Annotated in this window: 118 protein-coding genes, 3 tRNA genes and 1 pseudogene (2 of these 122 cut by a window edge); 50 read left to right on the top strand and 72 right to left on the bottom strand. The window is 33.7% G+C overall.

Going from position 1 to position 115,343, the window contains the following annotated elements; translation table 11 throughout:
- Nucleotides 1-405, top strand: the 3' portion of a protein-coding gene (locus EG242_RS01925; RefSeq protein ID WP_124898227.1) for a YqjF family protein. 321 nt of this gene lie to the left of the window's left edge; only the last 405 of its 726 coding nucleotides appear in the window; its start codon lies beyond the left edge, outside the window; the stop codon is at nt 403-405.
- Between the two features lie 95 nt (nt 406-500).
- Here EG242_RS01925 and EG242_RS01920 read toward each other — a convergent pair whose 3' ends face one another.
- Entirely contained in the window at nt 501-1,538 is a 1,038-nt protein-coding gene (locus tag EG242_RS01920; protein ID WP_124898226.1) for an LLM class flavin-dependent oxidoreductase, read from the bottom strand.
- A 426-nt stretch (nt 1,539-1,964) separates the two neighbouring features.
- Between EG242_RS01920 and EG242_RS01915 the strand changes: the two genes are divergently transcribed.
- A complete protein-coding gene (locus EG242_RS01915; protein ID WP_124898225.1) occupies nt 1,965-2,594 on the top strand; it encodes an outer membrane beta-barrel protein in 630 nt (209 codons plus the stop codon).
- 7 nt (nt 2,595-2,601) lie between these two features.
- Nucleotides 2,602-3,177, top strand: coding sequence for a porin family protein (locus tag EG242_RS01910; protein WP_124898224.1), 576 nt, complete (start codon nt 2,602-2,604; stop codon nt 3,175-3,177).
- Between the two features lie 243 nt (nt 3,178-3,420).
- Here EG242_RS01910 and EG242_RS01905 read toward each other — a convergent pair whose 3' ends face one another.
- The 25 genes from EG242_RS01905 to pdxA all read right to left on the bottom strand — a co-directional run bounded on the left by EG242_RS01905 (nt 3,421) and on the right by pdxA (nt 27,292).
- Nucleotides 3,421-4,602 (bottom strand): oxygenase MpaB family protein, encoded by a 1,182-nt coding sequence (locus tag EG242_RS01905; protein ID WP_124898223.1) that lies wholly within the window; start codon nt 4,600-4,602, stop codon nt 3,421-3,423.
- 83 nt (nt 4,603-4,685) lie between these two features.
- Nucleotides 4,686-7,238: a TonB-dependent receptor gene (locus EG242_RS01900; RefSeq protein ID WP_148090569.1), complete on the bottom strand. Its 2,553-nt coding sequence runs from the start codon at nt 7,236-7,238 to the stop codon at nt 4,686-4,688.
- Nucleotides 7,239-7,365: 127 nt separating this feature from the next.
- Nucleotides 7,366-8,157, bottom strand: a complete 792-nt coding sequence (locus EG242_RS01895; RefSeq protein WP_124898221.1) for a GLPGLI family protein — start codon at nt 8,155-8,157, stop codon at nt 7,366-7,368.
- Nucleotides 8,158-8,225: 68 nt separating this feature from the next.
- Nucleotides 8,226-8,543, bottom strand: a complete 318-nt coding sequence (locus tag EG242_RS01890) for a hypothetical protein (protein WP_124898220.1) — start codon at nt 8,541-8,543, stop codon at nt 8,226-8,228.
- Between the two features lie 182 nt (nt 8,544-8,725).
- Nucleotides 8,726-10,099: an NADH-quinone oxidoreductase subunit N gene (locus tag EG242_RS01885; protein ID WP_124898219.1), complete on the bottom strand. Its 1,374-nt coding sequence runs from the start codon at nt 10,097-10,099 to the stop codon at nt 8,726-8,728.
- Nucleotides 10,100-10,121: 22 nt separating this feature from the next.
- On the bottom strand, nt 10,122-11,522 hold the full coding sequence (locus tag EG242_RS01880) for a complex I subunit 4 family protein (protein ID WP_124898218.1): 1,401 nt from the start codon (nt 11,520-11,522) through the stop codon (nt 10,122-10,124).
- Between the two features lie 10 nt (nt 11,523-11,532).
- Nucleotides 11,533-13,404 carry an NADH-quinone oxidoreductase subunit L gene (gene nuoL / locus EG242_RS01875; protein WP_124898217.1) on the bottom strand — a complete coding sequence of 624 codons (1,872 nt, stop codon included), beginning with the start codon at nt 13,402-13,404 and terminating at the stop codon, nt 11,533-11,535.
- Between the two features lies 1 nt (nt 13,405).
- Nucleotides 13,406-13,726 carry an NADH-quinone oxidoreductase subunit NuoK gene (nuoK, locus tag EG242_RS01870; RefSeq protein ID WP_091098646.1) on the bottom strand — a complete coding sequence of 107 codons (321 nt, stop codon included), beginning with the start codon at nt 13,724-13,726 and terminating at the stop codon, nt 13,406-13,408.
- Nucleotide 13,727: 1 nt separating this feature from the next.
- Nucleotides 13,728-14,234: an NADH-quinone oxidoreductase subunit J family protein gene (locus EG242_RS01865; RefSeq protein WP_124898216.1), complete on the bottom strand. Its 507-nt coding sequence runs from the start codon at nt 14,232-14,234 to the stop codon at nt 13,728-13,730.
- Nucleotides 14,235-14,236: 2 nt separating this feature from the next.
- Nucleotides 14,237-14,776: a NuoI/complex I 23 kDa subunit family protein gene (locus EG242_RS01860; protein WP_124898215.1), complete on the bottom strand. Its 540-nt coding sequence runs from the start codon at nt 14,774-14,776 to the stop codon at nt 14,237-14,239.
- A 12-nt stretch (nt 14,777-14,788) separates the two neighbouring features.
- Complete coding sequence (nuoH, locus tag EG242_RS01855; protein ID WP_124898214.1) at nt 14,789-15,820, bottom strand: NADH-quinone oxidoreductase subunit NuoH; 1,032 nt, start codon at nt 15,818-15,820, stop codon at nt 14,789-14,791.
- 2 nt (nt 15,821-15,822) lie between these two features.
- Nucleotides 15,823-16,845 (bottom strand): 2Fe-2S iron-sulfur cluster-binding protein, encoded by a 1,023-nt coding sequence (locus tag EG242_RS01850; protein ID WP_124898213.1) that lies wholly within the window; start codon nt 16,843-16,845, stop codon nt 15,823-15,825.
- Between the two features lie 10 nt (nt 16,846-16,855).
- Nucleotides 16,856-18,220, bottom strand: coding sequence for an NADH-quinone oxidoreductase subunit NuoF (gene nuoF / locus EG242_RS01845; RefSeq protein WP_124898212.1), 1,365 nt, complete (start codon nt 18,218-18,220; stop codon nt 16,856-16,858).
- Nucleotides 18,221-18,224: 4 nt separating this feature from the next.
- Nucleotides 18,225-18,764: an NADH-quinone oxidoreductase subunit NuoE family protein gene (locus tag EG242_RS01840; protein ID WP_124898211.1), complete on the bottom strand. Its 540-nt coding sequence runs from the start codon at nt 18,762-18,764 to the stop codon at nt 18,225-18,227.
- Between the two features lie 3 nt (nt 18,765-18,767).
- Nucleotides 18,768-20,006 (bottom strand): NADH-quinone oxidoreductase subunit D, encoded by a 1,239-nt coding sequence (locus EG242_RS01835; RefSeq protein ID WP_124898210.1) that lies wholly within the window; start codon nt 20,004-20,006, stop codon nt 18,768-18,770.
- Between the two features lie 10 nt (nt 20,007-20,016).
- The gene (locus EG242_RS01830) at nt 20,017-20,538 is read right to left on the bottom strand and encodes an NADH-quinone oxidoreductase subunit C (protein ID WP_124898209.1); all 522 of its coding nucleotides are present in this window, start codon (nt 20,536-20,538) and stop codon (nt 20,017-20,019) included.
- Between the two features lies 1 nt (nt 20,539).
- Nucleotides 20,540-21,091 (bottom strand): NADH-quinone oxidoreductase subunit B, encoded by a 552-nt coding sequence (locus EG242_RS01825; protein WP_124898208.1) that lies wholly within the window; start codon nt 21,089-21,091, stop codon nt 20,540-20,542.
- Nucleotides 21,092-21,105: 14 nt separating this feature from the next.
- Nucleotides 21,106-21,471, bottom strand: a complete 366-nt coding sequence (locus EG242_RS01820; protein WP_124898207.1) for an NADH-quinone oxidoreductase subunit A — start codon at nt 21,469-21,471, stop codon at nt 21,106-21,108.
- A 310-nt stretch (nt 21,472-21,781) separates the two neighbouring features.
- Nucleotides 21,782-21,976: a cold-shock protein gene (locus tag EG242_RS01815; protein ID WP_091517786.1), complete on the bottom strand. Its 195-nt coding sequence runs from the start codon at nt 21,974-21,976 to the stop codon at nt 21,782-21,784.
- A 263-nt stretch (nt 21,977-22,239) separates the two neighbouring features.
- Complete coding sequence (gene accC, locus EG242_RS01810; RefSeq protein WP_124898206.1) at nt 22,240-23,592, bottom strand: acetyl-CoA carboxylase biotin carboxylase subunit; 1,353 nt, start codon at nt 23,590-23,592, stop codon at nt 22,240-22,242.
- A gap of 92 nt (nt 23,593-23,684) precedes the next feature.
- On the bottom strand, nt 23,685-24,179 hold the full coding sequence (accB, locus tag EG242_RS01805; RefSeq protein WP_124898205.1) for an acetyl-CoA carboxylase biotin carboxyl carrier protein: 495 nt from the start codon (nt 24,177-24,179) through the stop codon (nt 23,685-23,687).
- Nucleotides 24,180-24,214: 35 nt separating this feature from the next.
- Nucleotides 24,215-25,213, bottom strand: coding sequence for a beta-ketoacyl-ACP synthase III (locus EG242_RS01800; RefSeq protein ID WP_124898204.1), 999 nt, complete (start codon nt 25,211-25,213; stop codon nt 24,215-24,217).
- 163 nt (nt 25,214-25,376) lie between these two features.
- On the bottom strand, nt 25,377-25,571 hold the full coding sequence (rpmF, locus tag EG242_RS01795) for a 50S ribosomal protein L32 (RefSeq protein ID WP_124898203.1): 195 nt from the start codon (nt 25,569-25,571) through the stop codon (nt 25,377-25,379).
- A gap of 9 nt (nt 25,572-25,580) precedes the next feature.
- Nucleotides 25,581-26,177 (bottom strand): YceD family protein, encoded by a 597-nt coding sequence (locus EG242_RS01790; RefSeq protein ID WP_162497619.1) that lies wholly within the window; start codon nt 26,175-26,177, stop codon nt 25,581-25,583.
- A 71-nt stretch (nt 26,178-26,248) separates the two neighbouring features.
- Nucleotides 26,249-27,292, bottom strand: a complete 1,044-nt coding sequence (gene pdxA, locus EG242_RS01785; RefSeq protein ID WP_124898201.1) for a 4-hydroxythreonine-4-phosphate dehydrogenase PdxA — start codon at nt 27,290-27,292, stop codon at nt 26,249-26,251.
- Nucleotides 27,293-27,347: 55 nt separating this feature from the next.
- On the opposite strand from pdxA, the gene EG242_RS01780 reads away from it, so the two are divergent.
- A complete protein-coding gene (locus EG242_RS01780) occupies nt 27,348-27,941 on the top strand; it encodes a riboflavin synthase (RefSeq protein ID WP_124898200.1) in 594 nt (197 codons plus the stop codon).
- Between the two features lie 30 nt (nt 27,942-27,971).
- Here the strand turns inward: EG242_RS01780 and EG242_RS01775 are convergent, their stop codons facing one another.
- From EG242_RS01775 to EG242_RS01745, 7 genes are all read right to left on the bottom strand, one after another.
- Nucleotides 27,972-28,616, bottom strand: a complete 645-nt coding sequence (locus tag EG242_RS01775) for a carbonic anhydrase (RefSeq protein ID WP_124898199.1) — start codon at nt 28,614-28,616, stop codon at nt 27,972-27,974.
- A gap of 132 nt (nt 28,617-28,748) precedes the next feature.
- Complete coding sequence (locus tag EG242_RS01770; RefSeq protein WP_124898198.1) at nt 28,749-29,384, bottom strand: carbonic anhydrase family protein; 636 nt, start codon at nt 29,382-29,384, stop codon at nt 28,749-28,751.
- A 19-nt stretch (nt 29,385-29,403) separates the two neighbouring features.
- A complete protein-coding gene (locus EG242_RS01765) occupies nt 29,404-30,993 on the bottom strand; it encodes a SulP family inorganic anion transporter (protein ID WP_124898197.1) in 1,590 nt (529 codons plus the stop codon).
- A gap of 69 nt (nt 30,994-31,062) precedes the next feature.
- The gene (locus EG242_RS01760) at nt 31,063-31,395 is read right to left on the bottom strand and encodes a hypothetical protein (protein WP_124898196.1); all 333 of its coding nucleotides are present in this window, start codon (nt 31,393-31,395) and stop codon (nt 31,063-31,065) included.
- A gap of 112 nt (nt 31,396-31,507) precedes the next feature.
- A tRNA-Gln gene (locus tag EG242_RS01755) sits at nt 31,508-31,578 on the bottom strand.
- A 28-nt stretch (nt 31,579-31,606) separates the two neighbouring features.
- Nucleotides 31,607-31,677, bottom strand: a tRNA-Gln gene (locus EG242_RS01750).
- A gap of 30 nt (nt 31,678-31,707) precedes the next feature.
- A tRNA-Gln gene (locus EG242_RS01745) sits at nt 31,708-31,778 on the bottom strand.
- Between the two features lie 179 nt (nt 31,779-31,957).
- On the opposite strand from EG242_RS01745, the gene EG242_RS01740 reads away from it, so the two are divergent.
- From EG242_RS01740 to EG242_RS01725, 4 genes are all read left to right on the top strand, one after another.
- On the top strand, nt 31,958-35,269 hold the full coding sequence (locus EG242_RS01740) for a DUF2723 domain-containing protein (RefSeq protein WP_124898195.1): 3,312 nt from the start codon (nt 31,958-31,960) through the stop codon (nt 35,267-35,269).
- A 125-nt stretch (nt 35,270-35,394) separates the two neighbouring features.
- Nucleotides 35,395-38,712 carry a DUF2723 domain-containing protein gene (locus EG242_RS01735; protein ID WP_124898194.1) on the top strand — a complete coding sequence of 1,106 codons (3,318 nt, stop codon included), beginning with the start codon at nt 35,395-35,397 and terminating at the stop codon, nt 38,710-38,712.
- 54 nt (nt 38,713-38,766) lie between these two features.
- Entirely contained in the window at nt 38,767-39,819 is a 1,053-nt protein-coding gene (gene thiL / locus EG242_RS01730) for a thiamine-phosphate kinase (protein ID WP_124898193.1), read from the top strand.
- 16 nt (nt 39,820-39,835) lie between these two features.
- Nucleotides 39,836-40,996: a hypothetical protein gene (locus EG242_RS01725; RefSeq protein WP_124898192.1), complete on the top strand. Its 1,161-nt coding sequence runs from the start codon at nt 39,836-39,838 to the stop codon at nt 40,994-40,996.
- 39 nt (nt 40,997-41,035) lie between these two features.
- Here the strand turns inward: EG242_RS01725 and aspA are convergent, their stop codons facing one another.
- Nucleotides 41,036-42,430, bottom strand: a complete 1,395-nt coding sequence (aspA, locus tag EG242_RS01720) for an aspartate ammonia-lyase (protein WP_124898191.1) — start codon at nt 42,428-42,430, stop codon at nt 41,036-41,038.
- A 66-nt stretch (nt 42,431-42,496) separates the two neighbouring features.
- Between aspA and EG242_RS01715 the strand changes: the two genes are divergently transcribed.
- A complete protein-coding gene (locus EG242_RS01715; protein WP_124898190.1) occupies nt 42,497-43,138 on the top strand; it encodes an NAD(P)H-binding protein in 642 nt (213 codons plus the stop codon).
- On the opposite strand, the gene EG242_RS01710 is transcribed toward EG242_RS01715, so the two are convergent.
- Nucleotides 43,135-43,491: a YraN family protein gene (locus EG242_RS01710; protein ID WP_124898189.1), complete on the bottom strand. Its 357-nt coding sequence runs from the start codon at nt 43,489-43,491 to the stop codon at nt 43,135-43,137. The genes EG242_RS01715 and EG242_RS01710 overlap by 4 nt on opposite strands.
- A gap of 1 nt (nt 43,492) precedes the next feature.
- On the bottom strand, nt 43,493-44,389 hold the full coding sequence (locus tag EG242_RS01705) for a S66 peptidase family protein (RefSeq protein ID WP_124898188.1): 897 nt from the start codon (nt 44,387-44,389) through the stop codon (nt 43,493-43,495).
- A 170-nt stretch (nt 44,390-44,559) separates the two neighbouring features.
- Between EG242_RS01705 and EG242_RS01700 the strand changes: the two genes are divergently transcribed.
- From EG242_RS01700 to EG242_RS01680, 5 genes are all read left to right on the top strand, one after another.
- On the top strand, nt 44,560-44,970 hold the full coding sequence (locus tag EG242_RS01700; RefSeq protein WP_124898187.1) for a BrxA/BrxB family bacilliredoxin: 411 nt from the start codon (nt 44,560-44,562) through the stop codon (nt 44,968-44,970).
- 86 nt (nt 44,971-45,056) lie between these two features.
- The gene (locus tag EG242_RS01695) at nt 45,057-45,788 is read left to right on the top strand and encodes a lysophospholipid acyltransferase family protein (protein ID WP_124898186.1); all 732 of its coding nucleotides are present in this window, start codon (nt 45,057-45,059) and stop codon (nt 45,786-45,788) included.
- Nucleotides 45,789-45,819: 31 nt separating this feature from the next.
- Nucleotides 45,820-46,824 carry an acyl-ACP desaturase gene (locus EG242_RS01690; protein WP_124898185.1) on the top strand — a complete coding sequence of 335 codons (1,005 nt, stop codon included), beginning with the start codon at nt 45,820-45,822 and terminating at the stop codon, nt 46,822-46,824.
- A 127-nt stretch (nt 46,825-46,951) separates the two neighbouring features.
- Complete coding sequence (locus EG242_RS01685) at nt 46,952-47,596, top strand: HD domain-containing protein (protein WP_124898184.1); 645 nt, start codon at nt 46,952-46,954, stop codon at nt 47,594-47,596.
- A 68-nt stretch (nt 47,597-47,664) separates the two neighbouring features.
- Nucleotides 47,665-48,156, top strand: a complete 492-nt coding sequence (locus EG242_RS01680; RefSeq protein WP_124898183.1) for a 3'-5' exonuclease — start codon at nt 47,665-47,667, stop codon at nt 48,154-48,156.
- A 50-nt stretch (nt 48,157-48,206) separates the two neighbouring features.
- On the opposite strand, the gene EG242_RS01675 is transcribed toward EG242_RS01680, so the two are convergent.
- The 3 genes from EG242_RS01675 to EG242_RS01665 form a co-directional block, all read right to left on the bottom strand.
- A complete protein-coding gene (locus tag EG242_RS01675; protein WP_235831842.1) occupies nt 48,207-49,157 on the bottom strand; it encodes a mechanosensitive ion channel family protein in 951 nt (316 codons plus the stop codon).
- Nucleotides 49,158-49,228: 71 nt separating this feature from the next.
- Complete coding sequence (locus tag EG242_RS01670) at nt 49,229-50,422, bottom strand: C1 family peptidase (RefSeq protein WP_124898182.1); 1,194 nt, start codon at nt 50,420-50,422, stop codon at nt 49,229-49,231.
- Nucleotides 50,423-50,733: 311 nt separating this feature from the next.
- Entirely contained in the window at nt 50,734-52,638 is a 1,905-nt protein-coding gene (locus EG242_RS01665; RefSeq protein WP_124898181.1) for a S9 family peptidase, read from the bottom strand.
- A gap of 148 nt (nt 52,639-52,786) precedes the next feature.
- Here EG242_RS01665 and EG242_RS01660 point away from each other — a divergent pair, with 148 nt between their 5' ends.
- The 3 genes from EG242_RS01660 to EG242_RS01650 are packed head-to-tail and all read left to right on the top strand — an operon-like array spanning nt 52,787 to nt 54,695.
- Nucleotides 52,787-53,473: a DedA family protein gene (locus tag EG242_RS01660; protein ID WP_124898261.1), complete on the top strand. Its 687-nt coding sequence runs from the start codon at nt 52,787-52,789 to the stop codon at nt 53,471-53,473.
- A gap of 32 nt (nt 53,474-53,505) precedes the next feature.
- Nucleotides 53,506-54,189 carry a monofunctional biosynthetic peptidoglycan transglycosylase gene (mtgA, locus tag EG242_RS01655; protein WP_124898180.1) on the top strand — a complete coding sequence of 228 codons (684 nt, stop codon included), beginning with the start codon at nt 53,506-53,508 and terminating at the stop codon, nt 54,187-54,189.
- A 59-nt stretch (nt 54,190-54,248) separates the two neighbouring features.
- A complete protein-coding gene (locus EG242_RS01650) occupies nt 54,249-54,695 on the top strand; it encodes a hypothetical protein (protein WP_124898179.1) in 447 nt (148 codons plus the stop codon).
- A 205-nt stretch (nt 54,696-54,900) separates the two neighbouring features.
- Here EG242_RS01650 and EG242_RS01645 read toward each other — a convergent pair whose 3' ends face one another.
- The 5 genes from EG242_RS01645 to EG242_RS01625 are packed head-to-tail and all read right to left on the bottom strand — an operon-like array spanning nt 54,901 to nt 59,608.
- Nucleotides 54,901-55,680, bottom strand: a complete 780-nt coding sequence (locus EG242_RS01645; RefSeq protein WP_124898178.1) for an enoyl-CoA hydratase/isomerase family protein — start codon at nt 55,678-55,680, stop codon at nt 54,901-54,903.
- 11 nt (nt 55,681-55,691) lie between these two features.
- Complete coding sequence (locus EG242_RS01640; RefSeq protein ID WP_235831841.1) at nt 55,692-57,164, bottom strand: sensor histidine kinase; 1,473 nt, start codon at nt 57,162-57,164, stop codon at nt 55,692-55,694.
- 7 nt (nt 57,165-57,171) lie between these two features.
- Nucleotides 57,172-57,705 carry a CopD family protein gene (locus tag EG242_RS01635; protein ID WP_124898177.1) on the bottom strand — a complete coding sequence of 178 codons (534 nt, stop codon included), beginning with the start codon at nt 57,703-57,705 and terminating at the stop codon, nt 57,172-57,174.
- 3 nt (nt 57,706-57,708) lie between these two features.
- Nucleotides 57,709-58,725, bottom strand: a complete 1,017-nt coding sequence (hemH, locus tag EG242_RS01630) for a ferrochelatase (RefSeq protein ID WP_124898176.1) — start codon at nt 58,723-58,725, stop codon at nt 57,709-57,711.
- Between the two features lie 13 nt (nt 58,726-58,738).
- Entirely contained in the window at nt 58,739-59,608 is an 870-nt protein-coding gene (locus EG242_RS01625) for a helix-turn-helix domain-containing protein (protein WP_124898175.1), read from the bottom strand.
- A 232-nt stretch (nt 59,609-59,840) separates the two neighbouring features.
- On the opposite strand from EG242_RS01625, the gene hemA reads away from it, so the two are divergent.
- From hemA to EG242_RS01570, 11 genes are all read left to right on the top strand, one after another.
- On the top strand, nt 59,841-61,109 hold the full coding sequence (gene hemA / locus EG242_RS01620) for a glutamyl-tRNA reductase (RefSeq protein ID WP_124898174.1): 1,269 nt from the start codon (nt 59,841-59,843) through the stop codon (nt 61,107-61,109).
- Nucleotides 61,093-62,016 carry a hydroxymethylbilane synthase gene (hemC, locus tag EG242_RS01615; protein ID WP_124898173.1) on the top strand — a complete coding sequence of 308 codons (924 nt, stop codon included), beginning with the start codon at nt 61,093-61,095 and terminating at the stop codon, nt 62,014-62,016. Before hemA ends, hemC begins: the two co-directional genes overlap by 17 nt.
- Before the next feature lie 112 nt (nt 62,017-62,128).
- Nucleotides 62,129-62,674, top strand: a complete 546-nt coding sequence (locus EG242_RS01610; RefSeq protein ID WP_124898172.1) for a hypothetical protein — start codon at nt 62,129-62,131, stop codon at nt 62,672-62,674.
- An 89-nt stretch (nt 62,675-62,763) separates the two neighbouring features.
- On the top strand, nt 62,764-63,438 hold the full coding sequence (locus EG242_RS01605) for a uroporphyrinogen-III synthase (protein WP_124898171.1): 675 nt from the start codon (nt 62,764-62,766) through the stop codon (nt 63,436-63,438).
- Nucleotides 63,439-63,516: 78 nt separating this feature from the next.
- Nucleotides 63,517-64,542 carry a uroporphyrinogen decarboxylase gene (gene hemE / locus EG242_RS01600; RefSeq protein WP_124898170.1) on the top strand — a complete coding sequence of 342 codons (1,026 nt, stop codon included), beginning with the start codon at nt 63,517-63,519 and terminating at the stop codon, nt 64,540-64,542.
- A 30-nt stretch (nt 64,543-64,572) separates the two neighbouring features.
- The gene (locus tag EG242_RS01595; protein WP_124898169.1) at nt 64,573-64,935 is read left to right on the top strand and encodes a four helix bundle protein; all 363 of its coding nucleotides are present in this window, start codon (nt 64,573-64,575) and stop codon (nt 64,933-64,935) included.
- 32 nt (nt 64,936-64,967) lie between these two features.
- Complete coding sequence (locus EG242_RS01590; protein WP_124898168.1) at nt 64,968-65,327, top strand: hypothetical protein; 360 nt, start codon at nt 64,968-64,970, stop codon at nt 65,325-65,327.
- 45 nt (nt 65,328-65,372) lie between these two features.
- Nucleotides 65,373-66,275 carry an oxygen-dependent coproporphyrinogen oxidase gene (hemF, locus tag EG242_RS01585; protein ID WP_124898167.1) on the top strand — a complete coding sequence of 301 codons (903 nt, stop codon included), beginning with the start codon at nt 65,373-65,375 and terminating at the stop codon, nt 66,273-66,275.
- A gap of 33 nt (nt 66,276-66,308) precedes the next feature.
- Nucleotides 66,309-66,662 (top strand): four helix bundle protein, encoded by a 354-nt coding sequence (locus EG242_RS01580; RefSeq protein WP_124898166.1) that lies wholly within the window; start codon nt 66,309-66,311, stop codon nt 66,660-66,662.
- Nucleotides 66,663-66,695: 33 nt separating this feature from the next.
- Nucleotides 66,696-67,712, top strand: coding sequence for a porphobilinogen synthase (gene hemB / locus EG242_RS01575; RefSeq protein WP_124898165.1), 1,017 nt, complete (start codon nt 66,696-66,698; stop codon nt 67,710-67,712).
- Between the two features lies 1 nt (nt 67,713).
- On the top strand, nt 67,714-68,115 hold the full coding sequence (locus EG242_RS01570; protein WP_124898164.1) for a c-type cytochrome: 402 nt from the start codon (nt 67,714-67,716) through the stop codon (nt 68,113-68,115).
- A gap of 30 nt (nt 68,116-68,145) precedes the next feature.
- Here the strand turns inward: EG242_RS01570 and EG242_RS01565 are convergent, their stop codons facing one another.
- The 3 genes from EG242_RS01565 to EG242_RS01555 form a co-directional block, all read right to left on the bottom strand.
- Complete coding sequence (locus EG242_RS01565) at nt 68,146-69,486, bottom strand: DEAD/DEAH box helicase (RefSeq protein ID WP_124898163.1); 1,341 nt, start codon at nt 69,484-69,486, stop codon at nt 68,146-68,148.
- Between the two features lie 162 nt (nt 69,487-69,648).
- Nucleotides 69,649-70,647, bottom strand: coding sequence for a tRNA dihydrouridine synthase DusB (gene dusB / locus EG242_RS01560; RefSeq protein ID WP_124898162.1), 999 nt, complete (start codon nt 70,645-70,647; stop codon nt 69,649-69,651).
- Nucleotides 70,648-70,701: 54 nt separating this feature from the next.
- Nucleotides 70,702-71,211 carry a DinB family protein gene (locus tag EG242_RS01555; RefSeq protein WP_124898161.1) on the bottom strand — a complete coding sequence of 170 codons (510 nt, stop codon included), beginning with the start codon at nt 71,209-71,211 and terminating at the stop codon, nt 70,702-70,704.
- A gap of 83 nt (nt 71,212-71,294) precedes the next feature.
- Here EG242_RS01555 and EG242_RS01550 point away from each other — a divergent pair, with 83 nt between their 5' ends.
- From EG242_RS01550 to lepA, 3 genes are all read left to right on the top strand, one after another.
- Nucleotides 71,295-72,182, top strand: coding sequence for a pirin family protein (locus tag EG242_RS01550; RefSeq protein ID WP_124898160.1), 888 nt, complete (start codon nt 71,295-71,297; stop codon nt 72,180-72,182).
- 1 nt (nt 72,183) lies between these two features.
- Nucleotides 72,184-72,567, top strand: a complete 384-nt coding sequence (locus tag EG242_RS01545; RefSeq protein ID WP_124898159.1) for an OsmC family protein — start codon at nt 72,184-72,186, stop codon at nt 72,565-72,567.
- 208 nt (nt 72,568-72,775) lie between these two features.
- Nucleotides 72,776-74,572: a translation elongation factor 4 gene (gene lepA / locus EG242_RS01540; protein ID WP_124898158.1), complete on the top strand. Its 1,797-nt coding sequence runs from the start codon at nt 72,776-72,778 to the stop codon at nt 74,570-74,572.
- A gap of 263 nt (nt 74,573-74,835) precedes the next feature.
- Here the strand turns inward: lepA and EG242_RS01535 are convergent, their stop codons facing one another.
- From EG242_RS01535 to EG242_RS01525, 3 genes are all read right to left on the bottom strand, one after another.
- Nucleotides 74,836-75,408, bottom strand: a complete 573-nt coding sequence (locus EG242_RS01535) for a YceI family protein (RefSeq protein WP_124898157.1) — start codon at nt 75,406-75,408, stop codon at nt 74,836-74,838.
- A gap of 135 nt (nt 75,409-75,543) precedes the next feature.
- On the bottom strand, nt 75,544-77,157 hold the full coding sequence (gene pckA / locus EG242_RS01530) for a phosphoenolpyruvate carboxykinase (ATP) (RefSeq protein WP_124898259.1): 1,614 nt from the start codon (nt 77,155-77,157) through the stop codon (nt 75,544-75,546).
- A 60-nt stretch (nt 77,158-77,217) separates the two neighbouring features.
- Nucleotides 77,218-77,610, bottom strand: coding sequence for a DUF423 domain-containing protein (locus tag EG242_RS01525; protein WP_124898156.1), 393 nt, complete (start codon nt 77,608-77,610; stop codon nt 77,218-77,220).
- Nucleotides 77,611-77,710: 100 nt separating this feature from the next.
- Here EG242_RS01525 and EG242_RS01520 point away from each other — a divergent pair, with 100 nt between their 5' ends.
- The 3 genes from EG242_RS01520 to EG242_RS01510 all read left to right on the top strand — a co-directional run bounded on the left by EG242_RS01520 (nt 77,711) and on the right by EG242_RS01510 (nt 81,062).
- A complete protein-coding gene (locus EG242_RS01520; RefSeq protein ID WP_124898155.1) occupies nt 77,711-79,069 on the top strand; it encodes a saccharopine dehydrogenase family protein in 1,359 nt (452 codons plus the stop codon).
- A 113-nt stretch (nt 79,070-79,182) separates the two neighbouring features.
- Entirely contained in the window at nt 79,183-79,923 is a 741-nt protein-coding gene (locus EG242_RS01515; protein ID WP_124898154.1) for a glycosyltransferase family 2 protein, read from the top strand.
- Entirely contained in the window at nt 79,923-81,062 is a 1,140-nt protein-coding gene (locus EG242_RS01510) for a hypothetical protein (RefSeq protein WP_124898153.1), read from the top strand. Before EG242_RS01515 ends, EG242_RS01510 begins: the two co-directional genes overlap by 1 nt.
- A 169-nt stretch (nt 81,063-81,231) precedes the next feature.
- Here the strand turns inward: EG242_RS01510 and EG242_RS01505 are convergent, their stop codons facing one another.
- The 11 genes from EG242_RS01505 to EG242_RS01455 form a co-directional block, all read right to left on the bottom strand.
- On the bottom strand, nt 81,232-81,756 hold the full coding sequence (locus EG242_RS01505; RefSeq protein ID WP_124898152.1) for a TlpA family protein disulfide reductase: 525 nt from the start codon (nt 81,754-81,756) through the stop codon (nt 81,232-81,234).
- A 141-nt stretch (nt 81,757-81,897) separates the two neighbouring features.
- Entirely contained in the window at nt 81,898-82,584 is a 687-nt protein-coding gene (locus EG242_RS01500; protein WP_124898151.1) for a hypothetical protein, read from the bottom strand.
- A gap of 98 nt (nt 82,585-82,682) precedes the next feature.
- Entirely contained in the window at nt 82,683-84,371 is a 1,689-nt protein-coding gene (locus EG242_RS01495; RefSeq protein ID WP_124898150.1) for an ABC transporter ATP-binding protein, read from the bottom strand.
- Between the two features lie 96 nt (nt 84,372-84,467).
- On the bottom strand, nt 84,468-84,914 hold the full coding sequence (locus EG242_RS01490) for an OsmC family protein (RefSeq protein WP_124898149.1): 447 nt from the start codon (nt 84,912-84,914) through the stop codon (nt 84,468-84,470).
- Nucleotides 84,915-85,182: 268 nt separating this feature from the next.
- Complete coding sequence (locus EG242_RS01485; protein WP_124898148.1) at nt 85,183-85,896, bottom strand: 3'-5' exonuclease; 714 nt, start codon at nt 85,894-85,896, stop codon at nt 85,183-85,185.
- Nucleotides 85,893-87,050, bottom strand: a complete 1,158-nt coding sequence (locus EG242_RS01480) for a serine hydrolase domain-containing protein (RefSeq protein WP_124898147.1) — start codon at nt 87,048-87,050, stop codon at nt 85,893-85,895. Before EG242_RS01480 ends, EG242_RS01485 begins: the two co-directional genes overlap by 4 nt.
- A gap of 35 nt (nt 87,051-87,085) precedes the next feature.
- Nucleotides 87,086-87,283, bottom strand: coding sequence for a helix-turn-helix transcriptional regulator (locus EG242_RS01475; protein WP_124898146.1), 198 nt, complete (start codon nt 87,281-87,283; stop codon nt 87,086-87,088).
- Complete coding sequence (locus EG242_RS01470; RefSeq protein ID WP_124898145.1) at nt 87,267-87,749, bottom strand: hypothetical protein; 483 nt, start codon at nt 87,747-87,749, stop codon at nt 87,267-87,269. Before EG242_RS01470 ends, EG242_RS01475 begins: the two co-directional genes overlap by 17 nt.
- Nucleotides 87,750-87,954: 205 nt before the next feature.
- The gene (locus EG242_RS01465; protein ID WP_124898258.1) at nt 87,955-89,556 is read right to left on the bottom strand and encodes a fumarate hydratase; all 1,602 of its coding nucleotides are present in this window, start codon (nt 89,554-89,556) and stop codon (nt 87,955-87,957) included.
- Between the two features lie 111 nt (nt 89,557-89,667).
- Nucleotides 89,668-90,411, bottom strand: coding sequence for a uroporphyrinogen-III synthase (locus EG242_RS01460; protein ID WP_124898144.1), 744 nt, complete (start codon nt 90,409-90,411; stop codon nt 89,668-89,670).
- A 13-nt stretch (nt 90,412-90,424) separates the two neighbouring features.
- Entirely contained in the window at nt 90,425-91,174 is a 750-nt protein-coding gene (locus EG242_RS01455) for a DUF4271 domain-containing protein (protein ID WP_124898143.1), read from the bottom strand.
- Between the two features lie 17 nt (nt 91,175-91,191).
- Here EG242_RS01455 and EG242_RS01450 point away from each other — a divergent pair, with 17 nt between their 5' ends.
- The 4 genes from EG242_RS01450 (at nt 91,192) to tyrS (ending at nt 95,133) form a co-directional block, all read left to right on the top strand.
- On the top strand, nt 91,192-91,914 hold the full coding sequence (locus tag EG242_RS01450; protein WP_124898142.1) for a polyprenol monophosphomannose synthase: 723 nt from the start codon (nt 91,192-91,194) through the stop codon (nt 91,912-91,914).
- Complete coding sequence (locus EG242_RS01445; RefSeq protein WP_124898141.1) at nt 91,915-93,252, top strand: dihydroorotase; 1,338 nt, start codon at nt 91,915-91,917, stop codon at nt 93,250-93,252.
- Between the two features lie 115 nt (nt 93,253-93,367).
- Nucleotides 93,368-93,772 (top strand): DUF4296 domain-containing protein, encoded by a 405-nt coding sequence (locus tag EG242_RS01440; RefSeq protein ID WP_124898140.1) that lies wholly within the window; start codon nt 93,368-93,370, stop codon nt 93,770-93,772.
- A gap of 65 nt (nt 93,773-93,837) precedes the next feature.
- Nucleotides 93,838-95,133 (top strand): tyrosine--tRNA ligase, encoded by a 1,296-nt coding sequence (gene tyrS, locus EG242_RS01435; protein WP_124898139.1) that lies wholly within the window; start codon nt 93,838-93,840, stop codon nt 95,131-95,133.
- A 110-nt stretch (nt 95,134-95,243) separates the two neighbouring features.
- Here the strand turns inward: tyrS and EG242_RS01430 are convergent, their stop codons facing one another.
- The 5 genes from EG242_RS01430 to EG242_RS01410 form a co-directional block, all read right to left on the bottom strand.
- Entirely contained in the window at nt 95,244-96,224 is a 981-nt protein-coding gene (locus EG242_RS01430; RefSeq protein WP_124898138.1) for a LuxE/PaaK family acyltransferase, read from the bottom strand.
- An 81-nt stretch (nt 96,225-96,305) separates the two neighbouring features.
- Nucleotides 96,306-97,166 (bottom strand): lamin tail domain-containing protein, encoded by an 861-nt coding sequence (locus tag EG242_RS01425; protein ID WP_124898137.1) that lies wholly within the window; start codon nt 97,164-97,166, stop codon nt 96,306-96,308.
- 118 nt (nt 97,167-97,284) lie between these two features.
- Complete coding sequence (locus EG242_RS01420; protein ID WP_124898136.1) at nt 97,285-97,635, bottom strand: T9SS type A sorting domain-containing protein; 351 nt, start codon at nt 97,633-97,635, stop codon at nt 97,285-97,287.
- A 270-nt stretch (nt 97,636-97,905) separates the two neighbouring features.
- Entirely contained in the window at nt 97,906-99,078 is a 1,173-nt protein-coding gene (locus EG242_RS01415; protein WP_124898135.1) for a hypothetical protein, read from the bottom strand.
- 85 nt (nt 99,079-99,163) lie between these two features.
- A complete protein-coding gene (locus EG242_RS01410; protein ID WP_124898134.1) occupies nt 99,164-101,908 on the bottom strand; it encodes a TonB-dependent receptor in 2,745 nt (914 codons plus the stop codon).
- 180 nt (nt 101,909-102,088) lie between these two features.
- On the opposite strand from EG242_RS01410, the gene EG242_RS01405 reads away from it, so the two are divergent.
- The 5 genes from EG242_RS01405 to EG242_RS01385 all read left to right on the top strand — a co-directional run bounded on the left by EG242_RS01405 (nt 102,089) and on the right by EG242_RS01385 (nt 105,496).
- On the top strand, nt 102,089-102,772 hold the full coding sequence (locus tag EG242_RS01405) for a response regulator transcription factor (protein WP_124898133.1): 684 nt from the start codon (nt 102,089-102,091) through the stop codon (nt 102,770-102,772).
- On the top strand, nt 102,772-103,821 hold the full coding sequence (locus EG242_RS01400) for a sensor histidine kinase (protein ID WP_124898132.1): 1,050 nt from the start codon (nt 102,772-102,774) through the stop codon (nt 103,819-103,821). The genes EG242_RS01405 and EG242_RS01400 overlap by 1 nt, the downstream gene beginning before the upstream one ends.
- Before the next feature lie 67 nt (nt 103,822-103,888).
- The gene (gene trmB, locus EG242_RS01395; protein ID WP_124898131.1) at nt 103,889-104,563 is read left to right on the top strand and encodes a tRNA (guanosine(46)-N7)-methyltransferase TrmB; all 675 of its coding nucleotides are present in this window, start codon (nt 103,889-103,891) and stop codon (nt 104,561-104,563) included.
- Nucleotides 104,563-105,189, top strand: coding sequence for a LysE family translocator (locus EG242_RS01390; protein ID WP_124898130.1), 627 nt, complete (start codon nt 104,563-104,565; stop codon nt 105,187-105,189). The genes trmB and EG242_RS01390 overlap by 1 nt, the downstream gene beginning before the upstream one ends.
- A complete protein-coding gene (locus EG242_RS01385) occupies nt 105,182-105,496 on the top strand; it encodes an MGMT family protein (protein WP_124898129.1) in 315 nt (104 codons plus the stop codon). Before EG242_RS01390 ends, EG242_RS01385 begins: the two co-directional genes overlap by 8 nt.
- Before the next feature lie 45 nt (nt 105,497-105,541).
- Here the strand turns inward: EG242_RS01385 and EG242_RS15205 are convergent.
- From EG242_RS15205 to tpx, 4 genes and pseudogenes are all read right to left on the bottom strand, one after another.
- Nucleotides 105,542-105,646, bottom strand: a pseudogene (locus tag EG242_RS15205) (T9SS type A sorting domain-containing protein); the annotation flags it as partial.
- 24 nt (nt 105,647-105,670) lie between these two features.
- Complete coding sequence (locus tag EG242_RS01375; protein ID WP_124898128.1) at nt 105,671-105,901, bottom strand: hypothetical protein; 231 nt, start codon at nt 105,899-105,901, stop codon at nt 105,671-105,673.
- A 33-nt stretch (nt 105,902-105,934) separates the two neighbouring features.
- Nucleotides 105,935-106,951, bottom strand: a complete 1,017-nt coding sequence (locus EG242_RS01370) for an RCC1 domain-containing protein (protein WP_124898127.1) — start codon at nt 106,949-106,951, stop codon at nt 105,935-105,937.
- Nucleotides 106,952-107,066: 115 nt separating this feature from the next.
- On the bottom strand, nt 107,067-107,567 hold the full coding sequence (tpx, locus tag EG242_RS01365) for a thiol peroxidase (RefSeq protein ID WP_124898126.1): 501 nt from the start codon (nt 107,565-107,567) through the stop codon (nt 107,067-107,069).
- Nucleotides 107,568-107,799: 232 nt separating this feature from the next.
- Here tpx and EG242_RS01360 point away from each other — a divergent pair, with 232 nt between their 5' ends.
- From EG242_RS01360 to EG242_RS01330, 7 genes are all read left to right on the top strand, one after another.
- Nucleotides 107,800-108,924, top strand: coding sequence for an Mrp/NBP35 family ATP-binding protein (locus EG242_RS01360; protein WP_124898125.1), 1,125 nt, complete (start codon nt 107,800-107,802; stop codon nt 108,922-108,924).
- A gap of 39 nt (nt 108,925-108,963) precedes the next feature.
- Nucleotides 108,964-109,209, top strand: a complete 246-nt coding sequence (locus EG242_RS01355; RefSeq protein ID WP_124898124.1) for a NifU family protein — start codon at nt 108,964-108,966, stop codon at nt 109,207-109,209.
- A gap of 86 nt (nt 109,210-109,295) precedes the next feature.
- The gene (locus EG242_RS01350; RefSeq protein ID WP_124898123.1) at nt 109,296-110,354 is read left to right on the top strand and encodes an NAD(P)/FAD-dependent oxidoreductase; all 1,059 of its coding nucleotides are present in this window, start codon (nt 109,296-109,298) and stop codon (nt 110,352-110,354) included.
- A 98-nt stretch (nt 110,355-110,452) separates the two neighbouring features.
- The gene (locus tag EG242_RS01345) at nt 110,453-111,916 is read left to right on the top strand and encodes a DUF5687 family protein (RefSeq protein ID WP_124898122.1); all 1,464 of its coding nucleotides are present in this window, start codon (nt 110,453-110,455) and stop codon (nt 111,914-111,916) included.
- A 2-nt stretch (nt 111,917-111,918) separates the two neighbouring features.
- Nucleotides 111,919-112,620: an ATP-binding cassette domain-containing protein gene (locus EG242_RS01340; RefSeq protein WP_124898121.1), complete on the top strand. Its 702-nt coding sequence runs from the start codon at nt 111,919-111,921 to the stop codon at nt 112,618-112,620.
- A 121-nt stretch (nt 112,621-112,741) separates the two neighbouring features.
- A complete protein-coding gene (locus EG242_RS01335) occupies nt 112,742-113,077 on the top strand; it encodes a 2Fe-2S iron-sulfur cluster-binding family protein (RefSeq protein ID WP_203227668.1) in 336 nt (111 codons plus the stop codon).
- Between the two features lie 214 nt (nt 113,078-113,291).
- Nucleotides 113,292-113,615 carry a hypothetical protein gene (locus EG242_RS01330; RefSeq protein WP_124898120.1) on the top strand — a complete coding sequence of 108 codons (324 nt, stop codon included), beginning with the start codon at nt 113,292-113,294 and terminating at the stop codon, nt 113,613-113,615.
- Between the two features lie 437 nt (nt 113,616-114,052).
- Here EG242_RS01330 and EG242_RS01325 read toward each other — a convergent pair whose 3' ends face one another.
- On the bottom strand, nt 114,053-115,231 hold the full coding sequence (locus tag EG242_RS01325) for an acyl-CoA dehydrogenase family protein (RefSeq protein WP_124898119.1): 1,179 nt from the start codon (nt 115,229-115,231) through the stop codon (nt 114,053-114,055).
- Nucleotides 115,232-115,330: 99 nt separating this feature from the next.
- Nucleotides 115,331-115,343: the 3' portion of a PA0069 family radical SAM protein gene (locus EG242_RS01320; protein WP_124898118.1), read on the bottom strand. 1,040 nt of this gene lie beyond the right edge of the window; the window shows 13 of its 1,053 coding nt (coding positions 1,041-1,053); its start codon lies beyond the right edge, outside the window; it ends in the stop codon at nt 115,331-115,333.

Raw genomic sequence — 115,343 nt, 5'->3', positions numbered from 1 at the left:
TTAAACATCGAAGCAAGTAAGATCATTTCGGTTGCCGTTTCTAAATTATTGTCGGTTTTACCTTACGAACATGCCGATATGTTTCGAAACAATAAAGATTACTTTCAATCTGATTTTAAAAAGAAGAATTTTTCGTTTGCAGCAAAGTATGAAATTGGAACCGAAATAACAGATAAAACCGATTTAGATTGTTTTTTAACCGAACGATATTGCCTGTATGTTGATGCCGATGAAAATTTGTATCGATACGATATTCATCATATTCCTTGGCCGTTACACCAACTAACGCTTTACGAATTGCAGACAAATTATGTTTTGGGCGATTTAAATTTAAACGAACTTCCTTTAAAAGTTCAATATTCAAGCGGTGTACAAGTTATTGCATGGAATAAAATACAAGTTTAGTTTTAGCGGTTTGTTTTTTTAGAAAATTGTAATTTTAATATTTTGTTATAAAAAACAAATGGATTTAGCATACACTAAATCCATTTGCTGATATATTATTCCCCCAAAGCCTTTCTAACTTCGGGAGCTACTTTGGTTCCAAACAATTCAATAGATTTCATCAACATTTTATGATCGGGATCGCCTACATCCATCTGACCTACAAAACGGGTATGACCAAACCATTCGTGCTGTTGCAATATTTTATCGATAATTGCATTGGGTTCGCCCATAAAATAAGCACCTTCTGGTCGGGTGGTGTTCATGAAAACTTCTTTGCTGAAAGGTGCCCATCCTCGACTTTTTCCAATATTGTCCATCTGTGCTGCATAAAACGGATAATATTCGTCTTTTATACTATTCGATGTTCCTGCAAAGGTATGCGAATTAATGCCTATCTGCATTTTTGTTGCATCGTGACCTGATGCTAAATAATTCTCTTTGTAATAATCAACCAAAGGTTTAAAATTTACAGGCAATCCACCAATAATTGCAAAAGTGATCGGCAAACCTAAACGAGCAGCACGAAGAACCGATGCCGGCGTTCCACCAACTGCGATCCAAACGGGAAGTTGTTCTTGAACCGGTTTTGGATACAAGTTTACATTTCGCAAATTTTGTGTTAATCTGCCGTCCCAAGTAATATCCGTTCCGTTTTTGCGAACCAAATCTAAAAGCAACATCAATTTATCTTCAAACAAGGTGTCGTAATCGTCTAAACTAAAACCAAATAACGGAAACGATTCGATAAAACTACCTCGCCCCGCCATGATATGCGCTCGTCCGTTTGATAAGTTATCCAACATACTAAAATCTTCAAACAATCGTACAGGATCACTTGAACTTAAAACCGTTACTGCCGACCCTAATTCAATGTTTTTAGTTACGGCAGCTGCCGCACTTAAAAACAGTTGCGGATTGGTAACGCTGTAATCTTCTCTGTGGTGTTCGCCCATTTCAAACACATCTAAGCCTACTTCATCAGCCAATTTTACTTGTTCTAACATTTCGGCAAAACGCTGTTGCGGACTTTTTCTTTTTTGAGTTTGTTGATCTAAATGTAAATCGCCAAACATTGATATTCCTAATTCCATAATCGTTTAATTTTAAGTAAAGTTCGTGAATATCTTGCTCAATACACTTAATGTAGTGTAAGAAGTGTTTATACTACTTTTAAAAAACATTCGTAGTTCCTTATAAAATATCCACAGTTGCACAGATTTGTATATTTTTTAACCACAAATAATAGAAAACATAGTTATTTAATAGCAGGTTTATAAACGAAAGCTATAATTAGATTTTATCAGTGATAAAACACATAGTAAAGCTGTGTTTATTTTGCACGATACAAAAGCTATGTATCCTAAAATTTGTTCAGCAGTAAATGTAGATCTATGTGGAAAAAAAATAACTGTTTGGTTTTTTTAGTTTATTACATATAAATAATGCACTACGGGTAAAAAAACTATTTATTCAAGTAAATAAAAAAAGTAGTATATTCGACCCATAAATTCTTTTTTATGAAAAAAATATTCGTAGCAGCAGCTTTATTGGTATTTGGTATCAGTAATGCGCAAGTGTCTTTTAAACCTGGGTTTAAAGGTGGTTTTTCATCCTCTACAGTTACTGGTTATGGTGCTGATTATAGAAATAATTTCTATTTAGGTGCTTACGGTACTTTAAAGTTGGGCAAGGTGTATAACATGCAATTTGAAATGTTGTATTTGCGTCAAGGAGCTGACAATTTACAAGTGGTTCGATATGATAATTATAATGGCAGTAATGTAGCGATTAAAGCAACTAATGTGCCCTTAGATTATCTGAGTTTGAATTTAATAAACAAGTTTAATTTTGATAAATTCAGTTTACACATTGGTCCCGGGTTAGATTTTAAAGTTTCTGAAGAGAACATACCTACTTATGCAGAAGGTTCGGGAGTTTATTACGATAATTTAGTATACACCATTAGCAACGATGTTGATTTAACTTTTAATGTTGGTTTGGGATATAATATTACAGAGCAATTTGGTATTGAAGCGCGTATGCGTCAAGGTTTAATTGAACCTATATATGCCAATACAAATAGTTATGGATCATCTTCGCACTTAAATCGATCTTTTATGGTTGGTGCTACTTATACGTTTAAATAATTAAAATATGAAAAAGCTATTTATTTTAAGCGCAGCGATTTTTGGTTTTGCTGCAAATGCACAAACCGAATTTACAACGGGAGTAAGAGCTGGTTTAAATATTTCTACAATTGAGGATGTTGAAGCATCAAGTAAAGCAGGCGCGTATTTAGGTGTTTTTGGTAACTTCAAGTTTGCAAAGTTCTATTCGTTACAACCTGAACTGAATTTTTCTATGCAAGGTGCCAATGATGTGCATTTAAGTAGTCGTTATTTTCCTGCAACGAGCGGTGGAAAAGATGATGTTCCATTGAATTATATTGGTTTTGCAGTAATGAATAAGTTTAATTTAAAATCATTTTTCTTACAAGTAGGACCTTCGGTAGATTTTTTATTAACGGAAAGTATTTATACTTCAAGTTCGGTTGATTTAGCTTTAAATGTAGGCTTGGGTTATGATATTACCAATAACTTATCAATTGAAGGACGATATAAAGCAGGTGTTGCAGATGTAATTGATGATGATACCTATTGGCTTTTTTATTTTGGAGATATAAACTACAACAGTGTTTTCCAAGTAGGTTTAACTTATAAGTTTAAATAAAGTGATTTAGACTTTTTCTATGTGAAAGTTAAAAGTCCCGTAGGGACGAGCTGTACATAAAAAATCAACGATTTGAAAAATAAAGCTCCGTTAGGAGCGACCTGTAAAATTAGCAGGTTGCTCTTAACGGAGCTAATATTTGATAAATAATATCATCCTATGAACTAATTGCTTCTACGGAGTATTATCCAAAAAAGTTTAAATGAGTTCAATAAATAGAAAGCTGTCGGTAAAATACCTTTTTTACTTTTCCTTTTTGTACAAATCCCAAACGTCTTCTTGTTGTTTTCGTCCTTTTATAGCGAATTTATTATATGCTTTTGAATTGCTTTTCGCTTTTTTGTCGAAGTATTGGTTGATGTTATTCAACAGTAGAATCCAATATTTAGCGTTAGAGTAGGGAAGACCTAATGCCGATCGACTTTCGCTTCCTAACAATACTTCATTGTAACCTACATTTGTTTTTTGCACAAACCATTTCATAAAGGTGTTATTGGTAAAGCTTACTCGTTTGGGTTCATCGTATAATGACCATGCTAAATCTTTAGAATCTTGATCGATGCCTTTTTGCGTTTTACTCCATAAATACAATTGTTTAGCGGCATCTTCAGCTGTATCAGGTAATAATTCAACCGGAATTCCCAAAAGATAGCCTGCGTATTTCCAGAGATGCAATACGGCATTTAATTCTTCATTGGTTGGTGGAAGTTTCAGTTTAGATAATCCGTCCATAAAAGCAATCGAAAAACCTAAATTGGTAGCTAACATATCCCACAAATTAATTGGTCTGCCCCAAAGTTCCGATTTCCAATCCGTCGATTTCTCTATCTGAATTCTCGAATAAGAATGAATCAATCGTGTTGTTAATATGGAATAGACACCTGCTTTCTGGGGTTTTAAACCATCAATTGTTGTTACATGCATCCAGAAATCAACTGTGTCAGCCAATCGTTTTACGGCTCCTTTGTGCAATGCTTGTGTAAAGATTAAAGGTTTGTTTATAGCCGAGGATTCGTAACCGCCCATTAAGCAATAATTCCGCAATACAGACAAAGCAGAAGTTCCGCATCTGTTACAATAAGTCGCTGCTAAATTGACCTTATCAAAATCGACCCAATCAGGGATATTTGTGAGCTGTTCAAAAAGTAGTACCGTTTCTGACGTTAGATCTTTTTTGTTTGAAGGGAATGATGAAAAATCAAGATGTAAATTCCCAATAGCTTCGCCAAACGGTTTATTGGTGAAATATTCTTTAGCAACGGTGTCGCCCAATTCATCAACCTGAAAATACAGTGGAATAAGTTGTTCGCTTTCTTTCAAAGAAACATCCGGTAGTAATTTGGGCAATAAATTATCATTGGTAGGTTTCCAGTAACTAGAAAAAGAATGGTTGTTTTCGGGCTGATATCTTTCGGGAGCTTTCATAGTTTAAAGATATAAAAAAAGGTTGATTTGAACTTCAAATCAACCTTTAGTAAAAAGTTAAAAATAGATAATTGATTGTATAATTATAACGAAAAAATTATACCAAAATTTGTAAATCCTGATAAAGAACGCATTATAATTTCTTGCGTATAATTTGGAGTTGCCATTAAGTTGTTTTTAGTATTATTCTCACGAATGTTTAAAATGTTTTTTGCATTAAAATAAAACTGTATTTTTTTACTGAAGTTATATTGTGTTCTAAATCCTAAATCAAAAATATTTTGTGATTGTACAGATGATGATTTATAAATAAAGTATTGAGAATCTATACTCCAATTAATTTTATCATTTAATGCTACTCCATTTAATGTGATAAATGGTGTTACTCTTTCTAGTTTAGCCAAATTAGAAGAAATAGCAGTGTTGTTTTTACTAATATTATTCATATAGTTAACGCCAGCATTAAAATTTAATTGGTTGTTTTTAAAATAACTTTGAATATAAAGTTTGGATGATATGTTATAGTTTTTATTATCGCTTGTTTCATTGTTCAATACTGTTTCAAGTTGTGAAACACTACCAAACGAGTTAAAATTTAATCCAAATGGTATATGCCGAAATTTTTTATTGAAAGTAAGATTTCCAGATGTTGTCTTATTTGTGTCTATATACTGAAAATTTTGTTGTGTGACTAATTCCAAGTTATTAAATGTACTCTCCAATTTTTTTCTATCGCTATTGTGGGAAAATGAAAGAGAAAAGAATATGTTTTTTTCAGGAATATTATACATAATACCAACATTATAAGAATCTGTTATCATTAATTCAGGAACAACGAATGATGGTGAAATATAAGATCTATAATCATCAACTATATTTTTGGATAGAAAATTCAGTATCGAAAATCCGTTTAAATTGGAATTATAAGAAATATATGCAGATAAATTTTCTCTTAAATTGCGAGAAATACTAAAATTTGGTAAAATAGCACCTAAAGCTTTTTTAGAATCTAGTAAATATGAATGATTAGTGTAATTGTATTGAAAGCCTAAACTATAATTAACCAAAGGTTTTTTTAAAGTACCCTGATATTGAACACCAATTATATTTTCGGTTTTATTATAATCATCATTTAATTGATATGCGTTTAGCTCATTTAAGTTATTATTTAAATGCTCATTTGAACGACCAAAATAAGTTCTAAAAATTAATTTATCACTTCCTAATTTCCAAGACATTCTACCCTGAACTCCAATGTCACTACTTTTTACATTTGATTTTTGATGTAAATTGGATTTAAAAATATCAAACCAAGAAAACACTTCCGATGAATTATAATCTTTATTGGTATTTGTGGAATTATTGTCGTAAAAAGCTACAACATCCATTAATAGATTTTTAGATAACGTGTTTTTATATATAGCATTTACACCATATTTGTTTGTGGTGAATTTTAAATCATTATTAAAATTTAATTTGTTATCGTTTAATAATAAGGTAGATTCTAAAAATTGATTTTGATTATCTTTAGACCATAATGAATAACCGTTTACATTAAAATAGGAATTATTTTTTAATTTAACTTCATATTTTAAGACATTTGAAGCATAAGCCGATGTACCTGTTATTTTATCTAATCTGTCAATATTGCTTGATTGCCCATCGAAAAAGACTTGCTTATTAATTGATTCTTCGGTTTGATCTAATAGATTAAAAATTGATATAAATTCTATTTTTGACTTGCTATTAAATTTATGTGATAGATTTAGAGTATAATTGGTTAGTTTTCTTGATTGTATATTGTCATCTGCAAACAAAAAAGACGGTAAATCTAAATCTGAAGTTGAGAAGCCTCCTTGCGAGAATTGTTCACTAATAATTCGCTTGCCATTCATTTTTCGGGTATCCATATAATCTTTAACCGATAAAACGCTGTAATTAATGTTATTAGTGTTTGTTACCACATTAAACATTGTTTTTTTGCCAAAATTATAAAGGTTACCGTGTAAATTATAGCGTTCTTTTAAACCGCCTTCTGCTGTAATGTTTCCTTTAAATCTGTTTTTATAGTTGTCTTTAATACCAATATTTAATGCTGTTTTTCCGTTATCTTCAAAATCTTTTATGCTTGATAGGTTTTTATAATTGGTAAGCAATTCTATTTTTTGAATCATTTCAGCAGTTATATTATCATTGGCGATTTGGTGGTTTCTATCGAAAAATTCATTGCCATCAAATAGCAAGTTATCAATTATTTTTCCGTTATATCTTATTTTTCCATCCTCATCAATCGCTAATCCTGGTAATTTATTGACTACATCTTTTAGTTTTAGTTCTGAACCATTCAACAATGATTTTAAATTGTATTGTAGTGTATCTCCTTTTTTAATTACATCATACGCTTTTGTGTCTATTACTATTTCTTCAAGTTCATTTGTTTTTGCTTCTAATACAATGCTTAAAAACTGGTTTGTATCTAAAATTAATTCTTTAGATTCATAAGAAAAATGTTGCACTTTTAACTTTAGAGGAAAGGTATTGGTGTTTGTAGCAATAGTAAAATTACCCAAACTGTTTGTTTGGGTATAAGAAATGGTTTTATTGGTATCAATACTTATTAGTTGAATAGTAACCAAAGGTATTTTGTTGCCGACTTCGTCTGTTATAGTACCATTAATTTCTTGCCCATAAAAAGTACAGGAAAATAAAATAATAAATAATGATAAGAGTATTTTGTAAGTGTTTTTCAACTAAAAATAAAAATTAGTAAGAAATAGTTCGTTTGTAGTTATTTGTATTTGGTATTTTTTCTATTTTATTTTCAAATTGTTTAAAATTAGTTTTACTGTTTTTTATTAACTCCTCGAAAGTATAGATTCTACCAATATAATTAGGCTTATTCAAAACAATAGGTGCGTCTAAAAATTTTACTGAACTTGCAATATATTCCATTGCATCCACACGCAGATATAAGATAAGCCCAGGAAGTCCATCAAATTTTTCTGGACCAGCACTAATTGGTATTTCCTCACTATACCATGCTTCAAAATGATGCCCCATAATTTTTGATATTGCTTTTGTACAAACATAACCGTTAATTTCTTTTTTTTCGTCGGTTATGTCCCAATTCCAATCAAAAAAATCATCTATAATCTCTTTCTTATCATTTATAAATAATTCGGCATATATTTTTTTGTTTAAATAATCTTTAAAAATTTTTTTTTCAAAAACCCTATATCTTTCTGCTGTATCGTTAAATGTTCCAACAAAAGTCATTTTTTCACCATTTCCTAAATCTACTTCTTCTGTGGTAGGTTCTGTGCTAGTATTTAAAAGTACTGAAAAGTCTTTGTTTTCATATGTTGAAACGCCATCACTATAGGTTAGGGTATAACCAAATCGGTTTGGTTCAAAGTCTTTTTGTAAAAACTCAGGAAGTTTTTTTATTTCTTCTGGATTTTTTACTATTCTATTTTCAAAATACTCTACCTGTATTTGTTGTGAAAATGAATAAAAGTAAAAAAAGCAAAAAAAGAATAAAGAATATTTAAGCATAATTTTATAAAATTTTAAGCGATTGTTTATATTAAACAATCGCTTAGTTGTTATTAACTAAATTTAAATTAGTAGCCGTAACCCCAACATGATGTTGTAGTTTGAACACCAGTATGTCCCATCGCCGTACAAGTTGTACATTGACCAGTAACTTCATAAACAAGGGTAACGTTATAATATGGCTGACCAGTTACAGGACTAGTGCCTTCGTCAACAAATGTTTGAACATATCTACCATAAGTTGTAGTACTACAAATTTGATAACCGCCCTCTGAATTTTCAGTTTCATTTTCTAGGACATTAGTTACTGGTGGATTAATGTTTGAATCCTCTAAAGTGTTTACAACTTCGTTAGAAGCAAACCCATTAGCTGCGAAAGCTATCATTGCAATAGCTAAAGATAATTTTTTTCTCATATCAGTATTAAATTAACAATTAATTAATACGTCAATAATAATAATAATAATAATAAGCAAGTATTTGAGTGTTTTTTTCTTTAAAAAAATATTAGATATGAAAAAAGGTTGATTTGAACTTCAAATCAACCTTTAGTAAAGTAATTAATTAACTAAAATAAATCTATTATTAACGATGGGCAAAATCCAATGATTAAATTGATTACAATTGCTATAATTGCAACCGTTGAATAGATAAAGTTTTTTGGATACGTAGTTTTTGCATCGCTGTTTTTATACGTAAACATGGTTATTATCACTTTTAAATAGTAATAAATACTTATGATAGACGTAATTACTGCGATAACTACCATTACATAATATCCTTGATTTAAGGCTTGTGTAAACAGGAATAATTTTCCGAAGAATCCTGCAAGGATCGGAATTCCTGCCATTGATAATAAGGCTAAAGACAATGTTACTGCCAACACGGGTTTGTGTTTTGCAAAGCCACGGAAGTGTATGATTAATTCTTCTTTTTTATCCTGACATACATATAATATCACACTAAAAGCAGCGATTCCGGCAATGGTATAAGCTACCATATAGTAAAACAAATGTGGTTCGGCATCTTTACCAATTAAAATGGCCATTAACATAAAACCTGCGTGTGAAATACCCGAATACGCCATTAAACGCTTAATGTTGTTTTGTTTTAATGCCATTACGTTTCCAACAATCAATGTTGCGATGATTAAAAAGGCAATTAAACTACTGAAGTGAGCGGGCATTACCGGGAAAAATACCAAACTTAATTTATAAAAACCGCCAACAGCTGCTACTTTTGCCAAGGTGCTCATGGTTGTTGTGGTTAACAACGGTGATCCTTGATATACATCGGGAGCCCAGAAATGAAACGGGAAGGCAGCAATTTTAAAAAGCAAACCAACCAACATCATTACAAAACCAACCATAAACCATTTTGGCATGGCTAATTGTGAACTTGCTAATTGAATTTGATCCAAATCAAACGATGCAGTGGCACCATAAATTAAAGCAATACCAAATAAGATAAATCCTGAGGCGAAAGATCCCATTAAGAAATATTTCATTCCGGCTTCGTTACTTTTTATGTTGATTCTATCGCTTCCCGCTAAAATGTATAAAGTGATCGATAAGATTTCTAATCCTAAGAAAAACATAACCATATTGCCAAAAGCAACCATACAGTAAGCTCCGATCAGTAAAAAGATTTTTAACGAAGTGTAATCTGATATTTTATCGTACTGCTCTTTATAAAAAGATTGTCCTAATGCTACAATGAAAAAGGTTAATACAATGAATAAAGAACTGAATAGGGTAGTGGTTTTGTTTACTACAATCATGTTGTTGTAAAACGAATCGATTGTATTAAAGTCGCAAATATTAAAACCCAAAGCAACCAATAACCCAATTAAAGTTAAAGGAACAATTGTTTTTCTTAGATTAATAATTTCTAAGACCAATATAAGAACTGCTAAGGATGCTAAAGCTATTAATGTACTCATAGTTTAAATTTTCTATGTTCTTTTAAATGAATAAATCGGTTAGTAATTTTGGATAGATTCCTAAACCAATTAAAACCACACAAATAAGTCCTAAAACTACATATTCTTTTGTAGTTACTTCAGAAAACACTTTTGAATTTGGCGAACCAAGAACTGCATTCTGAAACATTTTCAACATATAATATGCTCCAAGAATAATTGATGTTCCTGCGAAAACAGCATACAATAATTCTTTTTCTGATAAGGCAAATAACAAAGTGAATTCACCGATAAATCCAAAAGTTCCAGGTAAGCCGATTGATGCAAACATGATGATTAAAAAGAACGTGGTGAATTTTGGTGCTTGTGAACGAATACCGCCCATATCTTTTATCAAATAACTATCGTATCTATTGTGAATAATATCTGCCAGATAAAATAAACCAACCACTACAAAACCGTGCGCTACCATTTGAATAATAGCTCCTTGATAACCTGTGGTGTTTCCAATATAAGCTCCGGCAGCAATCAAACCAACGTGTGCCATTGATGAATACGCCAATAAACGTTTAATGTTTTCAGAACGAAGCGCAATTAACGATGCATAAATAATTCCGATGATACATAAAACAATTACCGTATTAATGATTTCGGCAGAAACATTCCCTGCAATAGGCATTTGCCAGCGTAAAATAGAATACAATCCCATTTTTAACATGATACCCGATAGCAACATGGTACCAATAGTTGGCGATTTTTCGTAGGTATTTGCCTGCCATGTGTGTAACGGAAATACCGGAATTTTAATGCCGTAAGCCAAAAAGAAAGCCAAGAAAATATAATTTGCCTCTTTGGTTGAAAGCATTACTTGTGATAAATCTGTCCAAGCGAAACTTCCTGTTTTGGTATATAAGTACGCAAAAGCCGCTAACATGAACAACGATCCTGCAAAAGTGTAAATGAAAAAGGTAATCATTACGCGTTTACGCACTTTCCATTCGTCGCTTCCCCATAACAATCCAATAAAGAAAATAGGTAGTAAAGCTAATTCCCAGAAAATATAATAAACCAAACCGTCTTGTGCTAAAAAAGTTCCAGCCATAGCAAACGCCATGAATAAAACCAACGCATACAACTGGTTTGCTTTTGAATATAAGGTGTTGAACGATGCTAATATAATAATTGGCAACAATAAGGTGGTTAACAACAACATGGTTAAGCTTAACCCATCTACCACAAATGATAAAGAAATATTTGGGTTAGAAATCCATTGTTGTACAAACGAAATATTGTTTCCGTTCATAAAATCAACAGCCAAAATTAATGCAATAACAGCGTTAATTAAACTGGTTACTAAAGCTATTTTAGCTGCATTTTTAGATTTTGATGCCAATGTAGCAACAGCTCCTAAAATATAAATAAGTAAAATAATAATACAATTCATTGTCCTAATTTTAGTAACACATAAATAAATAATACAACAAGCCACAAACGCCAATTACAAAGGCAAATAAGTACAAGCCAATGTTTCCGTTTTGTGCTTTTTTACCTTGATACGATAATTCGGCAGGAATTTTACCAAAACTTACCACAACACCATTAATTAATCCGTCGATTTGATTTTTAAAGAATGATCCAAAAAAGTTTAATGGCTGAACAATTAATGATTGATAGATATCGTCTAAATAATATTTGTCTACAAACAATTTTTGTAAGCCCGAAACATTGTTGTCGTTCACAGGAACTTGTTTGTTTTTAATGTATTTTGCGTAAGCGACACCTAAACCAATCAAGGCACCTACAACTGCTAAGCCCATTAACAGATATTCGGTGGTGCCTAATACGTGTGGATGCGATGCTGCGTTATTTTTAATAACTGGTTTTAAAAATTCGTTTAACCAACTATTTCCAGGAATACTGATTAATCCGCCAATTGCAGCCAAAACAGCTAAAATGATTAAAGGAAACGTCATGGCAGACGTGCTTTCGTGTAAATGATCTTCTTGTTCTTTTGTTCCTCTGAATTTGTTGAAGAACGTTAAAAACAACAATCTAAACATATAGAAAGCAGTTAAAATGGATGCCAAACTTGCTACTATCCATAAAACAATATTGTTATGAAAAGCAGTTAACAAAATTTCGTCTTTCGAGAAGAAACCTGAAAGTGGTGGAAATCCTGAAATAGCTAATGTTGAAATGAAAAACGTTAAATAAGTGATTTTCATGTGTTTTTTCAATCCACCCATGTGACGCATATCTTGTTCGCCACCAATTGCGTGAATAACCGATCCCGATCCCAAGAACAAACAAGCTTTAAAGAAAGCGTGTGTAATTACGTGAAAAACCGCTACTTCATAAGCACCTAAACCTAATGCCAAAAACATTAAACCTAATTGCGAAACGGTAGAATATGCCAGTACTTTTTTAATATCGTTTTGAACCAAAGCAATAGTTGCTGCCATAAGTGCTGTTACGGCTCCGATTACTGCAATAATATGTTGCACATCTGGAGTTAGATCGAACAAAAAGTTTAAACGGGTAATCATAAAGATACCTGCTGTAACCATTGTTGCCGCGTGAATTAACGCCGATACAGGTGTTGGACCTGCCATGGCATCGGGTAACCAAGTGTAAAGTGGTAATTGTGCACTTTTACCAGTTGCTGCAATAAAGAACGCCATAGTTGCAATTCCTAAAGTTGGCGCAAGGTAACTTTGTTCTTGTAAAGCGACAAAATCTAATGTATGGAATAAATATCCTGTTACGAAAATTCCGATCAAGAAACCTAAATCACCAATACGGTTCATAATAAAAGCTTTCTTGGCTGCGTTGTTATAATCTTGGTTTTTATACCAGAAACCAATCAATAAGTACGAACACAAACCAACACCTTCCCAACCAATAAACATCATGGCTAAGTTGCTTCCTGTTACTAAAATCAACATGAAGAATACAAAGAAGTTTAGGTAGGTAAAGAATTTAGAGAAATTCTCGTCATGGCTCATATAGCTTGTTGAATACAAGTGGATCAATGTTCCGATACCTGTAATGAACAACAACCAAAGTGCAGCTAACTGATCGAAATAAAATCCGAAATCAACTGTGAAATAAGTGAATTTCATCCATTCAAATAAAACCACTTTAACCGGTTCTTGCGAACCTTGTATATAAGCAAAAAAGATGCACGATGTAACAAACGATGCCGCAATAGCTAACGTTGCAATAGCACCCGATACTTTTTTGCTTAAGTGTTTGCCCCAAAATCCGTTGATTAATGTACCAACTAAAGGGAAAATCAGCGTAAGTAATAATATAGTTGTGCTCATGCTATCCTTTTAAATTTTTAAGTTTATCAATATCAATTGATCCAATGTTTCTGTAAATAGCTACTAAAATGGCTAAACCAATAGCAACTTCGGCAGCAGCCACAGCCATTGTAAAAAATACAAATACTTGTCCGTTGGCATCTTCATGGTAATTAGAAAAGGCAACAAGTAATAAGTTGGCGGCATTTAGCATGATTTCGATCGACATAAACATAACAATTGCGTTACGACGATATAAAATACCAAAGGCTCCAATACTAAAAAGAATGATACTTAAGTAAATGTACTGGTCTATGCCTATTTGTTGTAAAACATGTTCCATACTATGCTGTTTTTTTATCTTTTTTAGAAATTAATACGGCTCCAATCATTGCCATTAATAACAATACGGCTGCCATTTCAAAAGGTACTACAAATTCGTTCAATAACACTTTTCCTAATACTTGGATTGATTGAAAATCTACGCCAGTTGTTGAATAGCTTTCTAAAGCCGGAGCTGTTTGGGCTAATGAACTTACCAAGAAAAATCCGATTAAACAGAAACAAACCGTTGCAACTATTTTTGTAACCACAGGTTTTGCAATTTCATCGCTGATGTTCAAATTCATTAACATAATGGTAAACAGCATTAAAATCATAATGGCACCAGAATATACAATGATGTGAACCATTGCCAAAAACTGTGAGTTTAACAACGCATAATGACCTGCAATACTGAAAAAACATACTACTAACCAAATAGCACTGTGTATAGGGTTTTTAGAAAGAATGGTTAAAAACGCGCTTCCTAAAGTAACTGCCGAAAGAATATAAAATAAAATCTCTATCATTTTTATTCTGATTTTACGGTGTTGTTAATAGCTTGTTGTAAAGGCATAACCAATTGTTCTTTTCCAAAAATAAAATGCTCGCGATTGGTATCAGCTTTTACTATTTTTTTAGAGGTTGTTAAATAGATGGCTTGTTTAGGGCAAGCTTCTTCGCACAAACCACAGTAAATGCAGCGCAACATGTTAATTTCGTAGATTTCGGCATATTTTTCTTCTCTGTAAAGATGCTTTTCTTCGGGCTTGCGTTCGGCAGCTTTCATAGTGATCGCTTCCGCAGGACACGACAAGGCACATAAACCACAAGCTGTACAACGTTCTCTACCTTCTTCATCGCGCATTAGCATGTGCTGACCACGATAAACAGGACTAAACGGACGTGTTTCTTCAGGATAACTAATGGTAACCTTCTTTTTAAATAAATGTTTAAAAGTAGTAGCCATACCGCCAGCAATTGCACCAATGTATAAACGCTCGCCTAAAGTCATTTCTTTATTAGAAACCTGCTTCTTTCTACCTGATAAGGATGTATTTTGAATAGACATAATTTCTATTTTTTATCGATTTAATAATAACACCACCGCAGTAACTACAATGTTTAAAATAGCTAAAGGGATTAATGTTTTCCAACCTAAATTCATTAATTGATCGTAACGGAAACGTGGAATAGTCCAGCGAACCCACATATACAAGAAAATAAAGAAACAGATTTTAATGAACAATACAGCAATACCAATAATGTTGGCAATGTTTTCGCCCCAGTTTTCGGCTGCCCACGTCATTCCTGGATAATTGTAAGCTCCTAAATAAAGAACTGCCAATAGGGTAGAAGAGATGAACATGGCTGCATATTCAGCGAATAAGAAGAATCCCATTCGCATAGACGAATATTCGGTATGATATCCCCCAATTAACTCTTGCTCACATTCTGCCAAATCAAAAGGAGTTCTGTTTGTTTCTGCAAATGAACAGATTAGGAAAATGAAAAATCCTAATGGTTGATAGAAAATATTCCAGTGCATTTCTGGCTGACCTGCTGCAATTTCGCGCAAACTCATAGAGCTGTGCATCATTAAAATAGCAACGATAGACAATCCCATAGCAATTTCATAAGAAATCATTTGAGATGCCACACGCATAGCACTAATTAACGAATATTTGTTGTTAGATGCCCAACCACCAATCATAATTCCGTACACACTTACAGAAAGTACTGCAAATACATACAGCATCGCTACATTGATATCGGCAGCTTGTAGAACTACTTTTCTGCCACCAATTTCTAATGTATCTCCCCAAGGAATAACCGCTGAAGTCATCAACGCCATGGTCATCGAAATAAACGGACCAAATACGAACAAAAACGTATTAGGTGTGTTTGGCATAAATTCTTCTTTAGCAAACAATTTTAAACCATCGGCTAAAGGTTGTAACATTCCGCCTGGTCCTGCACGGTTTGGACCTCTACGGTCTTGTATCCACGCGGCAATTTTACGTTCAGCCAAGGTACAGTACATGGCAAACAACATGGTAATTGCAAAAACAGCTACAATGATTACGCTTTTTTCTATAATGATTGCTTCTTCCATAATTAACTGTTTTTATCGGTTTTATATGGAACTTCTGTCATACTTATTTTTTTGCGATCTTGATCTCGACCTTCCAAAATATGTTTCTCTGTATCTATAACAACTTTATCCATTTTACGGGTATAGTTGTTTTGATTGATAACCGAGAATTTTTCGAATTTTCTTGGTCCTTCAATAACCCAATCAGAAACTTCTTTATGATCGAAACGACAAGAATTACAAATGAATTCTTCTACTTCATGGAACTCATCTTTACGAGCCGTAACACGTTGAATTTCGTTTCCAAACATCCAAACGGTCGTTTTTCCACAACATTTATCACAGTTTCTATGTGCATTGAATGGTTTATTAAACCAAACACGTGACTTGAAACGGAAGGTTTTATCGGTCAAGGCTCCAACCGGACAAACATCAATCATATTTCCTGACATTTCGTGATCGATAGACGCAGCAACATAGGTCGAAATTTGCGCGTGATCGCCACGATTCATAACCCCGTGATTTCTGCTGCCACAAACCTGTTCTGCCGTATGTACACAACGATAACACAAAATGCAACGGTTCATGTGCAATTGAATTTTATCACCGATATTTTCCGGTTCAAACGTTCTTTTCTCTTCTTTAAAACGCGTTTTTTCCAATCCGTGTTTAAACGAAAGATTTTGTAAATCACATTCACCCGCCTGGTCACAAACTGGGCAATCTAACGGGTGGTTGATTAATAAAAATTCAGTAACTGCTTTACGAGCATCCATTGCTCGATCCGAAGTTTTAACTTTTACTTCCATGCCGTCCATAACACCTGTTTTACAAGAAGGCATCATTTTAGGCATTGGGCGAGGATCAGCTTCGCTACCTTTTGATATTTCTACCAAACAAGCACGGCAATTTCCTCCTGTATCTTTTAGTTTAGAATAGTAGCACATTGCAGGTGGCGCCACATCGCTACCCAACATACGTGCAGCCTGTAGTACAGTTGTTCCTGGTTCTACTTCTAATTCAAATCCGTCTATAGTAACTTTCATAATCTATATTTTAAACGGTAGCATTTGTTAGTAAATGTTTCACTTTCTCGAAAGGTTCATTTACAAAATGATCTCTGTTTTTAATTTTTTCTGGGAAACGAACGTGGTACTCAAACTCATCTCTAAAGTGACGAATTGCGGCGGCAACTGGCCAAGCAGCAGCATCACCTAACGGACAAATGGTATTTCCTTCGATTTTTGCTTGAATGCTCCATAATAAGTCGATATCTTCTTCGGTACCTTGACCGTTTTCTATTCTCCACAAGATTTTTTCCATCCATCCTGTTCCTTCTCTACAAGGCGAACATTGTCCACAACTTTCATGTGCATAAAATCTTGAGAAATTCCAAGTATTTCGAACGATACAAGCGGTGTCGTTGTATACGATAAATCCACCTGAACCTAATGATGATCCTGTAGCAAAACCGCCGTCTGATAACGATTCGTACGTCATTAAACGATCTTCACCGTTTGCTGTTTTAAAGATTAAATGATTAGGTAAGATTGGCACTGATGAACCTCCAGGAATCAATCCTTTTAACGGACGATCATCAATCATACCGCCACAATATTCATCAGAATTCATGAATTCATCAACGGTCATTCCCATTTCAATTTCATAAACTCCCGGTTTTTTCACGTGTCCTGAAACCGAGAATAATTTGGTACCGGTAGATCGTCCCAAACCAATTTTAGAATAATCTTCGCCCGAATTCATAATGATCCAAGGAATAGATGCAATAGATTCTACATTATTTACAACAGTAGGGTTTTGCCACAAACCTTTAACAGCAGGGAAAGGCGGTTTGATACGCGGATTTCCACGTTTACCTTCTAAAGATTCAATCAAAGCGGTTTCTTCACCACAGATATACGCACCACCACCACAATGAACGTGAAGATCTAAATCGTAGCCCGAACCTTTGATGTTTTTACCTAACCATCCGGCAGCGTAGGCTTCTTTAATGGCGCGTTCTAAGGTTTTGAAAACCCACATGTACTCACCACGGATGTAGATGTATGATAAATTGGCACCTAAAGCGAAAGATGACGCAATCATACCTTCAATTAATAAGTGCGGAATGTATTCCATTAAATAACGGTCTTTAAACGTACCAGGTTCTGATTCATCGGCATTACATACCAAATGACGTGGATTTCCTGATTTTTTATCGATAAAGCTCCATTTTAAACCTACTGGGAAACCAGCACCACCACGACCACGTAAACCCGAAGATTTTACTTCTTCGGTAATGGCATCCGGATCCATTTTTAAGGCTTTTTCTACGGAAGCATAACCACCATTTTCGCGATAAACATCGTATGTTTTGATACCCGGAATATGGATTTTTTCAAATAATATTTTTTGTCCCATGGTACTATTTATCGTGTAAGGTTATTTTTCCTTCTTTACAATCGTTGATTAATTGATCTATTTTTGCTGTTGTTAAATGCTCGTGATAAAAATCGCCTAATTGTAACATGGGCGCGTATCCGCAAGCACCTAAACATTGTACACCAACTACAGAAAATAATCCGTCTGCTGTAACCTGACCTGGTTTTACTCCTAATTTTTCGCAAGTGTAATCCATTACATCTTCGGCTTTATTAATGGCACAACAAGAGGTTACGCAGAATTCTAACATATACTTTCCAACAGGTTTTTGGTTGAACATGGTATAAAATGTAACCACTTCGTAAACCTCAATTGGAGTTATGTTTAGTAATTCGGCTGCTTTATTTTGTAATTCAACACTCAACCAATTGTCGTGCGCATCTTGTAACTCGTGCAAAACAGGTAAAAGTGCCGATTTTTGTTTTCCTTCTGGATAATGACTGATCAACTCTTGTACACGAGCTATTAAGGCAGGTGTCATGTTAATCTCTTGATGATATATTTTTTTTTGTACTGTTTCCATAAGTTAGCAATCTAATTCTCCTGCAATAACGTTCATACTCGATAAGGTAATAATGGCATCAGATAAACTGCGGCCTTTTACAATTTCGTTAAATGCTTGGTAATAAATAAAACATGGTCTGCGGAAATGTAAACGATAAGGCACGCGGCTACCGTTGGTGATTAAGTAGAAACCTAATTCACCGTTACCGCCTTCAACAGAATGATACACTTCGGTATTTGGAACAGGAATTTCACCCATAACAATTTTAAAGTGGTAAATTAATGCTTCCATATTGTTGTAAACTTCTTCTTTTGGAGGAAGATAATATTCGGGAACATCGGCATGATAACCACCTTCGGCCGGCATTTTTTCTAATGCCTGACGAATAATTTTCATACTTTCCCAAACTTCTGCATTACGAACACAAAAACGATCGTAACAATCACCGTTTTGACCAACAGGAATATCGAACTCAAAATCTTCATACGAACAATACGGACTTGCTACGCGAATATCGTAATCAACACCAGCAGCACGTAAGTTAGGACCTGTAAATCCGTAGCTCATTGCCAGTTCAGCATCAATCGCTCCAGCGCCAATGGTACGATCCATAAAGATTCTGTTTCTTGAAAGCATGTTTTCAAACTCTGTCCAAACGGCAGGGAATTCTGCTAAAAATTCATCGATTTTTCTCCAAGCAGCTTCGCTCCATTCACGTTCAAAACCACCAATTCTTCCCATGTTTGTCGTTAAACGAGCTCCACAAATTTCTTCGTAGATTTCGTAAATTTTCTCACGGTATTGCATCACGTATAAGAAACCAGTTAAAGCACCGGTATCAACACCCATAACCGAACTACAAATAATATGATCGGCAATACGAGCTAATTCCATAATAATTACACGCATGTATTGTACGCGTTTTGGAATTTCGATACCCAGCATTTTTTCAACCGTCATCCACCAACCTGTATTATTGATAGGAGAGGAGCAATAGTTTAAACGATCGGTTAATACGTTGATTTGATAAAAAGGTCGGTTTTCGGCAATTTTTTCAAATGCACGGTGAATGTATCCAACAGTACCTTCGCCATCGATAATTTTTTCTCCGTCCATTAATAAAATGTTTTGGAAAATACCGTGGGTTGCAGGGTGTGTGGGACCTAGATTTAATATAGATAATTCTACACCATCTTTTTCTTTTGTTGCCTTGATTTGTTTTTCAAATCGTTTTTCGGGCACTAATAATAAATCTGACATAGTATTCTTTTTAACAATTAGGACCTGTTCTACCAAAGAAACGGTCGTCTTTATCGGTTCTGCCTTGATCTTCTAAAGGAAATTCTTTTCTCAACGGAAACGATTCCATTTCATCCATATTTAAAATACGTTTTAACTGCGGATGGTTTTTAAAAGTAATTCCGTAAAAATCATAGGTTTCGCGTTCTTGCCAGTTTGCTCCGGCATATAGTGGAACAATACTTTCCACTTCAGGATTCGATGCCGGTAAGAATACCTTAACTCGAATTCTTACATTATCAAACCAATTGTGTAAGTGATATACTACACAAAACTGGCGATCTGTTTCGTAATCAGGGTAATGAACCCCGCAAACATCAGTTAAAAAATTGAAGTTCATTGAAGGATCTTCTTTTAAGAATTTAATCACCTCAAATGATGCGTCTTTCTTAACTTCAAATGCCAACATATCGTGTAGGATATGAAAGTTTTCCACCTTTGGTGTAAACTTCTGACTTAATGTTTGCTGAATGATTTCGTTTGTTAAGCTCATGTTATTTGATGTTGTATGAGTTTAATAAATCTTTATATTCATCGCTGCTTCTACGGCGAACCGATTCGTTTTTAACGATGTTTTGCAGTTCAATGATTCCGTCTAAAATTTGTTCAGGTCTTGGTGGGCATCCCGGTACATATACATCAACCGGAATTACTTTATCAATTCCTTGAAGAACCGAATAGGTGTCAAAAACACCACCTGTGCTTGCACACGCCCCAACAGCAATAACCCATTTAGGTTCTGCCATTTGTTCGTACACCTGACGTAAAATTGGAGCCATTTTTTTGGAGATGGTTCCCATTACCAAAAGCATATCTGCTTGGCGTGGCGAGAAACTCATACGTTCTGATCCAAATCGACCAATATCGTAAGTAGCTGCCATGGTTGCCATGTATTCAATACCGCAGCAAGAAGTAGCAAAAGGCAAAGGCCACATAGAATTGGCACGTGCCAAACCTACAACTTCACTTAATTTTGTTGCAAAAAAACCTTCGCCAGAAAAACCTTCGGGCGGAGCAACTTGTTTTATGTTTGATGGATTACTCATAATTAATTCTGCATTTATTCAAACTCTAATCCTTTTTTCTTGAACTCGTACAATAATCCTATAATTAATAGGAACATGAAAATGCCCATTTTGTATAAGCCTTCCCAGCCTAGTTCCATGAAGTTTACTGCCCACGGATACATGAAAATAACTTCTACATCGAACAAAACAAAAAGAATAGCCACTAAAAAGTAGCGAACGTTAAAAGGAACGCGAGCATTACCGAACGATTCGATACCACATTCAAAGTTTACATCTTTATTTTTCGATGCTTTTTTAGGTCCTAAAAATCCGGAAACGATAATGGTTACAAGAACAAAACCCGCTGCCAGACCAAGCTGCATAAGGATTGGAATTAAATCTAATTGATTTGATTGCATGTTATTTGTTGCATTAATTTTCAAATCTCAAATATAATTTTTTAAGTGCGTATAAAAAACCTAAATGTTTTGAATTGTGAGCGATTTTAGTAGTTCGGTGTAATTTATAATCATTTTAAATAAAAATTCTGCTTGAATCTAAATTTTAATTAAAATGGTTTATTGGTAAACAATAATTGTTTTTAAAGAATAGGTCACCCTTTATATAAAAAAGTTTAATAGCAAAAATTAAAGTTTATAAACAAAAAAACACCTGCGCTTTGCAGGTGTTTTTACTTGGAATTAAATATATGTTGTTAACTAACGTATATTATAAAACAACAACGTCAGTTGCGATTTTCCCTTTTTTTCCATCAGATTCAACGTAGTTAACTACATCTCCATCTTTTAATTCTCTTGACTTAAGTCCAGAGATGTGAACAAAAATGTCTTGACCTGTTGTTTCGTCTGTAATAAATCCAAATCCTTTTGATTCATTGAAGAACTTTACTGTACCTGTTCTCATTGTAATAATAATAAAATAAATTAATAATGGTCAAAGATAAACTTTTTATTCTGTTTTCAAAGTTTTTGCAGTTTAATTTTATAAAAAATTACATTTCTTTGAATAAAAAGAATTAGTAAGGATTTTACTGCTGATGTTTAATCTTCAAATTAGTCCAGCAATTCTTTTAGATATCCTAAATATCTACCATAAAACTTTATTAATGATTTGATTTTCTATAACATCAATAAAAAAGTCGAGCTTAAAAAACTCGACTTTATCAATTATTCCTCTACAGGTTTTTGTATTTTAAATGTTTCCATAAACGCTGTTGTGTAGTTTCCGGCAACATAATCCGGATTATCCATTAACTGGCGGTGGAAAGGAATTGTAGTTTTAATACCTTCAATAACAAACTCGTCTAAAGCGCGTTTCATTTTACTGATAGCTTCTTCGCGTGTTTGTGCTGTTGTAATTAACTTGGCAATCATTGAATCGTAATTTGGTGGAATAGTGTAACCCGAATAAACGTGTGTGTCTAAACGTACTCCATGACCACCTGGTGCGTGCAAGGTAGTAATTTTACCTGGCGACGGGCGAAAATCGTTAAATGGATCTTCAGCATTAATACGGCATTCAATTGAGTGTAATTCTGGTAAATAGTTTTTACCCGAAATTGGCACTCCTGCAGCAACCAAGATTTGCTCACGAATTAAATCGTAATCAATAACTTGCTCTGTAATAGGGTGTTCTACCTGAATACGCGTGTTCATTTCCATAAAATAGAAATTACGGTCTTTATCAACTAAAAACTCAATAGTTCCCGCACCTTCGTATTTAATATATTCGGCAGCTTTAACAGCAGCTTCACCCATTTTTAAACGCAATTCATCTGTCATGAAAGGAGAAGGCGTTTCTTCTGTTAATTTCTGGTGACGACGTTGAATAGAACAATCGCGTTCTGATAAATGACAAGCTTTTCCGTAAGAATCACCTACAACTTGGATTTCGATATGGCGTGGATCAACAATCAGTTTTTCCATGTACATACCGTCGTTTCCGAATGATGCAGCAGCTTCTTGGCGTGCGCTTTCCCAAGCTTTCTCTAGTTCATCTTCTTTCCAGATTTCGCGCATACCTTTACCACCACCACCTGCAGTTGCTTTCATCATAACCGGATATCCGATTTCTTTGGCAACTTTACCTGCATGTTCTAAAGATTCCAATAATCCGTCTGAACCTGGTACACATGGTACACCCGCAGCTTTCATGGTTTCTTTAGCGGTAGCTTTATCTCCCATTTTATCGATCATGTCTGGCGATGCGCCTATGAATTTAATGCCGTGTTTTTGGCATAATTCAGAAAATTTTGCGTTTTCAGACAAGAAACCGTATCCAGGGTGAATAGCATCGGCATTTGTGATTTCTGCAGCTGCTATAATGTTCTGCATTTTTAAGTACGATTGCGCACTTGGTGCCGGCCCAATACAAACTGCTTCGTCTGCAAAGCGAACGTGTAAACTGTCTGCGTCGGCAGTAGAATAAACGGCAACGGTTTTAATACCCATTTCTCTACAAGTTCTTATAACTCGTAAAGCAATTTCACCGCGATTTGCAATTAATATTTTTTTAAACATCTTTTTAATTTGAAAATTAAACAATTTGAAAATCTGAAAATTTTTGAGGTGCGCCAATCTTTTTCAGATCAACACCTCTTCAAATGATCAAATTAAGATGGATCTACTAAAAATAATGGTTGATCAAATTCTACCGGAGAAGAATCGTCTACTAAAACCTTAACGATTTTTCCTGATACTTCAGATTCAATTTCGTTGAATAATTTCATTGCTTCAATTACACATAAAACATCACCTGTTTTAATTGTTGCGCCAACTTCTACAAACGCAGGTTTGTCTGGTGATGGTTTGCGGTAGAATGTTCCAATAATTGGAGATTTTACCGTAATGTATTTTGCATCGTCATTTGCATCGTCATTTGCAACAGCTGGTGCGGCTGGTGCTTCTGTAGCTTGTGCAACCGGTGCTGCAGCTTGTACTTGTGGCATTGAAACCGGTATATGTTGAACGTAGTTTCCGTTTTCTACAGTAGCGTTTTCTGAAGTTGTTTTAATGGTGATTTTAATATCATCCATTTCTAATTTTACTTCAGTAGCTCCAGATTTTGCTACAAATTTGATTAAATTTTGAATTTCTCTGATATCCATATCAAGCTAAATTTATTGTTCGTTTATGTTAATTCTTAATTGTTTGTGTATGCCCATTTTAGGTAAATTGCCCCCCATGTAAATCCGCCGCCAAAAGAAGCTAAGATTAAATTATCGCCTTTTTTTAGTTGATTTTCAAAGTCGGCTAAAAGTAAAGGTAGGGTTGCCGATGTGGTGTTACCGTATTTGTGAATGTTAACCATAACTTTATCTTCTGATAAATCCATACGGTTTGCAGTAGCGTCAATGATGCGTTTGTTTGCTTGGTGTGGAACTAACCAGTTAATATCGTCGTGCGTTAAATTATTACGTTTCATAATTTGTTCACTAACGTCTGCCATACCAGAAACTGCGTATTTAAAAACGGTTTTGCCATCTTGATGTACAAAATGTTGTTTGTTTTTAACGGTTTCTTCTGAAGAGGGAAGGATGGATCCGCCTGCTTCAATTTTAAGAAACTCACGACCCACACCATCGCTTTTTAAAATTTCGTCTTGAAAGCCTAAACCTTCTGTATTTGCTTCGATTAGTACTGCACCGGCACCATCGCCAAAAATAATGCAAGTAGCACGATCGGTATAATCAATGATAGAAGACATTTTGTCTGCACCTATTAATAATACTTTTTTGTATCTGCCTGATTCTATGTATGAAGTTGCGGTAGACAAGCCGTATAAAAAGCTAGAGCATGCCGCTTGCAAGTCATAAGAAAAAGCATTGGTAGCGCCAATTTGCGTAGCTACAAATACACCTGTTGATGCCACTGGCATATCGGGTGTAGTGGTTGCCATTAAAACTAGATCAATTTCTTTTGGGTCTAAACCTTTTTTAGCAATTAGATCTTCTGCGGCTTTTATAGCCATGAAAGAAGTGCCTTTGTCTTTATCTTTTAAGATTCGGCGCTCTTTGATACCTGTACGAGAGGTAATCCATTCGTCATTTGTATCAACCATTGTTTCTAATACTTGATTAGACAACACAAAATCTGGTACGTATTTACCAACCGCTGTAATGGCTGCTGAAATTTTTGTCATAAGGGACTACTTTATGTTCAAAAAGTTGAAAAAGTGGTGAAAATTACAAAAAAAATAGCAAATAGCAGCTTTTTTTATTGAAAAAGCAGTTTTGCTGTTTGTTTGAATTTACGCTAAACTAAAAAACTCTCGCATTGCGAGAGCTTTTTTTATTCTTTTAGAATTAAGCTACAGCTTCTGTTTTGTCTACTAAAACTTGTCCTCTGTAATATAATTTTCCTTCATGCCAGTGTGCTCTGTGCATTAAGTGTGCCTCACCAGTTACTGCGCAAGTTCCGATTGTTGGAGCTACAGCTTTGTAATGAGTTCTTCTTTTATCTCTTCTTGTTTTCGAGGTTTTTCTTTTAGGATGTGCCATCTTACAGTATTATTTATCCGTTAATAGTTGTTTTAATTTGTCCCAACGTGGGTCTGTATCTTTATTATTGTCCGAATTTTCTTCGGTTTCATTATTATTTTCTTCGTCGTTATCAGCATCGTCTTCGTTTATCATCTCCAAGTCATCACTGTCTAGAAAATCTAACTCATCGCCTGATTCTTCCTCTTCATAATCTGCTGCTATATCGGGATGTATCCTTTTGTAGGGAACCGATAAGGCAATCATTTCATAAATGTACTGCATTACATTGAGTTGAAATTCTCCTTGCGGCAAAATTAATAAATCCTCGCTATCATTATTAAATTCTTCGCCAAATTTTACTAACAAATTTAAATTTCCTTCAATAGGTAAATCAAAATCTTCGTTAGTTACATCGCAGGGTACATTTATTGTGCCTTTGTGAGAAAACTGCAATTCTAACATGGTGGTTTTTTTTAGCATTGTAATGTTAACCTGTATGTTAGTGCTGTTGAATTCACTGTAATTAAACATATCAAAAAAATCATTTTCGATATGATATTCAAATTGATGTTCCCCTAACTTTAATCCGGTGAACTGGATTAAAAAATCTTTTTCATTTACCATAACCATCTATTTGAGCGTGCAAAGATATAAAAATTATTTAATTACAAATAGTTATCACTATTTTTTTGTTGTTAAACATTTGAAACCTTTAAAGGGTTCGCTGTGCTTTGCAAATACTCGTTTTTATTGTTGTAAATATCTATTGCTGCGTAAACCGCGTTTTTAAATGAGGTAAAATCGGCAGTGCCTTTACCTGCAATGTCGTAAGCGGTGCCGTGATCCGGCGATGTACGAATTTTATCTAGCCCAGCGGTATAGTTCACGCCATTGCCAAAACTTAAGGTTTTAAACGGAATTAACCCTTGATCGTGATAACAGGCTACAACGGCATCGAAATTTTTGAATTGTTCTGATCCAAAAAAAGCATCGGCAGAATAAGGTCCGTAAATAATTATGTTCTCATTGAACAATTCTTTTACTGTATTGTTTATAAAATTTAATTCTTCGTTGCCAATAATTCCGTTGTCGCCACTGTGTGGGTTTAATCCCAACAAGGCAATGCGTGGTTTGATTACATTAAAATCCTGAATAAGCGATTTGTTTATTGTGCGTACTTTTTGTTTGATTAAATCTGGTGTTAAACTTTTTGATACTTGCTGTAATGGAACGTGATCTGTAACCAAACCAACCTTAATATCTTCGCTAATCATAAACATTAACGCATTTCCGTCTAACTCTTTATCTAAATAATCGGTGTGTCCGGGAAACTGAAATTCGTCGGACTGAATATTGTATTTGTTTATTGGTGCGGTAACCAAAGCGTCGATCTCGTTGTTTTTTAAAGCTTGGGTTGCAGCCACGAACGATTTTATTGCATACTGCCCAACAGTGTCGTTTAACGTACCAAAATCTAAATTAACACCTTCTTTCCAAAGGTTTAAAACATTGAATTTGCCTTTTTGAATCTGATCTAAAGAATCTATTCCGTGTATGTTGGTTGTACAGTTAATTATCTTTTTTATAAACGATAACAACTTGGCATTTCCAAAAACCACTGGTGTGCATAATTCCATCATTCGCTGATCTTCAAAAGTTTTTAAAATAACCTCTGGACCAACGCCATTCATGTCACCTATTGAAATACCTAATATAATATTTTCACCTTTTTTAAACATGCGTTGCGCTAATTATTGCTAATTTTGTTACAAATTTAGTAAAATTATTCTACTTATGTTTACTGGTATTGTTGAAACTCTTGGAGTTATACGAAAAATAGAGCACGATCAAACAAACGTGCACCTTTTTATAGAAAGTTCGTTTACCGCAATGTTAAAGATCGATCAAAGTGTGGCGCACAACGGCGTATGTTTAACGGTGGTTGAAATTAATGACGATTTGTACAAAGTTACAGCCATAAAAGAAACCATTGATGTTACTACCATTGGCTTATGGAAGGTGGGCGATATTGTAAACTTAGAACGCGGAATGCCTTTGAACGATCGGTTAGACGGACATATTGTGCAAGGGCATGTTGATGAAACGGCTGTTATTACAAAAGTTGATGAAGTTGGCGGAAGCACGTATTTTAGTTTTGAATACAGTACAAAATCAAAACATGTAACTATTGATAAAGGATCGATTACGGTTGACGGAACGAGTTTAACGGTTGTAAATTCGGGAATTAATACTTTTAGCGTAGCGATAATTCCGTATACATTAGAGCATACACTTTTTAAAACCTATAAAGTTGGAACCGAAGTAAATCTTGAATTTGATGTGATAGGGAAATATGTAACCAAGTTAATGCAGGTGCATTTAAAATAAAACGAATCCAGCTTAATGCTGGATTTTGTTTTATTTGTAAGCAAATACTTTACCTAAACTTTCGTTGCTTGTAAATGTACAGTTTTGGTTGATTAATTCGCCCGAACCAATATTAATAACCATGCCGTGAACCGCTAATGGTTGATCGTTTTTCCATGCATTTTGAACAATAGAGGTAGTACATAAATTAAAAACTTGCTCTTCTACATTTAATTCAACCAAGCGGTTGGTTTTTTCTTCTTGGTCTTGAATATTGTCAATTTCTTTAGCGTGTAAGCGGTAAACGTCTTTAATATGGCATAGCCAGTTGTCTATAATTCCAAACTGATTTCGGCTTAACGATGCAGCCACACCACCACAACCGTAATGCCCTGCAACTATGATGTGTTTAACTTTTAAAACATTTACGGCATAATCTAGTACCGAAAGCATGTTCATGTCTGAATGTACACAAACGTTTGCAATGTTTCTATGAACAAAAACTTCGCCTGGTTTTGTGCCTGTAATCTCATTTGCAGGAACGCGACTATCCGCGCAACCAATCCATAAAATTTCCGGATTTTGACCTTTCGCTAGTTGTTGAAATCTTTGAGAGGTGTCGTTTTTTACAAACTCCATCCATTCTTTATTTCCGTCAATAATTTTATTGAAGCTTAGTTCTAACTCGCTGCACATAGCTATATGTTTATAATTATTTTTCAAAATTACAATAATCTTTGTAGGTTTAATTTATATTATATTAAAAAAAATCGGCAAGAGTTATTTTGCCGATTTTTTTGTTTGAATACAATTTTGATATTGTTTTTTTTATAAGAAATTAACGACACCAGTTTCAACATCATAGTTGGCGCCAATGATTTTAATTTTTCCTTCTTGTTCCATTTTGCTTAAAGTAGAACTTTCTTTTCTTATGTGTTCAATAGAATTTAAAACGTTTTCATGGTTTAAGCGTTCTAATAAATCACTGTTTTTAGAAGATCGTTCTTCGTCATCTTTAATGATATTTTTAATGATCGGATCAAAATGACCAACTAAATGATTTAGGTTGTCCATTCCAAGACCTTCAATAGCTGCTGCGTCTAAGCCGCCTTTTAAAGCACCGCATTTCGTATGTCCTAATACCACAACTAGTTTAGAGCCCGCTACATTGCAACCAAATTCCATAGATCCTAAAATATCTTGGTTTACAAAGTTTCCGGCAATTCTAACACTAAAAATATCACCTAAACCTTGATCAAAAATTAATTCTGCAGATGTGCGGCTATCTATACAGCTTAATACAACCGCAAAAGGCCATTGCCCAGCGCGTGTGTCGTTTACTTGAGCTAATAAATCACGATTTGCTTTAAGGTTTTTTACAAATCTTTGATTTCCTTCTTTTAATATTTCTAATGCTTTTTCTGGAGTTATTGTAGCTTGTGTTTCTGATGTATGTGCTTTCATATTATTTTTAAATTAAATTTTACATTGCTCTACGGTGGGTTATAATAATGTGTGATTCCTCATCTTCTTCATAATCTCTGTACGAAGTTTTAAAACCAATGAGTTCCACGTTAATGTTTTCTTCTTTTGCGCGTACATTGGCAAAATCTTGGATCAATTCTAAAACATCTGTTGTGATATATGATGTTGTTTTAGCATCAATTGTAACTTTAGATCCAGGTTTCACATTTTTTAGTGTTTTTTTAATGGCGGCTTTGTTAAGGAACGAAACTTCTTCGGCAAGTTTTATGGTAAAATCGTCGGTTTCATTTAACTGTTCTTTACTTAAGTAGTATGCACGTTTCATGTTTCCTTGTAAAATATAGAAAACAGAAATTGCTAAACCAATACCTACACCTTTTAATAGATCGGTAAAAACAACAGCTAAAACAGTTGCTACAAACGGTATGAATTGGTATTTACCATTGTGCCAAAAATGTTTAAAAGTAGCAGGTTTAGCTAATTTGTATCCTACTAAAAGTAATACAGCAGCTAGGGTTGCTAATGGAATTAAGTTTAAAATAAACGGAATAGACAATACACAAACCAATAATAAAACGCCATGTATAATTGCCGATGATTTTGATGTTGCACCTGCATTTGCATTTGCAGAACTACGAACTACAACCGATGTCATTGGTAAACCACCAATTAAAGAACTAAATAAATTACCAATTCCTTGGGCTTTTAATTCTAAGTTAGTGTCGGTAATTCTACGTTTTTTATCTAATCGGTCCGAAGCTTCAATACAAAGCAGTGTTTCAATTGATGCTACAATGGCAATAGTTGCGCCTACAATCCAAACTTGTGGATTGGTAAAGCCGCTTAAGCTTGGTAAAGTGATAAGGTTTTTAAAATCTTCTGCACTTGTAGGTACAGGAAGTGTAACTAAATGATTAATGTTTATAGCAAGAGAACTTCCGGTAGCAATAAATAATTGGTTAAGTAAAATACCAGCAATTACGGCTACTAATGCACCCGGTAGCATTTTTAGTTTTCTTAAAGCAGGAACCTTCTCCCATGTTAATAAAATAGCGATTGAAACAACTGTTACCAAAACAGCGCCTGGATGTATCGCTTCAAAAACCTCGTTAAAGTAGTTTAGGTTAATGCCGTTTTCAAATAAAGTTTCACTACTAATGTTATCAGTGTCAAAACCTAATGCGTGTGGAATTTGTTTTAAAACAATGATAATACCAATACCAGCAAGCATTCCTTCAATGACATTGTTAGGGAAGTAGTTAGATATGCTTCCTGCACGGATAAATCCTAAGACCAACTGTAAAATTCCGGCAATTAATCCGGCACATAAAAAAAGTTCAAACGCGCCCAACTCGGTAATGGCGGTTAAAACTATTGCTGTTAAGCCAGCTGCTGGTCCAGATACAGAAATATTGGAATTGCTTAACGTACCAACCACAATTCCGCCAATAACACCTGCAATAATTCCAGATAATGGTGGTGCACCCGATGCTAAAGCAATACCCAAACATAACGGTAGCGCAACTAAAAACACTACCAAACCAGACGCAAAGTTATGAGACAACTCTGCCTTAATATTTTTTTTCATAAAATAATCTATAATTAATAAACGTGTGAATGCGAGCGATTTAAAAAAAAACGCTGCAAGTACTAATAATTATAGAAGTTGTTCGGGAGGCGGTAGGGGAATTTTAAAAACCAGATCGTCTTTAATTGTGTGCTTTAAAGAGTTGAGGTTACGGTTTGCTAAATTTTTTTTAGAAGATGAATATTTTAAATGGTTTGAAAAATGATATTGAACTTCATTTTCTTCCTCTTCGTTTATATTGTTATTATTTGTTTTTGATTTTGTTTTAGTGTGTGTTTCTTCTTCTTCGTTTAAAATTAAAGTATGTGTTTCTACATCTTTATTCAACGCATAAGTTATTGTAGGTGCAAAAAGAAAGCACACAAATAAAATTAAAGTCGATATGTTGAATATCTTTAACATTTAGGTCGCAAATTTAATTTAAACTTTTTTAAAATGGTTTAAACAAGGTGTAAAATAAATGTTAAAAAGCTTAAGTTTAAAGCAAAAAAAACATTCCCGAAAGAATGTTTTGTTGGTCCACAAGGACTCGAACCTTGAATGACTGCACCAAAAACAGTAGTGTTACCATTACACCATGGACCAATTGGTTTGTTTTTTAATAAGCTTTTTGTTGGTCCACAAGGACTCGAACCTTGAATGACTGCACCAAAAACAGTAGTGTTACCATTACACCATGGACCAATATTAGCTTATTTTGTTTAGTTTTATTTGTTGGTCCACAAGGACTCGAACCTTGAATGACTGCACCAAAAACAGTAGTGTTACCATTACACCATGGACCAATAAAACTTGCAAAGAATTAAACACAATTGCTTAAATATTGCGAGTGCAAATGTAGTATAAAAAAGTAATATCGCAAGAATTTCATGTGATAATTTTAAAAAAAATATAAAAAAGTATATTGGTACAAAGAAAATACTTTCTTTGTAGTTCTTACATAAAAAGATCAAAAATAGCTATTATGTTGACAATCAATTTTAAAAAGTGGAATACCATCACCGGATGGCTTGCATTTTTAATTGCACTTACAGTTTATACTTTAACCTTAGAACCTACCGTTAGTTTTTGGGATGCAGGTGAATACATTGCTACATCGGCAAAGTTAGAAGTAGGTCACCCACCAGGAGCGCCACTTTTTCAAATGTTGGGTGCGTTTGCAGCTATGTTTGCTACATCGCCCGATAAAATTGCGGCAATGGTAAACTGGGTTTCAGCACTATCAAGCGCTTTTGCTGTGTTGTTCATGTTTTGGTCGGCTACCAATATTTTAATGAAAGTTGTTAAAATAGGAACCGAAAAACTATCAAACCGTACTGTAATCGCCGTTTTAGGAAGCTGTTTAATTGGTGCGTTAACTTTTACTTTTTCTGATACTTTTTGGTTCAGCGCTGTAGAAACCGAAGTTTATGCAATGGCAACTTTTATGTTGGCTTTATTGCTGTGGCTTGGTTTACGCTGGATTGATGCGATTGATGAACCGCGCGGAAACAAATGGTTGTTATTGATAGCCTTAGTTGTAGGTATGTCTTTCGGGGTGCATTTTATGGCACTTTTGGCAATTCCGTCTATTGGTTATTTGTATTATTTTAAAAAATATCCAAAAGTTACCGTTAAAAATTTCATTATTGCTAACGTATTTGTAGTCGGTGTGTTGTTAATCGTTTTTGGATTTCTAATGCCGTACACTATGATTTTCTTCGGGAAATCAGAAATTTTCTTTGTCAATTCAGTTGGCTTACCGTTTAATTCAGGAACCATTATTGCTTTTGTATTGCTGGTTTCTTTCTTTGTTTTCGGATTAAAATACACGCGCGAAAAACAAAAATATTTTGCCAATACACTAATTCTTTCGCTATTATTTATTTTTATTGGTTTTTCTTGTTGGTTAATGTTGCCAATTCGTGCAAATACCCAAATTCCAATCAACGAAAACAAACCGTCTGATGCTGCCGAATTGTTAGACTATTACAACCGCGAACAATATGGATCTAGATCGTTGTTTTATGATACATTTTTCACGGTAAAATACAACCCGATTTTAGATCCTTTAGAACCTTATAAAGATGGTAAGGTTAATTATGAACGAGATTATTTTTCAGGAAAATACAGCATTATTGATGACGGAAAAAATGCTGAAAACAATTATTCCAAAAAATTAAAAGGTTTTTTGCCAAGAATGTGGAGTACAGATGGTTCGCATCCTGTAAATTATATGGAGTATACAAAGCCAGTAGATTTTAAACTTAACCCTGAATATGCTACTGACCCTGACATAGTAGAAATGGCAAATCAGTTAAAGGCAGGTGTGCGAACAGGGCAAATTTCGTTGAGAGAATACAATTATTATCTATCGGAAATGAGAGGTGAAATTGAAATTGTAAATCCAAGTTTTGCTGATAATGTAAAGTTTATGTTCAATTATCAGTTCGGATACATGTACACTCGTTATCTACTATGGAATTTTGCAGGTCGCCAAAACGATATTCAGGGAAATAACGATAATATGGAAGGTAATTGGATTTCGGGCATCAAGTTTTTAGACGAAATTCGATTGGGATCGCAAGAAAATTTAACCAGCGATATGTTGAATAATAAAGGGCGAAATGTTTATTACATGTTACCGTTTATTTTAGGTTTGGTTGGTTTCGTGTTTCATTATCGAAAAGATCCAAAAACGTTTTACGTGTTATTAGCATTGTTCTTATTTACAAGTTTTGCATTAAAAATATTCTTAAACGAACGTCCGTTCGAGCCTCGCGAGCGCGATTATGCAGTAGTTGGTTCGTTTATGGTTTTTGCTATGTGGGTTGGTTACGGTGTGTATGCAATTTATGAATTTGTATCGAGCAAATTAAGTTCAAAAATTGCCTTGCCATTGGTTTTAGGCGTGACGTTTTTAGCATCGCCAGTGTTAATGGCAAAAGAGAATTGGGACGATCACGATCGTTCCGAAAAATATACGGCGTTAGCAGTAGGTCGATCGTATTTAGATTCGTTAGAAAAAAATGCAATTATTTTTACAATTGCCGATGATTCGTTCCCACTTTGGTATCTTCAAGAAGTAGAAGGTTATAGAACCGATGTACGCGTTGTTTGTACCACGTTGTTAGATGCCGAATGGTATGTAGATCAAATGAAAGTAAAGACTTATGAATCTGAAGCATTGAAGATTCGTTTTGATCACAAACAATATACAGGCAATAAGTTAACAGGTGCAATTGTAACATCTTCAATAAACGAGCGTTTTGAATTGGATACCATTATGAATTTTATTGCGAGTGATCGTCCAGAAACGAAAATCGAAATAAATAATCAAACTAAAGTTGTTCGAATTCCAACAAATAAATTCAGTTTGCCAGTCGATAAAGAAAAAGTCTTAAAAAATGGAACGGTATCTCAAAAATTTGCAAATGATGTTGTGCCCGAAATACCAATCGATGTTAAAACCAATCAACTATCAAGAAAGCATATTATAATGTATGATATTATTGCAAGTAACAATTGGGAGCGTCCCATATATTTTTCTGTAGGAGATTTTAGCGATGAAACCTTTTTATGGATGAAAGATTATTTGCAACTAAATGGCTTGGTTTATAAATTAGTTCCAGTAAAGGCTGAGGTAAAAACCAATGGTAATCCTTATGATATTGGAACTATTGATACCGATAAAATGTATAAAATTGTAACGAATTGGTATTGGGGTAACTTTGGTAGTTCAACTATTTATCATGATCCACAAACACGAACCGAATCGCGATTATATCTTATGAATTTAGAACGCTTGGCAAGACAGTTGATAGAAGAACGCCAAATGCAAAAGGCAGAAAAGATAATAGATTTGGCAATGGAGAACTTTCCTATAGAATATTACATTCCGTATAATAACATGATAAAATACGTTTTTACCGAACCTTATGCAGATTTATATTACAAAGTTGGCAATAATAAAAAAGCAGCTGAAATGGCTACCAAATTATACACAAAAGCCGAAGAAGACTTAAGGTTCTATAAAGGAATGAAGCTAAACGAACAGCAAGATTATGTATCAAATATTATTTTTGCGTTTGAAACAGCATATCGTATCATAGATAATTGTGAATTGCATAAAGACACCGCAACTGTAGCTGCATTAAACAAGCGTATTGCGCCGTATGAAAAGTATTTTCAACGTTATTTAAATGCTTATGAACAGCAAAAACAACGGCAGTTAGAATATGAAAGACAAATGAAACAGCAAGAACAACAAATTTTGCAAGATTCTGTTTTAGAATAAAGGTTTTGTAATTACATTTTAGCTTTAAATAGCATCTTAGAATTAATATTAAGTGCATTTTTTACGAATTAAAAAAAAAACGCTTTCTTTGTAGTTCTTACATAAAAAGATCAAAAATAACTATTATGTTGACAATCAATTTTAAAAAGTGGAATACCATCACCGGATGGCTTGCATTTTTAATTGCACTTACAGTTTATACTTTAACCTTAGAACCTACCGTTAGTTTTTGGGATGCCGGTGAATACATTGCTACATCGGCAAAATTAGAAGTTGGTCACCCACCAGGCGCACCACTTTTCCAGATGATTGGCGCGTTTGCAGCTATGTTTGCCACATCACCCGATAAAATTGCGGCAATGGTAAACTGGGTTTCAGCACTATCAAGCGCTTTTGCTGTGTTGTTTATGTTTTGGTCGGCTACCAATATTCTACTAAAAGTTGTTAAAATAGGAAGCGAAAAACTATCAAACCATACTGTAATCGCCGTTTTAGGAAGCTGTTTAATTGGTGCGTTAACCTTTACTTTTTCTGATACTTTTTGGTTTAGTGCGGTAGAAACCGAAGTGTACGCAATGGCAACTTTTATGTTGGCATTGCTGCTGTGGCTTGGTTTACGCTGGATTGATGCTATTGACGAACCACGAGGCAATAAGTGGTTGTTGTTAATCGCTTTAGTTGTAGGTATGTCATTTGGGGTGCATTTTATGGCATTGTTGGCAATCCCGTCTATTGGATATTTGTATTTCTTTAAAAAATATCCAAAAGTAACCGTTAAAAACTTCATTATTGCAAACATTGCAGTAGTTGCGGTTTTATTGTTTGTTTTTGGATTTTTACTTCCATATACCATGATTTTCTTTGGAAAGTCAGAGATTTTCTTTGTAAATTCAATTGGTTTGCCGTTTAATTCAGGAACCATCATTGCTTTTGTATTATTGGTTGGTTTCTTTGTATTCGGATTAAAATACACGCGAGAAAAGAAAAAGCATTTTGCAAACACATTAATTCTTTCAGTATTATTCATTTTTATTGGATTTTCTTGTTGGTTAATGTTGCCAATTCGAGCAAATACCCAGATTCCAATCAACGAAAACAAACCGTCTGATGCGGCTGAATTGTTAGATTACTACAACCGTAAACAATATGGATCTCGTTCGTTGTTTTACGATACATTTTTCACGGTTAAATACGGTGGTGCTCTAGATCCATCACAGCCTTATAAAGACGGAAAAGTTGATTATGAAAGAGATTACGCTTCCGGGAAATACAGCATTATAAACGACGGAAAAAATTCAGATCCTAATTATGCAAGTCGTTTTAAAGGACTTTTACCTCGTTTGTGGGAGCCTGACATGGCTGCAAATTACATGGCGTTTACAAAACCTGTTGATTTTAAAATAAAACCTGAATATGCTTCTGAACCAGAAGTAATGGAAATGGCAGGGCAATTAAAGGCACAAGCACAATCTGGCAGAATGTCTATGCGTGAATACGATTACTACCTTAAACAAATGGGTGAGTATATCGAAGTAGAAAAGCCTAGCTTTACAGATAACATTGGCTTTATGTTCAACTATCAGTTTGGATATATGTACACTCGTTATCTACTATGGAATTTCGCCGGACGCCAAAATGATATCCAAGGAAATAACGATCGTATGAACGGTAACTGGATTTCGGGTATCAAGTTTTTAGACGAAATTCGTTTGGGATCGCAAGAAAATTTAACCAGCGATATGTTGAACAATAAAGGAAGAAATGTTTATTACATGTTGCCGTTTATTTTAGGTTTGGTTGGTTTTGTGTTTCATTACCGCAAAGATCCTAAAACATTCTATGTGTTATTAGCATTGTTCTTATTCACAAGTTTTGCCCTAAAAATATTCTTAAACGAGCGACCATTCGAACCTCGCGAGCGTGATTATGCGGTAGTGGGTTCATTCATGGTTTTTGCTATGTGGGTAGGTTACGGTGTGTATGCTATTTACGAATTTGTATCGAGCAAAGTAAACGCTAAAGTTGCTTTGCCATTGGTTTTAGGAGTTATGTTTTTAGCATCGCCGGTATTATTAGCAAAAGAAAACTGGAACGATCACGACCGTTCAGAAAAATACACCGCTTTAGCGTTGGGTAGAGCTTACTTGGATTCGTTAGATCCAAATGCAATTATTTTTACGATTGGTGATAACGATACGTTCCCGCTTTGGTATTTACAAGAAGTGGAAGGTTATAGAACCGATGTGCGCGTGGTTTGTACCACTTTATTACAGGCAGAATGGTATATCGATCAAATGAAAGTAAAAGCGTACGATTCAGAAGCATTAAAAATTCGTTTTAATCATAGACAATATTCGGGTGAGAATCTGTATTATGCAGCTATGGCACCAACTGTAGACGAGCGTTTCGATATAAATACGATTTTGGAATTTATAGCTTCTGACGATCCTAGAGCCAAAATGGAAACCGAAAGTGGTATGTTTATTACACGTATCCCTACAAATAAATTTATTTTGCCTGTAAATAAAGATAAAGTTCTTAAAAATGGAATTGTTTCTCAAAAATTTGCTGACGAAGTTGTTTCTGAAATCCCTATTGATGTAAAAGCAAATGCGTTGTACCGTATGCGTGTGATTATGTTTGATATCATTGCAAACAACAATTGGGACAGACCAGTATATTTTACAGGCGGATCTATTACCGATGAAGATTTCTTGTGGATGAAAGATTATCTGCAATTAAACGGATTGGTTTACAAATTGGTTCCTGTTAAGGCAAAACGTATGTACGATGGGCATCCGCTTTATATTGGATCTATCGATACAGAAAAAATGTATAAAACAGTCAACAGTTGGTATTGGGGTAATTTTGGAAGTCCGAATATTTATCACGATCCTGAAACCCGTAAAAATGCTGTTAGTTTCCGCATAAATTTAACTCGCTTAGCAGAACAATTAGTAGAAGAGGGTAAAATGGATAAAGCTAAAAATGTAGTAGATTTAGCAATGAAAAATTTCCCAATTGAATTTTTCCTTCCGAATGATAGAAACGGAAACTACTTTACTGTTGAACCTTTTGCAGATTTGTATTATACATTAGGCGAGCATAAAAAAGCAGCCGATATTGCTGTGAAATTGTTTACAAAAGCCGAAGAAGATTTAAGATTCTATAAAGGAATGAAGTTAAACGAACAACAAGAGTATGGATCAGACATTATTTTTGCGTTTGAAACTGCTTACCGTATCATTGATAATTGTAAAATGCACAATGACAATGCAACTGTAACTGCTTTAAACAACCGCATTGCACCTTACGAAAAACATTTTCAACGATATTTAAATGCCTACAAACAGCAACAAGAATCAGAAAATGAAATGACGCAACAAGAAGAACAAATGCTGAAAGATTCAACCACACAAACAATAGATTCTACACAACAATAATTTTAGTAAAGACGGTATTTTTGCCGTCTTTACCAATTAAATAAAACAACAAATATGTTAGAAAATAAAGATCAAAACAAAACCTCGTTGGCACAATTAGGCGAATTCGGTTTAATCAATCATATCACAAAAAACTTTTCAATTCAGCAAGAATCAACAATAAAAGCAATAGGGGATGATGCTGCGGTTTTAGATTTTAAATCGAAAAAAGCAGTCGTATCAACCGATTTATTGGTAGAAGGTGTACATTTTGATTTAAGTTACATGCCGTTGAAACATTTGGGTTACAAAGCAGTGGTTGTAAATGTTTCAGACATTTGTGCAATGAATGCAACACCTACACAAGTAACAATTTCTATCGCAGTTTCAAACAGATTTCCGTTAGAAGCAATTGAAGAATTGTACGAAGGTATTCGTTTGGCATGTGATTTCTATAAAGTCGATTTAATTGGAGGCGACACAACTTCTAGCACTACCGGATTATTAATTAGTGTTACTGCATTAGGAGAGGTAAATGAAGAGGACATTGCCTATCGTTCGGGCGCGCAGGAAAACGATTTGTTAGTAGTTTCGGGCGATATAGGATCGGCTTATATGGGCTTACAAGTTTTAGAACGTGAAAAGCAAGTGTTTTTGGTAAATCCGCAAAATCAACCTAATTTAGAAGATTATTCTTACATTATAGAACGACAGTTAAAACCTGAAGCTCGTACCGATATTAAAGAGCTTTTGCAGAAATTAGAGGTGAAACCAACCGCAATGATCGATGTTTCAGACGGAATTTCTTCTGAAATTATGCACATCTGTAAAGCATCAAACGTAGGTTGTAATTTGTATGAAGATAAATTGCCATTAGATCCACAATTGATAAACGTTTGTGAAGAGTTTAATTTAGACAGTACAACCATTGCCATAAACGGCGGTGAAGATTACGAATTACTGTTCACTGTTTCAATGAATGATTTCGAAAAAATAAAAGGAAATCCGCATTTATCAATTATCGGGCACATGACGGCTGAAAAAGAAGGGATGCATTTAATTACGAGAGAAAATACTAAGTTGGCATTAAAAGCTCGCGGCTGGAATGCTTTGAACGAGGAAGAATAAACTTAATAAACACTATATGAAAAATTATTTATCATTATTACTAATCTTTATGTTCACTAATTTATTTGCTCAAAATAAATTTGAACTAGGTTATTACATTGATCAATCTGGAAATAAAATAGAAGGAGAAATTTCAGAAATAACACTTGATCGTTTTCCTTCACATTTCATCATCAAAAATAAAGGAAAACAAGAAACAATAGAAACCAACAAGGTTAGTTTAATTAAATATGGAACATTTGTTTTTGAAAAGAAATCGTTTCAGTATGATCCTTCCGTACGTTTAGATATTGCCAATATGCCAAAACAAAAAGAATATCAGCTAGTAAATAAAACTGCTTTTGTTCAATTAATGGTTAATGGAGATACCAAACTTTATAAGTATTCAGAGAATGGTGTTGCTACCTTTTTTTATGAAACTGCGAATAACCAACGAACTACTTTAGAGTATAAAAGGTATTTAGGAAATGCAAATGATATCAATGAAAATAAAGAATTTACCAACCAATTAAAAAATTTAAATAACAAATCGGTTAATAATAACGAGGGATTTTATAATGCCTTAAAATATAATGACGCAGATTTAGTTGATTATTTTAAAAAGTTGAATGGCAAAAGCTATAAAGAAAATAAAAAATCAAAAGTGTTCTTTAATATTTTTGCAGGATATTCTATTAGTTCAATGGGGATTAATTTTTTGCAAGATTTACCAGCCAAAAGTCATCAGCATATTACGGTTATGCCAGAGATTGAATATGTTCTTAATAATAACATTATGAACCCGACTAGTTTTTACTTCAATTTAAAATACCGTACAGTAAAAGCTGAGTATGAGGAAGTTTATGTAAGGGAAAATTGGCAACATCAGGTAGATTATCAGTCGTTACTTTTTTCATTCGGAGCAAAGAAATATTTTTTATCATCAAAAGACATGAAGTTTTATGGAAAAGTAGGTTTTGCATTAGATATACCAATTAAAGACGAAATCCTATCTCCAGTTGAGTCTTGGAGATTAAATCCTATTTTTCTAGATCATTACAAAGGAGGAATTAATACTGGGTTAGGTGTAAGACTAAATGAATCTTTTTTAATAGAGATTGATTACGATCATCTTTTTAATACGCTACATATAAAGAAAAATACCTCTATAAATTTTAAAGTAGGTTATAGTTTCTAATAACAAAACCCCAGAATTTTAAATTCTGGGGTTTATATTTTAATGCGAACTCAGCATATTTTTAGGATCTAAATAGGTGTCTAATTGTTCTTTTGTTAAAATATTCTGTTCAATTATTAAATCGTATACGCTACGGTTTTCTTCCAACGCTTGTTTGGCGATTTTGGTACTGTTTTTATAGCCAATAATAGGGTTTAAAGCGGTGACAATACCAATGCTGTTGTAAACTTCGTTTCTTAAATGATCTGTGTTAGCTGTAATTCCATCTACACATTCAATTCGTAAAGTATCAATAGCGTTTGTAAGTATTTCAATAGAATCAAATAAAGTTAAGGCAATAATAGGTTCCATAACATTTAGTTGTAGTTGTCCGGCTTCGGCAGCTAAACTTACGGTAAGCTCGTTTCCTATTATTTTAAAACAAACCTGATTTACAACTTCGGGAATTACTGGATTAACTTTACCAGGCATAATAGACGATCCTGGTTGTTTGGGTGGTAAATTAATCTCGTACAAGCCCGTGCGTGGACCAGATGCTAATAAACGTAAATCGTTACATATTTTAGATAGTTTTACTGCTAACTTTTTCAACGCTCCAGCATAAGCTACAAAACTACTGGTGTCTGATGTTGCTTCTACTAAATTTTCTGCTAGTTTAACAGGTTCGTTTAACAGGGTAGCTAATTTTTCTGCACATAATTGCGCATACCCTTTAGGTGCGTTCAATCCTGTGCCAATTGCCGTTGCACCCATATTTACTTCTAAAAATTCAAAAGCTTGATTTTGTAAATAGGGAATTTCTTTTTTCAATGTAAAAGCAAATGCTTCAAATTCCTGTCCTAAAGTCATGGGAACCGCGTCTTGCAATTGTGTTCTCCCCATTTTTATAACGCTTTCAAACTCTTTTGCTTTACGGTCTAGAGCAAAAAAAAGTTTTTCTAAAGCATCTGTAACTTGTTTAGACATTTGATATAATGCCAGTTTTAAAGCAGAAGGATACGCATCATTTGTTGATTGCGATAAGTTTACATGATCGTTTGGTGAACAATGTTGATACATTCCTTTTTCATACCCCATTTTTTCTAAAGCAATGTTTGCAATTACTTCGTTGGCATTCATGTTTACCGATGTTCCTGCGCCACCTTGAATCATATCTATAGGAAATTCCTCAAAATATTGATCTTTTAAAATGTCCAAACAAGCTTGGGAAATAGCATCTTTCAACGGCTCGTTGATTAATCCTAATTCAAAATTGGTTTCAACAGCAGCTAATTTTACCACTGCTAAAGATTTTATAAAAATTGGGTATTGATATAATTTGTGATTTGATATTTTAAAGTTAGCAATAGCACGTTGTGTTTGTACACCATAGTATGCATTTTTGGGCACTTGTAATTCTCCCAACAAATCAGTCTCTGTTCTAAAAGAATTCATAATTTTTCTTTACAAGATACAAAAAAACTCAAATAGTTGTATTATTGCTTTAATTAATTTTGATTTATGAAAGTGTTATTAATAGGCGCAACAGGTGCAACGGGAATTTTTGTATTGCATAATTTACTAAACGATTCACGAGTTGATGAGGTAATTATTTTTGTAAGAAAATCGACAAATATTAAACACGTTAAACTTAAAGAAATAGTAACATCTTTTGATCAGTTAAACGGATATCAATCACACATGCAAGCGCATGTAGCTATTTCGTGTTTAGGTACCACCTTAAAACAAGCAGGTAGCAAAGAAGCACAATGGGTGGTTGATCATGATTATCAGTTACAATTTGCTAAGCTTGCAAAACAAAACCATGTGCCACATTTTATATTACTATCAGCTATGGGCGCAACTGCAACTTCTAAAATATTTTATAACAAAATGAAAGGTGCTTTAGAAGACGCTGTGAAAGAATTACATTTTACACGATTAGATGTGTTGCAGCCAAGTTTACTTATCCGCCCGAATAGTAATAGATTTGGTGAAAGAATAAGCGAAAAAGTGTTGTCGCTTTTAAATAGTGTTGGTATTTTAAAATCGTATCAACCCATAAAAGTAGAAAATCTTGGTGCTATAATAGCCCAATTAATTTTTGAAAAACAACCCGGTGTTTATGTGTGGAATTTGAAAGATCTATTAAAAAAACTTTAAAAGAAATAGTAGGCGTTTTCAATGTGATTAATTTCATTTGTTTTTCCAATAACTACCGAAATAATATCCAAACTCACTTCGTAATCAATGTCTTTGCTATCTATGTAGGCATTGGTTGCTTCTAATATTAATTTTATTTTTTTATTGTTCACAAAACTTTCGGGTTCGCCAAAATCTATTGAAGTTCGTGTTTTAACTTCAATAATAGCTAAAATGTTATTTTTAAGTGCAATAATGTCAATCTCGGCTTTTTTATACCTGTAATTTGTTTCTAGAATAACATAATTGTTTGCTTCTAAAAATTCTTTAGCTAATTGTTCTCCCTTTTTTCCTGTTTCGTTATGTGTTGCCATATTAAATGTATTTTAACAAGGTGCATTCATCAGATACCTGCAAAGAAACTTTAGTTCCTAACTTTAAAGCGCGATTATCTGGAATATGACCCGCAGGAAAATCAAAGCAAATCGGGAAATTGTATTCTTTACAAATATCTAAAATAATTTGCTGAACATTGTACCCAAACGGAATCTGGTTGTCGTGCATATCGGTCATTCCGCCAATAATCAATCCGTTTAAATCATCGAAATATCCGTTGCGTTTCAGGTTGTAAAGCATTCGGTCGATATGATACAGATATTCATCTAAATCTTCTAAATACAAAATTTTATTTTGAGTATTTACAGATGATTTCGATCCTAATAAACTATAAATAATAGATAAATTACCGCCAATTAATACACCTTCTGTACTACCCATTTTATTGCTTGAATTTGATAGGGTTTTTATTTCATAATCTTCATTAAACAAAGCCTGACGCAATGTTTCTTTAGCTTCGATCATTGCTTTGGGAACAGAATATGGCATAATGGCATGTAAAGTTGCAATACCCAAATTGTGAATATGACTATGTAAAACGGTAATATCGCTGAAACCAATCACCCATTTTGGATTTTTTATGAATTTAGAAAAATCGAGCTTGTCAATAATTCTAACCGTTCCATAACCGCCACGTGCAATCCAAATAGCTTTAATGTTAGGGTTGTCCATCATGCGTTGTAAATCTGCAGCGCGTTGTTCGTCTGTGCCACCTAATTGATTTGCGTTTACGTCTATTGTTGCGCCAAATTCTATCTTCAATCCCCACGATTCAAAAAGGGCAACAGCTTGCACAGCTTCTTCACTAGAAAAACTGCGGGCGGTACAGACCATGGCAACAGTGTCTCCTTTTTTTAGATAAGCAGGTGTTTTCATAATAATAATTTTAAACAAAAATAGTTTTTAATTGATATTTAGAAAATGTTTCAAGTGTTTTTTCTGAAGATGAATTTATCTCTCTAAACAAATAACATTTCTTTAAGTTTAGAAACTTTTAACTGTAACTAAAAAACATTAAATTTGTAAACAATTTTAATTAATTAGATATGTATCCAGAAGAAATAGTAAAACCAATGCAAGAAGAATTAACTTCGGCAGGTTTTGAAGCATTATATACAGCAGATGAGGTTGAAAGCGCTTTATCAAAAGAAGGAACAACGTTAGTAGTAGTTAACTCGGTTTGTGGTTGTGCAGCAAGAAACGCACGTCCGGGAGCAATTATGAGTTTAACTAACGGGAAAAAACCAGAAAATATTGTAACTGTTTTCGCAGGTGTAAATAAAGAAGCAGTTGATGTAGCTCGTGAAAAAATGTTTCCATTTCCTCCGTCATCGCCATCAATGGCATTGTTTAAAAACGGAGAATTGGTGCATATGTTAGAGCGTCATCATATCGAAGGGCATCCAGCAGAAATTATTTCAGAAAATTTAAAAGAAGCTTACAACGAACATTGTTAATTTTATAGCTTAAAAAATACACAAAAATCTACTGAATATCGGTAGATTTTTTTATTTGTTGTATATTTGAACATAAATTGTAAAAAGTGCACAAAATTTTATCTTATCCGTTAAGTATTGTATATTATATTTTATTAAGCCTAAGTTTACTAATTTTTCATCCAATACAATGGATTTGCTTGAATTTATTTGGATATCAGGCACATACACGAAGCGTTGTGCTATTGCAATGGTTTTTAATGCGCAGTGCCAATGTTTTAGGGTCAACGTTTACGGTAAAAGGTCGTGAAAAATTACCCGTAAACAAACCAATTATTTACGTATCAAACCACCAATCAATGTTTGATATTGTTTCCATGATATGGTTTTTACGTAAAACACATCCAAAATTTGTAAGTAAAAAAGAACTAGGCAAAGGTATACCAAGTGTTTCATATAATTTAAAACACGGTGGTTCTGTTTTAATAGATCGCAATGATCCAAAACAAGCATTGCCTGCGATAAAAGGTTTGGGCGAATACATACAGAAATACAACCGTTCTGCAGTGATTTTTCCTGAAGGAACACGATCTAAAAACGGAGCACCAAAACGCTTTTCAGAAAATGGAGTAAAAATGCTGTGTAAATTTGCGCCAGATGCCTATTTAGTGCCATTAACCATAAATAATTCGTGGAAAATGTTCCGTTTTGGAATGTTTCCAATGGGATTAGGAAGCGCAGTTACATTAGAAGTTCATGATGCTATGAAAGTTTCTGATTACGATTTTAAAACTTTGTTCGAGAAAACAGAAGAGGCAATAACTTCTTCTATAAAATAACACAACGCAAGTTGTAAAAAAAGATTAAAAAATGTCAATTCAAAATGTTCGATTAGAAGTGATGCAGTTCTTAGAAAAGAACGTAGATGCTTTTATGGAGAATTACTTAATTCCCGTAGAAAAAATCTGGCAGCCTTCAGATATGTTACCCGATTCACAGAACGAAAACTTTTTTGAAGAAGTTCGTGAACTACAAGCTTATGCTAAAGAATTGCCTTACGATTTTTGGGTGGTTTTGGTAGGCGATACCATTACAGAAGAAGCCTTACCAACCTATGAATCTTGGTTAATGGATGTAGAAGGTGTTGATCAAAAGGGTGGCGAAGACGGTAGTGGAAACGGATGGGCAAAATGGTTGCGCCATTGGACCGGTGAAGAAAACCGTCACGGTGATTTACTAAATAAGTATTTATATTTATCTGGTCGTGTTAATATGCGCGAAGTAGAAATTACTACACAATATTTAATTAACGACGGTTTTGATCCGGGAACGGACCGCGATCCTTATAAAAACTTTGTTTTTACAAGTTTTCAAGAATTAGCAACGTATGTTTCGCATAATCGTGTAGCGCAGTTAGCTAAGAAAAACGGCGATCATAAGTTATCAAAAATATGTAAATTAATTGCAGGTGATGAAATGCGCCACCATCATGCATATTCAGAATTTGTAGATCGTATTTTTCAGGTAGATCCTTCGGAAATGATGAAAGCTTTTCATTACATGATGAAGAAAAAAATTACCATGCCGGCAAATTTAATTCGTGAATCGGGCGGAGCAATTGGCGACGCATTCCATAATTTCTCAGAATCGGCACAAAGAATTGGTGTTTACACAGCAATGGATTATGTTGATATTTTAAATAAACTGATTAAACGTTGGGAAATAGACAAGGTTAACAACCTAACAGACGAAGCCGAAAAAGCAAGAGATTACCTAATGAAATTACCAGACCGTATGGCGAGATTAGCCGAGCGTATGAAGATTTCAGATGAATCGCACGTTTTTAAATGGGTAACACCAGCAATCATAAAATAATATTAAGCCGATAGAAATATCGGCTTTTTTAATCTTTTGTAAATGTTGATTAAGTGAGATATTAAAGTACAATTTTTCAGTTCGTGCGAAGTCGAGAACTTATAAACAATATAATTAAAAGCATAAAATGAATTATATAGATCAAACCATAACCTTTGTTAAAAAAGAACTAGAAGGCGCCGAAGCTGGTCACGACTGGTTTCATATCCAACGTGTGTACAACAATGCATTAAGTCTTTTAAAAACAGAACAAGCCAATGAGCAGGTTGTGGTTTTAGGCGCTTTGTTACATGATATTGCCGATAGTAAATTCCATAACGGTGATGAAACAATTGGTCCAAAGAAAGCAATTGATTTTATGACATCAATTAATATAAGCGATGATATTAAAGAACACGTAGTAAAAATCATTGAAAATATTTCGTTTAAAAGCGGTAATTTCAACAGGTCGTTTCAATCTAAAGAATTAGAAATTGTTCAAGATGCCGACCGGTTAGATGCTATTGGAGCCATAGGTATTGCCCGAACTTTTAATTACGGCGGATATAAAAACAATGGGTTGTATGATCCGGAAATTCAACCAAAATTAAAAATGACCAAAGAAGAGTACAAAAATCATAAAGGCACAACTATCAATCATTTTTATGAAAAATTATTACTGCTTAAAGATTTGATGAATACCGAAACTGGAAAAAAAATGGCAGAAAATCGCCACCAATACATGGAAGGTTTTTTAGAACAGTTTTATAACGAATGGAATGGAAAAGCGTAAGAAATTACGTTTTTTTAAATTAAAATTGATTGTTCTTTTATAATTTATATTTCCAAAATAAATCAAATATGAACACCTTTGCAGCTTTAGATTTTGAAACCGCCAATAAGCACCGCAGTAGTGTGTGCAGCGTCGGTTTGGTTTTTGTAGAAAATGGTTTGGTCGTAGATAAATATTACGAACTCATAAAACCAGTGCCTAATTTTTACAGTTATTGGAACACCCAAGTACATGGATTGGTTGCAGATGATACTGACTACGCCGCCGAATTTCCGAAATTATGGCTCGATTTATCCAAACGACTTAAAAATATGCCTTTAGTGGCACACAATAGTATGTTTGATGAAGGATGTTTAAAAGCTGTTTTGCAGGCCTATGAATTACCGGTGCATCAAAATAAATTTTTATGTACTTACAGAGCAGCAAAAAAAATGTTTCCTAATTTACCCAATCATAAACTGCCGACTGTTTCAAGATATTTAGGTTTTAATTTGGATAGTCATCATAACGCTTTAGCCGATGCCGAAGCTTGTGCGCATATTGCTTTAAGGGTGTTTTAGGGATAAATTATTTAAAAAAATACCGCTTCGTTTCCAAAGCGGTATTGTGTTTATTTATTTTCAGGTTTATCACTAATAATACGCATTTCTTGTTGAGGGAAAGGAATGTTGATTCCGGCTTTGTCTAAAGCAATTTTAATTTCTTGCTGTAAACTGTTTCTTGCCGCCCAATAATCGTCTTTGCTTGCCCAAGCACGAATGGTAAGGTTTACAGAGCTTGCAGCCAATTCATTTACAAAAACATCGGGTGCAGGATCTTGAACTACGCGCGGATCGTTTTTTAAAACATCTAAAATAATATTTTGCGCCGTTTTAATATTGTCGTCGTAACCAATCCCAACAATATATTCAAACCTACGATTGGTGATTTTACTATAATTTCTAATGACCGAATTTGCTAATGTTCCGTTCGGACTAAAAACTTTTATCCCTTGCGCGGTGGTAAGTGTGGTATATAGTAAATCGATCTTATCAACCGTTCCTTCTGTATTTGATGGATTTTCTATATAATCACCTACTTCAAACGGACGGAATAATAAAATCAATACACCACCTGCAAAATTTGCCAGTGAGCCTTGCAATGCTAAACCAACAGCAAGTACCAAACCAGATAATGCTCCTAAAATAGCGGTTGTTTGAAAACCAAGATTTCCTGCTACCGATAAAATCAATAAAGCGTATAAAACAAATTTGATAATCGATAGTAAGAAACCTCTTAAAGACATATCTACGTTTCGTTTTTCAAATCGATTTTTTACTATTCTTAAAACGGTTCTTATGATGAATAAACCGATTATTAAAAATACAATTGCTTTTACAACTGCTGGAATAGCATCTATCAGCATTGCAATAAACCGTTCCATGTGTATTGAAACATCTGTAACCACAGATGTAATACCTTCTTTCATATTTTCAGGTTTTACTGCATTCAATAATTCTTCTTTTTCAGCTGCCAACGTAAGAGTGTCTTTTGTTACAGCTACGATAGAATCTTTTTTCATTTAATAAATTTTTTTACAAAATTAAAAAAGAGAAGCGTATTGTGCTTCTCTTTATAAAATATTTATGGTTTTTAGATCGCCAATTTTTTAGCAATTGCTTTTGGAACCGCGTTTTTATGTAACATAATTCCTGTTGCTTTGTATTTCATGAATTCTTTGGTCATGTACATGTATCCTTTGTAATCATTAGATAATCCCCAAGAATTTTTCACGATATAATACTCTTTTCCGTTTTGATCTTTCGCAACACCAGTAATGTGCATTCCGTGATCATCGGTAGTTTCGTAATTGTCAAACGCTTTTTGACGTTCGTCTTCCGTTACTTTTTTCTCTGCTTTTGGTCCGTTGAACATTTCCGCTTTTTGGTCAGTTGTCATTTGAGCGAAATCGATTTCAGGAACAAAAGCTACACCGTTTTTCCAGCTGAATCCTTTTTCAGAAACATCGCCAGCCCAAGCAACAGTATATCCGTTTTTCAAAGCATTGTCAACCGTTTCAACCAATTCGTCCATTTTTACATTGTAAACCTGATCAAACGACCAGTTGTCCGGAACCAATAAAGTGAATTTAGTGTAATAAGGATATTCTTTTAAAGAAGAAATTTCTACATAATCTTCAGCTTTTACACCAACAACTTGGTCAGCGAATGTTTTAGGTGTGTATTTTTTACCTTCGTACATGAATTCTGTCGGAGCTTCACCTAAATACGTATCAATAACCGAAGTATAAGCTTTGATCCAGTTTTCTGAAAGTTTATCGTTTTTGATAACCGATGCCAAAACAGATTCGCTCATTTTACTCATTTCAGAGAAATTGTTACGCGTTTGTCCTTCTTGTAAACCAGTGTAAGCCGATCTTGGAACCGTACCGTATTTTTTGTACATGTTCATTACATCGTGGAAAGCACCGCCTTCGCCCAATGTAACCGCACCGTGCATTTTTACGTACATTTTACCTTTTTCTACATACGCGTTACGCGCCGTGAAGATTTGAGCCAGTTCTACAGGTTTTTTACCCATACGGATCATTTCTGATTCAATGAACGAATTTCCTGAATAACTCCAGCAAGTTCCAGACGAGCCTTGATCTTTAACCGAAGTGTTTTCTAAATTTATTACATCGGTAAACGTAAAATGATCTTTACTGTTGGCACTTTGGTTTGCCTTTACCTTATTCATTAAATCGTCTTGTGCCGATACATTTGAAGTTGCAGCTAAAGCAATTAATACCGCCGCAAATAATGGTTTTAATTTTAAACGAAACATATTGTTATTTGAATATTTTTAATAGTAAGTACGAATTTATGGAATTTGTTACAGATATTGATTGATAATTTTGATTTATTCTAAGCACCTTTGTCAAAGTTTTAAACTTTGACAAAGGTTAAAATTAAAAAGTTGTATAAATTATAGGGTTATCTTGAAGTTGATTTACTTCGTGCAATTCGTAAGTTCGGATTAGTATCTCATGAAATAAAATAACTTTAAAGTGAGACTCTGAAACAAGTTCAGAGTGACAAAGAGTATTTATTCAAACAAAAAATCCTTCAAGTTTAACCTGAAGGATTTATTATAAATTACAATGTTTCTTTTAACCATTTAAAAAACTCGGTTTGCCAAACTAGTGCGTTTTGTGGTTGAAGTACCCAGTGGTTTTCATCGGGTAAATAAACAAATCGGCTTTTAATACCTTGCAACTGCGCTGCTGCAAATGCTTCCTGACCTTGCCCAATTGGTACGCGGTAATCTTTACCGCCGTGGAAAATCAACATAGGCGTATTCCAGTTTTTTACCAATAAAATCGGGTTGTGCTGATAATAGGTTTTTGCAACGTCTTTATTTGTTTCGGCATCCCAATACGCTCCGCCTGCATCCCAGTTAGGGAAAAATGTTTCTTCGGTAGTTCCGTACATACTGTGTAAGTTAAAAACACCGCAATGTGCAATAAAACTTTTAAAACGGTTTTGGTGGATTCCTGCCAAATAATAAACCGAATATCCGCCATAACTTGCACCAATAGCTCCTAAACGGTTTTTATCAACATACGGTTCTTTAGAAACTTCATCGATAGCTGTTAAGTAATCATCCATAACCAACCCGCCCCAATCTTTCGAAATTGCCTCGTTCCATTCTACACCAAAACCTGGCATACCTCTACGGTTAGGTGCCACAATAACATAACCTTCGGCAGCCATTAATTGAAAATTCCATCTAAACGAATAAAACTGTGTTAAGGGTGATTGTGGTCCGCCTTGGCAATATAATAATGTTGGATATTTTTTATTAGGATCGAAATTTGGAGGTAAAATAACATACACCAACATTTTTTTACCATCGGTTGTAGTTACCCATTTTTTCTGAAATTTACTTTTGGCAATTTTACTGTACGCAGCATCGTTTACATGAGTAATTTGAGTGAATTTTTTCGATTTTAAATCGTACGAAAATACTTCGGTAGCCGTGTTAAAATCGGTACGCGTAACAATCACTTTATTATTGGAAAACCCTACAATACCTGTAACATCAAAATCACCATCGGTAATTTGTTTAACAGTAACAGCAATTCTGGTTACGCCCGGAAAGTTTACTTCAAACAACTGTGTAGTTCCATTAATTGGTGCAATAAAATATACTTTTTTACCATCGTTGCTCCAAACATAACTGTTTACAGTTCCGTCCCATGCGGCGGTTAGGTTAATATCAATGCCTTTATGACGTACAATAATATCGTTTTTATCGGCTTCATAACCATCGTTTTTCATTTGCAGCCATGTTAAATCGCCGTTTGGTGAAAAAGTAGGGTGTGTATCGTAACCTAAATTCTTTTCGGTTAAATTAACGGTTTGCTTGGTATCTAAATTATATTCGTACAAATCGGTATTAGTGCTTGTAGCATAAGCTGTACCTGCTTTCTTTTTTGATACATAAATGACCGATTTTCCACTAGGATGCCAAGTATAATCTTCATCGCCACCAAACGGAGCCTGCGGGCTGTAGTAAGGTTCGTCTTTCAACAAATCGGTTTTTTCTTTTGTTTCCAAATTTGTAACAAAAACGTGACTGAAAGATCCGTCGTTATCTTTATCCCAATGGCGGTAATCTAATGCATCATACACATAAACGTTCGATTCTTTTAATTCGGGATATCTATCTTTTCCTAAAACCTTATTCACTTTCACTTCTTCGGCAGATAATTTAAATTTACCGTTAGGCGATAAGTTTCGATCTTTAATTAATCCATCAGCGTTTTCTAGTTCTTTAATGCGTTTTCCATCAACAGTAACCTGATATGTTTTATACTCCACTGTGTTTTTATCCACATTCGGAATTCCAACTTTATAAATTAAAAAATCACCCTTTTCAGTCAGTCCTACCGGGCTTACGCGACCTAATTGCCAAAGTAGTTCTTTAGTCATTACCTGATTTTGTGCCGATACATTCAGCGCAATAACCGATAATGTTGCTAATAAAATACGTTTCATTTTTACACTTGTTTTTAGTTGTGGCTAAATTTACGAAATATTAAATGATAAAAATTCCTTAAAGTTTTGTTTTTATGTAGGTGCAGCATTAAAAAAACGAAAAATTATGAGTAATTTCACGCTCGAAAATACTACACAATTATTAAAAATGGAAGATTTTAACTGGGCAGATTTAATTAATCCCGAGTTCTACATAAATTTAGAGATTGCCGGGCATAAAATTGGATTATACGTTGTATTGTTCATTGTTTTTGCCGAAACAGGTTTATTAGCAGGTTTCTTTTTACCAGGAGATAGCTTACTTTTCTTAGCCGGAATTTACAGTAAAGCTTTAATGAGTGAACTAGTTGTTCTTGAAAGTGATTTTTTAAATGTTTTGGGTGTAGCTACATTAGTTGCTTTAGCTGGAATAATAGGTAATTTATTTGGATATTGGTTTGGTGCGAAAAGCGGAAACTATTTATACCAAAAAGAAGATGGTTTTTTGTTTAAAAAGAAATATCTGTTAGAATCTAAAGCTTTTTTTGAAAAACACGGTGGTCGTGCCATCATTTTTGCGCGTTTTTTACCAGTGGTTCGTACGTTTACACCAATTATTGCAGGTGTAGCAAATATGGAATTTAAGAAATTTTTGTTCTATAACATTATAAGTTCTATAGCATGGGCGTTTTCGCTGATCTTTGCAGGGCATTATCTATACCGTTTTTTATTAGATAGTTATAATTTTGATCTTACGCATTATATAGAATACATCATTCTTATAATCATCATAATTACAACGGTGCCATTTGTTATAAAACTGATAAATAATAAAAGAGAAAAAAATAAAAAATAGGGAGTATATTTACATCCCTTTTTTTATGCATTATGATTAAGAAAATTTTAAAATTCATTGGTAAATTAATCCTTTATTTTTTTGGGATAAGCATTGGTTTGGTTATACTTTTTAAGTTTATACCCGTGCCTTTTACACCATTAATGTTTATTAGAACGTTTGAGCAAATTGGCAGCAACGATAAAGTTGTTTGGAAACGCGATTGGATTGCTATTGATGAAATGGGAACATCGATACAAAAAGCGGTTATCGCTAGTGAAGACGGAAAGTTTACTACCCATAATGGTTTTGATGTGAAAGCGATTGAAAAAGCATATAAGAACAATCAAAAAGGTAAAAGGGTAAAGGGAGGAAGCACTATTAGCCAACAAACTGCCAAAAATGTTTTTCTTTGGCCCGGCAGAAGTTATTTTAGAAAAGGATTAGAAGCTTATTTTACCGTTTTAATTGAAGTTGTTTGGGGCAAAGAACGCATTATGGAAGTGTATTTAAATTCAATTGAAATGGGCAAAGGTATTTACGGTATCGAAGCGTCATCGCAACATTGGTTTAATAAATCGGCAAAAAATCTAACAAAGGCAGAAGCTGCTGCTATTGCAGCCATACTACCAAATCCTAGGATTTACAAAGCAAAGAATGGTTCAAGATATATTGAAAGAAGAAAAAATGCTATTAGCCGACAAATGAATTTCTACAATAAACCTGATTATAAGTAAGTAAATTGACTTTTTTTATTATTTTTTGTAACTTTACTTAAATAAAAAATTTTAAAATTATGAAAAAGAACATTTTATTAGTAGCAATTTCTGTAGGTTTATTATCAGTAACAGCTTGTAAAAAAGAAACAACCACAACAACAGAAACCACGGTTGATACCTTAACTACCGAAACCACAACAGTAACCAGCGAAGAAACAACTGTAGATCCTGCCTTACAAGCGCAAATGGATGAAGCTAAGGTAAAATACGATAAGGCTGAAGCAGACGTGCAGGCTGCAATTAAAAAAGGAGACAAAAAAGCTGAAGAAGCTGCAATTAAAGTACGTGACGAAGCTAAAACGTCTTGGGAAAAATTTAAGACCGGGGTTAACAACACCGCTGAAGATGTAAAAGACGGTATTAACAATGCAGCGAATAAAGTTGAAGACGGTGCAAAAAAAGTAGGTAAAGATGTAGAAGATGGTTACAACAAAACCTTAGATAAAATGAAAACCAATAACTAATTAGTTTAGTTTGATAAAAAAATCCTGTATTGCAAAATACAGGATTTTTTGTTTTTTATACGAATCTTTTAAAATTGATCTGTTTGATATTATTTTAAATTCGTCAGTTCGAGCTTGTCGAGAACTTCAAAATTATTGACTTCTTGATACGCTTCATTACATTACGCTACTAGAAGTGAGGTGTTGTTTCATGCAATAATCAAATTTAATTCCCTTTAAAATCGGCTTTACGTTTTTCTAGAAAAGCTGTCGTTCCTTCTTTAAAATCGGCAGTTCCAAAACAATATCCAAAACGATCAATTTCGGTATTAAAACCATTGATTCCATCTTTGTAATTTGCGTTAACAGCCTTAATAGCTTGTGCAATTGCGGTAGGTGAATTCTTTGCAATTTTTTCTGCCATTTCTGTTGCCTTGTCTAATAATTCTGGTTGCGAAACCATGTGGTTAATCAACCCAAAAGACAATGCTGTAGGTGCATCAATCATTTGTGCAGTCATGATTAATTCATTAGCTCTGCCTTTGCCAATTAATTGCGGCAAACGTTGCGTACCACCGTATCCAGGGATTACACCTAAAGTTACTTCGGGTAAGCCCATTTTAGCATTGTTTGATGCTATGCGTATGTGTGATGCCATTGCCAATTCTAAGCCACCACCTAGAGCAAATCCGTTAATTGCTGCAATTACAGGTGTTTGTAAATTCTCTACAAAATCAAACAATAATTCTTGTCCTTTTCTAGCTAATTCAGATCCTTCAGAAACATTAAAATTTGCAAATTCAGATATATCGGCACCTGCAACAAACGCTTTTTCACCAGAACCTGTCACAATGATAGCGCGAACTTCGGTATCGGCTTCGCATTGTTTAAATGCGTTGTGTAATTCTTCTATAGTGACTTTATTTAACGCATTAAGTTTCGTTGGGCGGTTAATTGTAATGGTTGCCACTGCATTGTTTTTTTCTACTAAAATGTTTTCAAACATAGTATTATATTTTAATTAGTGATAGGTAATTTAACGTAAAAGGTGGTTCCTTTATTTGGTGTTGATGTAAAATAAATAGATCCGCCGTAGCTTTCAATCATGTTTTTAATCATAGCCAAACCTAGTCCCATTCCGCTTGTTTTGGTGGTAAATTTAGGTTCGAATATTTTGTCTTTTATATCTTCAGGTATTCCCGAACCATTGTCGGAAATAGTTATTAATACCGATTGACTTTCTTTTGTAACTTTTACTAGTATTCTTGGAAAAGGTTCGTAATTCGGAATTCCTTCTATGGCATTTTTTACCAGATTATTAATAATGCGTATTATTTGCGATTGATCAAATATACCAATGATTTCTTCTTCGGTAGCTGTAAATTGTATAAAATCTTCATTAAAAATATCTAATGCCAATTGCACCACTTTTACCACATTTATTTTAGAATTTTGCTGTGCCGGCATTGAAGCAAAATTAGAAAATGCCGATGCTACAGCGCTCATTGTATCAATTTGTTGAACCATTGTGTCACAGAAATCTTTTATTTTTTCGTTCGCTTTTGGATCATCTGTACTAAATTTTCTTTGTAAACTTTGTACCGTTAGCTTCATTGGCGTCAGCGGATTTTTAATTTCGTGCGCTACTTGTTTAGCCATTTCGCGCCATGCAAATTCACGTTCGCTTTGTGCTAATTTATCAGCCGATTCTTCTAATTTATCAACCATTTGGTTATACGAATTAATTAAGGTATCAATTTCATACGAAGCATTTTCAACTTTAATTTTTTCGTTTTTACGGTTAATATTTGTTTTTTGAATTCGGTCGCTAATTAATTTTATTGTTTTTGTGATATAGCTAGATAAAATAAATGCCAGAAATATCGCCAGAATTATTATAAAAAGATAAATCTGCGAGAATAAAAGCAAAAAATTATTCACTTGTGAATCATAAAACGATGTTTCTTCAGCAACAGGCATACTAATAATGCCTAACGGTTTAAATTGACTGTCTTTAATATAATTATAAGCAGAACGGTAGGTTACGCCTTCAATAATCCGTAAATCAATAAAACGTTTGGTACTGGTGGTTTCTATGATTTTTAATATATTGGGCGATATAACTTCGTTATTAATTTTATCAACAATAAAGTTTCCTTTTGATGTTATTAAGAGAGTTCCTTTTAAATCATAAATATTAATTTGAATATTATGAATGGTAGAAAGTTCAAAAATTTTATCCTTAAATATAAAAGGCAAGTTTTCTGTAGTAACAGGAATATCTGTGGTTTGTAAAATAAAATTTAAGTGTTCGTTTACAGCGTTTTCTTTTCTAATTAAACGATCTTGGTGGTAATTACGCGCCTCTTTTTTAAATTGATACATGGTAACCATTCCTATTAAAACAGACGATACTACGGTAAGAAAAATCATGGCAATGAAAATTCTAACACGTAATGAAGTGCTTTGTATATTAAATGGTTTCGCCATAAATGACTTATTTTTTCTCGCGAATTTTTTTATAAAACTTAATACCTAAAGTTAATAATAGTGCCAATACAAAAATACCTACTACACCAAAAATCCAATTAATAGCACTTTTTAAAATTACTAAAAAAACGACTGAAAAAAGTATCATAGTGGCACCTTCGTTCCAAATTCTAAAAAACGAACTTGTTTTTGTAAGGTTTTTGTTTTGGATTTGCTTTACAAATTGCTGACATTTAAAATGATACAACCATAAAAGCACAATAAAAAATAGTTTTACATGCATCCAAGGCATTTGTAGCAATGCCTGATTTTCCACAAGCATCCATATGCCAAAAACAGTTGCTAATACGGCAGCCGGATAGGTAATAATGTACCAAAGTCTATGGGTCATTATTTGATATTGATTAGAAAGAATTTTCTTTTCAACATCACTTTTCAACTGTGCTTCGGCATAATACACAAACAAGCGCACAATATAAAAAAGTCCGGCAAACCAGCAAACTACAAAAATAATATGCAGCGCTTTTAAATATAAATACATAAATTAGTTTTTAGACCAATCTTCTACCCAATTAGCAACAACATTACACCATTCGTCTTCATCGTTCATACAAGGAACGGCAAAAAATTCTTCGCCGCCATGCGATTTAAAATCTTCATTGGCACGCATAGCAATTTCTTCTAAAGTTTCTAAACAATCTGCCACAAAAGCAGGCGTTACAACGGCTAATTTCTTAATTCCTTTGGCGGGCATTTTGTTTATTTCAACATCGGTGTAAGGTGTTAGCCATTTGTCACCTGCCAATCTAGATTGAAAAGTTTGGCTGTATTTTCCTTCAGGAATTCCCAATAATTTAACCACTTGTTTTGTAGTTTCAAAACACTGATGGCGGTAACAAAACTCATGCGCTGGCGATGGTGTGTTGCAACAAGAACCATCAATTTTACAATGCGATTTTGTAACATCTGTTTTACGAATATGGCGTTTTGGAATTCCGTGATACGAAAACAGCAAATGATCGTAATCAAAACCTTCTAAATGTTTCTTTATAGAATTTGCCAATACTTTAATAAAATCGGGTTTGTTGTAAAATGCAGGAACCTTGGTTAATTTCATTTCAGGAAATTTAGTAGCGACTAATTCGTCTGCCAGTACCCAAATTGTTGTGGTAGAAGCCATAGCATACTGCGGATACAAAGCCAAAAGCATTACATCGGTAACACCTTGATCTTTTAACTCTTGTAATCCTTTTTCAATGGTCATTGTTCCATATCGCATAGCTAAAGCAACAGGAATTTCTACTTGATTTTTTACTTTTTCATGCATTCTTTGAGAGAAAACAATTAAAGGCGAACCCTCATCGGTCCAAATTTGTGCATAAGCATGAGCCGAATTTTCTGGGCGTTTTCTTAAAATAATTCCTCTAACTAATAAAGCACGTAATAAATACGGAACATCTATTACATATTTATCCATTAAAAATTCGTCTAAATATGGCTTTACATCTTTTGGTTCTGGGCTTTCTGGCGATCCTAAATTAACTAATAAAACTCCTTTCATGTTTTGTGTGGGATTAATTTGCCGCTAACGACATTAAATATTTTTTAGGCGTTGTGCCAAATTTCTTTTTAAATGCAGCAATAAAGTGGCTTGCGGTGCTATAACCAATTCTGTTGCCAACTTCGTTTACATTATAAGTACCGCTGTCTAATAGTTTACGGGCGTATTCCATTTTATAATCAAATAAAAAACCATAAACGGTATCGCCATAAACCTGTTTAAAACCTTGTTTTAGTTTTTTTATATTTAAACCTATTTCATCGGCTAATTCTTGAAGAGTAGGCGGTTCTTCCATATTCTTTAATAAAATATCTTTAGCTTGTTTAATTTTCATTGTTTCTTCTTCGTCTGTTTTAAACGGGCAACTTTCGTCTGTTGTTCCTTCGGGTTTATTAAAAAGCAAACTTAATAGTTCGTAAACTTTAGCTTTGTAATACAGTTTTTTAACAGACGAATGTAAATTGAAATTCATTATTTGGTATAAAACAACCGACATAGAAGGTGTGATGTTATTTTGACCGTAATGCTTACGATCAATAGCATCTTTATTTAAAAAGGGAATAAATTCTGCTTCGGTAGAAAACAAACTGTGAAATTTTTTAATAGATATTACAACAGATATAATCCAAGAATTAGGTTGAACTTCTAAATTAATTGGCAAACCACGCTGCGGATTGTATAAGGTTAAACCATTTTCTTCTTTAACAGGCATAGTGTAATCACCGTTGTTAAAAACAAAATTACCTTTTCCTTTTAAAACAAAATGAAACTGCATTACATCACTCGTTAAATCTTTTGTAATTACTTGTACATTGTTCGATTCGTTTTTTAAACGAATGCAAATAAAGTCGTCTTCTATAATAACATTTTCTTGAGTTCTCATAGCGTTGTTTTTAACTTAAAAAGAAATTCAATTTTAACAAATAAGCTATTTAGAATTGTTCTAAATGACAGGTTGTAAAAAAACATTTATAGCAGCAAATATACGGATTTTTTAAAAAAATAACGTATTAAAGTTTATATTGATACCTTTGCGTTATAATTAGTCCTTGTAGCGTTATTTTAATTAAACTATTGGCTTTAAATTTGTGCAGCTTTATTATTGAAAGTGAAGAATGAAGAACAACAACAATACAAAATCATTACAATTTTATGTAGTTGGCTTAAATTATAAAAAAGCCGATGCAGAAATTAGAGGACGATTTAGTTTAACCGATCAGTCTAAAATTAATTTATTAGACCAAGCGCGCTTAGAAGGCATTCCTTCTTTAATAGCTATTTCTACTTGTAACAGAACGGAACTTTATGGTTTTGCCGAACATCCTTTTCAATTAATTTCCCTATTATGTAAAAATAGTAATGGTACCGTTGAAGATTTTCAGCAGGTAGCTTATGTACACAAAAATCACGAAGCAGTTGCACACTTGTTTAAAGTAGGGACGGGTATGGATAGCCAGATTTTAGGCGATTTTGAAATTATAAGTCAAGTAAAAACAGGTTTTATTTCAGCACGTGAAAAAGGTTTAACCAATAATTATTTTGAACGTTTAGTGAATTCCGTTATCCAGGCAAGTAAACGCATCAAAAATGAAACCGAAATTAGCAGTGGCGCAACTTCTGTATCCTTTGCTTCGGTACAATATATCTTAAAAAACGTACCAGATATTCAACAAAAAAATATTTTGCTTTTTGGTACAGGTAAAATAGGCAGAAATACGTGCGAAAATTTAGTAAAACACACTAAAAACAATCAAATAACTTTAATAAATCGTACAAAAGATAAAGCACAAAAAATAGCAGGTAAGTTTAATTTAATTGTAAAAGATTATGCCGATTTACAAGCCGAAATTCAAAGTGCCGATGTTCTTATTGTAGCTACAGGTGCACAAAATCCAACCATAGATAAAGAATTATTAAATCTTAAAAAACCGTTGTTGATTTTAGATCTTTCTATTCCTAAAAACGTAAATGACAATGTGTTGGAGGTTTCTGGAGTGCAGTTGGTACACTTAGATCAATTGTCTCAAATGACCGATGATACCTTAGAAAAACGTAAACAATACGTTCCTCAAGCAATGCAGATTATCGAAGAAGTTAAAGATGAATTTATCACCTGGACACAAGCAAGAAAATTTGCACCAACCATTCATGCCTTAAAAGCTAAGTTGGAAGAAATTAAGGAAACCGAATTAAAATACCACAAAAAGAAAATACAAAACTTTGACGAAGATCAGGCGAATTTAATTACCACTCGTCTTATTCAAAAAATCACAACACAATTTGCTAATCATTTAAAAGCAGAAGAAACAGAGGTTGATGAAAGCATTGAATGGATCGAAAAAGTTTTTCAATTAGAAGCATTTCAAAATGAGCAAAATAATTAAAATTGGCACGCGCGACAGTGAATTAGCATTGTGGCAAGCCAATACCGTATCAAAAAAATTGAATGATTTAGGCTATAAAACCGAAATTATAGCTGTAAAAGCAGACGGAGACATTATTTTAGATAAGCCTTTATACGAACTAGGTATCACCGGAATTTTTACTAAAACCTTAGATGTTGCCATGATTTCGGGTAAAGTTGATATTGCTGTGCATTCAATGAAAGATGTGCCTACAGCTTTACCTCAAGGAATTGTGCAGGCAGCTGTTTTAAAACGCGCCAATGTTTTAGATATTTTGGTACATAAAGGTTCGTTAGACTTTTTAAATGAAAACGGTACCATTGCTACAGGCTCACTTCGTAGAAAAGCACAGTGGATAAATAAATATCCTACCCATAAAACCGAAGATTTGCGCGGAAATGTAAATACCCGCATGCAAAAACTAAAAGATAATTTGTGGAACGGTGCTATTTTTGCCGCTGCCGGGTTAGAAAGAATCAACCTAAAACCTTCGGAATTCATTAATTTAGATTGGATGATTCCCGCTCCGGCACAAGGTGCTATGTTGGTGGTAGCCATGGAAAACGATGATTTTGTTTTAGATGCCATAGCCCAATTAAACGATATTGAAACCGAAATTGCCACACATATCGAACGTCAGTTTTTACGCACTTTAGAAGGTGGTTGTACCGCACCAATTGGCGCTATTGCAAAATATAACGAACATGATGATACTATGCATTTTAAAGGTGCTTTGTTGTCATTAGACGGGAAACAAAAGTTTGAAGTTGAAAAAGTTGTCCCAATTAATGAATGGAAAAAATTGGGCTTCTATGCAGCTCAAGAAATCTTGGCGAATGGCGGAGCTGTATTAATGAAAGAATTACGTGAACAATTGAAAAAGTAAGTGATTTTCAATATGAGCGAAACTCAAAAAAATAAAATTTCAAGTATTTAAAAAGAAAAATGGCTTTTATTGGACAAATACATCAATTGTTTATGCTATTAGTTTTGGATGTTTGTTAATTTATTTTTTTAAGGCTATCGTTCTAAAGATAGAAGATGCTGAATTATTTGATAAAATTTTGTTTTTTATAGCTTTAGGGAGTTTTGCTTACGGAATTATAATGGTGATTTCTGGATTTATAAGATATCAACCTTTGAAAGGTAAAATTGAAGGTGAATTGATATTAGAAAGAGATAAGATTATAATACAAAACAGAGAAGTTTATCTGAATGAAATTTCTCTAATTAAAATTTTAAATTACGATTATTATGGGAAATTTTCTCCACCTTCTAAAGGAAGTTTTGAAGCATCACTTTCTAGAGGGGTCGATAATGAATTTGAAATAAAATTGTATACCGGAGAAATAATCAAAAGTTTTTTTTCTCAATTTAATCGTAATGATATGTCAACTGCAAAAAAGCATTTGTTTTATTATTATTTAAATCAGAAAATTTTATTTTTCGATTTAGCAAGAATACTCGATAAAAGTAGTGATTGGCAAATTGAAATTTTAAAAAGTGAGCTGAATTTATTTCGAGAAGAATTAATTCAATCATAAAATAAATAATTCTCTTGTTATTTCGAACAAAGGAAAAATCTAAAAAACCTTTTAATCCAAATGACAAAATCAATATTACGTTAAAGGAAATGGAAAACAAAATTTGTGTTTTATCAACAAAAAAACTCCAAAGCAATCAAAAGAATTTTCTATTGAATGCCGGTTTTACATTGATAGAAGCCGATTTTATTAAAATTTTCATACTCTCATTTCAATTAAAAAACACGCCAACTTTGTTGTTGTTTACTTCGCAGAATGCTGTAGAAAGTGTATTGAAAAACGAAAAATCAAACCACTTAAAGCATATTCCTGCAATTTGTGTTGGAATAAAAACCAAACAACTTTTAGAGAAAAATGGATTTCGTGTTTTGGCAATGGAAGAATATGCACAGCGATTGGCGCCAATTATTCAGAAAGATTTTTCTAAAGAACAGATCGCTTTTTTTGCGGGAAATTTAAGAAGGAATGTTTTGCCCGATGCTATGAACCAAGTAAATATCGATTTTGATGAATACTTAGTTTATCAAAACGAGGAATCATCAATAAAAATTGAAAGCAATCCAAACGGATTATTATTTTTTAGTCCGTCTGGCGTCAAGAGTTATTTAAAACAAAACACCATTGATGACCAAACGTGTTTTTGTATTGGCACAACAACCGCAGATGCGTTGAAAGACATCACAAAAAACATTGTAATTGCCAACCAGCAAACTGTTGAAAATGTAATCATTCAATGTATCAATCACTATAGCAATAAGCCTTAGGCAGAACGCCATAAGCAAAATTAATATAAACAATTTGGCTTGAAGCATAGAGCTTAAAGCCTAAAGCTAAACAAGAAAATGTTAAAAAACGATTTATTTTTACGAGCTTTAAAAGGAGAATCTGTTGAAAGACCTCCAGTTTGGATGATGCGTCAAGCAGGTAGATATTTACCAGAATTTAGAGCATTACGCGACAAATATGATTTCTTTACTCGTTGCAGAATGCCAGAAATTGCAGCAGAAATTACGGTGCAACCTATACGTATTGTAAAGCCTGATGCGGCAATTTTGTTTTCGGATATTTTAGTGATACCACAAGCAATGAATATCGATGTGGAAATGAAAGAAAACATCGGACCTTGGGTACCAAATCCTATTCGTTCGGCAGCTGATGTAGAGCAAGTAATTGTTCCAAACATCGAAGAAACATTGGGTTATGTAATGGATGCTATTAAAATAACCAAAGAAATGTTGAACGACGAAGTTCCATTGATTGGTTTTGCTGGTTCACCTTGGACGATTTTGTGTTATGCGGTGGAAGGAAAAGGTTCAAAAAGTTTTGATACAGCTAAAGGATTCTGTTTCTCACAACCAGAAGCAGCGCACGCTTTATTGCAGAAAATTACCGATACCACTATTTTATATTTAAAAGAAAAAGTAAAAGCAGGTGTAAATGCCGTTCAAATCTTTGATTCGTGGGGCGGAATGCTTTCTCCAGTAGATTATCAAGAATTTTCTTGGAAATACATCAACCAAATTGTAGAAGCTTTATCTGAAGTTACCGAAGTTATTGTTTTTGGAAAAGGATGTTGGTTCGCTTTAAACGATATGGCAAAATCAAAAGCATCAGCTTTAGGTGTAGATTGGACGTGCTCTCCAAGAAATGCTCGTTATCTTTCGGGCGGAAACATTACCCTACAAGGAAATTTTGATCCATCTAGATTGTTTTCACCAATACCAACCATTAAAAAAATGGTACACGAAATGATTGATGAGTTCGGAAAAGATAAATATATCGTGAATTTAGGCCATGGTATTTTGCCAAATGTTCCGGTAGATCATGCAAAAGCATTTATTGATGCTGTAAAGGAATATAACAAATAGTTATTAGTTGTTAGCTTTAAGTTTTTAGTTATGTACGATTATAGAAAATATACCGTTTGGCAAAAATCACATCAATTGGTTTTAAAGACCTATCGTTTAACAAATAATTTCCCTAAAAACGAACAATACAATTTAACTTCTCAAATTAACAGAGCCGCTTTGTCTATCCCGACCAATATTGCGGAAGGATGCGGCAGAAACGGACAAAAAGAATTTATTCGTTTTTTAAACATTTCTTCTGGTTCTGCCGCAGAACTCGATTATTTGTTTTTATTAGCTAAAGATTTGAACTTTATTTCGGATGAGAATTATGTTGCTTTAAACGAAGAGTTGATAGAAATTAGGAAGATGCTATTTGCTTTAATTCAGAAAATTTCATCAACCCTAACCTAAAAACTTACAACTAAAGACTAAAAACTTTAAATATGCTCACAAGTAAAAAAGACGAAATACAACAACGTTTAAATTCCATTTTACAAAAACTTTCGGGAATTACATTTGTGCCCGAAAATTGGAAAGAAGATGTTTTTTGGACAACGATAGAAGAAACCGGTTTGTCAAAGAATGATGTGTTGGATAAAGATGAACATTTGTTTTTTCAACAATTGATCGATTTGCAATTTCCTTGGGAACAAATGGAAAAGTTAGCTGATATTTTAGTCGGTTTAGATTCAAAACAACCAAATCAGTTGATAAAAGAGCGTGCCAAACATTTGTATCAATTCATTCAAAACGAAAGTAAAATGTTCTCGTTTGAGATTATGAATAAGATTGGAAAGTTGTAATTCCTCATTACTAATATCTAGTTTCTCAATACTATCAGAATAAAAATGAAAGATAAATTTTATCAATACATACTACAATTACAAGATACGATCACTTCTAAATTAGAAGCAATCGATGGTGTTGCAAAGTTTCAAGAAGATTTATGGAATCGCTCAGAAGGTGGCGGTGGTAGAACACGCGTTATTGAAAACGGAGCTATTTTTGAAAAAGGTGGTGTAAATATTTCAGCGGTTCACGGACATTTACCTGAAACCATGCAAAAAGCATTTAACGTAGGTAATGTTGATTTTTTTGCTTGCGGATTAAGTTTGGTTTTGCATCCTAAAAACCCAATGGTTCCTACAGTTCATGCCAACTGGCGCTATTTTGAAATGTACGATAAAACAGGAACTAAAGTAGGCTCTTGGTTTGGTGGCGGTCAAGATTTAACGCCGTATTATTTGTTTGAAGAAGATGCTATTCATTTTCATCAAGTATGTAAAACAGCGTGCGATAAACATAATCTTGATTTCTATCCAAAATACAAAAAAGTATGCGATGAATATTTTTGGAATGCACACCGTAACGAAGCTCGTGGTATTGGTGGTTTGTTTTTTGATCATTTAGTGGAAACAGATGATATGTCAATGGAAGATTGGTACAATTTTGTTACTGAAGTCGGAAACAGTTTTTTAGAAAGTTATGTGTCAATTGTAGAACGAAGAAAAGATTTACCATACACCGAAGCTAACAGAACCTGGCAGGAAATTCGTCGTGGTCGTTATGTAGAATTTAATTTAGTGCACGATAAAGGAACTATTTTTGGATTAAAAACCAACGGACGTATCGAATCGATTTTAATGAGTTTACCACCACACGTTCAATGGGTGTACGATCATAATCCAGAACCAGGAAGCGAAGAAGAAAAGTTGATTAAAGTGTTGAAAGAACCGGTAAATTGGCTATAAGCTTTTAGCTCTTAGCCTTTAGCTTTTTTGAAAATGAGAGATTATAAGAAATATACCGTTTGGCAGAAATCACATCAGTTCGTTTTAGATATTTACAAGGTTACAAAATTGTTTCCTAAAGAAGAATTATTTGGTTTGACAAGTCAAATGAGAAGATCTTCTTCTTCAATTCCAACAAATATTGTTGAAGAGGCAGGAAGAAAAGGTGATAAAGATTTTTGTAGATTTTTATATATTGCGTTCGGTTCCGCAAATGAAATAGAATACCAGGTAATTTTATCTAAAGATTTAGACTATATGGATAATGAAACAGCGTCGGGTCTATTTTTTCAAATTGAAGAAATAAAAAAGATGCTCAATAAATTAATATCAACGCTCGAAGGCTAAAAGCTTACAGCTAAAAGCAATAAAATAATTAAAATGTTCCCATTACACAGAGGTAGAAGATTAAGACAAAACGAATCGATCAGAAGTTTGGTTCGTGAAACCAGTTTAAGTCCGGCAGATTTTATGTTCCCAATGTTTGTTGTGGAAGGTGAAAATCAAGCCATCGAAATCCCATCAATGCCCGGCATTTTTCGTCGATCTATTGATTTAACGGTCAAAGAAGTTCAAGAATTGTTCGATTTAGGCATTCGTGCGGTAAATATTTACGTAAAAGTTAGCGACGATTTAAAAGACAATACAGGAAAAGAAGCTTGGAATTCAGATGGATTAATGCAACGTGCGATACGTGCCATTAAAAAAGAAGTTCCTGAAATGATCGTAATGCCAGATGTCGCTTTAGATCCGTACTCTATGTACGGACACGATGGCATCATCAAAAACGGAGCTATAGAAAATGATTCAACCGTTGATGCTTTAGTAAAAATGGCAGTTTCGCATGCCGAAGCTGGCGCCGATTTTGTTGCACCTTCTGACATGATGGACGGTCGTATTTTGCGCATGCGCGAAGGTTTAGATGCTGCAGGATTTATAAACGTGGGTATTATGAGCTATTCAGCTAAATACGCATCTGCGTTTTACGGACCATTCCGTGATGCATTAGACTCTGCACCAAAGGAAGAAGAAAATACGGTTACTGAGCCTGTCGAAGTACCGAAAGATAAGAAAACCTATCAAATGGATTATGCCAACCGTATCGAAGCGATAAAAGAAGCTTTATGGGATGTGGAAGAAGGTGCCGATATGGTGATGGTAAAACCCGGAACGGCTTATTTAGATATCGTTCGCGAAGTAAAAGATAATGTAAATATTCCGGTAGCTGTTTATCACGTTTCAGGTGAATATGCCATGATTAAAGCAGCAGCCGAAAAAGGTTGGTTAGATCACGATAAAATCATGATGGAACAATTAATGTGTATTAAACGTGCTGGTGCGAGTTTAATTTCGACTTATTTCGCTAAGGAAGCGGCGTTTTTATTAAATCAAAAATAATATGAAAAAAAGTATGCTTTTAGCTCTTGTAGCTATTTCAATTATTTCTTGTGGAAAGAAAGAAGAAAAAAAAGACGAATTATATCCTGAAAATGTTGCTGAAGCAGTAAGTTCTGAAGATCAATTGATTGCCGACGGTAAAAAATTGTTCGAAAGTAACAAAGCGGCTTGTTTTTCTTGTCATCAAATGGATAAAAAAGTAATTGGGCCAAGTATTAAAGAAATCGCTAAAATATATAAGGAGCAAAATGGAGATATGGTAGCTTTTTTACGCAAAAAAGCCGATCCTATTGTAGATCCTTCTCAATATAATGTCATGGAAACCAATTTTGCCATTTTAAAAACCATGAGCGATGAAGAACTTAAATCATTAGAAGCTTATATGATGAGTACCATAAAATAACACAAAAGCATCTCAACCGAGATGCTTTTTTTATTCTTCTTTACTTTGAACAGATCGTGCAATGGCAATTTTATATTTTTTGCCTTTCATTTTTTGATCTTGAATATCTTTTAACAATTGTTGAATTTTAGATCGTTTTACAGCTGCGAATGATATAAAATCTTTTACTTCAATCAAGCCTAAATCGCCTTTTTCCAAATTTCCTTTTTGAGATAAAAATCCTACAATATCAATTTTATTTAATTTGTTTTTCTTACCACCGCTTATGTACAAGGTCTCAAACATGGGTTGGTTTGGCGTAGAAGCCGATTTATCTAACTTAAAAACGGGCATACCGTAATCAATATAATCCATTTTCTTTTCATCTTCATGGATAATTAAATACGCCGATCCTTCGCTTTTCATTCGGGCAGTTCTACCGTTTCTGTGCGTAAATTCCTCTTCTTTAAACGGTAAATGATAATGAATAACGTGTTTAATATCTGGAATATCCAATCCACGTGCAGCTAAATCGGTTGTTATCAAATAAGGGACACTACCGTTTCTGAATTGAATCAAACCGCGTTCTCTCTCATCTTGATCCATTCCGCCGTGATAAAACGTAGACGTGATTCCTTTGTTATTCAAATGATCTGAAATTCGTTCAACAGCATCTCTGTGGTTACAAAAAACAATACCCGATTCCGAATTCAAATTACAAATTAAATGAAATAGTGTATTTAGCTTGTCTTTTTCTTCGGATACTACTTTTTTAATTTCTAATAGAGAAAAACTTTCTTCGTTTTTAGAAATAAAATTTAAAGTCGTTGGTTTTGATATTTTGGTGTATTTCGGAATTTCGATGGCATTGGTTGCCGATACTAAAACGCGTTTTTCAACATTCTTTAAGCGCGAAATAATGAACGACATTTGTTCGTGAAAGCCCAATTGCAAAGATTTGTCAAATTCATCTAAAATCAATGTTTTTATGGTAGATAAATCAATCGACTTTCTTTCAATATGATCCATAATTCTACCGGGAGTTCCAATTAAAACAGTCGGTGCATTTGATAAGTTTTTAAGCTCTGTTTCAATATTGTGTCCGCCGTAACAAATGTTCACTTTATAATTGGTTCCCATTTTTTTCCAAACCTGTTCAATCTGCAAACCTAATTCTCTAGATGGAACCAAAATTAACGCTTGAATTCCTTTAGCATCTGGATCGATCAGTTGATACAATGGATACAAGAACGCTAATGTTTTTCCCGAACCTGTAGGCGATAATAACAGCGTTTCGTTTTTATTTAAGATGGTTTCGTTCGATGCAAGTTGCATTTCGTTTAACGATTCTATGCCTAAATTCAGTAATATATTGGTTGAATGATAATTCATTTGGGAATAATTTAAATTGTGGTAAAATAAAAGAGGTTTTATTAAAAGTTAATACTGTCAAGCTGAACTTGTTTCAGCTTCTCATAATATTCGAAGGTCAAAATAATGAGATTCCGGAACAAGTCCGGAATGACAAGGGATTATTCTTCAAAAAACCTTTTTTTATAATTGTTCAATCACGTAATCCTTGTAAAAATCTTCAATTTCGTCGAAAATTTTTAATAACTGGTTTGGATCGTCTTCTGTAACCAATCGCTGACGATGCGCTTTAAAACCGTGAATGCCTTTAAAATAATTGGTGTAATGTCTGCGCATTTCTACAATTCCCAAACGTTCGCCTTTCCATTCCATAGACCAAATCAAGTGATTTTTTGCAGCTTCCAATCGATCACTCATGGTAGGCGGAGCTAAAATTTCGCCCGTATTCAGGTAATGTTTAATTTCATTAAAAATCCAAGGATAACCAATAGCAGCGCGCCCAATCATCATTCCGTCTAACCCAAATCGTTCTTTGTATTCTTTGGCTTTTTGAGGCGAATCGATATCTCCGTTTCCAAAAATCGGAATTTTAATACGTGGATTGTTGTGAATACGTTCAATATGTGTCCAATCGCTATGTCCTTTGTACATCTGTGCGCGCGTACGTGCGTGAATGGTCAATGCCTGCACACCAACATCCTGTAAGCGTTCAGCAACTTCATCAATATTAATCGATTCGTCGTCCCAACCCAAACGTGTTTTTACCGTAACAGGCAAACTTGTTCCGCTGATCACCGCCTTTGTCAATCGAATCATTAAATCAACATCTTTTAAAACGCCGGCACCGGCACCTTTACAAACAACTTTTTTAACGGGACATCCAAAATTTATATCAACAAGATCGGGCTGTACGGTTTCCACAATTTTTGCCGAAAGTTGCATGGCTTCTTCATCGCCACCAAAAATCTGAATACCAACCGGGCGTTCGTAATCAAAAATATCCAATTTCATTTTGCTCTTCATTGCATCGCGAATCAACCCTTCCGACGAAATAAATTCAGAATACATCATATCGGCTCCGTGCATTTTGCACAAACGGCGAAACGGCGGATCACTCACATCTTCCATAGGCGCCAGCAAAAGCGGATGTTCGGGTAATTCTATTTTTCCTATTTTAATCATTCAATGAAATTTTATGCAAAATTAATCTATTATTTTTAAAGAGAGAAATTTGGTTTAAGGTTTCAATTTGGACAAATAGCGTTCTTTAATAATGTTTAAATGATGAATATTGTGACCTACAATCAGCTTTTCGATGGTTTCTACCGATACTTCATTGCCATTTGCTTTGCTTTTTTGCGCTAATTGTTCTGAAGTAAGTTTACTAAAAAAAGCCAAAGAAAGTAATCTGTTTAAATGAAATTCTTCAATAAGTAGCTGTAAATCCTGTTGATTTGCCGTGCCGTTTTCTGCATACTGGTTTTCATCAAACCCTGCCAATTCCTTCATGTCTTTTCTAGCAAAACGTAAAGCTCTGTAATGAAATATTTTTTCTACATCGGTTAAATGTTCCAATAAAGTTTTCAACGACCATTTTCCATCAGCATACGCAAAATTACTTTGTTCTTCTGTTAATGACTGATAAATTTCTAATGTTTGGTTAGATACGATTTTTAGTTCTTCCAACCAGTTTTCAGAAGGAATCAAGTTTAGATATTCTTGTATGTATTTTTCAAATTCGGTCATAATTCGTAATTTTAAACTTAATGTAAATTAACGATGTTTCTTGATGTTTTTTTTATCTTTAGAAATATTAATTAGTGAAACTTATGTCGAATATAGATTTTATTTTTGAAGAAAAAGCTGCCGATATCGGTAATTTTTTAGTCGGTAGATTATTGCCTTTTAGACAAAAACGCAATATTGGTCCGTTTGTTTTTATCGATCACATGGGACCGAAACAGATGACAGCAGATGAGAATTTAGATGTGGCTCCGCATCCGCACATTGGTTTGTCAACATTGACATTTTTGTTTGATGGTGCCGTAACACATAAAGATAGTTTAGGGAACGATATTGTTATTAAACCCGGAGCTGTAAATTGGATGACTGCCGGAAAAGGAGTGGTACATTCTGAACGTACCCCCGATTATTTAAGAACGGTAGATAAAACAATGCATGGTTTACAGATTTGGATTGCTTTACCCAAACATTTGGAAAATATGGAACCCAATTTTGTGCATATTGAAGCTAATGATTTACCTGCTTGGAAAGAAGGTGCAGCAGACTTTAAATTGATAGCGGGTGAGTTTGAAGACAAAAAATCGGGTGTACCTGTATACAGTAAGTTGTATATGATTGAAATAAAAGCTCATGAAGATATGACTATTAATTTACACGATAGGTTGTACGGTGAAAGTGGTTTGTATATTTTAGAAGGTCAAGTTTTAACAAAAGAAAGTGCTTTTGGTGCCAAACAAATTTTAATTACTAAAGATGCACATTTATGCACGTTTGATATTAAAGCAGGATCTACCATTTATTTATTTGGTGGCGAACCTTTTCCTGAAGAACGTTTTATTTATTGGAATTTTGTGTCATCGTCTAGAGAAGTTATTGAAGAAGCTAAACTAAAATGGCAGGCACAAGAATTTCCGAAAGTTCCGGGCGAAACCGAATTTGTGCCGTTACCTGTTGATTCATTTAAAAGAAGTTAATATGGAAAAAGTTACAGCAAAAATTGGCGCAGAAAATTATAAAACCGTAATTACTTCACCAACGTCTGAGTTTATTACCGATATGCCAATTGATGAAGGCGGACAAAACTTGGGTCCAAAACCAAAAGAATTATTAGCCGCAGCTTTGGCTGGCTGTGTTGCAATGACGGTAAAAATGTATGCAAACAGAAGCAAATGGTTGTTAGAGGAAGTTTTTGTTGATGTTGAAATTGATACCGAAACAACTCCGGGAACTACCATTTTTACGAAAAAAGTATCTTTTACAGACGATTTAACCGATGAACAAATTAAAAGATTACATGTAATTGCTCAAAAATGCCCGATTAATAAAATACTGCAAAACCCGATAGAGGTAAAATCATAACAAAAGCGCTTCGATTTATCGGGGCGTTTTTATTTTTAAAAATCTACCAAAAAAATAAACTATATTTGCACTTTGTAGCCTTTGGTAACTGCGTGAGGGATAGAAGCGAAAAGCCCGAAAGAATGAGGACTTGTAGCGCATAGCCCGACGAAGGAGGAACGACGAACGGCACGCCCAAAGAGCAATTTATTTTTTACAATTTACATCAATGAAAAATATTAGAAATTTCTGTATTATAGCCCACATTGACCACGGTAAAAGTACCTTGGCAGACCGATTGTTGGGTGCCACACAAACCGTAACTGCTCGCGAAGAAAAAGCGCAATTGCTTGATAATATGGATCTTGAAAGAGAACGTGGTATCACAATTAAAAGTCACGCCATTCAAATGGAATATAAATATAAAGGCGAAGAATATATCTTGAATTTGATTGATACTCCTGGGCACGTAGATTTTTCGTACGAAGTTTCTCGATCAATTGCTGCCTGCGAAGGTGCTTTGTTAATTGTTGATGCAGCGCAAAGTATTCAGGCACAGACAATTTCGAACCTTTATTTGGCTTTGGAAAATGATTTAGAAATTATTCCAGTGTTGAATAAAGTTGATTTACCTTCTGCAAATCCGGAAGAAGTAAGCGACGATATCATTGATTTGTTGGGTTGTAAATTAGAAGATATTATTCACGCATCGGGTAAAACCGGTTTTGGTGTCGAAAATATTTTGGCTGCAATTATCGATAAAATTCCGGCGCCAAAAGGAAATCCAGACGAACCGTTACAGGCTTTGATTTTTGATTCGCATTACAATCCTTTTCGTGGCATTGAAGTTATTTTCCGTGTTTTGAACGGAGAAATTAAAAAGAATCAGAAAATTAAGTTCATGGCTACGGGCAATGAATATTACGCTGATGAAGTTGGTACATTGAAATTAAATCAAGTGCCTAAAAATGTGATTTCATCGGGCGATGTTGGTTATTTAATCTCGGGTATTAAAGAAGCGAAAGAAGTTAAGGTTGGTGATACCATTACCGATGCTGTGAATCCGACCAAAAATATGATTACGGGGTTTGAAGATGTAAAACCAATGGTTTTTGCTGGAATTTATCCTGTTGACACCGAAGATTACGAAGATTTACGTGCATCGATGGAAAAATTACAGTTGAATGATGCTTCGTTGGTTTTTCAGGCAGAAAGTTCGGCAGCTTTAGGTTTTGGTTTCCGTTGTGGATTCTTGGGAATGTTACACATGGAAATTATTCAGGAACGTTTAGAACGTGAGTTTAATATGACCGTGATTACTACGGTTCCTAACGTTTCGTACTTCGCTTACACCAAGAAAGAACCAGATACACAATTAATTGTAAACAATCCATCTGATTTACCAGAACCATCGAAATTAGATAGAGTAGAAGAGCCTTATATTAAAGCAACTATTATTACAAAAGCCGATTTTGTTGGTAACGTAATGAGTTTGTGTATTGAAAAACGTGGTGTTATTACCAATCAAACATATTTAACACCAGAACGTGTGGAGTTGAACTTTGATATGCCTTTGGCAGAAATTGTATTTGATTTTTACGATCGATTAAAAACAGTTTCTAAAGGATACGCTTCTTTTGATTACCACCCAATTGGTATGAAAGAATCGAAATTGGTACGTTTAGATGTTTTATTGAACGCCCAACCGGTTGATGCACTTTCGGCTTTAATTCATGAAAGCAGTGCCTATCACATTGGTAAAAAAATGTGTGAGAAATTGAAAGAATTAATCCCAAGACAACAGTTCGATATTCCTATTCAGGCAGCAATTGGTGCAAAGGTAATTGCACGTGAAACCATTAAAGCGTTACGTAAAGATGTAACTGCGAAATGTTACGGTGGAGATATTTCGCGTAAACGTAAGTTATTGGAAAAACAGAAAAAAGGTAAAAAACGTATGCGTCAGGTAGGTAACGTTGAAATTCCTCAAGAAGCATTTATGGCTGTTTTAAAATTGAATGATTAATTAGCTGTAAGCTTTTAGTTTATAGTTTTTAGATAATAGAAAAGACACTTCGTTTGAAGTGTCTTTTTTATGTTATAATAGACAATAATTTTCAGTCAGCTTGTCAAGCTGAACTTGTTTCAGCTTCACATCACTATAATTAATTTTTGAAACAATAGGTATTTAAGCTTATTATATTAAATAGGTTAAAAGCTAAATAAAAAACGCATCAATTTCTTGATACGTTTTTCGGTGATTGTTGTTTACTTACTTATTATGAAAAATTATTTTGCTTTGTTAAATTCTAAGTTAATAATGAATTTTACGTCTTTAGCAACACCCATACCTGTTGGGTCATAGTTTATATTGAAATCAGTTCTATCGATTGTTGTAGTAGCCTGAAAACCTACTTTTTGGTTACCTTGTCCGTCGTCTTTCAACAATCCGCCGTACACCAATGTGAAAGTAACTGGTTTGGTAACATCTTTAATAGTTAGGTTTCCGTTTAACTTGTAGTTTTTACCGTCTTTTTTAATTGATGTAGAAACAAATTTAATGTCTTTATATTTTTCTACTTCAAAGAAATCGGCAGAACGTAAATGATCATCACGCATTTGAATGCCGGTATTTACCGAATTGGCATCAATTGTAAAATTAAATTTCGCTGTGGTAATGTCTTCATTCGTTAGTTCTAACGAACCTTGGTACTTGTCCATTTTACCATCTACAAACGAGATTCCTAAATGACCTACCGAGAAATTTAAGAACGAATGGTACGTATCTACATTATATTTTGTTTGAGCGAATGATGCAACAGAAAACAAAGTTGCTACGAATAATAAGGCTATTTTTTTCATTTTGATTTATTTTAAAAGTTTAATAAGTCAAAATTACTACAATGTATTTTGTTGGCTGTTAACCTAGATTAAGAAGTTGTTTTAAAGCAAAAAAGTCCAACAATTGTTGGACTTTAATTTAATATTTCAAGAGGATTATAATTGTGGGCCAGCCGCAACTAATGATTTTCCTTCTTCGTTATCTGTATAATTTTCGAAATTTGTTACGAACAATTGTGCTAAATCTGTAGCCTTTGTTTCCCACTCAGAAGCTTCTGAATACGTGTTTCTAGGATCTAAAATGTTGGTATCAACACCTTCTAAACCTGTTGGAACAGCTAAATTGAAAATTGGAACAATGGTAGTTTCAGCATTTTCGATAGATCCATCTAAAATACGGTCGATAATTGCACGGGTATCTTTAATAGAAATACGTTTTCCGGTACCGTTCCAACCAGTGTTCACCATGTAAGCGGTAGCGTTGTGTTCTTCCATTTTCTTAACTAATTCTTCACCGTATTTTGTTGGGTGCAAGCTTAAGAATGCTTTACCAAAACAAGCAGAGAAAGTAGGTTCTGGCTGTGTAACACCGCGCTCTGTTCCGGCTAATTTTGCTGTAAATCCAGATAAGAAATAGTATTTTGTTTGTTCTGGCGTTAATTTAGAAACCGGAGGCATAACCCCAAAAGCATCAGCCGTTAAAAAGATAACTTTTTTAGCGTGACCTGCTTTAGAAACCGGTTTTACAATATTTTCTATATGCTCGATAGGATAAGAAACACGAGTGTTTTGTGTTACAGATCCGTCTTTAAAATCAATTTTTCCATCAGCATCAACCGTTACATTTTCTAACAAAGCATCACGCTTAATAGCTGCAAAAATTTCTGGTTCGTGTTCTTTACTTAAATCAATTGTTTTAGCATAACATCCGCCTTCAAAATTAAAAACACCGTCTTTATCCCATCCGTGCTCATCATCACCAATTAATTCGCGTTTTGGATCTGTTGATAAAGTAGTTTTTCCTGTTCCTGATAAACCAAAGAAAACAGCAACATCGCCTTCTTTACCTTTGTTTGCAGAACAGTGCATTGAAGCAATTCCTTGTAATGGCAAATAGTAGTTCATCATAGAGAAAAGACCTTTTTTCATTTCACCACCATACCAGGTACCACCAATTAATTGAATTTTTTCGGTTAAGTTAAAAGCTACGTAAACTTCAGAATTTAAGTTGTGTGTTTTGTAATCTTTAAATGAAGTTTTAGATGCGTTGATTACCACGAAATCAGGCTCGCCAAAGTTTTCTAATTCAGCATCGGTTGGGCGTATGAACATATTTTTTACAAAATGTGCCTGCCAAGCAACTTCCATGATAAAACGAACTTTTAAACGAGTATCTTCGTTGGCACCGCAAAAAGCATCCACAACGTATAATTTTTTTCCTGATAATTCAGAAGTTGCGTTTTGCTTTAAAGCTTCCCAAGTATCTTGAGAAATAGGTTTGTTATCGTTTTTAGCGTTTTCAGAAGTCCACCAAATGGTGTTTTCTGTAACAGCATCTTTTACAATGTATTTATCTTTAGGAGAACGTCCGGTGAAATCACCCGTCATAACGTTTACAGCTCCAAGTTCCGATAATTGTCCGCGTTCAAAACCTTGCAAGTTCTCATCTGTTTCAGCTATAAATAACTCATCATACGACGGATTGTAAATAATTTCTGTTACATTGTTAATTCCGTACTTATCTAAAGATATTGATTTTGCAACCTTCATGTTTAAATCTTGTGTTGTGTTAATTTGCATACAAACTTACTAATAAATTTAGTATTTTTTTTAATAATTGTTCTTTTGTTTCATGGAATAAAAAGCCGTTAAAAACCAGCTTAGTATTAAAAATAATCCGCCAACGGGTGTTACGGGACCTAAAAATTTAAAGTTTATGCCTGATAAACCCTGGGTTGCCAGTAAAAAAATCGATCCTGAAAATAGAAAAACGCCTATGGTTGTTAAAATACCAATGGTGCGCTTGTTCTTTTCTGTTAATACATTTAATTGCGAAACTAGCAGTAAAAACAATGCGTGATACATTTGATACCTTACACCGGTTTCAAAACTTACCAATTGTTCTGCAGTTAATACTTCTTTTAGTGCATGTGCGCCAAAAGCGCCTAAAATTATTGCAACAAATCCAAAAAAAGCTGCCAATGTTACTAACTTTCTAGTCATGGGAAAATTTTTGTCAAATGTACACTTTTTTATTTTTCGATACGTGTTTTTTTTCATGCGCTATTTTTTTAGTACTTTTAGCAGATAAAAAAACAAATTAATGAAAAATATCTTGTTGTTTGGTTCCGGGAGATCTACCTCTTCTTTAATCAAATATTTGTTGGAACGTACCGAAACACATCCGTTCAAACTTCATATTGCCGATCAGTCAATCACATCAATCCAAGAAAAAATAGTAGACAATCCAAACGCATTTGCCATTGCTTTAGACATTCATAACGATGCGGAACGCACCAAATTGATAGAAAAAGCCGATGTAGTAATTTCTATGATGCCAGCTTTCTTACACCCAATTATTGCTGCCGATTGTCTTAAATTTAGTAAGCATTTGGTCACTGCATCATATATTTCGACCGAATTAAAAGAAATGGATGCCGAAGTAAAAGCAAAAGGATTAATTTTTATGAACGAATGTGGATTAGATCCTGGTATCGATCACATGAGTGCCATGAAAGTTTTAGACGAGATTAGAGAAAAAGGGGGCAATCCGGTTCATTTTGAAAGTTTTTGTGGTGGATTGGTTGCTCCGGAATCTGATGATAACATTTGGAAATATAAATTTTCATGGAATCCGCGTAACGTTGTTGTTGCGGGGCAAGGCGGTGCTGCAAAATTTTTACAACAGGGTACTTATAAATACATTCCTTACCAACGTATCTTTAAACGTACCGAATTTTTAGAGATTGAAGGTTTTGGTAGATTTGAAGCTTATGCAAACCGCGATTCGTTAGGTTACCGCGAAGCGTACGGTTTGCAAAATGCACATACTATTTATCGTGGCACTATGCGTAGAGTAGGGTATTCACGTGCGTGGAATATGTTGGTGCAATTGGGTGTGACTGATGATACTTATACGATTGAAGATTCTGAAAACATGACCTATCGCGAGTTTATTAATTCGTTTTTGTATTATCATGTAAGCGATTCTGTTGAAGTAAAGTTTCGATTGACCTTAAATATTGAACAAGACGATACTGTTTGGGACAAATTTGTGGCTTTGGATCTTTTCAACAACGATAAAAAAGTAGGATTGAAAAATGCAACTCCGGCACAGGTTATGGAAAAGATACTTTCTGAGAAATGGACGTTGCAACCGAATGATAAAGACATGATTGTAATGTATCATAAATTCGGCTACACTATGCCCGGAAGTACTGAAACTTTTCAGATAGATTCTACCATGGTTTGCTTAGGCGAAGATGCAGTTTTAACCGGAATGGCAAAAACGGTTGGTTTGCCGGTTGGTATCATTACACTTAAAATATTAAACGGTGAAATTACAACACCGGGAATACAAATGCCGATTACAAAAGAGGTTTACGAACCTGTTTTAAAAGAACTAGAAACTTTTGGAATTATTTTCCAAGAAAAAGAAGTTCCTTACGACGGCGGAATTTAAAAATTAATACCCCCGATTCTTGATTGAATCGGGGGGTCCGTTTTAGTTTTGAATAGATTATAATACTGTAAACTATCAATTAATTTTATATTTGTAATTGACTTACCCAAATAATGATCAATAACCAAAAAATAGTAGTTGTACTTCCAGCTTATAATGCATCTAAAACTTTAGAGCAGACATATAATGAAATTCCTTTTGATATTGTTGACGATGTCGTTCTAGTAGATGATAATAGTTTAGATAATACTTCTGAAGTAGCTAATCGCTTAGAAATTAAACATATTATCAAACACGACAAAAATAAAGGTTATGGTGGCAATCAGAAAACCTGTTACAATAAAGCTTTGGAACTAAATGCCGATATTGTAATTATGCTTCATCCTGATTATCAATATACCCCAAAACTTATTCACTCTATGAGTTATATTATAGCAAACGGTTTATATGATGTGGTTATCGCTTCAAGAATTTTAGGTAAAGGTGCTTTAAAAGGTGGTATGCCATTATATAAATATATTGCGAACAGATTTCTTACACTAACCCAAAATATATTGATGAATCAGAAACTATCGGAATATCATACTGGTTACCGTGCGTTTTCAAAAAAAGTATTACAAACTGTAAAATACAATAATAATTCTGACGATTTTGTATTTGATAATGAATTTTTGGCTCAGGTATTTGATAAGAATTTTGAAATAGCTGAAATAACCTGCCCAACTAAATATTTCGAAGAAGCTTCTTCCATAAATTTATCAAGAAGTATTAAATATGGTCTAGGTGTTTTAAAAGTATCTTTTCTATATTTTATAAATAAAATAGGTTTGTATAAAGGTAAAATGTTTCAATAATGAAGGATTTATTTCTAAAGAGAAACATCAGTTTAGCTTTGTTTTTATTAGTAAATTTTTTATTTACCTACAAATATTTAGAAAGATTTACTACTTGGGCACCACTTTTAACTATTATAATATCACTACTGTATATTTTTTTATATCGAAACACAAAGCTTTTAAAATTTATCACTAAGAAAATAGAAATTAGCTTTATAGTTGCTTTTATAATTATGTGTCTTTTGATTTGGAAAAAAATTCCTATTGAAACCCTAAATGTTGATAGGTGGAGTGTAATTACATCTTTTTGGGATAGTTATTTTACTAATAAGTATGCTTACTTTGCAAAAAGTTTTGCAGGAAATCCACCAGGACCAATGCCGTTCTATTTTATTCTGGCTTTACCTTTTTATTTAGTAAGTGAATTGGGTTTTTTGTCAATTATTGGCGTGTTGTTATTTTATTGGTTAATGTGGTATAAAAAAGTTAATTCCATTACTAGAATTTTTATTCTACTATTAATCTTATCATCATTTTTTAATTTGTGGGAAGTTATTTGCCGCAGTAACATTTTTTTTAATGCTTCATTGGTTTTAGGCTCTTTAATTTACATATTAAATCAAAAAATATTTACTCATAAAACATTAGTGATTTCTGGGATATTTATAGGATTATTAATTTCAACAAGAAATATATTTGTAATATCCTATATCATCTGCTTTCTCTATTTATGGCGCACAAAAGCTATTCAGTTTAAACAATTAGCTTTTTTAGGAATTATAAGCTTACTAATATTTAGCTTAACATTTATTCCTGTTGTTTATGGTCATTTTGAAGATTTTAAACAAATGAATCCGTTTATAGTACAATCAACTTTCTTAATACCATTTGAATACACCATTCTATTTGTTTTAATCGCAATAGGTACTTCATTTTTATGTAAGAATAGGAATGATGTTTATTTCTACAATGCTGTTGTACTTTTTATAAGTATATTTATTTACCTGATATATTATATTTTTTTACAAGGATTCACACAAGCATTTACAGAAAGTACGGTTGATATCTCTTATTTTATATTTTGCATACCGTTTGCATTGTGGTTCTTACTAATTGATAAAGTAAATCTAAATCCCCTTCGGAATAGCATTGATTAATTTTTGGGTATATGGTTTTTGTAGAGGTTCAATTAAAGCGTCGGCTTTGTTTTGTTCTTCTGTTTTTCTTTCGTTAAAATTTTTAGAATTTTCGTCCAAAAAAAAGAAGTTCCTTATAACGATGGAATTAAAAAAAATAAAGCACCGAATTGCGCTCGGTGCTTTATTTTTATATACCTAATTCTGTAAACAACTCCACAAGTTCCTCATCTGATGGTCTTGGTGCGTCACCAGTTACGATATTTCCTTTTGGATCGATCAAGATAAACCTAGGAATGCTCTCCAGTGCATAATCCATTGCAAACTTTGAATTCATGCCATTCTCTCCAAATAATTGTATGCCTCCAAGTTGTTTATCTGTGACAAATCTCTTCCATTTGTCGTAATCTTTCTTCTCATCTAACGAAATACTTACAAACTCAATGTTTTTTTCGTGATAGTTCTTTTCAAGCTCTTTCATAAACGGAATTTCAGCAATACAAGGCGCACACCAGATAGCCCATAAATCTATGTAAACGTATTTTCCTTTTAAATCGTCTAAAGAAGTATTGCCACCTTTGTGATTTTCAAGGTTGAATTTTGGAGAAGTTTTTCCTTTGGTTAAGTGTTTTAACTTATTAAAGGTTTTGGTAAGTTCTTTCTTAAAATTTTCATCGGTAGATGCTCCTACAATTGCATTGTAAATCGTTTCCATCTCGGGATTGTCAAGTGTTACAAAAGAAGAGAATTCTTCAGCAATTCCATTTTTAATGTTTTGGCTTTTGATGTTTTTTATATTAGCTGCTATTTTTTCGCTAAAAGTTTGTTTACCTTCCTCTAATACGCCGAATACTTTCTATCTAAAATTTTGCACTACCAATTCACGGTATGCTACTGAGAAATCATAATCTTTGGCATTGTCAAAGTCAATGGTTTTATTTGATTTAGGGTACGTATCTGATACTTGAAACGCTTGGTTATCAGTAAAAAATGGATGCATTGACAAGTATGAACGTAACAATTGCTCTTTATTATAACCGATACTTTTTTGTTCATTTTGTTTGAAATCGTCAATCACAAAAGTCGAAGCTTCGAGTAATTCGTTGCTTTTTTGCGTAAACTCATCTATTTTTACTAAAAACTGACTTTCTTCCAGTGTATAAAGTTCAGTTGTTTTTCCCAAAATATCTTTATACAATTGCTTTTTTTGAGCGAAATACTTGTTTTCTGTAGCTAAATCTCCAGAAAATGTAATGTTATCCAAATTTTGAATGTCCAACTCAAAAGAAAGGTTTTTACCTTTGTGAAGATAAATCTCGTTTTTTGCCATTTCATAGGTTCCGCCGTAATCAATATACAATGTATCGGCAAAGCTGCCGTCTTCATTTACACTGATTTCTTTTTCAAAAGCATTTCCTTTAATTGTAAATTTACCTTTTGGTGCCCCGGTAAATTTTCCTGAAACAACTGTGTATTCAGGTGTAGCTTCTTTAGAACAGGAAAAAAATACTGCTGCCAAAGCCAAAGTGATTAGTTTTTTCATATTTTATTGTATTAAAAATCAAATGTATTTAAACAAAAAATGTGATAAAAATATAAAGCAGTTAATTTTTTCTTAAAAATTATATTAAAAAAACAATCTTAAACTCCTTTGGGAATCGCATCAATCAATCGTTGAGTGTAAGGCTGTTGCGGATTAGCAATTAAAGCATCGGCTTCGTTTTGTTCTTCTATTTTTCCTTTGTTCATAACGATAATCTGATCCGAAATGTATTTAACGACTGCCAAATCGTGCGAAATAAATAAATAGGTAAATCCAAAATTGTCTTTTAAATCATTCAGTAAATTCAATACTTGTGCTTGGACTGAAATATCTAATGCCGAAACCGATTCGTCGCAAATAATCAACTTAGGATTCACTGCAATTGTCCGAGCGATGCCTATACGCTGACGCTGACCTCCGGAAAATTCATGTGGATATCGGTCGTAATGTTCCGGTAATAAACCGACTTTATTCAGCAAATCCAATACTTTTTCTTTGCGTTCTTTATCGTTTGCATGCAGTTTATGTACTTTCATAGGTTCTAAGATGGCTTCGCCAACCGTTATTTTTGGGTTTAACGATGCAAACGGATCTTGAAAAATAATCTGAATTTCTTTACGCAATTCTTTTAATTCGCTTTTCGATAATTTGGTAATGTCTTTATCTCTGTAGAAAATTTGTCCTTTCGTGGCAGGATCTAACTGTAAAATCGCATTTCCTAATGTAGATTTTCCGCAACCGCTTTCGCCAACCAAACCCAACGTTTCGCCTTCGTACATTTTAAAACTTACATTGTCTACTGCCTTAAAATAATCGTTCGGTTTAAATAATTGCGTTTTTAAAAGATATTGTTTCTCAACATTTTCAACACGTAACAAAGGTTGTTGATCGTACAATTTATCTAAATGTTCTTTTCGTTCTTCTTGCGAAATAGCCGCGGCATTTTCGGTTCCGCTTAAATAATCTTGAATGGTTGGCAAACGTTTTAAACGGACATTTAACGATGGGCGAGAAGCAATTAACGCTTTTGTATAAATATGCTCGGGATTTTTAAAGATGTTTAAAGCCGAATTCTGCTCTACAATTTCGCCTTTGTACATCACCAGAATACGATCACAAATTTCTGATATTAATGATAAATCGTGAGAAATAAACAAAATGCTCATTCCGGTTTCTTGTTGCAGATTTTTCAACAACAAAATAATTTCCTGTTGAACGGTGACATCTAAAGCAGTAGTTGGTTCATCGGCAATTAAAATTTCTGGTTTGCAGGCAATTGCCATTGCAATCATTACACGTTGTTTTTGTCCACCTGAAATTTGATGTGGGTATTTGTTATAAATTGTAATTGGGTCGGGAAGTTTTACTTGATCGAACAACCGCAACACTTCTGCTTTGATTTCTTTTTCAGATAACTTAGTGTGTGTTTCTAAAATCTCAGCCACTTGTTCGCCACAGTTTATCGACGGATTTAAAGAACTCATTGGTTCCTGGAAAATCATCGATACTTTTTTTCCTCGTATTTTCTGAAAAGCTTTTTCGGAATAATTGGTAATATCTTCATTTTTAAAATGAATAGAACCTGTGTTTAAATCGGATACGTTTTTAGGAAGCAAACCCATTACAGCCAAACTTGAAACCGATTTACCGGAACCCGATTCGCCTACAATACCAATAATTTCGTTCGGAAAAACTTCAAATGAAATAGAATGGATTACTTCGTTCCATTTTTTTTCCTGTAAAAAAGAAATGCTTAAATTTTCTACCCTTAAAATCGGTTCTTTCATAAAAAAATACTACCCTTAATTATCAAAAATTAAAGGTAGTAAAAACAAACTAAACAATTTTTTTAAGCTATTAGTTTTTAGCTTTTAGTAATTAGATCAAGCTACATTTTGCGTATAATCTTTTGTAACAACCAGATTAATTGGTGTGCTGTTTAAAAGATTATCATAAATAGGGCAACGTTCTTTAATTTCATCCATCCAAAACTTCAGTGTGCTTAAATCAGCGTTGGTAACGGGTTTTACAACCAAATCAATCGCTTCAAAACCGCTTCGGTCTTTCACGTTTAAACCTTGTGTTTTGGCGGTATTTATAGTTCCTTTAATTTCAATCTGTATCGATTTTAAATCCATATCCAGATCATCTGCAACCTGATGCCCCACCATATTAATGCATGCTGCAAATCCTGCTAAAAGATATTCTAAATGGGCATTTGAATTTTTTCTCATATCGTTTTGAGTGATTGAAAATTGTAATTCGCTGCTTTTAATGTTTAACTGGCTTTGGTTTGCAAAACTTAATAATGAAATTTGTTCTAGGCTCATGATTACTGGGTTTATGGATTAATATTAAATTATTGGGCATAAAAAAATCCCCTGCGGTTTAGCAGAGGATTCACTTAAATTATATTGTAAAATGGTTACAATTTAGTGCATACAAAACCTCTGCGGGAAAATTTCCACATTCTACAGTTGCGTGTATGTTTAATAAATTGTTGCATTTTAATTTTTCTGTTGATTTTTATTTCAGAACAAAATTCTAAATTTATTTTTTAAAAAGAAAATTATTTTTAAATTTTAACATTTAAATGTTTCAGACCGAAAATATTTCGGTGTCATTTAAAATAGGTTCGTTACGCATTCTTAAAAAAATCTGTGCAACTGCAACTACATCGCGTTCGCAGTATTTTTTAATTCGGTTGATGTTTTTCTCGTTGTAATATACGTTGCGGACTTCACTTCCATCGATATCTTCTTTTGGTGACGGAATGTTTAAAACATGCGTCAGTAATTTTAGCGACGTATAATGTTTGTAATCACCGAATTTCCATAATTCCAAAGTATCTAAATGTGGTATTTCCCACGGTTTTCTTCCAAAAAGCTGTAATTTTTCAGGAATGTTTATTCCATTGATCAGCATACGGCGACACATATACGGAATATCGAATTCTTTAATATTATGTCCACAAAAAACGAATGCCGGATTTGAAAAATGCGCTTTTATCAAATCGTTGAATTCTTCTAAAAGTTGCTTTTCTTCTCCAATGATCGATTTGGTTCTAAACTGTCGTTCGGCATTTTTTATGGTGAAATATCCAACCGAAATACAAATGATTTTTCCAAATTCTGCCCAAATTCCCGCTCGATCATAAAACTCTTCGGGCGTTAAATCGTCTTTGCGCTGATATTGTGTTTTATCGGCAAATAATTGCTGTGCATCTTCAGGCAAATCATTAAAAAACTCTGATTGTGGCACCGTTTCAATATCCAAAAAAAGAATATTCGGTAAAACTATTTTATCAATCATAACTGTTTGTTTAACATATTATACGCTTCATCGATATACACATACAAGTCGTTACTGTGCGCGTCGGTTGTGGTTTGCAAGCCTTTGATGTGACCCAAACGGACAATGATTAAATTGTCTTCGGGAATTACAATGGTAAACTGCCCCAAATGACCGCGCATGTAGTAAATATGCTTGTTTTTATAGTTTGATAACCACCAGCCATAACCATATTGCGGACTTTCTTTGAAACGTGGGTTTATCGATTCAAAAACAAATTTCATAGAAAGCAGTTGCTCGTCATTCCATTTTCCGTGCTGCATATACAGTTTACCAAATTTGGCAAAATCACGAGCATTACTGGCAATACAGCAATATGCTTTTTCAATTCCGTTGTCTTTATGGTCGATCTGCCACAATGCATCATGCTCCATGCCCATAGGTTGCCAGAAATATTTCGAAACAAAATCAGCCAGACTCATTTTTGTAGTTTTTTCTAAAACCATTGCCAGTAATTGTGTATCACCACTTTGATAAACAAATTCCTGTCCCGGTTTTTTATCAATAGGCAAGCTTAACATGAGCGAACGTAAATCGGTTTTAAAATATGCTTGTGTGGTAATTGATGTTGGTCCGTAATAATTTTCATCCCATTTTTGACCCGATGCCATACTAGCCAAATCGCCCACGGTTACTTCTTTAGCAAATTTGCCTGTTAGTTCGGGTAAAAAATCAATTACTTTGGTGTCTAAACTTTGAATCATTCCCAAGTCAATTGCTTTTCCAAGAGCCGATGTTACAATACTTTTAGCCATAGAAAACGAGTTGGTTTTGCTGTCTTCTTTACCAACATCGAAATAACTTTCATGAAAAATACTGTCGTTTTTAATAATTAAAAACGATGTAGTTTGAAGGTCTTTGTGCGTTTGATTCAGCTTTTCGGTAGCCGGAATTTTATTGTAATTTTTGGATATGTTCCAAGGCTGTGCCGTTCCTTTTTTAATTTCACGATTATTAAAATAACTGTAATCTTCTAAAAAAGCTGTTTTATGACCGGTTAAATACGTTACGCGAACCGCACGAAGCAGGTAACCGTAATCGAAAATGTACATAAGCGCAATGGTCGATATAAAAACAATTGCAAACCATTTAAGGATTTTTATAAGAATTTTCATGATTTTATTTGTTGGATAAATTAAAGATAACAAAATTATTCATCGTCTAACTGAAAAATTTCGTTTACAGTTACATTGAACATTTTAGACATACGCAAAGCCAATTCTACAGACGGAGCATATTTTCCGGCTTCGATTGCATTGATTGTTTGTCGTGTAACATCTAGTTTTTCTGCCAATTCTGCCTGCGTGATGTTATGAATGGCGCGGAATACTTTAATCTTCGTTTTCATAACTGAATTGTTTTTTATAGATGAATAATTTTGTGTAGTAGAAGATGTTTAAAAATAAGATAAAAGCGTAATAGAAAAACATAATTATATAAACGAAAGGCATGCCAAAAACTAAAAACTCACTAATTATTAGTAGTGTAAAGGTAAAATAAGTAGCATTGGTTATTGATTTATATCGAATTAAACCAATCATTTCATCTTCTGTTTTTTCTTTAGAAAAAGCTAAAATTATACCACTAGAAAAAAACAATAAGTCGACAAGTTCATTATAAATATCTTCCTTTCCAAAAGAAAGATAAAAAGAATTTTCTGAACTTAAGAAGTGATCACTAGCTATTGCAAATACAGGAACTCGGAGTTCATATACAATTTCAAAAGGAATTAATATAACTAGTGTAAGCGAAATAATAAAAATCACTAAAGCAGGGATTTTTAATTTATTCGGGAATAAATAAATACTTTTCATAATAGATAGTTTTAAAAATTGATTGAATCAAATGTAATAAAAATTTTATATAATGTAAAAAATATTTTACAAATAGTAAAAATAAAAATACTAATGCGATTTAGTGTGAAACATAGAATGATAGCCGGGATATTAAAAAGCTCTATAAAGTTTGCACCTTATAGAGCTTTAAGCTTATAACTAACAGCTAAAAACGAATAACTGTTTACAAATTCTGAAAGAAATCGTTTCCTTTATCATCGGTAATAATGAATGCAGGGAAATCTTTTACGGTAATTTTTCGAACAGCTTCCATTCCCAATTCTGGGAAATCAACTACTTCAACATGTAAAATATTGTCTTTTGCCAAAATAGCTGCCGGTCCGCCGATTGATCCTAAATAAAAACCGCCGTGTTTCGCACACGCGTCTGTTACTTGTTGCGAACGGTTTCCTTTGGCAAGCATAATCATTGATCCGCGGTTTCCTTGGAATAAATCAACATAACTGTCCATGCGTCCCGCAGTTGTTGGTCCGAAAGATCCTGAAGCCATTCCTTCTGGAGTTTTTGCAGGTCCTGCGTAATAAACCGGATGATTCTTAAAATATTCCGGCATTGGTTCGCCGTTATCTAACATTTCCTTGATTTTTGCATGGGCAATATCGCGGGCAACGATAACGGTTCCGTTTAACATTAATCGAGTTTTGATTGGATGTTTGGTCAATTCTGCCAAAATCTGATCCATTGGCTGATCCAAATCAATTGAAACAGGATCTTCTAAATGCGGAGCCGTTTCTGGTAATAATCTTGCTGGATTTGTTTCTAACTGCTCTACAAAAATACCGTCGGCAGTAATTTTTCCTTTGATATTTCTATCGGCAGAACAAGAAACGCCCAAACCAACCGGACAAGATGCTGCGTGACGTGGCAAACGAATTACGCGAACATCGTGTACCAAATATTTACCGCCAAATTGCGCACCTACGCCAGATTCCTGACAAATTTGCTGTATGCGTTTTTCCCATTCCAAATCGCGAAACGCTTGTCCCGCCATGTTTCCTGTTGTTGGTAAATGATCGTAATAGCCTGCAGATGCCTTTTTAACGGTTGCCAATGTTGCTTCGGCAGAAGTTCCGCCAATAACCAACGCCAAGTGATAAGGTGGGCATGCAGCTGTTCCTAAATCCATGATTTTGGCTTTTATGAAAGCTTCTAACGATTTTTCGTTTAATAACGATTTCGTCTGCTGGTATAAAAACGTTTTGTTTGCAGATCCGCCTCCTTTTGCAAGGAATAAAAATTCGTACGAATTTCCTTTTTTAGAATAAATATCTATTTGCGCAGGAAGGTTAGATCCCGAGTTTTTCTCTTCGAACATTGAAATTGGAACGATCTGAGAATAACGTAAGTTTTTATTGATATAGGTGTTGAAAATACCTTTTGATAAAGCTTCGGCATCATCAATTCCGGTATAAACATTTTCTCCTTTTTTCGCCATTACAATTGCTGTTCCCGTATCTTGACACGATGGTAACTCGCCACCAACAGCTACTGCCGCATTTTGTAATAAATTGTAAGCAACAAAACGGTCGTTGTCTGTAGCTTCGGGGTCGTCTAAAATTGCTTTTAATTTTTCAAGGTGCGAAGTACGCAGCATAAATGAAACATCGGTCATTGCTGTTTCTGCTAATAATTCCAAACCTTTGGGATCAACCGTTAAAATTTCACGATCGCCTAATTTTTCAATTTTAACATAATCTGAAGATATTTTACGATACTGTGTATCATCTTTTTGTACAGGATACGAATCCTGATATATAAAATCAATCATTATTATTTTGTTTTTGCAATGCGAAATTACGAAAATATGGAAGTTAAAAGTACTAATTAAGTATGAATTATAACATAAAAAGTCTCATCAAACGATGAGACTTTTATGTTATTTATTAACTTTTGCCAGATATTGATCGATAGCCATTGTCATAGATGGCGCTTCGGGTGTTGGTGCCATAATATCTACACGCAATCCAAAAAGTTCAGCTTCTTTTTTGGTTGTACTTCCAAAAACACCAATTCTTGTGTTGTCTTGAACAAAATCGGGGAAGTTTTTAAACAACGAATTAATTCCTGTTGGGCTAAAAAAGCATAGAACATCATATTTTACATCTGCTAAATCAGATAAATCGCTCATTGCTGTACGAAAAAATATTCCTTGTGTCCAGTTTACACTTAATCCGTTTAAAGTTTGTGGTACATCGTCGTTTAATTTGTCTGATGCCGGCAATAAAAACTTATCGTCTTTAAATTTCTTAATCAATGGCGATAAATCAACAAAATCTTTCTGACCCACATAAATTTTACGTTTACGGTACACAACATATTTCTGTAAGTAATAAGCAATAGCTTCAGACTGACAAAAATATTTCATGGTTTCTGGAACTTTAAAACGCATTTCTTCTGCAACTCTGAAATAATGATCTACAGAGTTTTTACTTGTAAGAATAATAGAGGTGTAGTTGTTCAGGTCAATTTTCTGTTGACGGATTTCTTTGGCATTTACACCTTCAACGTGAATGAAAGGTCTAAAGTCAATTTTTACCTTATATTTCTGTTGAATATCGAAATATGGTGAGTTTTCTACTTTAGGTTCTGGCTGCGATACCAAAATTGATTTCACTTTCATAGTACTTTGTGCTTTAGGTCTTAGAAATAACAAACCAATGGTATAAAATTACATAGGGTGCTATTTCAAAGGTGCAAAGATACAAAATAAAATAAAATAAAAACTTGCTAAATAGTTTTTGATAATTTTTTAAAAGCATAATAAACAAAATGCCATTAAATATTAAGAACAAACCAACAACAATCCATAAAAAATACGGAACATTAAATTGGTTGTAAAATAAAATAGCAATTACAGGAAATAGTATCAAACCTAAAAAGGAGCGGTAACTTACTTTTACTAAATTATATTGTTCTGCAAAATCTTCGGCATTAAAGCAAACGGCTATTATTTTTTCTACAAAATACTTAACCAATACAAAAAATATTAAAATACTTAAAATGCGTATATAAAAAGGAAAGCTGTGTAAATCAGAATATCCAATTAAACTAATAATGTAATGTACAAATAAACTTAAAGAAACCATTTGCACAAAAAACATGCTTATGGTAAAGCTACTTTTCATATTATTACTATCACGGTAGGTAGAAAGGTACTTGTTAGAAAAGCCAAGTTTAATAAAATCGTCAAAGCGGTTTGGAAAGGTTAATCGGGTAATAACAATTGTGGCAAAGGTTATAATAAACAAAACCGTTGCCCAATCAATTGAAAAATTGTTTCTATCTAAAAAATCTATTTCCATAAACGCTGTAAAAATACTAATTTTATGCGGAATAAAACCTTTTAATTTTATTAAGAAAACTACATTTAAAAAAAGGTACATTTGGACAATATTTTTTTATGAAGCAAAATATAGTTGTAATACCTACTTTTAACGAAATAGAAAATATCGAAGATATTTTAAGAGCCGTTATGAATTTAGAAACACCCATTGATGTTTTGGTGGTTGACGATAATTCACCCGACGGAACTTCGGAAAAAGTGTTACAAATTGCAGAAGAATTCCCAAACAGGATTTTCTTGAAAAAACGATTAAAGAAAAACGGATTAGGAACAGCTTACGTTGCCGGTTTTAAATGGGCGTTAAAACATAATTACCAATATATTTTTGAAATGGATGCCGATTTTTCGCACAACCCTAACGATTTGATAAAACTATTAGAAGTTTGTTATAATGGAGGCGATGTTGCTATAGGTTCGCGCTACGTAAAAGGTGTAAACGTGGTAAATTGGCCTTTAAGTCGTGTGTTATTGTCGTATTTTGCATCGGTTTATGTAAGATTTATCACCGGAATGCACATTATGGATACCACGGCAGGTTTTATTTGTTATCACCGTTCGGTTTTAGAACAGATTAATTTAGATAAGATTAAATTTGTAGGATATGCGTTTCAGATCGAAATGAAATATCGTGCATTTTCACGTAACTTTAAGTTGGTAGAAGTACCAATTATTTTTACAGATCGAACCAAAGGAAAATCAAAAATGTCGGGCAGTATTATTAAAGAAGCCGTTTTTGGCGTTTTACAATTACGATTAAAAAAACTATTTAATAAATTATAAATGAGCACTCTTTTAATTAAAAACGGAACCATAGTTAACGAAGGAAAAGTTTTTAAAGCCGATATTTTTATCGAAAACGAAATCATTTCTAAAATAGATACACAAATTACGGTTGCTGCCGATAAAGTGATCGATGCTTCTGGATTGCACATTTTTCCTGGTGTTATAGATGATCAGGTACATTTTCGCGAGCCAGGTTTAACACATAAAGGCAACATTGCATCAGAATCTAAAGCAGCAATTGCGGGCGGAGTAACATCGTTCATTGAGCAGCCAAACACAGTCCCAAATGCCGTTACGCAAGAAATTTTAGAAGAGAAATATCAAATAGCAGCCAATACATCTTACGCGAATTATTCGTTTATGATGGGCGGAACCAACGATAATTTAGATGAAGTTCTTAAAACAAATCCGCGTAATGTTGCGGGAATTAAATTGTTTTTAGGATCGTCTACAGGAAATATGTTGGTTGATAATGAAGAAGTTCTAGAGAAAATATTTTCATCAACAAAAATGCTGATTGCCGTTCATTGCGAAGACGAACAAACCATTCGCGAAAATCTTGAAAAAGCAAAAGAAGAATTTGGTGACGATATTCCGGTAACGCAACATCCTGTAATTCGTAGTGCCCAAGCGTGTTATAAATCATCATCAAAAGCAATTGAATTAGCTAAGAAAACAGGCGCTCGTTTACATATTTTCCATATTAGTACAGGAATTGAAACTGAATTGTTCAGAAACGATATTCCGTTAGAAGAAAAAATGATCACTGCAGAAGTGTGTGTGCATCATTTATATTTTTCAGACGAAGATTATAAAACTAAAGGTAATTTCATAAAATGGAATCCGGCAGTTAAATCGGCAACAGATCGAGAAAAAATCTGGGAAGCCTTGTTAGATGATCGCATTGATGTTATCGCAACCGATCACGCACCACATACGTTAGAAGAAAAATCGCAACAATATTCACAGGCTCCGTCTGGCGGACCGTTGGTTCAACATTCGCTAATTACCATGTTGGAATTTGCAAAAGCAGGAAAAATATCGTTAGAAAAAGTCGTTCAAAAAATGATGCACAATCCGGCAATTTTGTTCAAAATAGAAAAACGCGGTTTTGTAAAAGAAGGTTTCTTTGCTGATTTGGCTTTGGTTGATTTAAACAGCCAAAAGTGGACGGTTACCAAAGAAAACGTATTGGCAAAATGCGGTTGGTCACCTTTAGAAGGTGTTGATTTTACTACAAAAGTAGAATCGACTGTTTTAAATGGAAAGCTTGTTATGGAAAACGGTGTTATCAGCGAAGAACGTTTTGGTCAACGATTGTTATTCAATAGATAATAATTCGTCACTTCAAGTAGCGCAATAAAGTGGAGTGTGTCGAGAAGTAAAGTTCTCGACAAGCTGGAACTGACGAAAACGCGTAAAAGAAGTTTAAATACACATATATAAAAGTATGAAAAAATTAGTTTCTGTATTTATTTTAATTTTTCTGGTTAGTTGTACAATTGAAGAAAAAGCCGAAATTTCGCAAGAAAAAATGGTTGATGTTTTGTATGATTTAACCGTGTCGTCAAGCGCACGAAATACTGCAAGCAGACGCGATACCATTCAATATATTGTAGATTACAAGCATATTCTGAAAAAACATGGGATAGACAGTTTAAAATTTGTAAAGGCGCAAGAAATCTATCAAAAAAAACCCGATGTGTATGCAGTGATCTATGATTCGGTACAAAAACGCTTGCAAAAAAAGTTAGAGGAGGTACGTGCTTCAAAGCCAGATAAAGAAGACGAAGCGCTAAGTCCTGTTATAAACATGAAAGATATTCCTTTTAATCGTAAAAAGAATAATAATTAAAAGTCACAATATTTGTGGCTTTCTTTTTTTTATTAAAACACTATATTTGCACAAAACTTATTTAAATGAAAAATTTAATAGAAGAACTAACTTGGCGTGGGTTAGTACACAATATTATAGACGGAACCGAGCAACAGTTTTTAAAAGAACCAACTGCCGCTTATATTGGTTTTGATCCCACTTCAGACTCATTACATATTGGTAGTTTAGTTCCGATTATTTTGTTGGTTCATCTTAAAAATTTTGGACACAAACCAATTGCGCTTGTTGGTGGGGCAACCGGTATGATAGGTGATCCGTCTGGTAAATCAGATGAGCGAAACTTGTTGACAGAAGATATTTTAAACCACAATGTAGCGGGTATAAAAGGTGTTTTGTCACGTTTTTTAGATTTTAATGCAACAACAGAAAACACACCTGTTTTAGTAAATAATTACGATTGGATGAAAGAATTTTCATTCATAGATTTTGCGCGTGATGTTGGTAAACGTATTACCGTAAATTACATGATGGCCAAAGATTCTGTAAAAAAACGTTTTGCAGCAGATGGAGCCGGAATGTCTTTTACAGAGTTTACCTACCAATTAATTCAAGGTTACGATTTTTATCATTTGTACAAAAATTATAATTGTTTAGTGCAAATGGGCGGATCTGATCAATGGGGAAATATTACCACAGGAACAGAATTGGTAAGACGAATGGGTGGCGAAGATGCTAAAGCATACGCCATGACTTGTCCGTTAATTACAAAAGCCGATGGTTCTAAATTTGGAAAATCAGAAGGTGGAAATATTTGGTTAGATGCCGATAAAACATCTGTTTATAAATTCTACCAGTTTTGGTTGAATACAACCGATGAAGATGCCGAAAAATATATTAAGATTTTTACTTTTTTATCGAAAGAAGAAATAGAAGTTCTGATTGAAGAACACAAACAAGCGCCGCATTTAAGAGTTTTGCAACGTAAGTTAGCAGAGCAGTTAACCGTTTTTGTTCATTCACAAGAAGAATTAGAAAACGCAGTTAAAGCATCGGGAATTTTGTTCGGAAATGCTTCGGCAGATGATTTAAAAGCATTAGATGCTAAAACCTTTTTAGAAGTGTTTGACGGCGTTCCGCAAGCTGAAATAGTAATGGAAGATTTAAAAGCAGGAATTGATATTGTGGAGGTTTTAAACGCAAAATCGGGCTTTATGAAATCAAACGGAGAAGCAAGAAGAGCGTTGACAGAAAACTCGATCTCTGTAAACCGTGAAAAAGTTCAAGAAGGCTTTAGTTTGTCAACAAACGATTTAATCAACAATCAGTTTGTGCTACTACAAAAAGGCAAGAAAAATTACTTTATTTTAAATGTGAAATAAGAATGAAACCTCAGTGAAAGCTGAGGTTTTTTATTTAGAGGTCTCGACTCCGCTCGACCTGACAGTTAGGCATTGGTAAAGTTTGTCACTTCGATTTCGTAGTCGAGAAGCTAATAAACCATTAAATTACATCCGCGAATATCCGAATTATCAAAACGTCCCAATACTTCAAACGAAAAGTTAGGTTGTTTTTTACCTAAATCTTGTGTAGCAATAAAGGCGCACGAATTAATATTAGCCAAATCAATCACATTTATTCCACCGGTTTTTCCGTCTTCAATAATAGTTAGCGGATCTTCGGTATCGCGAATTAAAACATCCATCCACGGCGGACATTCAAAAATACCATCGCCAAGCGAATATGCTTGAGAAAGTAACTCGGTCATTCCATATTCGGAATGAATTTTCTCCACACCAAAACCATCGGCTAAAATAGTATGCAACTCTTCGCGAATTAGTTCTTTCCGCTTGCCTTTCATACCACCGGTTTCCATAATAATGGTGTTTTTAAGGTTAAACTTTTGCAGTTCAATTAAATCTAAAAGTGCATAAGTAACACCAATTAACAGTACATTCTGTCCGCTGTTATCTAGCTCAATTAATTTCTTTGCGAGTTCTTCGTAATTATGCAGATAAAAACCAGAATCGGGATGATTTGATCCTTCGATAAAATCTTTAGCCATATAAATTAATGACGATCCTTGGCGTTCCAGATAGGAGGGAAGCAAAGCTAAAACGGCATAATCTTCAATGTTTCCGTAAAATTTAGAGAAAGCGCTGCGAAAACTGGCTTCGTAAAAACTTAAATCGGTTACATGATGTTTAGAAGTAATTATTCCAGTAGTTCCGCTACTTGTAAAGGTTGTTTGTACAGCATTTATAGAGCTTAATATATCTTTCGATTTAAAAAATTCGATCGGTAAAAAAGGAATTTCGGTAAGATGTTTTACGTTTGATGGATTTTTCTTTAACAGCAAACAGTATTTTTGATACACTTCGTTATGTTCAAACTGAAAGCGAAAAACTTTCATAGCCGTTTTATGAAATTCTTTTGTAGTATGTATAGAAATAATGTCTGTTGCTGTAAACACGATAATTGTTTTAAAATACAAAATTACGAATAAAAAAAGCATCTCGGTTAGGAGATGCTTTTAAGTTGTATGTTAAATAGATTATTTAATGATAACTTTTCTTGTAGCTGTTTTTCCAGCTTCGTTGATTTTTGCTACATAGATACCAGCTTTTAAAGAAGAAACGTTTACTGTTGATACAGTTGTAACGTCTAATACTTTTTTACCTGTTAAATCGAATAACTGTACGTTTTTATCAGCAGTACTGTTAGATGTAATGTTTAAAACATCATCTGCAGGGTTAGGGAAAATGTTTAAACCTTCGATGTTGTTTTCTTTAACTGAAGCAGCACAAATGTTAATCGGGCTTTGAGAGTTTCTTGGAGCCGGAGCAGCTACTGTGAAATCTGCGGCGTTATCATTTGTGTCAGTACAACCATCACTATTTCTAAAAGCTGCTGTTGTATTTGATAATACAGGAACAGCTGCAGTTCCTTCATACATATTTGCAGATCCTGTTCCGATAAAATCAATTACATTAGCGTCAGTAACAGAAGTAACAGTTATAGCGTCTGATGCCAAAACAATTTTAAGATTTGTTCCACTCATTGCTAATAGTTCAGTACCAGTAGGTGTGAAATCTGGATCTAAATCTATTGTTCCTCCTGTTCCAGTAGCTTGTTGTATTAGGTAATATTGTCCAGGCTGAATAGTAACACTAGGTAAGTTCGTTTTGTTTGGATTAGTAGCTGTACCTCCAAAAGTTCCAGCAGCAGAAGCATATTGTAAAGTATATCCTGTAATATCTACAGCAACACTACCCCTGTTAAATAATTCAACAAAATCGCTTTTGTAGGTTGCTCCACTGTTTCCGCCTCCACCATATACTTGGCTGATTACTACTTGCGCATTCGCAGCAAAAGAAGCTGCCAAAATTGTAACTAAAGTGTAAATTTTTTTCATATCTAAATTTGTTTTAAATTTTATTATACAAAGTTACGGTATTTTTTTTAACTGCAAAAAAGTGTATGTTACTAAATTGTTTCTATTAAAAAAGCCCGCTATTATACGGGCTTGGTTGTTATTTAATTACTATTTTTCGAGTAATACTATTATTTTTTTCAGAGAGTTTTAAAATATAAACTCCTGCTTTTAGGTTATTTACATTTAATTCTTTCTGATATCCGTTCATTTCGGTTATAAAAATACGTTTACCTAACATGTCATACAATTCCAATGTTTTAACAGAACTGGTTTCCGTGTTAATGTATATTTTTCCGCTAGTAACCGGGTTCGGATATATCTGAACTTTATCTAACGTATTTTCGGTTTTTGTTTGCTCTGCTATTCCACTGTTCTTAGCTGTTTGTGCTTGCACAGAAAAGCTTGTTATTAGTAACAGTAAAAATATATATAGGTATTTTTCTTTCATAGTTTTATTTAATTAAGTAAATATATAAAAATAATATCAAATAAAATACCAAAAAAATAACCTCAATAAAAAATTAAGGTTATTTATGAAGATTTTAACTGTTTTGCTGTAGTTAAATTAGCTGTTTAAAGGATTTTTATCATACAATAAATGCTTGGTATGACCGAGTTAAAGACATTTTGACAGTTTTTTAAATTTAAAACGAGAAATTTTCACTTCTCGTTTTACTACTTACAACAATTACATTTTCTTTTTTCAATATATTATATTTTACAAACCAACAGTCCAGCCGGTTGCCCATGTTGGGGTTTGCGTTCCGTTACCTGCACCTGTAGCATTTGCATTTTCAGTAAAAATTCCTGTAGCTGCTGTATTAGCTTGTGTTTTTACGTTGTCAAACCTAACGTTGGTAGCTTTTAATTCTTTAGAAATTACATATCCGGCAGATAAATCTGGCGCTGCTTGTACATCAAAACCTGTTCCCCAGTTGCTTAAAACTACGTTATCAAATGATCCTTTAGTACCGACTCTTAATTTAATACCATGGTTTTCGCCACCAGCATTATTTCCTATTAATGTAAGGTTTTTAATAGTTGGGTTTGATATTGGTGTAGCTGCTTCGTTGTTAGAATTGTTATCTGCTTCAATACCACGGTTACCGTCGTTTGTTCTTTTACCGTACCAGTTTTCACCTGTTCCGTTCCAACCTTCTGTCCAGTCAAATAAATCATCACCTACTTCTGCAGCAAAGTTAGTAACAACTAAATGTTTAGCATCTACAGTACCACCAAACCACTCAAATCCGTCGTCTGATCCTTCATGAATCTGTACAAAATCAATAGTTGTTCCTTTACCAACACCAAACATAGAAACTCCGTTGAATTCTTTATCTGCATTGTAAGAATATCCAGAATATTCAACTCTTAAATATTTAATAGATCCTGAATTGTCATTAGCATCAGATCCACCATAAGTTAATTCAGAAACCTCAGCTGTTGCAGTTGTTCCTTTGTTAATTGGTGCTTTACCACAAATTACCAATCCACCCCAAGACCCTGGTTTTTGAGTTTCAGCAGTCATAATTACTGGGTTAGATGCTGTTCCTTCTACAAAAATTTGCCCGCCTTGCGATACAGCTATGTATCTAGCAGCATCAAACTGACCTGATCCTAAGGCAGTAGCTTCAATTTTAACACCTGCTTTAATGGTTAATTTTGCTCCAGAACCTACGATTAGTTTTCCTGTTAATTTATAAGTTCCGTCGGTTAAAATTACGTGTCCGCTTTTAATTTCGCCTGTTAATGCGTTGCGATCAACTTTAAAATCTGAAGTTGGTTGTTCTTCAACTGGAGTTGAATCATCGCTTGTACATGAAACTGCTGTTACTGCTAATGTTAATGATAATAATGTTAAGCTAAATAGTTTTGAAATTGGCTTTTTCATTTTCTTTAATAATTAGTTATTTATTTGATACAAAGTTGATTATTAATACTTTATTGTGTGTTAAGCGTATGTAATGATTATGTTGTTAAAATGTATATTTAGCACCTAAACTAAAAAACGCTCCTCTTTTATAGGTAACGGCATCAACCACACCCGATTTGTTGTCTTGAATTCTGCGGAATTCTGGATTTAAAATGTTACGAGCAGCAAAATCTAGAGCAAAGTTTTTATGAATTTTTGTTTTTAAGATAAAATCTAAACTTCCCATGCCTTTATCTATTAAGTTACCTTTTTGAGATCCTAAAGCGTACAAACGATCAGAATAATGTGTGTAGGCAAGTGTTGCAGTCATTCCTTTGCCTTCGTTCCATTCTGTAACATACGATATATCTGCGTTTAATAACAAATCAGATGCTCCTGTGAAAGACGATTCGGTATCTTCAAAGTTGGTATTAATGGTTCCGTTGGTTTCACGTCTGATTTTTTCTGCATCAATTTCTTGATTGGTTTTCATGTATGATACATTTAATCCACCAAAAAGGTTGTTTGTGTTGGTTCCGCCAAAATCAAAAAGTCTTTTCTTAATTTCGAATTCTGCGCCATACACATACCCTTTATCGCCTATATTAACCCAAGTGATATCGTTGGTTGATGATGCCATAGTGATTTCGTTGATAGGATCTTGAATGTATTTACCAAAAGCAGCTACCGAAATTACTTCATCGTTCATTGGGAAAATCTCCCATTTTAAATCTAAATTGTAGTTTTGCGACGGATATAAATACGGGTTACCAATTTTAATTTCGGTTACGTCTTCGTAAATAAAGCGAGCACGTTCTTTAAACTGAGGCAAGGTGTAGGTTTTACTTGCTGCTAAACGTAAATTTTGTATGCTAGATAATTCGTATTTTAACGATAAGTTTGGTAAAAATTCGTTACGTTTAAATTCGTTAGATTTTTGATCGGCATCTAACTGTGTTCTCCATTTAACCAACTGGTCAATTTTTTCGTAACGTAAACCAACAACTGCACTGAATTTATCAGTTAAACGGTATTCTAAATTAGCAAAACCAGCATGTATGTTTTGTTCACCGTTATAAGTTTGTGGTGTATCGTTCGCAAATGATTCTATAACAAACAACCCTTCATCGAAGCTTTTCTGATTAAAAAAAGCGTCTAAGTTATTTGGATCGAAGAAGTATCCGTTTGCAACGTTTCTAACAGGACCAATAATATCTAAATTAAATTGTATTGCTTCGAAATCTCTTTTCTTTACACGGCCGTTATAACCAAAAGTTACTTTCCCTTTTTCACTACCGTTTTCATCAGTTCCTAATTTGTAACTCAATGCCAGGTTTGCTGCCATTTCGTTTTCGGTTAAGTTCTGGAAATAACGGTGGTTATCTGTTGGTGTATTTTGTGCCAGCGTGTATCCTTTGTAATCATTCCAATAGTACATCTTACTTTGTGTTCTGTCTGGCATGTCGCTTTCAATAGTGTTGTACGAAAGTGCCCAGTCAAAATCTAACTTCTCGTTCAATGAATGATTTCCTAACAACTGGTTGATTAAAACAGTATTTTGAGTGAATGTGCCACGTTGAACTAAATGTGAATCGTGATCGCCTTCAAAATCACGGTCGCTACCATTGTAAATATCTCTTGATAAATCTGATGAGTTGATGTACAAAAAGTTGTAAGCTAAACGGTGATTGTCGTTTACATGATAATTAGCATTAAACATACCTGTTGTGTTAGTGGTATGTGAGAATTTTTCTTGTTGAAATGATTTTAGCTTAGCACCTTGTGCATTCAATGTTTGGTTTAATCCTTCCCTGTATGTAAAGCCGTTATCAAAACTTGCGGTTGCAAATAAATTTAATTTTCCGGTTTCGCCAATAAAGAATGATTTTCCTGCTTTTAAACCAAAGTTTCCACCAATTGGTCCTGCACTTTTAGGTTGCAAGCTATTTTGAAAGTGATAACCATTAAAAGGATTGTTAGGCTTTCCGTAAGATGCATAACCCATTTTACTAGGTCCTTGTGGAAGCATAAAATCGCTGCCTTTGCTTAAAGCGTTAGTATTTGCTTTTCCGCCTAATTCAATTTCAAACAAACTGCTGTCTTTAAAATCTTTTGATGAAATATCTACATTTCCACCACCAAAATCTCCTGTATTTCTTGAATTAAACGTTTTATCGATCGAAATATACTCTACAATATCAGTAGAAAATAATTCTAAATTAATGTTCTTTTTTTCAGGATCGTTAGAAGGAACCGGCAAACCATTTAAACTTGTAGAGTTGTAACGATCGCCCAAACCACGAACATAAACGTTGTTGCTGCCTTCTTGCTGAGAAATGCCTGCTGTTTTTGCAACAGCTGCAGCCACATCGCCCACACCTTTACGAGAAAGTTCTTGTGCGCCAATTTGTTGTTTTATTTCTAAAGATTTACGTTGTTCGCTCAATAAAGCGGTTTCCGATGATTTTCTGTTGTTAACCGTAATAACCAATTCATCTAAATTTCCTTCATCGGGTATCATATTAATAGATAAATTTTCGGTATTACTTGTTTCATAAGGCATTGTAAAAGTTTGGTATCCGGTGTACGATGCTTCTAATACATAAGAACCTTGAGAACATTCCACTTCAAAATACCCGTTTTCATCTGCTTCTGCACCAAAATCGGTATTTTGCAACATAATGGTTGCAAAAGCCAAAGGTTCGTTGTTGTTAGCGGTGTCGTAAATGTAGCCTTTAATCGTTTTTGTATCTTGCGCATAAGTAGCCACTCCAAATAAAAACGCTGCTGCCAAAAAATTTAATTTCATTTAATTTTGTATTATATTTTTTCATTGCAAAGAAATTACCTAAAGGTTATTGTAAGGTTATAGCCCAATTATGAATATGTTGGGTTTTTGTAAATTAAATGTTACCACATTAAATAATTGTTAAGCGGTTGTTTGCTTTTTATTTATCTTTAATTTTACAACTGAAACAACATATAACAAATGAAAAACAAGGACATTAAAATTTTGCTGGTTGATGACGATGCAGATATTTTAGAAATTGTAGGATTTAATCTTGAAGCAGAAAACTATCAAGTATTTACCGCTAAAAACGGAAAAGACGCATTAACAATTGCAAAAAAAGAAATACCTAATTTAGTAATTTTGGACGTGATGATGCCCGAAATGGATGGTATTGAAACTTGCGAGAACATGCGAAAAGCGCCCGTATTAAACAATACCATTATTACCTTTTTAACAGCCCGAGGCGAAGATTATTCTCAAGTTGCAGGTTTTGATGTTGGTGCCGATGATTATATTACCAAACCTATAAAACCAAAATTATTGGTTAGTAAAGTAAAAGCATTGTTACGCAGAGTTAAAGAAGGTGCACCTGCAGAAGATGTTTTAAAAATTGGGAATATTGAAATTAACCGCGAAGAATACAAAATTATAAAAGATAAAGTCGAAATTATTTTACCACGTAAAGAGTTTGAATTATTTTACTTGTTGGCATCAAAACCGGGAAAAGTTTTTAAACGCGAAGAAATTTTAGATAAAGTTTGGGGTAACGAAGTAATTGTAGGCGGCAGAACTATTGATGTACACATACGAAAGCTACGCGAAAAAATTGGCGACGATTTGTTTAAAACAATTAAAGGAGTTGGTTATAAAATAGAAGTTTAATGGGTATAAACTACCGTAAATCATATAAATTTGCAGTAAAATCGGCGGCTGTAATCACCATTTTTAGCACGCTGCTTATAATACTATTACAGTATTTATTCTTTACTATAGATTGGCTTTTTACAGTAACATTTACGCTACTGTTTTTTGCGTTTAGTTTCTACGTACTTCAATATAGGGTAGAGCGATTTATTTACCGTCGCATTCAAAAAATTTACAAAGAAGTAAGCATTCTAGACGAATCGGTACTGCGAAATCAGCCCATTACAACCGATATGCAAACGTTAATGTACGAAGTAAACAAATTCGCGACCGATAAAAAAGTAGAAATAGAATCGTTAAGAGTACAAGAAGAATACCGCCGTGAATTTATTGGTAACGTAGCTCACGAACTTAAAACACCATTATTCACCGTACAAGGGTATGTTTCAACCTTGTTAGAAGGCGGTGTTAAAGACAAAGCCCTGCGTAAAAAATATTTAACTCGTGCCGATAAAGGTATTGAACGATTAATTGAAATTGTGAACGATTTGGATATGATTACCAAATTAGAAACAAATGAATTAAAGCTAAATAAGCAAACCTTTGATATTATAGAGATCTTTCAAAATGTATTTGATCTTTTGGAAATGAAAGCCGAGAAAAAGGACATAACAATGATGTTTGATAAAGATCATTACAGATCTATTATAGTAAAAGGTGATCGAGAAAAAATAAATCAAGTTGTTTTAAATTTGGTTGATAATTCTATAAAATACGGAAGAGAAAACGGCACAACAGAAGTATCAATAGAAAGTTTAACCGATAATAAATTATTGGTAAGAATAACAGATAACGGTTACGGAATAGAAAAAAAACATATTCCCCGATTGTTTGAACGTTTTTATAGAACAGATGTTAGCAGATCACGAGATGTTGGCGGATCTGGTTTAGGACTATCCATTGTAAAACACATTATAGAAGCCCATAACGAACATATTTACGTAGAAAGTAAAATAGGTGTAGGGTCTGAATTTTCATTTACCATAGAAAAAGCTGTTAAAAAATAACAGCTTTTTTGTTTTTCAAGATTTTTATTAAACGGCAATTGTTGTATTTTTACCAAAATTTATAGATGTGGGAAGTAAAAATAAATTGAAACGTTTCAGAGAAAACGAAACGTTCTCAAATGTATATCAGCCAAATAGAGAAGAGGTTTTAAACAATACTTTTAGCTTAAAAGGCAAGTGGAATAAAGAAGTTTTTAAAAACGATAACCCAATTGTTTTAGAATTAGGTTGTGGTAAAGGCGAATATTCTGTTGAGCTAGCACGTCGTTATCCAAATACAAATTTTATCGGAGTTGATATAAAAGGATCTCGTTTTTGGCGTGGAGCTAAAACGGCGGTTGAAGAAAATTTACCGAATGTAGCTTTTTTACGCACGCAGATAGAATTGATTGAAAATTGTTTCGGTACGCATGAAGTTGATGAAATATGGATTACTTTTCCCGATCCTCAAATTAAATACAAACGTACAAAACACCGTTTAACCAACGAAGAATTTTTGGCTCGATATAAAAATATCTTGAAACAAGAAGGTATCGTAAACCTTAAAACCGATAGTGAATTTATGCACGGTTATACTTTGGGGTTATTGCATGGTGCAGGACATAAAGTATTGTACGCAAACCATCATGTGTATAGAAACGAAGGCGCTCCGGAAGTAGTTACTGCAATACAAACTTTTTATGAGTCGCAATATCTAGAGCAAAACAAACCAATTACTTATATTAAATTTCAACTTAAATAATGAATTATCTTCTTCCTTTTTTAACAGGGCTTGGTGCCTCTGTTTTAGGAACGTTACTGCCAGGTATTTTAAATGCTACCGTGGTAAATATTTCTAAAAAAGAAGGAATGAAAAATGCGTACAGCTTTATGCTGGGTACATTTGTTGTTATTGCACTACAAACGTATTTGGCGGTTTTCTTTGCGAAAATTATTGATAATAGTATTTTTATAACCAACATTCTTCGTGAAATTGGTTTTGTGGTTTTTTTAATATTAACAATTTATTTTTTTGTTGCAAAACCTAAGAAAAATAACGATAGTGAAGTTCAGGTTGTACAAAAAAGAAAACGTTTTACTCAAGGTATATTGTTGGCGTTAATAAACGTATTTCCTATATTTTATTATGTGTTTATAACCGTTACCGCTGTAAATAATAATTTTTATAGTATTAATTACATAAGTAATATATTGTTGACCGTTGGGGTGTTAATAGGTGCTTTTTTAGCTTTTATGTTTTATATTAATTTATTTAAAAACAAAACAGATCAAGATAGTTTTGTTTTAAAAAATATCAATAAAATATTAGGATGCATTACCGGGTTAATTACTCTTATAAACCTTTGCAAGCTTTTTTATAATGATTGAAAAAGATTTTTTTCAACGAGTTTATGAAGTTGTTAAACAGATTCCTTACGGAAAAATTACAACTTACGGAGCCATTGCAAAAAAGATAGGCGCACCACGTTCTGCCCGAATGGTAGGTTATGCCTTAAACGCATCTGCTATACACGAAGATATTCCTGCACACAGAGTAGTAAACCGTAAAGGATTGCTAACAGGCAAACATCATTTCCAAGGAACCAATTTAATGCAACAGTTGTTAGAAAATGAAGGAGTAAAGATCAAAGAAAATACGGTTCAAAATTTTAATGATCATTTTTGGGAGCCATAAACAAAACGTCCAAAGTTTAAACTTTGGACGTTTTCTGTTTTAATCTTATTTTTTTATAAATTTTGAATGATAAACTGTTCGGCTATTGGCTTCTAGTTTTATTATATAGGTTCCATGAGCAAGCGATGATACATCAAGCGAATTGCTGGAAACATTTTTGAATAATACGGCGTCTCAATTTTCTGAATAAAAAGTTATTTTACGGATTGAAATGTCTTTATTCCAAAAAATAATATCTGATGTAGGATTTGGATACAACAAGAAATCAAAATTATTTTTTGCAGAATCGGGGAGGTTTTTACAATCATATATTAATAGAGGGTCGGTAGCTACAAAATTTGATTCAAAACCTTGAAAGGTTTCAGAAATTCCAAGAAACCATAACGAATTGTCTTCTTTTACCAAGTAATGTGTGTTATGACCTGCTACTGCTTTTTTTCAATTTGAGTCAGTTCCAATCTGTATTATCTTTTTATTGATTATGTTATATGTTAATAACCCAAAATGCCATAAAGTACCATCTTCTTTTATTCCTATAAAAGCATTGTGACTCACATCAACATCTTTCCAATTTGAATCTCCAATTTGTGAATATTCTGTACAATAATTTACTTTTTTTATATCTATATTAGATGTGGCAGCAGAAGTATATGACCATCCCCATAATGTATTATCATTTTTGAGCATAACAAAAAAATCATCGGAACCAGTTATAATCTTTTTCCAATTATTTTCATTTCCAATTTTATAAAATCCATTAGCTTGAACTTGAGTACCTTCAGGAAAACGAAGAGGTGCACTTGCGCCTGAATTTCCGGTTCCTATTTTTACAGCTCCTGTACCATAAAGTGAACCATTTTTCTTTATAGCTAAAGTGGTGTAATTGCTTGCATGTACATAGCTCCAATCATTATCATTATTTAATTTAATAGGTGTTGTTTGGTCTAATGGTAGATTAAAATGAAAGTATCCTAATGATTCAGTTCTTGTATTTCCCCATCCCCACAATGTGCCATCTTTTTTTAATGCCAATGAATGCCAAGTTCCCGCAGCTATCAAGTCCCAATCTTTATCTGAACCAATCTGTTTAGGTAAGAAGTTGCCTGCATCTATTGTTCCATTTCCTAATCTTCCAGAATCATTTGTTCCCCAACTCCATAAACTTCCATCATTTTTAATGCCTAAAGTGTGACCGGCTCCAAAACTTATCATTTTCCATTCATTTTTACTAAGAATAAAAGGATCGGAAAAAATTTTTTGTCCATTTTTTGAATTATTACCTAATTGTCCGTAAGCATTCCCTCCATAAAGTAGCATTTTATTATCTTTTGTGGTAACTGCTACACAATGACCTAAAGTGCCAAAAGAATTACAAAAAATATTCTCAACACAATATTGACAATATGCATTGAGATTTAATAGAAAAAAAATGAGTAAAAGTATTTTTTTAAGCATAATTCACAAGTATTGTTAATTTAGTTGTGAATGTACTAATATTTTTATGATATTCATACAAAAACACCGCCAAAGTTTTAAACTTTGGCGGTGTTTTTCATTAAAAAAGCAACTTTTACTTCAACGCATTAATTGCATGGTTATAATCTGGTTCTTGAGTGATTTCAGGAACTTGTTCATTGTAAACCACTTTTCCTTCTGGGTTAATAACAACTACCGCTCGACTCATTAATCCGTTTAAAGGTCCATCGGTCATTTGTACGCCGTAAGCATTGTTAAAGTCGTTGGTTTTAAAATCCGATAGTGTTTCTACATTCTGTAAACCTTCAGCCGCGCAAAAACGATTCAATGCAAAAGGTAAATCTTTAGAAATACATAAAACAACCGTATTATCTACAGCCGAAACTTCTTTGTTAAAGGTGCGTACAGATTGTGCGCAAACACCTGTATCAACACTCGGAAAAATATTTAAAACCACATTTTTTCCTTTGTAATCACTTAACGATTTTTCAGATAAATCGCTTGCTGTTAATTTAAAATCCGGAGCTGTAGCGCCAATTTCAGGTAAATTTCCTGCGGTATTAATTTGGTTTCCTTTAAATGTTATCTGTGCCATAATTTTATTTTTATCTTTTTATAAAAGTACAATTTTTTAAGAAATGAACCATATAAAATAAAGGTTAACTATTATTGGTATAAAAAATAACTATCAAAGCTGTAAACACAGCATTTATCAAATGATTAACTTTACATTGTGATAATTTCGTATTATCTTTGCAATTTAAAATAATTCTATATAAGTTGTTTACTAACAGAATATTATCCAACTTAATTTTAAGACACATTCAATGAAATTAGATAGAAAAGAGATATTGGCAGCGTTAGAAACCATTTCGGTTGCTGGCGAAGGTAAAAATATGGTTGAAAGCGGTGCAGTACAAAACGTAATGACTTTTGGCGATGAAGTGGTGGTTGATGTTACTTTACACACACCGGCTTTACATATTAAAAAACGTGCCGAAGTGGATATCATGAAAACAATTCACGAAAAAATCTATGATAAGGCAAAAGTAAAAGTAAATATTAAGATTGAAACTCCTGAGAAACCAGAAATCAAAGGAAAATCAATTCCGGGAATCAGTAATATTATTGCGGTGTCGTCTGGTAAAGGTGGTGTTGGTAAATCTACAATTACAGCAAACTTGGCGGTTACTTTAGCAAATATGGGCTTTAAAGTAGGTGTTTTAGATGCCGATATTTACGGACCATCAATGCCAATTATGTTTGATGTTGAAAAATCGAAACCTATTTCGGTTGATGTAGACGGAAAATCAAAAATGAAACCTATTGTAAGTTACGGAGTTGAATTACTATCAATCGGATTTTTTACAAGTCCAGATCAGGCAGTAATATGGCGCGGACCAATGGCTTCTAAAGCATTAAACCAAATGATTTTTGATGCAGATTGGGGCGAATTAGATTTCTTACTTTTAGATTTACCACCAGGAACGGGCGATATTCACCTGTCGTTATTACAGTCGTTACCAATTACAGGTGCGGTGGTAGTAAGTACACCGCAAGCAGTTGCGTTGGCTGATGCAAGAAAAGGTGTATCGATGTTTATGGCAGACAGCATCAATGTACCGGTTTTAGGTATTGTGGAAAACATGGCGTATTTTACTCCGGAAGAATTACCTGAAAACAAGTATTATATTTTTGGTCAAGAAGGGGCAAAGAATCTTGCTTTAGATTTAGATGTTCCGTTTTTAGGTGAAGTGCCAATTGTACAAAGTATTCGCGAAGCAGGCGATTACGGTCGTCCAGCAGCATTACAGGATCAATCTGTAGTAAGTGACGCTTTTGTGGAAATCGCTAGAAATGTAGTGTCGCAAACCGTTTTAAGAAACGAATCGCTTCCACCAACCGAAGCAGTTAAAATTACAACAATGGCAGGTTGTTCTGCTGTAAAATAAAAATTAAAACATTGATTGTTTTACATCAATTTTAAAAATATGACTTCAGAAGCAATAAGACAAAATGTAGAAAAAGCGTTAGAGGAAATTCGTCCGTTTTTAAAATCAGACGGAGGTGACATCAGCCTTGTTTCTATCGAAGACGACAAATACGTTAAAGTGCGATTAGAAGGTGCTTGTACATCTTGTAAAATCAACCAAATGACATTAAAAGCAGGGGTGGAAACTACAATTAAAAAATTCGCACCTGAAATTGAAACGGTAGAAAACGTTGCCGTTCTTTAATAAGCTATAAGAAATAGTGGTAAATGAATGATATTTATCACTTTTTTTATTCTTAGAGCGTTTTAATTTTATACAAAATTTAATTTATGATTGAAACTGATATATTAATAATCGGTGCCGGACCAACAGGACTTTTTACTGTGTTCGAAGCCGGATTATTAAAATTGCGCTGTCATATAATTGACGGACTTCCGCAACCCGGCGGACAATTAACAGAGTTATACCCTAAAAAACCAATCTTCGATATACCAGGTTATCCGTCTGTTGGCGCTGCCGAATTGATCGATAACTTAATGGAACAAATAAAGCAGTTTGAACCTAGTTTTACCTTAAACGAAGTTGCCGAAAGTATTGATAAGTTAGAAGACGGAACGTTCATTGTTACTACAAACAAAGGTACAAAACATCATGCAAAAGCCGTTGCAATTGCTGGTGGTTTGGGTAGTTTTGAACCACGTAAACCAATTATAGAAGGTTTAGGTTTTTACGAAGATAAAGGGGTGGAATATTTCGTTAAAAATCCGGAACAGTTTAGAGATAAAGACATTGTTATAAGTGGTGGAGGCGATTCTGCTTTAGATTGGAGTATCTTTTTAAGCGATGTTGCTAAAAGCGTGACATTGGTTCACAGAAGAAATGAGTTTCGTGGCGCATTAGACTCTGTTGAAAAAGTACAGGAATTAAAACATCAAGGGAAAATTAATTTGATAACGCCTGCCGAAGTTACCGAAATTCACGGAAACGAGCATGTAGAGGCAGTAACCTTGTCTTTTGACGGCGGTGCATCTTCACAAACAATTAAAACCGATTATTTTATTCCGTTGTTTGGTTTAACTCCAAAATTAGGTCCTATTGCAAACTGGGGATTAGAGATTGAAAAAAATGCCATTAAAGTAAATAACGCGTTAGATTATCAAACCAATATTGAAGGCATTTATGCTATTGGCGATATTAACACGTATCCGGGTAAATTAAAGTTGATTTTATGCGGATTTCACGAAGCTACTTTAATGTGCCAAAGTGTTTATAACCGAATAAATCCCGGTAAGAAATATGTGTTGAAATATACCACCGTTTCTGGTATCGACGGTTTCGACGGAACACGTAAAGAAGCCGAAAAAGCAGTTGTAAAAGCCATTGATTAATCAATCGATATAAAAAATATAAAGAGTATGTTTAAAAAAGCATACTCTTTTTTTGTAACATTTTGTTAAAAACCCTACTTACTAAATAAAAACAGAGTATGACATTTAAACAACTTGCAAGCTTAGAGTGGAAAGCTATGACACGTAAGGGTGCAGTTGCCCAGCGCGTTTTAATGGCTTTAGGAAAAGGCTATTTCGGGATTTGTTATTTGATAACTATGGCGGGCATGAGTGCCGGTTTATTTAAAATAGCCGAAGAAGAAGGATTGGATCCATTTCAGGGTTTTTTTAAATATGCCGTTTATTTATGGTTGGGAGATCTGGTAATTCGTTATTTCTTTCAAAAAATGCCAACCACCTTGGTAAAACCTTTGCTTATACAAAATGTTCGTAAAAAAACAATCGTGAACTACTGTTTAACCAAATCATCCTTATCATTTTTTAACTTTGTAAACCTATGTATGGGTATTGCGTTGTTGCTTATTTTAACTTTAGATTATGAAGTAGATTTTATAACAAGTTTTCTGTTTGCATTGTCGTTTACAATATTTTTTTGGGCAAACAACTTTTTAGTGCAGCTATTAAACCATGTAAATAAATTTGCATTGCCTTTTTTAGTCATTTTTGCAGGTGTTCTGGCGTTAGATTTCTTTAAATATATCGAAGCAACCGCTTACACAAAATATTTTTTTGAAGCACTTTACAATTATCCGTTTTTAATAGCTATTACAACTGCTTATTTAGTAGCATTGCTTGTGGCGTGTTACCGCTTTTACTTTAAAAATTTATCATTAGACAGCGCCATTGTTGTAAAAAAAGAAAACTATAAATATTACGATTTAAACTTTTTAAACCGTTTTGGAACGTTAGCTCCGTTTTTAAAATTAGACATAAAGTTGTTAACTCGTAACAAACGCACCCGCACCGTTTTAATGATGAGTGGTTTGTTTTTATTGTATGGTTTAATATTCTTTACAATGGATATGTACAAATCAAATACCTTTTTTACCATAGTAGCAGCCATAATGATTACCGGCGGATTTATGATGCTTTTCGGACAATACGTGCCAAGTTGGGACAGTAGTTATTATCCGTTAATGATGTCGCAAAATATACCGTATAGAACATATTTAGAATCTAAATGGTTAATAATGGTTTTAGGAACATTGGTTTCAATGGTATTGGCAAGTTTCTATCTGTTTTTTGGTTTAAAAACGTATTTAATAATTGTAGCTGTTGGTTTTTACAACATAGGTTGGAACTGCTATTTGTCTTTAATTACAGGAACTTTTGTTCGATCTAAAATTGATCTTTCAAGTAATAAAAACGCATTCGGCGATAGTAAAGCATTCAGCGTTCAAACATTATTATTAAGTATTCCTACTTTGGCAATTCCTATGGTTTTGTATTTAATTTTAAACACATTTTTACCTTTTAACACCGCAATTATTGTGTTTATAGCAATTGGTTTGGTCGGAATTTTACTTAAAAAGCCCATGTTCAATTTAATTGAGAATCTATACAAATCACAAAAATATAAAACCATAAAAGCTTACAAATAGTTATGATACAAGTTGAAAATTTAAAAAAGATATACGACGGAAATACCGTTTTAGACATACAAGGATTGCAAATACCTATTGGCGAAAGTTTTGGGTTGGTAGGAAATAACGGTGCCGGAAAAACCACTTTTTTTAGTTTGTTATTAGATTTAATCGAACCAACACAAGGATTTATTAAAAACCACAACGTTATTGTAAATAAAAGCGAAGATTGGAAATCGTTTACCACCGCTTTTTTAGACGATAGTTTTTTAATTGGATATCTAACCTGCGAAGAATATTTTTATTTTTTAGGCGAATTGCGCAATCAAACCAAACAGCAGGTTGATGCTTTTTTACTTACTTATGCCGATTTTTTTAACGATGAAATTTTAGGAAAAAACAAATTTATCCGTGATCTTTCAAAGGGAAATCAAAAGAAAGTAGGAATCATTGGAACTTTAATTGGAAACCCTAAAGTGGTGATTTTAGACGAGCCTTTTGCTAATTTAGATCCAACAACACAAATTCGTTTAAAAAAGATTTTACGCACTATTGCCGATACCAAACAAACAACTTTATTGGTATCAAGCCACGATTTAAATCATACGTTTGAAATTTCCGACAGGATTGTTTGTTTTGAACGCGGTAGAATTATTAAAGATATCGATACCAAACAATATTCGTTCGAAGAATTAACTGCGTTTTTTGATGTGGTAGTTTAGTTTATATTCTACAGATTAATCCTGCAAGGTTTAAATAACCTTGTAGGTATTTTTATGTAGGAACTTTAAATCGGTCATTCGTATCGTTTTAATAATTAGTATCTTTGCAAAAATGCAGATTATGAGTGATATTAAAATAACAATTATAGATAGAGAAGGAGTAGAACATACTGTTGATGCACCTACCGATATGAATATGAACGTAATGGAATTGGTGCGTGCGTACGAATTAGCCGAAGAAGGAACCATTGGTATTTGTGGTGGTATGGCTATGTGTGCATCGTGTCAATGCTATGTTTTAAACGAGGAAGAGGTGAATTTGGTCGAGAAAAATCCGGATGAAGAAGCCATGCTTTGGGAGGCTTTTAACGTAAAAGAAAACAGTCGTTTAGGTTGCCAGATTGCAATTACACCCGAGATTGAAGGCTTAAAAATAGAATTAGCTCCAGAGGGTTGAGAAATATTTTAAAAAAAATAATTTTTAAAGAGAATATTTCTATCTTTATGAAAAATTTATAAATAATAGTAAATTATAGATTTGTTTTATTGGATTATTTTTAGTGAAAAGCGAAGGTAACTTCGTTTTTCCTTTTTTACAATAACTTATTTCAGTACAAACGCTTGTTGAACGGAATATTTAATTAATTTTGCTCGATTTTTAATTATCCTCTATGAAAACTTTATTAAAAGTTATAAAATGGTTGTTAATTGTACTAACTGTTTTGTTGGTTGGATACATATTAGGAATATTCTTGTTCCACGATACGGTTTTTTATATGAATGAAAAATACCGTATCTACATGATTATTCAATTGGTGCATCTTGCAGCTTCGTTAAGCGCGTTATTTGTTGTTTGGAGCAGCCAGTTGTTTGACCGTTGGAAAAAGATCGATCAAACATTATTAGTAATGTTTTTATCTATTTTCGGATTGTGGTATTGGTATAAAAAATACAGCAAAATTTATCTAAAACACGAAAACACAAGAGAGTATTAGTTTAACTAAAACAGTAAAATCCCGAACATTGTTCGGGATTTCTTATTTATAAAAAAGTTGATTTTAAATATATTCTTCAAATCTTCGTCAGTTCGAGCTTGTCGAGAATTTATAATTTTAAAACTTCTCGATACGCTTCACTTCGTTGCGTTACTCGAAGCGACGAGTATTGTGATATCTTTGATTAATTATTTTGATATCGAATCAAAGGTCGAAAAAATAAAATCTTAAATGATTATCGGAAAGATTACACCAAGTTTTAGTTTTATCGTCAGTGTCATGCTGAACTTGTTTCAGCATCTCACAAGATAAATAATGATGAGATTCCGTGTCAAGCACGGAATGACACACAGTGTATAGAAAAAAATGTTTTCAATATTTAATTTATGATACATTAATAAATATTTTGGTACAAAGTTCTAGATAATCATTAAATCTTATTTAAAAGCTGCGAATCCGGTAACATCCATTCCTGTAATTAACAAGTGAATGTCGTGTGTACCTTCATACGTAACAACCGATTCTAAATTCATCATGTGACGCATAATAGAATATTCGCCGGTAATACCCATTCCGCCTAACATTTGACGTGCATCACGTGCAATAGTTAATGCCATATCCACGTTGTTACGTTTTGCCATAGATATTTGTGCCGATGTTGCTTTCCCTTCATTACGTAAAACGCCTAAACGCCAAGTTAATAACTGCGCTTTAGTGATTTCGGTAATCATTTCGGCTAATTTCTTTTGTTGTAATTGAAAAGCTCCGATTGGCTTGTCAAACTGAATACGTTCTTTCGAATATCTTAAAGCTGTATCGTAGCAATCCATAGCAGCACCAATGGCACCCCAAGCAATTCCATAACGAGCCGAATCTAAACATCCAAGCGGTGCGCCTAAGCCCGATTTATTTGGTAATAAGTTATCTTTAGGAACTTTAACGTTATCAAAAATTAATTCACCGGTTGCCGATGCACGTAACGACCATTTGTTATGTGTTTCCGGAGTTGTAAAACCTTCCATACCGCGCTCAACGATCAATCCGTGAATACGTCCGCTTTCGTCTTTAGCCCAAACAACGGCAATATCTGCAAACGGAGCGTTCGAAATCCACATTTTTGCACCGTTTAATAAGTAATGATCACCTTTGTCTTTAAAATTGGTAACCATTCCGCCTGGGTTCGATCCAAAATCAGGTTCTGTTAAACCAAAACATCCGATCATTTCGCCCGTTGCTAATTTTGGAAGATATTTCATGCGTTGTTCTTCGTTTCCGTATTTCCAAATAGGATACATTACCAACGATGATTGAACCGATGAGGTTGAACGTACACCTGAATCGCCACGCTCAATTTCCTGCATAATTAACCCGTACGAAATTTGATCTAATCCTGCACCGCCGTATTCCACTGGAATATAAGGTCCAAAACCGCCAATTTCACCCAAACCTTTTACAATTTGATGTGGAAATTCTGCTCTTTGAGCATATTCTTCAATGATCGGAGATACTTCTTTCTTAACCCAAGCTCGTGCTGAGTCGCGTACTAATTTATGTTCTTCTGTAAGTAAATCGTCTAATAAATAATAATCTGGTGCCTGAAATAAATCGGGTTTCATATCTACAATTGTTTAGTTTTCACAAAAATACTTATTTTTTAAGAAGAAAAAAGTTTGATGGAAGAAAAAGATTTAAAGTATATAAATTAAGATGGAATGTTAGAACAATCGC

This window comes from Paenimyroides viscosum, from assembly GCF_003858535.1.
GTDB lineage: Bacteria > Bacteroidota > Bacteroidia > Flavobacteriales > Flavobacteriaceae > Flavobacterium > Flavobacterium viscosum.
This window is presented reverse-complemented; position numbering and strand designations above follow the sequence as displayed.

Bases quoted from the DNA above. Each gene is read 5' to 3' on its own strand.
- EG242_RS01650 (WP_124898179.1), top strand. From the start codon at position 54,249: ATGAAAAAGAACATTTTATTAGTAGCAATTTCTGTAGGTTTATTATCA.
- EG242_RS01490 (WP_124898149.1), bottom strand. From the start codon at position 84,914: ATGAGCCTAGAACAAATTTCATTATTAAGTTTTGCAAACCAAAGCCAG.
- hemB (WP_124898165.1), top strand. From the start codon at position 66,696: ATGTTCCCATTACACAGAGGTAGAAGATTAAGACAAAACGAATCGATC.
- EG242_RS01680 (WP_124898183.1), top strand. From the start codon at position 47,665: ATGAACACCTTTGCAGCTTTAGATTTTGAAACCGCCAATAAGCACCGC.
- EG242_RS01500 (WP_124898151.1), bottom strand. From the start codon at position 82,584: ATGAAAAAACTAATCACTTTGGCTTTGGCAGCAGTATTTTTTTCCTGT.
- EG242_RS01825 (WP_124898208.1), bottom strand. From the start codon at position 21,091: ATGAGTAATCCATCAAACATAAAACAAGTTGCTCCGCCCGAAGGTTTT.
- EG242_RS01815 (WP_091517786.1), bottom strand. From the start codon at position 21,976: ATGAGAACAGGTACAGTAAAGTTCTTCAATGAATCAAAAGGATTTGGA.
- EG242_RS01735 (WP_124898194.1), top strand. From the start codon at position 35,395: ATGTTGACAATCAATTTTAAAAAGTGGAATACCATCACCGGATGGCTT.
- EG242_RS01605 (WP_124898171.1), top strand. From the start codon at position 62,764: ATGGAAAACAAAATTTGTGTTTTATCAACAAAAAAACTCCAAAGCAAT.
- EG242_RS01920 (WP_124898226.1), bottom strand. From the start codon at position 1,538: ATGGAATTAGGAATATCAATGTTTGGCGATTTACATTTAGATCAACAA.
- EG242_RS01635 (WP_124898177.1), bottom strand. From the start codon at position 57,705: ATGTATTTATATTTAAAAGCGCTGCATATTATTTTTGTAGTTTGCTGG.
- EG242_RS01715 (WP_124898190.1), top strand. From the start codon at position 42,497: ATGAAAGTGTTATTAATAGGCGCAACAGGTGCAACGGGAATTTTTGTA.
- aspA (WP_124898191.1), bottom strand. From the start codon at position 42,430: ATGAATTCTTTTAGAACAGAGACTGATTTGTTGGGAGAATTACAAGTG.
- EG242_RS01790 (WP_162497619.1), bottom strand. From the start codon at position 26,177: ATGGTAAATGAAAAAGATTTTTTAATCCAGTTCACCGGATTAAAGTTA.
- EG242_RS01625 (WP_124898175.1), bottom strand. From the start codon at position 59,608: ATGAGAACTCAAGAAAATGTTATTATAGAAGACGACTTTATTTGCATT.
- EG242_RS01675 (WP_235831842.1), bottom strand. From the start codon at position 49,157: ATGAAAAAAGATTCTATCGTAGCTGTAACAAAAGACACTCTTACGTTG.
- EG242_RS01770 (WP_124898198.1), bottom strand. From the start codon at position 29,384: ATGAAAGCACATACATCAGAAACACAAGCTACAATAACTCCAGAAAAA.
- EG242_RS01475 (WP_124898146.1), bottom strand. From the start codon at position 87,283: ATGAAAACGAAGATTAAAGTATTCCGCGCCATTCATAACATCACGCAG.
- mtgA (WP_124898180.1), top strand. From the start codon at position 53,506: ATGATTAAGAAAATTTTAAAATTCATTGGTAAATTAATCCTTTATTTT.
- EG242_RS01710 (WP_124898189.1), bottom strand. From the start codon at position 43,491: ATGGCAACACATAACGAAACAGGAAAAAAGGGAGAACAATTAGCTAAA.
- hemH (WP_124898176.1), bottom strand. From the start codon at position 58,725: ATGAAAGGAGTTTTATTAGTTAATTTAGGATCGCCAGAAAGCCCAGAA.
- EG242_RS01880 (WP_124898218.1), bottom strand. From the start codon at position 11,522: ATGAATTGTATTATTATTTTACTTATTTATATTTTAGGAGCTGTTGCT.
- EG242_RS01865 (WP_124898216.1), bottom strand. From the start codon at position 14,234: ATGATAGAGATTTTATTTTATATTCTTTCGGCAGTTACTTTAGGAAGC.
- nuoL (WP_124898217.1), bottom strand. From the start codon at position 13,404: ATGAGCACAACTATATTATTACTTACGCTGATTTTCCCTTTAGTTGGT.
- EG242_RS01830 (WP_124898209.1), bottom strand. From the start codon at position 20,538: ATGAGCTTAACAAACGAAATCATTCAGCAAACATTAAGTCAGAAGTTT.
- EG242_RS01455 (WP_124898143.1), bottom strand. From the start codon at position 91,174: ATGTACCTTTTTTTAAATGTAGTTTTCTTAATAAAATTAAAAGGTTTT.
- EG242_RS01590 (WP_124898168.1), top strand. From the start codon at position 64,968: ATGCTCACAAGTAAAAAAGACGAAATACAACAACGTTTAAATTCCATT.
- EG242_RS01385 (WP_124898129.1), top strand. From the start codon at position 105,182: ATGATTGAAAAAGATTTTTTTCAACGAGTTTATGAAGTTGTTAAACAG.
- EG242_RS01800 (WP_124898204.1), bottom strand. From the start codon at position 25,213: ATGACAAAAATTTCAGCAGCCATTACAGCGGTTGGTAAATACGTACCA.
- EG242_RS01760 (WP_124898196.1), bottom strand. From the start codon at position 31,395: ATGTTAAAGATATTCAACATATCGACTTTAATTTTATTTGTGTGCTTT.
- EG242_RS01525 (WP_124898156.1), bottom strand. From the start codon at position 77,610: ATGACTAGAAAGTTAGTAACATTGGCAGCTTTTTTTGGATTTGTTGCA.
- hemF (WP_124898167.1), top strand. From the start codon at position 65,373: ATGAAAGATAAATTTTATCAATACATACTACAATTACAAGATACGATC.
- EG242_RS01700 (WP_124898187.1), top strand. From the start codon at position 44,560: ATGTATCCAGAAGAAATAGTAAAACCAATGCAAGAAGAATTAACTTCG.
- EG242_RS01325 (WP_124898119.1), bottom strand. From the start codon at position 115,231: ATGAAACCCGATTTATTTCAGGCACCAGATTATTATTTATTAGACGAT.
- EG242_RS01370 (WP_124898127.1), bottom strand. From the start codon at position 106,951: ATGCTTAAAAAAATACTTTTACTCATTTTTTTTCTATTAAATCTCAAT.
- EG242_RS01445 (WP_124898141.1), top strand. From the start codon at position 91,915: ATGAGCACTCTTTTAATTAAAAACGGAACCATAGTTAACGAAGGAAAA.
- EG242_RS01725 (WP_124898192.1), top strand. From the start codon at position 39,836: ATGAAAAATTATTTATCATTATTACTAATCTTTATGTTCACTAATTTA.
- hemC (WP_124898173.1), top strand. From the start codon at position 61,093: ATGAGCAAAATAATTAAAATTGGCACGCGCGACAGTGAATTAGCATTG.
- EG242_RS01840 (WP_124898211.1), bottom strand. From the start codon at position 18,764: ATGGAAACAGTACAAAAAAAAATATATCATCAAGAGATTAACATGACA.
- EG242_RS01505 (WP_124898152.1), bottom strand. From the start codon at position 81,756: ATGGAAACGATTTACAATGCAATTGTAGGAGCATCTACCGATGAAAAT.
- EG242_RS01860 (WP_124898215.1), bottom strand. From the start codon at position 14,776: ATGTCTATTCAAAATACATCCTTATCAGGTAGAAAGAAGCAGGTTTCT.
- EG242_RS01345 (WP_124898122.1), top strand. From the start codon at position 110,453: ATGACATTTAAACAACTTGCAAGCTTAGAGTGGAAAGCTATGACACGT.
- EG242_RS01570 (WP_124898164.1), top strand. From the start codon at position 67,714: ATGAAAAAAAGTATGCTTTTAGCTCTTGTAGCTATTTCAATTATTTCT.
- EG242_RS01780 (WP_124898200.1), top strand. From the start codon at position 27,348: ATGTTTACTGGTATTGTTGAAACTCTTGGAGTTATACGAAAAATAGAG.
- nuoH (WP_124898214.1), bottom strand. From the start codon at position 15,820: ATGGAAGAAGCAATCATTATAGAAAAAAGCGTAATCATTGTAGCTGTT.
- EG242_RS01450 (WP_124898142.1), top strand. From the start codon at position 91,192: ATGAAGCAAAATATAGTTGTAATACCTACTTTTAACGAAATAGAAAAT.
- thiL (WP_124898193.1), top strand. From the start codon at position 38,767: ATGTTAGAAAATAAAGATCAAAACAAAACCTCGTTGGCACAATTAGGC.
- EG242_RS01480 (WP_124898147.1), bottom strand. From the start codon at position 87,050: ATGAAAATTCTTATAAAAATCCTTAAATGGTTTGCAATTGTTTTTATA.
- EG242_RS01335 (WP_203227668.1), top strand. From the start codon at position 112,742: ATGAGTGATATTAAAATAACAATTATAGATAGAGAAGGAGTAGAACAT.
- pdxA (WP_124898201.1), bottom strand. From the start codon at position 27,292: ATGTTTAAAAAAGGTGAAAATATTATATTAGGTATTTCAATAGGTGAC.
- EG242_RS01850 (WP_124898213.1), bottom strand. From the start codon at position 16,845: ATGAAAGTTACTATAGACGGATTTGAATTAGAAGTAGAACCAGGAACA.
- EG242_RS01645 (WP_124898178.1), bottom strand. From the start codon at position 55,680: ATGTTTGAAAACATTTTAGTAGAAAAAAACAATGCAGTGGCAACCATT.
- EG242_RS01595 (WP_124898169.1), top strand. From the start codon at position 64,573: ATGTACGATTATAGAAAATATACCGTTTGGCAAAAATCACATCAATTG.
- tpx (WP_124898126.1), bottom strand. From the start codon at position 107,567: ATGGCACAGATAACATTTAAAGGAAACCAAATTAATACCGCAGGAAAT.
- EG242_RS01425 (WP_124898137.1), bottom strand. From the start codon at position 97,166: ATGAAAAAAATTTACACTTTAGTTACAATTTTGGCAGCTTCTTTTGCT.
- EG242_RS01765 (WP_124898197.1), bottom strand. From the start codon at position 30,993: ATGAAAAAAAATATTAAGGCAGAGTTGTCTCATAACTTTGCGTCTGGT.
- EG242_RS01415 (WP_124898135.1), bottom strand. From the start codon at position 99,078: ATGAAAAAGCCAATTTCAAAACTATTTAGCTTAACATTATTATCATTA.
- EG242_RS01775 (WP_124898199.1), bottom strand. From the start codon at position 28,616: ATGTGCAGCGAGTTAGAACTAAGCTTCAATAAAATTATTGACGGAAAT.
- EG242_RS01495 (WP_124898150.1), bottom strand. From the start codon at position 84,371: ATGAAAGAACCGATTTTAAGGGTAGAAAATTTAAGCATTTCTTTTTTA.
- EG242_RS01905 (WP_124898223.1), bottom strand. From the start codon at position 4,602: ATGAAAGCTCCCGAAAGATATCAGCCCGAAAACAACCATTCTTTTTCT.
- EG242_RS01510 (WP_124898153.1), top strand. From the start codon at position 79,923: ATGAAGGATTTATTTCTAAAGAGAAACATCAGTTTAGCTTTGTTTTTA.
- EG242_RS01545 (WP_124898159.1), top strand. From the start codon at position 72,184: ATGGAAAAAGTTACAGCAAAAATTGGCGCAGAAAATTATAAAACCGTA.
- accB (WP_124898205.1), bottom strand. From the start codon at position 24,179: ATGGATATCAGAGAAATTCAAAATTTAATCAAATTTGTAGCAAAATCT.
- nuoK (WP_091098646.1), bottom strand. From the start codon at position 13,726: ATGGAACATGTTTTACAACAAATAGGCATAGACCAGTACATTTACTTA.
- EG242_RS01330 (WP_124898120.1), top strand. From the start codon at position 113,292: ATGAAAACTTTATTAAAAGTTATAAAATGGTTGTTAATTGTACTAACT.
- EG242_RS01405 (WP_124898133.1), top strand. From the start codon at position 102,089: ATGAAAAACAAGGACATTAAAATTTTGCTGGTTGATGACGATGCAGAT.
- EG242_RS01340 (WP_124898121.1), top strand. From the start codon at position 111,919: ATGATACAAGTTGAAAATTTAAAAAAGATATACGACGGAAATACCGTT.
- hemA (WP_124898174.1), top strand. From the start codon at position 59,841: ATGAAGAACAACAACAATACAAAATCATTACAATTTTATGTAGTTGGC.
- EG242_RS01555 (WP_124898161.1), bottom strand. From the start codon at position 71,211: ATGACCGAATTTGAAAAATACATACAAGAATATCTAAACTTGATTCCT.
- EG242_RS01485 (WP_124898148.1), bottom strand. From the start codon at position 85,896: ATGATTGATAAAATAGTTTTACCGAATATTCTTTTTTTGGATATTGAA.
- EG242_RS01410 (WP_124898134.1), bottom strand. From the start codon at position 101,908: ATGAAATTAAATTTTTTGGCAGCAGCGTTTTTATTTGGAGTGGCTACT.
- EG242_RS01690 (WP_124898185.1), top strand. From the start codon at position 45,820: ATGTCAATTCAAAATGTTCGATTAGAAGTGATGCAGTTCTTAGAAAAG.
- EG242_RS01910 (WP_124898224.1), top strand. From the start codon at position 2,602: ATGAAAAAGCTATTTATTTTAAGCGCAGCGATTTTTGGTTTTGCTGCA.
- EG242_RS01460 (WP_124898144.1), bottom strand. From the start codon at position 90,411: ATGAAAGTGAAATCAATTTTGGTATCGCAGCCAGAACCTAAAGTAGAA.
- EG242_RS01640 (WP_235831841.1), bottom strand. From the start codon at position 57,164: ATGGCGAAACCATTTAATATACAAAGCACTTCATTACGTGTTAGAATT.
- EG242_RS01835 (WP_124898210.1), bottom strand. From the start codon at position 20,006: ATGTCAGATTTATTATTAGTGCCCGAAAAACGATTTGAAAAACAAATC.
- EG242_RS01580 (WP_124898166.1), top strand. From the start codon at position 66,309: ATGAGAGATTATAAGAAATATACCGTTTGGCAGAAATCACATCAGTTC.
- EG242_RS01665 (WP_124898181.1), bottom strand. From the start codon at position 52,638: ATGAAACGTATTTTATTAGCAACATTATCGGTTATTGCGCTGAATGTA.
- pckA (WP_124898259.1), bottom strand. From the start codon at position 77,157: ATGAAGGTTGCAAAATCAATATCTTTAGATAAGTACGGAATTAACAAT.
- EG242_RS01520 (WP_124898155.1), top strand. From the start codon at position 77,711: ATGAAAAATATCTTGTTGTTTGGTTCCGGGAGATCTACCTCTTCTTTA.
- EG242_RS01915 (WP_124898225.1), top strand. From the start codon at position 1,965: ATGAAAAAAATATTCGTAGCAGCAGCTTTATTGGTATTTGGTATCAGT.
- EG242_RS01705 (WP_124898188.1), bottom strand. From the start codon at position 44,389: ATGAAAACACCTGCTTATCTAAAAAAAGGAGACACTGTTGCCATGGTC.
- nuoF (WP_124898212.1), bottom strand. From the start codon at position 18,220: ATGGGACAAAAAATATTATTTGAAAAAATCCATATTCCGGGTATCAAA.
- EG242_RS01565 (WP_124898163.1), bottom strand. From the start codon at position 69,486: ATGAATTATCATTCAACCAATATATTACTGAATTTAGGCATAGAATCG.
- EG242_RS01535 (WP_124898157.1), bottom strand. From the start codon at position 75,408: ATGAAAAAAATAGCCTTATTATTCGTAGCAACTTTGTTTTCTGTTGCA.
- EG242_RS01820 (WP_124898207.1), bottom strand. From the start codon at position 21,471: ATGCAATCAAATCAATTAGATTTAATTCCAATCCTTATGCAGCTTGGT.
- EG242_RS01440 (WP_124898140.1), top strand. From the start codon at position 93,368: ATGAAAAAATTAGTTTCTGTATTTATTTTAATTTTTCTGGTTAGTTGT.
- hemE (WP_124898170.1), top strand. From the start codon at position 63,517: ATGTTAAAAAACGATTTATTTTTACGAGCTTTAAAAGGAGAATCTGTT.
- lepA (WP_124898158.1), top strand. From the start codon at position 72,776: ATGAAAAATATTAGAAATTTCTGTATTATAGCCCACATTGACCACGGT.
- EG242_RS01390 (WP_124898130.1), top strand. From the start codon at position 104,563: ATGAATTATCTTCTTCCTTTTTTAACAGGGCTTGGTGCCTCTGTTTTA.
- EG242_RS01360 (WP_124898125.1), top strand. From the start codon at position 107,800: ATGAAATTAGATAGAAAAGAGATATTGGCAGCGTTAGAAACCATTTCG.
- EG242_RS01470 (WP_124898145.1), bottom strand. From the start codon at position 87,749: ATGAAAAGTATTTATTTATTCCCGAATAAATTAAAAATCCCTGCTTTA.
- EG242_RS01670 (WP_124898182.1), bottom strand. From the start codon at position 50,422: ATGTTTCGTTTAAAATTAAAACCATTATTTGCGGCGGTATTAATTGCT.
- EG242_RS01550 (WP_124898160.1), top strand. From the start codon at position 71,295: ATGTCGAATATAGATTTTATTTTTGAAGAAAAAGCTGCCGATATCGGT.
- EG242_RS01685 (WP_124898184.1), top strand. From the start codon at position 46,952: ATGAATTATATAGATCAAACCATAACCTTTGTTAAAAAAGAACTAGAA.
- tyrS (WP_124898139.1), top strand. From the start codon at position 93,838: ATGAAAAATTTAATAGAAGAACTAACTTGGCGTGGGTTAGTACACAAT.
- EG242_RS01895 (WP_124898221.1), bottom strand. From the start codon at position 8,157: ATGCTTAAATATTCTTTATTCTTTTTTTGCTTTTTTTACTTTTATTCA.
- EG242_RS01885 (WP_124898219.1), bottom strand. From the start codon at position 10,099: ATGAGTACATTAATAGCTTTAGCATCCTTAGCAGTTCTTATATTGGTC.
- EG242_RS01355 (WP_124898124.1), top strand. From the start codon at position 108,964: ATGACTTCAGAAGCAATAAGACAAAATGTAGAAAAAGCGTTAGAGGAA.
- EG242_RS01515 (WP_124898154.1), top strand. From the start codon at position 79,183: ATGATCAATAACCAAAAAATAGTAGTTGTACTTCCAGCTTATAATGCA.
- EG242_RS01740 (WP_124898195.1), top strand. From the start codon at position 31,958: ATGTTGACAATCAATTTTAAAAAGTGGAATACCATCACCGGATGGCTT.
- EG242_RS01660 (WP_124898261.1), top strand. From the start codon at position 52,787: ATGGAAGATTTTAACTGGGCAGATTTAATTAATCCCGAGTTCTACATA.
- dusB (WP_124898162.1), bottom strand. From the start codon at position 70,647: ATGATTAAAATAGGAAAAATAGAATTACCCGAACATCCGCTTTTGCTG.
- rpmF (WP_124898203.1), bottom strand. From the start codon at position 25,571: ATGGCACATCCTAAAAGAAAAACCTCGAAAACAAGAAGAGATAAAAGA.
- EG242_RS01890 (WP_124898220.1), bottom strand. From the start codon at position 8,543: ATGATAGCTTTCGCAGCTAATGGGTTTGCTTCTAACGAAGTTGTAAAC.
- accC (WP_124898206.1), bottom strand. From the start codon at position 23,592: ATGTTTAAAAAAATATTAATTGCAAATCGCGGTGAAATTGCTTTACGA.
- EG242_RS01400 (WP_124898132.1), top strand. From the start codon at position 102,772: ATGGGTATAAACTACCGTAAATCATATAAATTTGCAGTAAAATCGGCG.
- EG242_RS01350 (WP_124898123.1), top strand. From the start codon at position 109,296: ATGATTGAAACTGATATATTAATAATCGGTGCCGGACCAACAGGACTT.
- EG242_RS01420 (WP_124898136.1), bottom strand. From the start codon at position 97,635: ATGAAAGAAAAATACCTATATATATTTTTACTGTTACTAATAACAAGC.